This is a genomic window from Pseudovibrio sp. M1P-2-3 (assembly GCF_031501865.1).
Lineage (GTDB): Bacteria > Pseudomonadota > Alphaproteobacteria > Rhizobiales > Stappiaceae > Pseudovibrio > Pseudovibrio corallicola.
This window is the reverse complement of sequence record NZ_JARRCW010000001.1, coordinates 1,810,344-1,925,686: the sequence shown is the minus strand read 5'-3', so window position 1 is coordinate 1,925,686 and position 115,343 is coordinate 1,810,344. Positions and strand designations below refer to the sequence as shown.

93 protein-coding genes, 1 tRNA gene and 5 pseudogenes (1 of these 99 only partly in view) are annotated in these 115,343 nt (G+C 49.6%); 43 read left to right on the top strand and 56 right to left on the bottom strand.

Annotated features, from left to right (window positions below):
- Nucleotides 1–499: 499 nt before the first annotated feature.
- Together P6574_RS08720 and P6574_RS08715 are read right to left on the bottom strand one after the other, a co-directional pair.
- Nucleotides 500–3,550 (bottom strand): carbohydrate binding domain-containing protein, encoded by a 3,051-nt coding sequence (locus P6574_RS08720; RefSeq protein ID WP_310619953.1) that lies wholly within the window; start codon nt 3,548–3,550, stop codon nt 500–502.
- A gap of 323 nt (nt 3,551–3,873) precedes the next feature.
- A pseudogene (locus P6574_RS08715) lies at nt 3,874–4,158 on the bottom strand (transposase); the annotation flags it as partial.
- A 148-nt stretch (nt 4,159–4,306) separates the two neighbouring features.
- On the opposite strand from P6574_RS08715, the gene P6574_RS08710 reads away from it, so the two are divergent.
- A complete protein-coding gene (locus tag P6574_RS08710; protein ID WP_405048082.1) occupies nt 4,307–4,684 on the top strand; it encodes a helix-turn-helix domain-containing protein in 378 nt (125 codons plus the stop codon).
- Nucleotides 4,650–4,892: pseudogene (locus P6574_RS08705) on the top strand (IS630 family transposase); the annotation flags it as partial. The gene P6574_RS08710 and the pseudogene P6574_RS08705, both read left to right, overlap by 35 nt.
- Before the next feature lie 131 nt (nt 4,893–5,023).
- On the opposite strand, the gene istB reads toward P6574_RS08705, so the two are convergent.
- The 13 genes and pseudogenes from istB to ndk all read right to left on the bottom strand — a co-directional run bounded on the left by istB (nt 5,024) and on the right by ndk (nt 19,972).
- On the bottom strand, nt 5,024–5,755 hold the full coding sequence (gene istB / locus P6574_RS08700) for an IS21-like element helper ATPase IstB (protein WP_310619952.1): 732 nt from the start codon (nt 5,753–5,755) through the stop codon (nt 5,024–5,026).
- A complete protein-coding gene (locus P6574_RS08695; RefSeq protein WP_310619951.1) occupies nt 5,752–6,045 on the bottom strand; it encodes a hypothetical protein in 294 nt (97 codons plus the stop codon). The genes istB and P6574_RS08695 overlap by 4 nt, the downstream gene beginning before the upstream one ends.
- A gap of 323 nt (nt 6,046–6,368) precedes the next feature.
- Nucleotides 6,369–7,253, bottom strand: a pseudogene (gene istA / locus P6574_RS08690) (IS21 family transposase); the annotation flags it as partial.
- Nucleotides 7,254–7,389: 136 nt separating this feature from the next.
- Nucleotides 7,390–7,620, bottom strand: coding sequence for a transposase (locus P6574_RS08685; protein ID WP_310622129.1), 231 nt, complete (start codon nt 7,618–7,620; stop codon nt 7,390–7,392).
- 242 nt (nt 7,621–7,862) lie between these two features.
- The gene (locus P6574_RS08680; protein WP_310619949.1) at nt 7,863–9,176 is read right to left on the bottom strand and encodes a hypothetical protein; all 1,314 of its coding nucleotides are present in this window, start codon (nt 9,174–9,176) and stop codon (nt 7,863–7,865) included.
- Nucleotide 9,177: 1 nt separating this feature from the next.
- Nucleotides 9,178–9,735: a hypothetical protein gene (locus P6574_RS08675; RefSeq protein ID WP_310619948.1), complete on the bottom strand. Its 558-nt coding sequence runs from the start codon at nt 9,733–9,735 to the stop codon at nt 9,178–9,180.
- 10 nt (nt 9,736–9,745) lie between these two features.
- Nucleotides 9,746–11,137: an FAD-dependent oxidoreductase gene (locus P6574_RS08670; protein WP_310619947.1), complete on the bottom strand. Its 1,392-nt coding sequence runs from the start codon at nt 11,135–11,137 to the stop codon at nt 9,746–9,748.
- Nucleotides 11,121–11,939, bottom strand: a complete 819-nt coding sequence (locus tag P6574_RS08665) for an FTR1 family iron permease (protein ID WP_310619946.1) — start codon at nt 11,937–11,939, stop codon at nt 11,121–11,123. The genes P6574_RS08670 and P6574_RS08665 overlap by 17 nt, the downstream gene beginning before the upstream one ends.
- Complete coding sequence (locus P6574_RS08660) at nt 11,940–15,206, bottom strand: multiheme c-type cytochrome (protein WP_310619945.1); 3,267 nt, start codon at nt 15,204–15,206, stop codon at nt 11,940–11,942.
- Nucleotides 15,207–15,497: 291 nt separating this feature from the next.
- Nucleotides 15,498–17,531, bottom strand: coding sequence for a hypothetical protein (locus tag P6574_RS08655; RefSeq protein WP_310619944.1), 2,034 nt, complete (start codon nt 17,529–17,531; stop codon nt 15,498–15,500).
- A gap of 300 nt (nt 17,532–17,831) precedes the next feature.
- A pseudogene (locus P6574_RS08650) lies at nt 17,832–18,569 on the bottom strand (IS5 family transposase).
- 66 nt (nt 18,570–18,635) lie between these two features.
- Nucleotides 18,636–19,280, bottom strand: a complete 645-nt coding sequence (locus P6574_RS08645; RefSeq protein ID WP_310619943.1) for an NAD(P)H-dependent oxidoreductase — start codon at nt 19,278–19,280, stop codon at nt 18,636–18,638.
- 269 nt (nt 19,281–19,549) lie between these two features.
- Nucleotides 19,550–19,972, bottom strand: coding sequence for a nucleoside-diphosphate kinase (gene ndk, locus P6574_RS08640; RefSeq protein ID WP_310619942.1), 423 nt, complete (start codon nt 19,970–19,972; stop codon nt 19,550–19,552).
- 266 nt (nt 19,973–20,238) lie between these two features.
- Here ndk and P6574_RS08635 point away from each other — a divergent pair, with 266 nt between their 5' ends.
- Entirely contained in the window at nt 20,239–22,119 is a 1,881-nt protein-coding gene (locus P6574_RS08635) for an ABC-F family ATP-binding cassette domain-containing protein (protein WP_310619941.1), read from the top strand.
- A 73-nt stretch (nt 22,120–22,192) separates the two neighbouring features.
- Here P6574_RS08635 and P6574_RS08630 read toward each other — a convergent pair whose 3' ends face one another.
- Nucleotides 22,193–22,669 carry a DNA polymerase III subunit chi gene (locus P6574_RS08630; RefSeq protein WP_310619940.1) on the bottom strand — a complete coding sequence of 159 codons (477 nt, stop codon included), beginning with the start codon at nt 22,667–22,669 and terminating at the stop codon, nt 22,193–22,195.
- Nucleotides 22,670–23,225: 556 nt separating this feature from the next.
- Nucleotides 23,226–24,725 (bottom strand): leucyl aminopeptidase, encoded by a 1,500-nt coding sequence (locus tag P6574_RS08625; protein ID WP_310619939.1) that lies wholly within the window; start codon nt 24,723–24,725, stop codon nt 23,226–23,228.
- A 231-nt stretch (nt 24,726–24,956) separates the two neighbouring features.
- Between P6574_RS08625 and lptF the strand changes: the two genes are divergently transcribed.
- From lptF to P6574_RS08565, 12 genes are all read left to right on the top strand, one after another.
- The gene (lptF, locus tag P6574_RS08620; protein ID WP_310619938.1) at nt 24,957–26,138 is read left to right on the top strand and encodes an LPS export ABC transporter permease LptF; all 1,182 of its coding nucleotides are present in this window, start codon (nt 24,957–24,959) and stop codon (nt 26,136–26,138) included.
- A gap of 3 nt (nt 26,139–26,141) precedes the next feature.
- Nucleotides 26,142–27,230 carry an LPS export ABC transporter permease LptG gene (gene lptG, locus P6574_RS08615; RefSeq protein ID WP_310619937.1) on the top strand — a complete coding sequence of 363 codons (1,089 nt, stop codon included), beginning with the start codon at nt 26,142–26,144 and terminating at the stop codon, nt 27,228–27,230.
- A 143-nt stretch (nt 27,231–27,373) separates the two neighbouring features.
- On the top strand, nt 27,374–29,599 hold the full coding sequence (locus P6574_RS08610; RefSeq protein WP_310619936.1) for an LPS-assembly protein LptD: 2,226 nt from the start codon (nt 27,374–27,376) through the stop codon (nt 29,597–29,599).
- A 190-nt stretch (nt 29,600–29,789) separates the two neighbouring features.
- Nucleotides 29,790–30,719, top strand: coding sequence for a SurA N-terminal domain-containing protein (locus P6574_RS08605; protein ID WP_310619935.1), 930 nt, complete (start codon nt 29,790–29,792; stop codon nt 30,717–30,719).
- Between the two features lie 17 nt (nt 30,720–30,736).
- Nucleotides 30,737–31,753 carry a 4-hydroxythreonine-4-phosphate dehydrogenase PdxA gene (gene pdxA, locus P6574_RS08600; protein WP_310619934.1) on the top strand — a complete coding sequence of 339 codons (1,017 nt, stop codon included), beginning with the start codon at nt 30,737–30,739 and terminating at the stop codon, nt 31,751–31,753.
- Nucleotides 31,753–32,595 (top strand): 16S rRNA (adenine(1518)-N(6)/adenine(1519)-N(6))-dimethyltransferase RsmA, encoded by an 843-nt coding sequence (gene rsmA, locus P6574_RS08595; protein ID WP_310619933.1) that lies wholly within the window; start codon nt 31,753–31,755, stop codon nt 32,593–32,595. Before pdxA ends, rsmA begins: the two co-directional genes overlap by 1 nt.
- A 530-nt stretch (nt 32,596–33,125) precedes the next feature.
- Nucleotides 33,126–34,046 carry a sugar ABC transporter substrate-binding protein gene (locus P6574_RS08590; RefSeq protein WP_310619932.1) on the top strand — a complete coding sequence of 307 codons (921 nt, stop codon included), beginning with the start codon at nt 33,126–33,128 and terminating at the stop codon, nt 34,044–34,046.
- Nucleotides 34,047–34,130: 84 nt separating this feature from the next.
- A complete protein-coding gene (locus P6574_RS08585; RefSeq protein ID WP_310619931.1) occupies nt 34,131–35,699 on the top strand; it encodes a sugar ABC transporter ATP-binding protein in 1,569 nt (522 codons plus the stop codon).
- Complete coding sequence (locus P6574_RS08580; protein WP_310619930.1) at nt 35,696–36,694, top strand: ABC transporter permease; 999 nt, start codon at nt 35,696–35,698, stop codon at nt 36,692–36,694. The genes P6574_RS08585 and P6574_RS08580 overlap by 4 nt, the downstream gene beginning before the upstream one ends.
- Nucleotides 36,691–37,104 (top strand): D-ribose pyranase, encoded by a 414-nt coding sequence (gene rbsD, locus P6574_RS08575; RefSeq protein WP_310619929.1) that lies wholly within the window; start codon nt 36,691–36,693, stop codon nt 37,102–37,104. Before P6574_RS08580 ends, rbsD begins: the two co-directional genes overlap by 4 nt.
- Nucleotides 37,101–38,051, top strand: a complete 951-nt coding sequence (locus tag P6574_RS08570) for a ribokinase (protein ID WP_310619928.1) — start codon at nt 37,101–37,103, stop codon at nt 38,049–38,051. The genes rbsD and P6574_RS08570 overlap by 4 nt, the downstream gene beginning before the upstream one ends.
- A 52-nt stretch (nt 38,052–38,103) precedes the next feature.
- Complete coding sequence (locus tag P6574_RS08565; RefSeq protein ID WP_310619927.1) at nt 38,104–39,102, top strand: LacI family DNA-binding transcriptional regulator; 999 nt, start codon at nt 38,104–38,106, stop codon at nt 39,100–39,102.
- Between the two features lie 198 nt (nt 39,103–39,300).
- Here P6574_RS08565 and gmk read toward each other — a convergent pair whose 3' ends face one another.
- The 7 genes from gmk to fabD form a co-directional block, all read right to left on the bottom strand.
- Complete coding sequence (gene gmk, locus P6574_RS08560) at nt 39,301–39,999, bottom strand: guanylate kinase (RefSeq protein WP_310619926.1); 699 nt, start codon at nt 39,997–39,999, stop codon at nt 39,301–39,303.
- Nucleotides 40,000–40,043: 44 nt separating this feature from the next.
- Entirely contained in the window at nt 40,044–40,937 is an 894-nt protein-coding gene (locus P6574_RS08555; protein ID WP_310619925.1) for a YicC/YloC family endoribonuclease, read from the bottom strand.
- Nucleotides 40,938–41,024: 87 nt separating this feature from the next.
- A complete protein-coding gene (gene mltG / locus P6574_RS08550; RefSeq protein ID WP_310619924.1) occupies nt 41,025–42,227 on the bottom strand; it encodes an endolytic transglycosylase MltG in 1,203 nt (400 codons plus the stop codon).
- Nucleotides 42,228–42,307: 80 nt separating this feature from the next.
- Nucleotides 42,308–43,573: a beta-ketoacyl-ACP synthase II gene (gene fabF, locus P6574_RS08545; protein WP_310619923.1), complete on the bottom strand. Its 1,266-nt coding sequence runs from the start codon at nt 43,571–43,573 to the stop codon at nt 42,308–42,310.
- 104 nt (nt 43,574–43,677) lie between these two features.
- Nucleotides 43,678–43,914, bottom strand: coding sequence for an acyl carrier protein (locus P6574_RS08540; RefSeq protein ID WP_310619922.1), 237 nt, complete (start codon nt 43,912–43,914; stop codon nt 43,678–43,680).
- 271 nt (nt 43,915–44,185) lie between these two features.
- Nucleotides 44,186–44,923 carry a 3-oxoacyl-[acyl-carrier-protein] reductase gene (gene fabG / locus P6574_RS08535; protein ID WP_310619921.1) on the bottom strand — a complete coding sequence of 246 codons (738 nt, stop codon included), beginning with the start codon at nt 44,921–44,923 and terminating at the stop codon, nt 44,186–44,188.
- Nucleotides 44,924–44,963: 40 nt separating this feature from the next.
- Entirely contained in the window at nt 44,964–45,911 is a 948-nt protein-coding gene (gene fabD / locus P6574_RS08530) for an ACP S-malonyltransferase (protein ID WP_310619920.1), read from the bottom strand.
- 422 nt (nt 45,912–46,333) lie between these two features.
- On the opposite strand from fabD, the gene rpsF reads away from it, so the two are divergent.
- The 10 genes from rpsF to P6574_RS08480 all read left to right on the top strand — a co-directional run bounded on the left by rpsF (nt 46,334) and on the right by P6574_RS08480 (nt 55,926).
- A complete protein-coding gene (gene rpsF / locus P6574_RS08525; protein ID WP_310619919.1) occupies nt 46,334–46,777 on the top strand; it encodes a 30S ribosomal protein S6 in 444 nt (147 codons plus the stop codon).
- 6 nt (nt 46,778–46,783) lie between these two features.
- A complete protein-coding gene (gene rpsR, locus P6574_RS08520) occupies nt 46,784–47,026 on the top strand; it encodes a 30S ribosomal protein S18 (protein WP_310619918.1) in 243 nt (80 codons plus the stop codon).
- A 142-nt stretch (nt 47,027–47,168) separates the two neighbouring features.
- On the top strand, nt 47,169–47,744 hold the full coding sequence (gene rplI, locus P6574_RS08515) for a 50S ribosomal protein L9 (RefSeq protein WP_310619917.1): 576 nt from the start codon (nt 47,169–47,171) through the stop codon (nt 47,742–47,744).
- A 328-nt stretch (nt 47,745–48,072) separates the two neighbouring features.
- Nucleotides 48,073–49,557: a replicative DNA helicase gene (locus P6574_RS08510; protein ID WP_310619916.1), complete on the top strand. Its 1,485-nt coding sequence runs from the start codon at nt 48,073–48,075 to the stop codon at nt 49,555–49,557.
- A 111-nt stretch (nt 49,558–49,668) separates the two neighbouring features.
- Nucleotides 49,669–50,817, top strand: a complete 1,149-nt coding sequence (gene alr, locus P6574_RS08505) for an alanine racemase (RefSeq protein WP_310619915.1) — start codon at nt 49,669–49,671, stop codon at nt 50,815–50,817.
- 8 nt (nt 50,818–50,825) lie between these two features.
- Complete coding sequence (radA, locus tag P6574_RS08500; protein WP_310619914.1) at nt 50,826–52,220, top strand: DNA repair protein RadA; 1,395 nt, start codon at nt 50,826–50,828, stop codon at nt 52,218–52,220.
- A gap of 79 nt (nt 52,221–52,299) precedes the next feature.
- Nucleotides 52,300–52,914, top strand: a complete 615-nt coding sequence (locus P6574_RS08495) for a CvpA family protein (protein WP_310619913.1) — start codon at nt 52,300–52,302, stop codon at nt 52,912–52,914.
- A gap of 44 nt (nt 52,915–52,958) precedes the next feature.
- On the top strand, nt 52,959–54,437 hold the full coding sequence (gene purF / locus P6574_RS08490) for an amidophosphoribosyltransferase (protein ID WP_310622128.1): 1,479 nt from the start codon (nt 52,959–52,961) through the stop codon (nt 54,435–54,437).
- A gap of 2 nt (nt 54,438–54,439) precedes the next feature.
- A complete protein-coding gene (locus tag P6574_RS08485; RefSeq protein ID WP_310619912.1) occupies nt 54,440–55,186 on the top strand; it encodes an SDR family NAD(P)-dependent oxidoreductase in 747 nt (248 codons plus the stop codon).
- A gap of 461 nt (nt 55,187–55,647) precedes the next feature.
- A complete protein-coding gene (locus tag P6574_RS08480; protein WP_310619911.1) occupies nt 55,648–55,926 on the top strand; it encodes a hypothetical protein in 279 nt (92 codons plus the stop codon).
- A 220-nt stretch (nt 55,927–56,146) separates the two neighbouring features.
- On the opposite strand, the gene P6574_RS08475 is transcribed toward P6574_RS08480, so the two are convergent.
- The 6 genes from P6574_RS08475 to P6574_RS08450 all read right to left on the bottom strand — a co-directional run bounded on the left by P6574_RS08475 (nt 56,147) and on the right by P6574_RS08450 (nt 63,324).
- Complete coding sequence (locus P6574_RS08475; RefSeq protein WP_310619910.1) at nt 56,147–57,550, bottom strand: calcium-binding protein; 1,404 nt, start codon at nt 57,548–57,550, stop codon at nt 56,147–56,149.
- A 667-nt stretch (nt 57,551–58,217) separates the two neighbouring features.
- Nucleotides 58,218–59,000 carry an inositol monophosphatase family protein gene (locus P6574_RS08470; protein WP_310619909.1) on the bottom strand — a complete coding sequence of 261 codons (783 nt, stop codon included), beginning with the start codon at nt 58,998–59,000 and terminating at the stop codon, nt 58,218–58,220.
- 77 nt (nt 59,001–59,077) lie between these two features.
- On the bottom strand, nt 59,078–60,484 hold the full coding sequence (der, locus tag P6574_RS08465; protein ID WP_310619908.1) for a ribosome biogenesis GTPase Der: 1,407 nt from the start codon (nt 60,482–60,484) through the stop codon (nt 59,078–59,080).
- 30 nt (nt 60,485–60,514) lie between these two features.
- Nucleotides 60,515–61,855, bottom strand: coding sequence for an outer membrane protein assembly factor BamB family protein (locus P6574_RS08460; protein WP_310619907.1), 1,341 nt, complete (start codon nt 61,853–61,855; stop codon nt 60,515–60,517).
- The gene (locus tag P6574_RS08455; protein WP_310619906.1) at nt 61,855–62,529 is read right to left on the bottom strand and encodes a tetratricopeptide repeat protein; all 675 of its coding nucleotides are present in this window, start codon (nt 62,527–62,529) and stop codon (nt 61,855–61,857) included. The genes P6574_RS08460 and P6574_RS08455 overlap by 1 nt, the downstream gene beginning before the upstream one ends.
- Before the next feature lie 219 nt (nt 62,530–62,748).
- Nucleotides 62,749–63,324: an NnrU family protein gene (locus tag P6574_RS08450; protein ID WP_310619905.1), complete on the bottom strand. Its 576-nt coding sequence runs from the start codon at nt 63,322–63,324 to the stop codon at nt 62,749–62,751.
- Nucleotides 63,325–63,500: 176 nt separating this feature from the next.
- Here P6574_RS08450 and P6574_RS08445 point away from each other — a divergent pair, with 176 nt between their 5' ends.
- Both P6574_RS08445 and P6574_RS08440 read left to right on the top strand, forming a co-directional pair.
- On the top strand, nt 63,501–63,809 hold the full coding sequence (locus P6574_RS08445; protein WP_310619904.1) for a PilZ domain-containing protein: 309 nt from the start codon (nt 63,501–63,503) through the stop codon (nt 63,807–63,809).
- Between the two features lie 413 nt (nt 63,810–64,222).
- Nucleotides 64,223–64,762, top strand: coding sequence for a hypothetical protein (locus tag P6574_RS08440; protein WP_310619903.1), 540 nt, complete (start codon nt 64,223–64,225; stop codon nt 64,760–64,762).
- Between the two features lie 179 nt (nt 64,763–64,941).
- Here P6574_RS08440 and guaA read toward each other — a convergent pair whose 3' ends face one another.
- Complete coding sequence (guaA, locus tag P6574_RS08435) at nt 64,942–66,489, bottom strand: glutamine-hydrolyzing GMP synthase (RefSeq protein ID WP_310619902.1); 1,548 nt, start codon at nt 66,487–66,489, stop codon at nt 64,942–64,944.
- 117 nt (nt 66,490–66,606) lie between these two features.
- Nucleotides 66,607–67,113, bottom strand: coding sequence for a MarR family winged helix-turn-helix transcriptional regulator (locus P6574_RS08430; protein ID WP_310619901.1), 507 nt, complete (start codon nt 67,111–67,113; stop codon nt 66,607–66,609).
- Nucleotides 67,114–67,456: 343 nt separating this feature from the next.
- Here P6574_RS08430 and P6574_RS08425 point away from each other — a divergent pair, with 343 nt between their 5' ends.
- On the top strand, nt 67,457–68,665 hold the full coding sequence (locus P6574_RS08425) for a tetratricopeptide repeat protein (RefSeq protein ID WP_310619900.1): 1,209 nt from the start codon (nt 67,457–67,459) through the stop codon (nt 68,663–68,665).
- A gap of 199 nt (nt 68,666–68,864) precedes the next feature.
- On the opposite strand, the gene P6574_RS08420 is transcribed toward P6574_RS08425, so the two are convergent.
- The gene (locus tag P6574_RS08420) at nt 68,865–70,160 is read right to left on the bottom strand and encodes an RsmB/NOP family class I SAM-dependent RNA methyltransferase (protein ID WP_310619899.1); all 1,296 of its coding nucleotides are present in this window, start codon (nt 70,158–70,160) and stop codon (nt 68,865–68,867) included.
- 375 nt (nt 70,161–70,535) lie between these two features.
- Nucleotides 70,536–70,739, bottom strand: a complete 204-nt coding sequence (locus P6574_RS08415) for a hypothetical protein (RefSeq protein WP_310619898.1) — start codon at nt 70,737–70,739, stop codon at nt 70,536–70,538.
- Between P6574_RS08415 and P6574_RS08410 the strand changes: the two genes are divergently transcribed.
- Nucleotides 70,726–71,049: a hypothetical protein gene (locus P6574_RS08410; RefSeq protein ID WP_310619897.1), complete on the top strand. Its 324-nt coding sequence runs from the start codon at nt 70,726–70,728 to the stop codon at nt 71,047–71,049. The two genes, P6574_RS08415 and P6574_RS08410, sit on opposite strands and share 14 nt — an antisense overlap.
- A 270-nt stretch (nt 71,050–71,319) precedes the next feature.
- Entirely contained in the window at nt 71,320–71,811 is a 492-nt protein-coding gene (locus P6574_RS08405) for a nuclear transport factor 2 family protein (RefSeq protein ID WP_310619896.1), read from the top strand.
- A gap of 85 nt (nt 71,812–71,896) precedes the next feature.
- Here the strand turns inward: P6574_RS08405 and P6574_RS08400 are convergent.
- From P6574_RS08400 to guaB, 3 genes and pseudogenes are all read right to left on the bottom strand, one after another.
- A pseudogene (locus P6574_RS08400) lies at nt 71,897–72,055 on the bottom strand (transposase); the annotation flags it as partial.
- A gap of 121 nt (nt 72,056–72,176) precedes the next feature.
- Nucleotides 72,177–73,135 (bottom strand): IS630 family transposase gene (locus P6574_RS08395; RefSeq protein ID WP_310619020.1). Its coding sequence is split into 2 segments (ribosomal slippage): nt 72,177–72,791 and nt 72,794–73,135, totalling 957 coding nucleotides; the frame shifts between segments, so codons are not numbered across the junction.
- A 104-nt stretch (nt 73,136–73,239) separates the two neighbouring features.
- Nucleotides 73,240–74,742 carry an IMP dehydrogenase gene (guaB, locus tag P6574_RS08390; RefSeq protein WP_310622127.1) on the bottom strand — a complete coding sequence of 501 codons (1,503 nt, stop codon included), beginning with the start codon at nt 74,740–74,742 and terminating at the stop codon, nt 73,240–73,242.
- A 262-nt stretch (nt 74,743–75,004) separates the two neighbouring features.
- On the opposite strand from guaB, the gene P6574_RS08385 reads away from it, so the two are divergent.
- Nucleotides 75,005–76,474 carry an MFS transporter gene (locus P6574_RS08385; protein WP_310619895.1) on the top strand — a complete coding sequence of 490 codons (1,470 nt, stop codon included), beginning with the start codon at nt 75,005–75,007 and terminating at the stop codon, nt 76,472–76,474.
- A 185-nt stretch (nt 76,475–76,659) separates the two neighbouring features.
- Here the strand turns inward: P6574_RS08385 and P6574_RS08380 are convergent, their stop codons facing one another.
- The 4 genes from P6574_RS08380 to P6574_RS08365 form a co-directional block, all read right to left on the bottom strand.
- Nucleotides 76,660–77,355 carry an RlmE family RNA methyltransferase gene (locus P6574_RS08380; RefSeq protein ID WP_310619894.1) on the bottom strand — a complete coding sequence of 232 codons (696 nt, stop codon included), beginning with the start codon at nt 77,353–77,355 and terminating at the stop codon, nt 76,660–76,662.
- A 24-nt stretch (nt 77,356–77,379) separates the two neighbouring features.
- Complete coding sequence (locus P6574_RS08375) at nt 77,380–79,005, bottom strand: Ppx/GppA phosphatase family protein (RefSeq protein WP_310619893.1); 1,626 nt, start codon at nt 79,003–79,005, stop codon at nt 77,380–77,382.
- 243 nt (nt 79,006–79,248) lie between these two features.
- Entirely contained in the window at nt 79,249–80,295 is a 1,047-nt protein-coding gene (locus P6574_RS08370) for a DUF2793 domain-containing protein (RefSeq protein WP_310619892.1), read from the bottom strand.
- 102 nt (nt 80,296–80,397) lie between these two features.
- The gene (locus P6574_RS08365) at nt 80,398–82,950 is read right to left on the bottom strand and encodes a hypothetical protein (protein ID WP_310619891.1); all 2,553 of its coding nucleotides are present in this window, start codon (nt 82,948–82,950) and stop codon (nt 80,398–80,400) included.
- Between the two features lie 65 nt (nt 82,951–83,015).
- Here P6574_RS08365 and P6574_RS08360 point away from each other — a divergent pair, with 65 nt between their 5' ends.
- Nucleotides 83,016–84,041 carry an IS481 family transposase gene (locus P6574_RS08360; RefSeq protein WP_310619890.1) on the top strand — a complete coding sequence of 342 codons (1,026 nt, stop codon included), beginning with the start codon at nt 83,016–83,018 and terminating at the stop codon, nt 84,039–84,041.
- Here the strand turns inward: P6574_RS08360 and P6574_RS08355 are convergent.
- Complete coding sequence (locus P6574_RS08355; RefSeq protein WP_310619889.1) at nt 83,995–84,234, bottom strand: hypothetical protein; 240 nt, start codon at nt 84,232–84,234, stop codon at nt 83,995–83,997. The genes P6574_RS08360 and P6574_RS08355 overlap by 47 nt on opposite strands.
- Nucleotides 84,235–84,670: 436 nt before the next feature.
- Between P6574_RS08355 and P6574_RS08350 the strand changes: the two genes are divergently transcribed.
- Both P6574_RS08350 and P6574_RS08345 read left to right on the top strand, forming a co-directional pair.
- The gene (locus P6574_RS08350) at nt 84,671–87,511 is read left to right on the top strand and encodes a M10 family metallopeptidase (protein ID WP_310619888.1); all 2,841 of its coding nucleotides are present in this window, start codon (nt 84,671–84,673) and stop codon (nt 87,509–87,511) included.
- 603 nt (nt 87,512–88,114) lie between these two features.
- Nucleotides 88,115–88,188, top strand: a tRNA-Gln gene (locus tag P6574_RS08345).
- Between the two features lie 338 nt (nt 88,189–88,526).
- Here the strand turns inward: P6574_RS08345 and eno are convergent.
- The 5 genes from eno to cysQ all read right to left on the bottom strand — a co-directional run bounded on the left by eno (nt 88,527) and on the right by cysQ (nt 94,639).
- Nucleotides 88,527–89,801, bottom strand: a complete 1,275-nt coding sequence (eno, locus tag P6574_RS08340; RefSeq protein ID WP_310619887.1) for a phosphopyruvate hydratase — start codon at nt 89,799–89,801, stop codon at nt 88,527–88,529.
- 167 nt (nt 89,802–89,968) lie between these two features.
- Nucleotides 89,969–90,817 carry a 3-deoxy-8-phosphooctulonate synthase gene (gene kdsA, locus P6574_RS08335; RefSeq protein ID WP_310619886.1) on the bottom strand — a complete coding sequence of 283 codons (849 nt, stop codon included), beginning with the start codon at nt 90,815–90,817 and terminating at the stop codon, nt 89,969–89,971.
- A 123-nt stretch (nt 90,818–90,940) separates the two neighbouring features.
- Nucleotides 90,941–92,842 (bottom strand): sulfate adenylyltransferase subunit CysN, encoded by a 1,902-nt coding sequence (cysN, locus tag P6574_RS08330; RefSeq protein ID WP_310619885.1) that lies wholly within the window; start codon nt 92,840–92,842, stop codon nt 90,941–90,943.
- Nucleotides 92,842–93,750, bottom strand: coding sequence for a sulfate adenylyltransferase subunit CysD (cysD, locus tag P6574_RS08325; protein WP_310619884.1), 909 nt, complete (start codon nt 93,748–93,750; stop codon nt 92,842–92,844). Before cysD ends, cysN begins: the two co-directional genes overlap by 1 nt.
- A gap of 79 nt (nt 93,751–93,829) precedes the next feature.
- The gene (cysQ, locus tag P6574_RS08320) at nt 93,830–94,639 is read right to left on the bottom strand and encodes a 3'(2'),5'-bisphosphate nucleotidase CysQ (RefSeq protein WP_310619883.1); all 810 of its coding nucleotides are present in this window, start codon (nt 94,637–94,639) and stop codon (nt 93,830–93,832) included.
- A 204-nt stretch (nt 94,640–94,843) separates the two neighbouring features.
- Between cysQ and galU the strand changes: the two genes are divergently transcribed.
- The 3 genes from galU (at nt 94,844) to P6574_RS08305 (ending at nt 98,045) form a co-directional block, all read left to right on the top strand.
- Complete coding sequence (gene galU, locus P6574_RS08315; RefSeq protein WP_310619882.1) at nt 94,844–95,725, top strand: UTP--glucose-1-phosphate uridylyltransferase GalU; 882 nt, start codon at nt 94,844–94,846, stop codon at nt 95,723–95,725.
- Between the two features lie 547 nt (nt 95,726–96,272).
- The gene (gene lexA / locus P6574_RS08310) at nt 96,273–96,992 is read left to right on the top strand and encodes a transcriptional repressor LexA (protein WP_310619881.1); all 720 of its coding nucleotides are present in this window, start codon (nt 96,273–96,275) and stop codon (nt 96,990–96,992) included.
- A gap of 63 nt (nt 96,993–97,055) precedes the next feature.
- Entirely contained in the window at nt 97,056–98,045 is a 990-nt protein-coding gene (locus P6574_RS08305) for an IS481 family transposase (RefSeq protein ID WP_310619880.1), read from the top strand.
- A 9-nt stretch (nt 98,046–98,054) separates the two neighbouring features.
- On the opposite strand, the gene P6574_RS08300 is transcribed toward P6574_RS08305, so the two are convergent.
- Complete coding sequence (locus tag P6574_RS08300) at nt 98,055–100,208, bottom strand: ComEC/Rec2 family competence protein (protein WP_310619879.1); 2,154 nt, start codon at nt 100,206–100,208, stop codon at nt 98,055–98,057.
- Between the two features lie 264 nt (nt 100,209–100,472).
- Here P6574_RS08300 and gltX point away from each other — a divergent pair, with 264 nt between their 5' ends.
- The 6 genes from gltX (at nt 100,473) to P6574_RS08270 (ending at nt 106,991) form a co-directional block, all read left to right on the top strand.
- Nucleotides 100,473–101,897, top strand: coding sequence for a glutamate--tRNA ligase (gene gltX / locus P6574_RS08295; RefSeq protein ID WP_310619878.1), 1,425 nt, complete (start codon nt 100,473–100,475; stop codon nt 101,895–101,897).
- Nucleotides 101,898–102,128: 231 nt separating this feature from the next.
- Nucleotides 102,129–103,421, top strand: coding sequence for a citrate synthase (gltA, locus tag P6574_RS08290; protein WP_310619877.1), 1,293 nt, complete (start codon nt 102,129–102,131; stop codon nt 103,419–103,421).
- A gap of 186 nt (nt 103,422–103,607) precedes the next feature.
- A protein-coding gene (locus P6574_RS08285) for an IS630 family transposase (RefSeq protein ID WP_310619876.1) occupies nt 103,608–104,671 on the top strand; the annotation gives its coding sequence in 2 pieces (ribosomal slippage) (nt 103,608–104,091 and nt 104,091–104,671; 1,065 coding nt in all).
- A gap of 311 nt (nt 104,672–104,982) precedes the next feature.
- The gene (locus tag P6574_RS08280; protein WP_310619875.1) at nt 104,983–105,429 is read left to right on the top strand and encodes a hypothetical protein; all 447 of its coding nucleotides are present in this window, start codon (nt 104,983–104,985) and stop codon (nt 105,427–105,429) included.
- A gap of 174 nt (nt 105,430–105,603) precedes the next feature.
- Nucleotides 105,604–105,945 (top strand): glycine-rich domain-containing protein, encoded by a 342-nt coding sequence (locus tag P6574_RS08275; protein ID WP_310619874.1) that lies wholly within the window; start codon nt 105,604–105,606, stop codon nt 105,943–105,945.
- Between the two features lie 14 nt (nt 105,946–105,959).
- Nucleotides 105,960–106,991, top strand: a complete 1,032-nt coding sequence (locus P6574_RS08270) for an aminotransferase class I/II-fold pyridoxal phosphate-dependent enzyme (RefSeq protein ID WP_310619873.1) — start codon at nt 105,960–105,962, stop codon at nt 106,989–106,991.
- Here the strand turns inward: P6574_RS08270 and lpxB are convergent.
- From lpxB to P6574_RS08230, 8 genes are all read right to left on the bottom strand, one after another.
- Nucleotides 106,978–108,159, bottom strand: coding sequence for a lipid-A-disaccharide synthase (lpxB, locus tag P6574_RS08265; RefSeq protein ID WP_310619872.1), 1,182 nt, complete (start codon nt 108,157–108,159; stop codon nt 106,978–106,980). The two genes, P6574_RS08270 and lpxB, sit on opposite strands and share 14 nt — an antisense overlap.
- 4 nt (nt 108,160–108,163) lie before the next feature.
- Entirely contained in the window at nt 108,164–109,018 is an 855-nt protein-coding gene (locus P6574_RS08260) for an LpxI family protein (protein WP_310619871.1), read from the bottom strand.
- A 14-nt stretch (nt 109,019–109,032) separates the two neighbouring features.
- Nucleotides 109,033–109,833 (bottom strand): acyl-ACP--UDP-N-acetylglucosamine O-acyltransferase, encoded by an 801-nt coding sequence (lpxA, locus tag P6574_RS08255; RefSeq protein WP_310619870.1) that lies wholly within the window; start codon nt 109,831–109,833, stop codon nt 109,033–109,035.
- A 9-nt stretch (nt 109,834–109,842) separates the two neighbouring features.
- Nucleotides 109,843–110,307 carry a 3-hydroxyacyl-ACP dehydratase FabZ gene (gene fabZ, locus P6574_RS08250; protein ID WP_310619869.1) on the bottom strand — a complete coding sequence of 155 codons (465 nt, stop codon included), beginning with the start codon at nt 110,305–110,307 and terminating at the stop codon, nt 109,843–109,845.
- Between the two features lie 126 nt (nt 110,308–110,433).
- A complete protein-coding gene (gene lpxD / locus P6574_RS08245; RefSeq protein ID WP_310619868.1) occupies nt 110,434–111,480 on the bottom strand; it encodes a UDP-3-O-(3-hydroxymyristoyl)glucosamine N-acyltransferase in 1,047 nt (348 codons plus the stop codon).
- Between the two features lie 66 nt (nt 111,481–111,546).
- The gene (bamA, locus tag P6574_RS08240; RefSeq protein ID WP_310619867.1) at nt 111,547–113,910 is read right to left on the bottom strand and encodes an outer membrane protein assembly factor BamA; all 2,364 of its coding nucleotides are present in this window, start codon (nt 113,908–113,910) and stop codon (nt 111,547–111,549) included.
- Between the two features lie 169 nt (nt 113,911–114,079).
- Entirely contained in the window at nt 114,080–115,216 is a 1,137-nt protein-coding gene (gene rseP / locus P6574_RS08235; RefSeq protein WP_310619866.1) for an RIP metalloprotease RseP, read from the bottom strand.
- A gap of 36 nt (nt 115,217–115,252) precedes the next feature.
- Nucleotides 115,253–115,343 carry the 3' portion of a 1-deoxy-D-xylulose-5-phosphate reductoisomerase gene (locus P6574_RS08230; protein WP_310619865.1) on the bottom strand. The gene runs 1,085 nt beyond the window's last position, so the window shows 91 of its 1,176 coding nt (coding positions 1,086–1,176); its start codon lies beyond the right edge, outside the window — the gene reads right to left on this strand; it ends in the stop codon at nt 115,253–115,255.

Here is a 115,343-nt window from a genome sequence, read left to right as displayed (position 1 = left end):
AAGGCTCCAAGTGCACTATTTTGCGATGCCAACTCCGCAAAAGCTAAACGGTCAGCTCCCCCTGTTCCTTCCACGGTTAGCGTCACGGTCTCCCACTCACGCCCTTGAGGCACTACGGTTGAGATAACCTGTCCGTTCCAGCTCACATCAAAAGTACTGGTATCGTAAAAACGGGTGGACACATCGAAGGTGAGTTCATAAAGCTGCCCCGCTTCAGTCTCCACATCTTGATAGACCATATCAACACCGCGTTCCGCATCCAGCTCTATCCACTGGGTGCCATTGGATGCCTGATGCCCCCAATGGTCTTTTTGGACCTCAATTCGTTCTCCGGTCCAACCTGATACACCTTCCCCGCCCTCAAACGAGGCCCAGTGACTTCCCTCAAGACGGTCCTGCTCGAACGAGCCATTAAAAATGAGATTATCGCCATAACTTTCCACTTGGTAGGACGTCGAAAAGTCCCCCGGGAAGTGAAGGATTAAGGCATTGGCCTCGCTCACGGAGCCTTGCCATGTGAGTGATTCCACATCCAAAACGCCACCATTGGCGGAAGTTCCATCCGGTAAGCGGTCAAACTGTATACTGACAGTGTCAGGAGTGTCGCCATCCCCTTCCGAAAGGTCAAGATCTGTAATAGCGGCGGAGATTCCGAGATGTACGCTGGTGCCTTGGCCGGGCGTGTCTTCAACACCCATAGTCGCTTGGGCTGCCAGTTGAATGTCCGCTTCAGGAGCGATTTGTACAGCGAAAGCAAGGTTCTGTTCCCCCCCTCATCGGTAAAGGCGGTGAAGCTACCAAAAATTGGAGTGTTGCTCCCAGCGGTGGAATAATCTGCGGGGAAGAAGAGAACGAGATCCGAAAAACTATCAGTAGGACCACGATAAGACAGAGTATCTCCTAAGATATTAGCGGAACTAAATGTTTCTCCACCATCAGTCGAGAACTCAGTATTTTCTGGAAGGTTAGCAATTTCAAACGCAATAGCATTAAAGCTTTCAGAGGAATCCGCATCAGTTGCTTGTGCAGCAAAGTAGTCAGCAAGATTGATTTGCTGGCCTTCGTTACCGACGTCGGTTTCAGTGAGATAAATCGTCGCCACATCTCCCGTGGTATCTATAGCCTGCGTGTAGGAAACCTCAAGGTCTCCCTCTGCACCAATTATCAGCTCTATAGGGTAGGCCGAGGTTTCTCCCTCATTGGAAGCTGCAGAGACGGAGCCTGAAATACTTGCCTGAGGGTTCTCGGTGGAATAATCCTTTGGGAAAGTAAGGATCAGATCTTCAAACGCACTCGGCGAACCAGTGAAAAGAAAAGTACCATCCGCCTCAAGTGTCCCTGCATTGGAGAGTGTACCCGCTGGCAGCCCCTCCAACTGCACGGTAATGCTCTCCAGCGCTTCTGAACTGTCGATGTCGCTAACCTCTATACTCACAAAATCCGCCACCTTGATCATGAGCGGCGCATCACTTTCCATATAGTTGGCCTCACCAACCTCAATGTGAATATCCTGAGTGGGTTGTACTTCAACGGTAGAGGTGACACGTTCTGTGCCCTCGGGAGTAGTGATGGTTGTGCGCAAGACAATAGGAGCCTCTTCCATCACAACGGTCTCAACCAGTTGTACATTGTCAATGAAGGCTCCAAATGAACTGTTTTGGGATGCCAGTTCGGTGAAAGCCAAACGATCCATCCCACCTGTTCCTTCCACGGTGAAGGTCACAGTTTCCCATTGCCGCCCTTCCGGGATAACCGTTGAAATCACCTCACCGTTCCAGCTTACATCAAAGGTGCTGGTATCAAAAAATCTCGTAGATACATCGAAACTGAGTTGATACTGTGCCCCTGATTGGGTCTGAACATCCTGAAAAACCGTATCAACACCCATTTGAGCGTCCAGTTCCAACCATTGCTGCCCGTTGGAGGCAGAATGTCCCCAGTGGATATTTTGCAACTCCACCTTTTCGCCAGACCAACCCGGGACCCCTGAGCCTCCCATAAAAGAGCCCCAGTCTGTGGGATCCAGATAGGTTTGTTCAAATGAACCATTAACTATCAGGTTGCTGCTGACAGTTACTTGCTGAGCCGTCGTAGAGTAATCCTGCGGGAAAGTGAGGGTAAGTGCATTAACCTCGTTTATGGTACCCGTCCAGATGAGACCTGATACATCAAGGGTACCGCCGTTTGCAGTCGTGCCCTCCGGCAGCCTGTCGAACTGAATGGTGACAGTATCCGGGGTATTGCCAAGACCCTGGGATGGCTCAGTACCGTCCACGGATGCATTGATACCCAAATGCACGGTTGCCCCCGTATCAAGCTGTTCGTTGACAACAGTATTCTGGGCGGAAAGGTCCACGTCTTCCATTAAAGTCGACTGTATCAGAAAGCCCTGACTGGCCCTGCCATCTTCATTGGTGAATGCTGTAAAGATCCCTTCCACGGCACCGTTACTAGAGTAATCAGCAGGCAAGGAAAGATAGAGTTCGTCAAAACCTGCCGCTGGACCCCGATAAGTCAAAACTCCGTCGCTGATATTGGCGGCAGTAAATGTCTCTCCCCCGTCATACGAGAATAGAGCACCTTCCGCCAAATTCTCCAAACGCAGTGCAATTTCTGTGAGCGTTTCCGATCCATCAAGATCGGTAACAGCCGCCTCCAGATACTGGGAAAGCCGAATGAGGTGGGCAACTCCCTCTTCACCGCCTTCAGGAACAAGAATTGCTGCGCCCTCACTACTGCTATGCATGGCGTCTGTTACGCCAACAATCACGTCCCCTTCAGGCACGTCATAGTCTTCCAAAGGGATTAGGGCTTCAAATCCATGCTGGAAGGACTTCGAGATCTGGACCTCGGTTGCCGCAAAATCGACTGCACTTGGCAGTATCAAAGAAAACTCAGCTAGATCGGCACCAGTACCACTGAAAACAATACTACCATCTTGTAATTGGACGCCCCCTACAGCCTCTGCACCCTCAGGCAATCCATAGATGCGAATTGAAAGACCTTCCGCGTTTTGCAACTCCGAGACTTGGGCCTCATTGAGACTTAGGGCGTCTGCTAGACCCACTGAGACTGTATCTTGAGAGCTAGGAATAGCTTGTTCTATACTAAGGTTTATTTCGGATTTATTTCCAATGTCCACATGAAATTTACCATGTGTTATTTTATTATCTACAACAATGGGAAGAGAGCCGGTTACAATACCTTGGAAGTCATTTGGAAGCTGGAGCACCAGTTGCTCAGCCTCTGATAAAGTTCCCCGCCAGAGACCGTTTTCTCCCAAGTCACCTTGATTTACACCGGAATTGGGCGGCAAGTAGCTGAACTGGATAGTCAGCTCATTGCTTTCACTTGCGCCAGCTCCTATGAATTCAAGATAGCGGTCAAAATCGATCAAGTCGTTAACTGCAACACTCTTTACACCATTACTGCTTTCGCTCATTCCTATGAGAGAGGCTGTGTTTGTTCCTCCACTCTCTGCGTTACCATGGCTGTTAGAGCTATCAAACGAATAGTGCTGCCCATTGTTATTATTGTTCGTATCAGCCATCTCTCGCCTCTATGAATTACCAATGTATTGCGCGTGTATATTTCAACAAGAGCAAGTTATTTATCTTATCTTTAGATCAACATGATTAGCCTATATTAATACCATACGCGCAATATCATATAAATAGATAAATTCTGATGTATTATAAAAATGAAAATAATGTTTAATTCCAACTTTTATGAAATTTATTAGATTTATTATTTCATTAAGCATAACTCTACTAAGATTATATAACTTCTATACTTAACAAATCTCAATTAACTCATGAGCACCTCTGAAACACCATGCTCTTAGAGTTTTTGTAGGAATAATACCAACGGCACTTATGATTGACCTGTATGCGCCCAATTTCGTCTACCGATTGATGTGATTGTGTGGGGTTGTTGAATAAGCTTATTCCAAGCGGAACAGACGGCATCGACAATTTCCTGGTAGTCTTGAAAGGTTCGGTTAGAGAGCCAGTTTTGACGTAAGTACTGCCAAACATTTTCAACCGGGTTGAGCTCCGGAGAACGGGGTGGGAGCAATAAGATGGTTATATTATCAGGCAACTTCAGTTTTGCTGTTGTATGCCAACCCGCTTGACCTATCAGGACCACCGCCACTGCCCTCCCGACTCAATACGGTGGCCATTGGCCTATATTCGCAGAAGACACTAAAAAGCATAAGACAAGCGTGTCGATACAGATTGGGTTCAGGATTCCCTAAACCAGTAATTTGTGATTCCATGTCTTTGAGGTGAGACGGGAGCCAAGCATGGGAAAACCACATCCAATTGAATTGCGAGAACGTGTTGTGTGCATGGTCGCAGAGGGGAATAGTCATCGTTCTACGGCGGCACATTTTCGTGTTTCTGTTAAATTTGTGAATGACATGGTCCGTCTAAAACGGGAGACAGGCTCTCTTCTGCCCAAACGACAAGGTAATCCCGGTCGCGGAAAATTGAGTGGAGTTAAGGGGCGGGTCCGGCAACGCTTACAGGAAAGAGGAGAGCTGACCCTTGATGAATTGGTTTTGGAGCTATTCGAGCAACACGCCATCAAGGTGCACCGTTCTTCTGTTGGTCGACTCTTGCACCGCCTCGGGCTAACACACAAAAAAACACTTGCTGGCCGCAGAGCAAAAGCGCGCTGATATCCGCCATGAGCGCCATGTCTGGATTGCTCGTCGCCAACCTTTTATGAAGAGCCATTTGCATAGGCTTGTGTTTATTGATGAAACCAGCCTTAAAACCAATATGGTCAAGACAACCGGTTGGGCACCTAAAGGCGAGCGACTTCTTGATCACGCCCCTTTTGGTAACTGGAATACGCAAACCTTTATCGCCGCCCTCAGGCATGACTGTCAATAAGCATTCAAATTTGACCCACCTTCAGCACTTAAAATTGACCCACCTTTGGGCCCAGAGCAGCCTGGCTGCAGAGGCCGTTTGAATAGGTAAGTCTGTGCAGCCAGGCTGCTCTGGGCCTCACCTTATTTTTGGTTTCCAGTCTTGGACTGTGCAAATCGGTAGGAGGAGTTTCCTGTCTCCAGAATTATGCAGTGATGGGTGACGCGGTCTATCAGCGCCGCTGTCATTTTGGCGTTGCCAAATACACTGACCCACTCTTTGAAGACGAGGTTGGTGGTCAGGATAATTGAGGTTGTCTCATAGAGCTTACCAATCAAATGGAACAGCAGTGCGCCGCCAGACTTTGGAAACGGAATATAACCCAGCTCATCCAGGATCACGCAATCTGCAGCGAGCAGTTGTTTTTGCAGCCGTCCGGCCTTGCCCTCTTTTTCTTCCTTTATCAGCGCATTGACAAGGTCAACTGTATTAAAGAACCGCACTTTCTTCTCCGCCTCAATGAGGCTGGTTCCAAGGGCTGAAGCCACGTGGGTTTTGCCGGTTCCAGGTCCGCCAATCAGGATCAGATTCTGAGCTTTGGCGGTAAACTCCCCACTGGCCAACTCTTGTAGCTTTGCCTGCTCCACAGGACACAGTGCATAGTCAAAGCTGGCAAAGTCCTTGTGATGGGGAAAGCGGGCAGCTTTCATACGATTTTGAATAATACGCTTGTGTCGTTCACTGCGCTCACAGTGGATGAGTTGGCGCAGCGCCTCTGGCAGGCTCACCGCCCTCTGGCTTGCCAGCAACTCTTTGGCCGCCTGCGCCATCCCATGTAAACGTAGCTCACTCAGCTCCTCAATCAGGCCATTCATAGGTGCTCTCCCGGGGACTGGAGGAGCAGGTCATATTGCCCGCAATTGGCAACCGGAGGCATCTGGAGGGCTGGCGTATCTTGCCCCTCAAGCGGGATCTGTTTTGGCAATGCTGGCTCTGTGAGGTCATAAAGAAGAGCAAGGATTGCAGACAGCTGCGTGGTTTTATAGTCCAACGCCAACTCACAGGCCATTTCCACGGCCTCTTGTCCATGTTTTTGGGTCAGGCTCAGTAGTTCAACAAAGTCTCGGTCCCCACCACGCTGGTTGCGATAGTGCTTCCAGATCATGGCCAGAGCCTCAGGGGCTTCCCAGTGCCGGAACGGCGCTCCATTGCGTAAAGCCCCGGGGCGCTGCTTAAGCAGCGGCAGGTAATGCCAGATCTGAAAACACTTTTGATGGCGGCCAAAGCAGCGTTTGTGCGTAGCCAGAACCCGCTGGCCATCGGTAATGGTAATGTACTGCGCATAACTGCGCAACGAGACCGTTTTAAAGCTGTACGCGCAAGGAACGGAATAGCTGTTGTATCATACTGGACCAAACAGGTGCCGCTGACACGAGCTGTCCGCTCCCGATAGCCATCGAAAGCCCGGCCTTTGGAACGCAAACAAGCATGCTCCCTCTGGAAAACCTCAGCAATCGTCTGGCTCTTGTCTTCCGGGTGACCCTTTTGCGCCAACGCCTCACAGCGCAATCGCAGATGGGCATTGAGGTCCTCAAGCGTTGCAAACGACAGTTTGGGACAAAACACTTGTCCGCGCATCACTTTGACCTGATTTTCAACCTGCCCCTTTTCCCAGCCGCTGGCCGGGCTACAGGCAACAGGCTCTGTGGCGTAATGGCTCATCAGTGCTTGAAAACGGGGATGAAATACCCGTTCCTTGCCTTTGCCGATCTGAAGCACCATGGTTTTGGGATTGTCGATAATGACCCGCTCGGGGATCCCGTCATAAAAGGCAAAAGCCTCATTAAAGGCATCCAGAACCATCTCCTGGGACTCACGCAAATAAGCAATCAGAAATGGTTTGCGTGAATGACACAGGCGAAAATGAGCCACATATATCCGTTGATCCACCCCACCAAGGCACACCACCTCATGGCTCCAGTCAAACTGCACCGCATCGCCAGCGTCAAACTCGAGCGGAACATACCCCTTTAACGGACCGCCTTTGGTTTTGAGGCGTAAAATATACCGCCGTACCGTATCATAGGACCCTTCAAAGCCTTGTAAAACTAAGGCCTCATAAAGACCACGCATACTTCGGCGCTCTCTGGAAGGACGTAAAAGGTCAGCCTCAAAAAGAGACTTGAGGTAAACTTCATAGTCCAGCAAGCTGCGCAGCGGACGCGCTGAACTCAGTTTATACTTTGGCTCGACGATATCATTGCGCAAATACTTGCGGATGGTATTACGGGAAATGCCGGTGCGCCGGCTTGCCTCCCGAATTGACACTCCATCCACCAGAACCCAACGACGGATCTTAGCAACTGTTTCCATGCATAACACCTGACTGCTTCTCCGTGCCCGAAAAGACACGAAAATTTAAACACAGAAGGTGGGTCAGTTTTCAATGCAAATTAACCCACCAGGTGGGTCAAATTCTCATGCTTTTCTACAGCCTTGAGCATATGACTTACTTCCCGAACTTTGGTGGAGGATACGTGTAAAATACACTACGGTAGAAGTGAACCATACGGCGTTGCCAGCAGGCGTCAGGCAGCTTCTCATCAGTGCTTTCAATCAACCCAAGGCAGGCATCAGAAAGGATCAATTGCACGCCGAAAAGACCCCGATCTATCAAGTGGCGGAGAAACGACGACCAGCCGGCCTTGCCTTTCTTGGCCTCTTCAACAACCCCGAGGATCTCACGGTAGCCTTCTGCGTTAACTGCAGAAGGCTACCGTGAGATATTGCGCACTTCCCCAACCCAGAAGTGCTTCATCACAATGCCGTCCAGATACAGATAAGGGTGTTTCCCTCGATGGGACGATGACACCACTCCTTGATCTTGGCATAGATCTTATTATTGAGGTTGAAAAGTATGAGTCGGAAACTAACTTGCGTAGCTTGGGCATCCACCTCTTGCTCGCCTCTTTCTCAGGCAATTTAATAATCCTCATCAGGTTTAGGACATACTGAAAAAAGTAGTAGTTTTTTTTCACCTGGGACGCGGCCTTTGAAATCTAGGGCTGCTTTGCACCAGTTCTCACTGGGGGTGGAGGAAGAGACCTTCCACAACCGCTGTTGGTTTGAAAGCTGAACATGGATGCGCGTGGAGTGGGTGTAATAGGCATCTATGACTTGGTGCTGGCCCAGTTTGTCCCGCAGGGTGTAGAGACCGTGATTGGTAATCAGCAGCCCCTCGTTTTGCTTGCTGAGGTAGTTTCCTACCTGTTCTAGTGGAGAGAGATTTGGCTCATTCAAGAGAATCTGGGGCCATAAGATTAGTTGCAACAGAGCGGCAATCAGCAGTGTATAGTTGGTGTATTTCACCCGCACGCTTGCCATCCAGACGACAACGAGCACTGAGGGCAGCAGAACATGACGCAGGCTCTCCGGGTTCTGGGCAAAAGCCGTCCAGAGTACCGAAGACAGCATGGCAATAAAAAGCGGTGTGATCTTTGGCTTGGCAGCAAACGTTAAAGCTCCAAAGAGCATGAGCAACAGGAGAGCTGCAAAGGCTATGGGCTCTGTTGCAATAGCATCCAACCAGCTAGCACGGTTCGCACTCTCTTCAAAAGACGTATTTCCCCAAACGGAGAAGTGCCCCTTTGTGAACCGCAGAGCCTCGTTCATATAAGAGCTGCCTTCAAGGAGAAGCACCGCGCCGAAGAACAGGAAAAGCGTTCCAGCAGTAGCAATAAAGAGCTTTAATCTCGCTTCCTTCTTTCTGCACCACTGGGCAAAAAGCACAAGAGCAACAGGCACTAGGAATGAGGGCCGACAGGCCAGTGCAAGGCCTGCACAAACACCCGAGCTCCCATATTTTTCTTTTCCCATCAAAGAAATTGCGGCAAAAAAGAAAGCAATGCCTGTCGCATCGCTCATCATGCTCAGCCCCACTAGTGACAGAAATGGCTGAGTCAGAACCGTAAAAAAGACAAGGAGCCTCCCCGCTTCAGAGGCCCCGTTATCGCGTGCGGCCCATGTAGCCAGTGGCGGCAGAGCGAGAGCCGAGAATAGCGACAGGAAGAACACGGCTTGTTTGCTACTCAGGCCAAGCAAATGCAGGAGTTTACTGAAGAAGATAAACCCCGGGTAGCCGGGAAAGTGCGGACGGAACTCCAGCACACTGAAGCGCAGTGTTCCACCGACAAAAAAGAAGGCATCATCTGATGGAATGCTTGGGGAATGGCGAAGGAGCCAGAGGGCTAAAGCCGCGTAGCATATCAGCGCTGCTAACCACCCTGCCCGCAGCATCCTAATTTGCCAAGGCCTCCAAGACATCCTCAACAGCAGCATTATAAGCTACCGGATCCGCGTCTTTTTTGCCGACCCCAAAGACGCCGGGGTTGCCGATGGCTTCAAGCGCCTTGATAAGGCCTTCCTCTACTACCTGTCGCTGCGCGCCCGGAAGTTCACCGGCCATGGCATCGAAGAACCGTTTTGACTTCACCACCAGAACTTTGGCGGTTTGGTAGTCATCAAGGTTCTGGGCACCCGCGTGTAACCGGCGGGCAATTTCCGCCTGAAAGGCGCGGTTGATTGCCGCCGAGATTTCTAAAGCATCTTGTGAAGCAAGAGCATTATCTAAAGCCTTAGAAAGCCCGCTATCATAATCCTTTGTGAGATAGGAGATTTCTTCGGATACTTCTCCCGCCGCCAGAGTTGCCACTTCAAAATCTCCCGCATTCACCGCAAGTAAAATCGCTTCACGTGCATCTATCAGGGGCTCTTTACCGGCGGCTGCGTAGGAGTATGCATGGGCTGGACCGGCCACAAACAGGGAAAGGAGCACTGCATAAATTACATTTCTCATTCAGGTTCTCCTATGCAACGCTTTGGGTTTCAATAACGGTGCGTTCGCTTCGATGTTCAAAAATGGTTGCACGCCGGTCTTCAGCTTCAATCACGCTGTCGGCTGCCATCTGCCCCATTTCCATGGAAGTATCCGTGAAGATATAACGGAAGGTGCCCTGCCGGCCGCACTGGATCAGGTTGTCAAACTGATTAAGGTGCCTAATAGCCTTTGCCCGCTCCTTTTCATAGCCAACGCTCATGAGAGGATAGGCCTGACTTTGGTAGGTGGAAAAGCACTCGCCCGTCGCCGCAGAGCTATCAAGCCCAAGTTTTTTCAAAACATCACAAGCCTTGGCAAACATCTGCTCATCGTTCATCTGCCACAAGGCGCTATCCGGATCACAAGGGATCTCCAGCATGGCGGAGGTGTGTCCCTTTGGTGCCATGAACTTTGAACGCCGCTTGGGTTCCTGCAGGCGCGTTGCCATGATGTCGGGATCGGACAGGTACTGCCATGTGCAATCAGAAAGGTTGTTCAACTCAAGTGGCATATTGAAGAACCTCAGCCCGCGGAATGTCAGCGAGCTTTCACTGCCCGTAAGGTCCACCATAAGCGGAAGCGACAGGGTGGAAATTACCGTATCAGCCTTATATGAGTTCCCCCCCGCCTTCACAGCGGTAATATGAGGGCCAGCATAATCAAAGCCATTGACTGGGGCGCCATAGACAATCTTGCCACCCAGCACTTCCACCTTCTGCGCCATGCGCTCAAAGATGACGCCAAACCCATACTTAGGATAGCGGTAGCTTCTGGCATAGGTGCGCGGGGTGTCCTTGCCCATGGGCAGAAGGCGCTTTGCCACATCTTTCAGGTCCAAAAGGCTGATGCGCTGTCCGGCCCAGTCAGCGGAAAGCTTTTCAGGATCAACGCCCCAAAGCTTAGCGGTGTAGCCCTCAAAAAAGTTCTGATAGAGCGTTTTACCGAAGCGGCTGGTGATCCACGTTGCAAAATTGTCGTCGTTGGGTCTGGAGAGCGGCAGAACCGTCAGATCTTTCAAGGCACCAGCCAGCAGGGAAGCCGGAGCCGTTTTTAGGATGTTCCCCATAGCCAGCGGATAGTCATAGATGCGCCCCTGAAATCGGATTACGCTCTTGCGCTGGCTGGTCAGCAAGTCATCGCCCACCAGCTCTTCCACCAATTGCAACAGCTGCGCGTTGTGGGTGATGAAGCGATGCCCACCATAATCAAACCGGTAGGTGCCATGGCGACCTTCAAACTTGGTTGTCCCGCTCTGACCGCCCTCTTTCACCGCCTTTTCCAGCACTGTCACACGGTGCCCGGCCTCCAGCAGCCGAATGGCAGCAGTCAGCCCCGCAGGCCCTGCCCCCAGAACCAGAATATGATCAGATCTTTTTAGCATAGCCGCGGCTCCAGAAGCTCAGGAATAGTCCAAGGTAAAGCGCCCAGCTTGCAAACTGGATCAGCGTTGGAGAGGCGTTATAGCCAAAAAGCGCACGCATAAAAGTTCCAAAGGTGCCCTGATCATCCAGAATGAACGCGATATTGAAAATCTGCTCCACGACCACCGGCACAACATCAATGGCCTGCAGCATATTGATCGCAGAAGAAAACAGACCGGCAGCGATGATGATAATGAGCAGGCTGGTGTATTTGAAAAACGGCGCAATGGGCACCTGACGGGTGCCGCGCATCATCGCCCACACCAGCACGATGGAAGCCATCAAGCCAAGCGCTGCGCCGATCAGACCATTTTCCAGTGTGACGCCCTGCCCTGAATACATGAGCGCGGAAAAGAACAGGACTGTCTCAAACCCTTCGCGCAGCACTGCAATAAACGCCAGAAACACCATGCCCCAAAGGTTGCCCGCCGAGATATGTGCGTGCAGCTGTTTTCTGACATGGTCCACCTGCGCCTTGGCTTGCCTGTGCATCCACACTGCCATGTAGCTGAGCACCAGCGTGGCAAACAGCAGGATAAAAATCATCAACAGGGTCTGGTAGTGCTCGTTGGAAAACTGATCAATGACCACCTGAAACACGAAGGCCAAGGCCAGCGAGACGATGAGGCCCAGAGCAACGCCCAGATAGACATATTTATTGTAGCGGCGCACATCCAGTTTATGCATGTAGGAAAGAATGATGCCCACTAGCAGGAAGGCTTCCAGCCCTTCGCGGAAAGTAATCAGAAAACTGGCAAACATTTATGGCCGCTCCAGAGTTTCATTTAATTCAGCCATAACAACAGCTTCTGGGTTGGGGAGTTCCGGATAGGATTGGCGCACCGCATCCGTCACCCACTGAGGGTAGATGCGGAACATCATTTTCACATCCAGTTTGAGCGGATAGGCGATACCTTCAGGCAAAGCAAAGGCTTCATCGCGGTAGCCGTCCGCCGGAATTTTTGTATCTTTGAGCATCTTTTCGTAGCGCCAGAATTTCAGACCAACCGGATTGCCGTCCTTGTCCCCAAAGACCTTCTGGAACATGCGCGCATCTGCTGACACAGCTCCATTTGCGTCCATTTGGCCGTCTTTCAGAACAATGTTGCCATTTGCGTCCGTCACGCTCACATCCAGCCAGAGCTGGCGGAAATCCGCAACGCCCGTTGGCAGGGCATGGCCTGCCCCCACGTTGTTAACGCGAATAACCAACTGGCCGTTTTCATCAATCCGGCTTTCCAGCCTGGCAGCAGTGCGCAGCAGCTCAATGCTCATATCAGAGAGCTTCTTGTTGCGCAGGCCCACCAGATGGTGATTTGCTCCGGTGAACTGGTGCGTTACCACATTGTCTTTCACCTTACCGCCGTCGGTGGAGATTCCCGGTACATTCTCACCGATTTTCTGCACATCCCCCATCATATGGCAGCTAATGCAGGTGCGGTTCTTGGAAGGGTCATCAGGATTGTTGAAGGAGGATTTCTCCCATTCCCCATAGGTATTCACGATAATACTGCCTGTGCCCGGTGCCACCTCATTGTGGCAGGTGCTGCATAGGGCCGAATCTTTATAGAACGGCTGGGAGTAGGACTTTGCGTGCACCTCTGGTTTGGCGTTAATCTGCCGGTTACCAACCCAGTGCAGCAGCCCGTTGTCGTTATCTTCAAAGATATACTTTTCCCGGTCTTTCACGTTGACGGTAAAGCTAGCATTTGTGCCCGCTTTCTTGCCCAAAGCAGCTTCAATTCGGGTGATCCGGTGGCAGAACAGACAGCCCGTGCCCTCATCGGAATCCGGCTTGCCTTTTTCAAGGGCGTCAAAGAGGCTGGCGCCGCCCTTTTCAAACATATGGCCTTGTTGCGGTGTGGTTTTCGGCTCGGTGAACTGCTCCTGCGGCTCATGACACCCCAGACACCACTTGCCAAAATCCTTACCCTCTGTCTGTTCAGCAACGGATTTCACCACCATGAAATATGGATTGGATTCCCCCATCAAACGATGGTTGGAATCTGCCCACTGCTCAAACATATCCGAGTGGCAAGAGGCACAGGCGGCAGAGTTTACCCACTCCTTCTCATGCAGAACTTTGCGTTCATCATCAAGGCGCACCCAGCTGGCGTTTAGAGGCAGGTTTCCAAGGGAAGTCACAAAGGCTTGTAGAGCCTCCATATCCTTTCTCAGGATGTCTGATGGTTCATCCGCATTGGTGGGCAAAGCCCCGTCACGGTCATCATGGCCCATGCCGCCCTGCGTCTTTTGCATGATGCGCAAATAATCGCCGGTAAAATCGCCGGAAATCATATTCTTGAGGTTGCCATGCCCGATCACCGACCGCTTAAACTTATCAATAGGTGTAGAGCGATAAAGATAGCCGTTGGTGAAGTTAAAGCCATCCACATGGCAACTCTGGCAGCTCATCCAGAAATCGCCTGCGGTGGGTGTTTGTTTGGCGTCATCTGAGTTGGCGCTGTTAAAGAGGGTCTTCCCGCGGCGCAGTTCAGGGTCCATGGGATCCGTTTTGACCAGAGGTGTTCGTGCCTCCTCGCTTAAAGTGATCCGCGCAAACGGCCCCTCACCGCCCCGTTTCAGCTTTACAAGGTCAAGCGTCATGGCGTTTTGAACAAAGATGTCCTGACCAGAGACAACCAGTCCCCGTGGGTTATTTCCCGGAATATGACGGAAGATCTGCATCACCTTGGCGCCGCCCTGATTGATCTTACCTTTTCGCCGGGCTCTGCGTTCTTTCTTGGCTGTCAGCGCGGTGCGACGGGTCAGGTCAAAAACCATCAGGTCTTCACTGCCCGCCAGCGTCACATAGACCTTTTTGCCATCCTCGGAGAACTCCGCATCATGAGGATTGGAGACAATACGGGTACGGTTATTGGTGTCAACAATATTGATCTGTTTAAACAGATGCTTGCGCCGCTCCGCCACCTCTTTTTCCTGATCCCGTTCAAGGCTGAGCACCGACACACTGGGAAACACGGTGGACTGGAACTGGAAGGGGTGATCAAAATTCCAAAGTACGTGCGGTAGCCATGCTTCCTTTTCATCAGGGCTAACGGCTATATCATCCAGAATACGTGGCAGGCCTTGCGAAACGGTCTCATCACTCTCCTGCGTTTGTGCAAGCGCTATGGTCTTTAACAGCTTAAGCGCACCTCCTGCTGTTTCCAAGATAGAAACCTTGCCCACCATGGCATGGGTGACGATCAGCCGTCCGTCACTGAGTAGCGCCAGACCCCGAGGGGTTTCCTCGCTCGTTTCCTCCTGTACGATACCTTTTTGCGGATCAACAGCAATGATCTTATGGGCCTCAAACAAGGAGACCCAATACAGGTCATTGGCTTTGTCATAGACAATACCAAAGGGCCTGTACCCTGTTTTAAACTCTGAGAGAATTCGATTATTTTTCAGGTCAACAAAGACCACTCGGTCACCGGTGTAATCCGTCACACCTGCAATATTCCGCTGCTCATCAAGCGCGGCGCGGCGCACGTCCCCGCCCACGTAGGTCTCTTGCAGGATCTTGCCGCTCTCCCGATCAAGCACAGAAACACTGCCAGCATCAAAGTTTGCCGAAACAAGCTTTTTGCCGGTCTCCTTCTTAATCAGAGAACCGCTTTCAACTGCGGAATAGGCAGGTGCCATGAGCGCTGTAAGCGCCAGAAGAAAGGGAAGCACCCACGCGGCCACCTTCAACATTGAAAAGCGCTTGGCATGAAAGAATACAAGAAATGAAATCGGTATGGCGGGTACCAGATGTGCCCAATAAGCCACCTGCCCCAGCACATTGCCGCGGTTTCCAAAAAAAGCCAGATACGCGCCGCTAAGGGCCAGCAGTACCAGCGCTACCTCAATAATCCGCCCGCTCAAACGCAAAAACGGGCGACCATTCTTTTTCAAGATATCGCGGTGGGAAAGCCAGAATGGGAGAACGACAAGAGGAAAAAAGATAAGAGAGGCAATATAGTGGATTGCAAGCGTGGGCTGGACAAACGGCCAGGAAAGGCCAACAGTATCCCACAACATAAGTCCACTTATGACCAGGAAATAGAGTGTAAATTCAGCGTGTTTACTTTTGTAACTCTGGCGTTTCCAAAGTCGTTTCAGTGTACCGGTTCGCACTGAATTTGGCCCCTTTGCAGGTTCACACTTATTGCTTGCAGCGTCCATGGGTGCGGATCAATTCATCTTTATTGTTGTTATCTAAGCTGTCTCTATAGCTAAATGCAATTGCCTCGCATTTGACATAGGTTAACGGCACAAGCAGCCGGAGCGTTTTAATGCACCCCGACCACTTAAATTCTTTAAATGTTTCGTTTATTTCGCAGCGGAGACTTTAACTTTGCCTGCCATCACCATGGCATTGCCCGCATGAGTGATTTGCGGCACATTATCCGCATCGGTGTCTATATCCTCGTTACCGGAAATAACGTTTTCACCGGAGTCGCCTAGCCACTCAGCCAGCTGCATGCCTTCATCCACATTACGGCCATTGATAACAGTGCGGAACCAGCTCTCATAACGCTCCGTCAAGCTTGCAAGGTCCAGAAGCGGCTCGCTTTCCCCTTCGCTGTTACGCAAAATTAGCATGGAACTGCGAAGGCCAGCGCTGATTGCCGCCGCCGTATATGGAGTGTGCTCAGTTGGCTTACCTGGAACAGCAGCATAAGTGCCGATTTCCTTGTCATACATCTTAGCTTCAATGGTCACGTACAGCTTGCGTGCAGCTTCCTTGTAGCCCTCTTCCTTAGTGGCGATGAATGCTGAGCTCAATCCGTGCACAACGGCGAACTGCGTACCAAGGCTCTGCTCACTACCAGCACCTTTGCCAAGCTCAAAGCTGTCTACGGCAAGGCCGTTTTCAGCAATGAGGTTCTTCAGGATAAAGTCCGCCTGTGCCTTAACCAGCTCAAGCGCCCGCTTGCCGCGTTCTGTTTCAAGGCTTTCACCCGCATCAGCAGAAGCATAGCCCACCGCTAAGGCATCTTGAGAACGCTGATAGATGGTCAGAGCCTGAAGAGCGTAAGCTGCATCATATGTAGTAACAGAGGAGCCCTGCTTGCCATCATAACGGTCAACCAGTGTGCCTGCTTTTCTGTTGAAGTGCAGAACATCAAGGTTCTTGAAAGTAGCGTTGGTCAGCGTGCTTGCAACTGAGAACACATCATCAGAGGCAACGTTATTCGCCGGGTCATTATCGGTGTTTTGTGCTGGCGCTGCCGCAAACGGCGCTCCGTCAAACACTGCAAGGAAAGCCGGGCTCTGATTAATATTCACTGGGCGCTGGTCGGAGAACGCATAAACCTCAGAAAGCGGCCACAGCATCAGCCAAGTATCACGCAGTGTGGAGACCCCATCGTTTACCTGCAAACTGTCAATTGCCTTTACAGAGTTCTCACTCTTCTCCGTAACAGTAACTTTGTGTGGGAACCAAATTGGCCCTTGAGCTGGGTCATACTTGGCGCTCAGCTTAACACCAAGCTCTCTCCCATCATAGCCGAACTGGTCGCGCAAGGTCACTAAACGGTCATTGATCATTTCTGTCAGAATAACGCCGTTGAACCCGTCAGCGGTGGACACACCTAGGGCATGGACCCCATCCTGATCCATCTGCGCGCTGTTCGCCTCAACCTCTTCATCTCCCTCGATGGTGTGCATACCGCCAAGGAAATCCTGTGCCCACATCACATCCTTCAACATAATACCCGCAGCAGCGCCGGGATTGAAGGCCTTATCCATGCCCTCTTCTTTCCATGCCAATGAAGCATAGTCACGAAAATAAGCGGGTATATCAATTTTAACGGATTTGGACTCACCCTTTGCAGTCAGCAGTTCGATCTCATCGCTGGAAACTACAGTGGTATCAATGGCCTTTTCAAACTCAGGCACCGCAGACATGTACGGGAAGGTAATGGGATACATGTTGAGCGGAATTTCTTCTACCGGAAACGCCACGGAATCAGCCAACTCGATTACTCGCTTGCCCAAGCTCTCCAGTGAGCCGCCACGAGCCTTGTTCAGCGGACCATTTACAATATGCGGGCCCATCTTGGACTGGTAGTTGACCGCATACATAGCCTCCTCAGAGTACTCATAGCTCTCGATGCCAGCGGCATAATCAAAAGCTGTAGGTTGATTGACCAGATTTGGGTCAAGAACATCGAGGTCCAGCCCGAGCCCTTCTGCCAAGGGTTCACCGGAAAGCTCAAACTCCGTATAGGCCAGAAACCCGCCCGCAGGATCAAAGGTCTTGTCCAGAACCTCCACTTTAACCTCAGCGGACCCCGCCAAAGCTGCGGAACTGATTGTAAGTAGGGACGCAAACGATAGAAGTGCCGTTTTATTCAACATGCTTTTACTCAGAATCTATAAATGGGGATTTACCCGGAATGAGCAAACCTCCCTATCCCCCAACGCTTTGAGAAAACCAGAGCAAATGTGGCAGCCTCTCGCAATTGAGAATGATTTGCAGTCCGAACTATCTAGCTTTCGTCCCGTGAACGGTAAATGACAAAAGTCAATTACTACTAAAATTTAATCTAAGTCTTTGAAGGACGTTTGGCAAAGTATCCTCACAAGATCATTTACTCACTAACACCTGCCATATATCTGCTTTCTGTAACCGCTTTGACAGCGCCACCTAGGATCTGTTTACCTACTACGAAACCATAACCTAACAGCAGCTAAGTGTAAGCGGCCCAAGTAACTGCAAGCTGTTTTGACATAGCCGGTGGCAACCCTTCTAGCTGTTTTTAGCTTGTGGAAGCAGCGTTCTACTTGACTTCGCAAAACCTAGATAAGGCGGTCTATTTCTATGGGTTCTTTACGACTTCGACGTCCGGGGATCACGGCTGTGCCACCATTGGTTTGGCAATGCTCACGAATACGATCACCGTCATAGCCTCGATCCGCGATCAAAACCTTGGCAGCAGGTCCATCTCCGTTATAAAGGAGGTCATATCCTTTATAATCGGAGACTTCGCCGCCAGAAATTTCAAGACGTGTCGGTAGTCCCATAATATTGGCGATCAGATGGACTTTCGTCGTGAAGCCACCTTTTGCGCCCGCCGCCTGCTGGTGGGCACGAATGATAGTGCTATCAATCATATGAACACTGGAAGGGATTGCATTACTGTCATTCAACACGGACAGGATCAATTCCCAGAACCCTGCTTGGCTTCACCGGCGGAGTTGTTGGCATACACTGATCCATTTCCCAAATTCTTCGAGCAAATCGCGCCACTGTGCACCAGCTCTGGCAATCCAAAAGATCCCGCCAAGAACACGGCGATGGTCCTTCGGGTTACGACCACCTCGTCCCCGTATGGCAGCGACAAACTGCTCAAAAAACGCCCACTCATCATCACTCAACAAGTGCCGCGCCAAGATAACCTCTCAAAAAATTACCTTGAATCGATTATTATCAGGTTTGTAAATCTTATTTGCAGACAGGACCTAGAGAACTTGCAGAACATTTTCTTTCGGGAGTCTTGATTTTGGGAGCGTGGCATTGTGATGATAACCTAAAGCCAGAGCAATACTACAGACATAGCCATTCAACTCTTTTTCGAAGACTTTACTGATAAGCGCAGTATCAACACCGTCCATAGGGGTGCCATCTATATTGAGGCGGGCAAGTACATGCAGCGCATTGCCCAAGGCAATGTAAGTTTGAGCATTTGTCCACGCAGATGTGTTTCCATTTTCATCGGTGTTCATCTCGGCAAAAGCGAACTTTGCTAAGGCGCTGTCTCGTTCTTCAGGCGCTGTACGATTACTTGCTATATCCGTATCGACAACCTTGGCATAATCCTCTCGTGTGTACCGCGGATTATGGGCAAGTAAGATGACATGTGAAGCATCCAACACCTGACGCTTGTTAAACTGAAACATATTAACAAATGTCTCTCCCATCCGTGCTTTGGCTTCACCGCTTTCCAACACAATAAATTTCCAAGGCTGTGAATTGATAGAGGATGCAGTCAAACGCAGAGCCTCATAGAGGACTTCCATTAGCTCTTTTGGAACACGCTTGTTTGGATCATACCGTTTCGCAGTTTTGCGAATTGCGAGGTCAGATACGATAGGGTGTTGGCTCATTTTTTCCTCATTATCCATTACGGTTTGTGAGAGTTTATTTGGGTGTATCAATCAAAATCAGCCCCGTATATCAGAAAAATAATGGAGGCAAAGGATCACAGATTACCAGATCTGTTCAGCTGACGACTTCATGAATAACTTAGCAAACTCGCTCAACGGACAGCTCAACAACATGGAGCTGCATAAGCTTGGTCACACGCTTTATCTTGCCCACAAAAAAGGCCGGGGTTTCCCCCAGCCTTGCAAACTTGAATGGTAACATTCAAGAATTAGCCAACTACTTCTGTACCGGAGAACCAGTAGGAAATTTCTTCGGCAGCTGTTTCAGGAGCATCTGAACCGTGTACGGAGTTTTCGCCGATGGACAGAGCGAATTCCTTACGGATTGTGCCGTCTGCTGCGTCCGCTGGGTTTGTTGCGCCCATAACTTCACGGTTTTTCGCAATAGCGTTTTCGCCTTCCAGAACCTGAACGATTGTAGGAGCGGAGGACATGAATTCTGTCAGTTCGCCGAAGAAAGGACGCTCTTTGTGCACAGCGTAGAAGCCTTCTGCTTCACGCAGGGACATCCATACGCGCTTGGATGCAACAACACGCAGACCAGCTTCTTCAAGCTTGGCTGTGATCGCACCTGTCAGGTTGCGCTTTGTTGCGTCTGGCTTAATCATAGAGAAAGTGCGTTCAATCGCCATTGTATACCTGCCTAATAGTTGCCGAGCCAAAAAGAACTCGTAAAACGGACCTCAAGGGCCCCTACACATATTTTTAGTGTTCGCGCAGGATATACGTTTAGAACACATGAAATTGCAAGAGAGTATCCCCTCCTTCCATGCAGGTTTCCCATTGAAAGCGCGAAGGGGCGTATTTTTCTTTTACAAATCAAAAGCTGACAGAAATATATCACTCATTACGCACTCCCCTCTTGCAAAATGTAATCTTGACGTTTTAACAGGAGCACATGCTTCAAATAACAGACCTGACATACCGCATAGCGGGCCGCCTATTAATCGACAGCGCCAGCGTCACGATTCCCTCTAGCTCCAAAACCGGACTTATCGGTCGCAATGGCGCAGGCAAATCTACCATTTTCAAATTGCTCACGGGTGATCTCTCGCCCGAGAGCGGCAGCACGTTCATGCCGCGAAATGCTAAAATTGGACAAGTTGCACAGGAGGCTCCCGGTACACAGGAAAGTTTGCTGGAAGTCGTCCTCGCGGCCGATACGGAAAGAACAGCGCTTTTGAATGAGGCGGAAAGTGCAACGGACCCGCACCGCATTGCCGAAATACATACACGCCTCACCGACATTGACAGCCACAGCGCCGAAGCTCGCGCGTCGGCTATACTCAACGGTCTGGGCTTTGACAATGACCAGCAAAAGCAGCCGTGTGCCGATTTCTCGGGTGGCTGGCGCATGCGCGTCGCGCTTGCAGCCCTTCTGTTTTCCGAGCCTGACCTCTTATTGCTGGACGAGCCCACCAACTACCTCGACCTTGAAGGCACCTTGTGGCTTGAGAACTTTGTGGCCAGGTATCCCCACCAAGTTCTCTTGATCAGCCATGACAAGGACCTGCTGAATAAAGCCGTTGATTCTATCGTGCATCTGGCTCGCGGCAAACTGACATTCTACCGGGGCGGGTATGACAGTTTTGATCGCCAGCGGCGCGAGAAAATGATCCTGCAGCAGAAACAGTCGGAAAAGCAGGAAGCGCAACGAAAGCACATGCAGGCTTTCGTTGACCGCTTCAGGGCCAAGGCGACAAAGGCACGACAGGCACAGTCCCGTTTGAAAATGCTGGAGCGTTTGCAACCGGTCTCGGTCTTGAACGAAGAAAGTTCCCTGCCATTGAGCATTCCAAGCCCCAAGGTGCAACTTTCTCCCCCCATCATCAGAGTTGAAAGCGGCTCTGTTGGCTACGGGGAAAAAACTGTGCTATCGCACCTCAACCTCAACATCGACCACGATGACCGCATTGCCCTGCTGGGAGCTAACGGTAACGGTAAATCCACGTTCGCAAAGCTGCTCGCCGGGCGCTTAAACCTGCAAGCGGGCGATATTGTGCGCTCGTCCAAACTGGAAATTGCATTTTTTGCCCAGCACCAGCTTGATGACCTCATTCCGGAGGCAACACCGGTTGAACATGTGCGCCGCCTCATGCCGCAAGAGCAGGAGGCCAAGGTCAGGGCACGGGTGAACAGATTCGGCCTACCCACCAGTCGAATGGACACGCCTGCAAAGGACCTGTCCGGAGGTGAGAAAGCACGACTTCTTCTCGGCCTTGCCACCTTTAACTCTCCCAACCTCCTGATTTTGGATGAGCCTACCAACCACCTTGACATTGACAGCCGCGAGGCTCTCATCCTTGCCATAAACGAGTTTCAAGGCGCTGTTATCCTGATCAGCCATGACAGATATCTGGTGGAAGCCAGCGCGGACCGCCTCTGGCTCGTCAAGGAGGGGGGCGTTCAAAACTATGACGGAGACATGGAAGACTATCGCCGTCTGATCTTGCAGGGTGATAGTGCGGCGACAAAGGACAAGAGCAAAGCTGAAAACTCGGCAGGTCAGAACAAGCGCAGAGAGGCCGCCGAGCGGCGCGCCCTTCTAGCGCCTTTAAAGAAAAAACTCAGCAAAGCAGAAAGTGAGATTGCGCGCCTTCAGGAGAAAATTGAAAAATTGGATGTAGCCTTGTCTGACCCCGAGCTCTACACAAAAGATCCAGAAAAGGCGACCAAGTACGCCAAGATACGCGCCGAAGCAGAGCGTATTCTGGCCCGAGAGGAAGACATCTGGCTTTCCTTGAGCGACCAGATGGAAGAAGCTCAATCGGAAGATTGAGCGGTTCGGTACTTAATAAAATTTAAGTGGGTTTACTCCGGTCCCACTTAAATTATAACGTTAACTATATCTGTTAGGTCGCTGTTTTATTGTTGTTTTGTTCAGCCTTTTTCTCCCACCCACCAGCATCCGTCTGCGCCCAGTATGTGAGTGCGAATGGTGTTTTTTTTGCGTCCAACCAGCACTTGCGGGCCTCTGACAACGCCTCAGGGTCATTGCCATCGAACATATAGATAATGCGCTCATAACCTGTCGCCTCACGCATAGGGGCACGGTCCACACAAAAACGGACAGCAGGTAAATTCGGGCTATCCCCCTCACAGGTCAAATAAATTGGCTGCGCTTCTTCAAAGCCATCTTCCTTGGTGCCATGAGGCAAAAACGCTTCTTCGGAAAAAGACCATAAATGCGCATTCAATGCATCCCGGCGCTCCTTGCTTCCAAACTCCACAACAACCGCCCAATCCCGCTCTAAACACTTTTGCAGCAAAACCGGAAGTGCTTGTTCCAAAGGGTATTTTGAGAGCTGATAGAATAAAACTTCTTCCATATCTCTTTCTTTCTAATCTAACCTGCCAGCAACGACCTTAACCTGACGGTAAACAGTCCCATTTTGTTGATAGGCAACTTTTGCGGATCAAACGTCAAGCTTTTAGCTTGAACAACAAACCACAATAGTTGATAAAGGATATCTTCATAAAAAGGGTGATACTCGGGAAAATTAACCACACCTAAATATTGGGTGCGAGATAAAGTCATTAAATCTAAAGTTAGCATTTATGACAGTACACCCCATCTGGAGTGCAACAGAGAGGCATTATGCTGAGCCGTTTGGTTATATTTTGTGTTTTAGTCGGCGGTCTCGTCGGCGTGACAGCTGCAGTCGGCGCAATGCTTCCAGAAGAAGCCGTAATTTGCGACAACTACAAAACTTGCTAATTACAATGCAAGTTTCTCCTCAATCAGGAAAAACAGATTAAAAAAGCCGGTTGAATGACAACCGGCTTTTTTAATCCTTTATAGTCTTGAGATGTTTTTGGAAACACCCCAAGACCACACTCACCTACCCTATCTGAAAACCGGCGCCCACTTTTACCAGATGTGCATTAGCCTTCATAATGGGACTTGACCAGCTCATTGAGCAGGCGTACGCCGTAGCCGGATGCCCAGCCTTGACTGATTTCTGTTTTTGGAGAACCCATGGCTGTTCCCGCAATATCCAGATGGGCCCATGGGGTATCATTCACATAGCGTTGCAGGAACTGAGCGGCCGTTGTAGCCCCTGCCAACCTGCTTCCACCAGTGTTACGCATATCGGCGTTTGGTGTATCTACCATCTTGTCATATTCATCGCCAAGCGGAAGACGCCACAGTTTCTCGCCCGATGTCTCACCTACCTCAAAGAGTTTTTGAGCAAGCTCATCATTGTTTGAGAACAGGCCTGCGCGATGATTACCCAAAGCAATGAGACAGGCACCCGTCAAGGTCGCCAGATTGATCATGATAGATGGCTTGAACCGGTCCTGCGTGTACCAAAGCGCATCACCAAGAACCAACCGGCCTTCCGCATCCGTATTCAGCACTTCAACCGTCTGTCCAGACATGGAGGTCAAGATATCACCCGGACGGATCGCATCACCATCTGGCATATTTTCTACAAGGCCGATGACACCGATGACATTGGCTTTGGCCTTACGGGCTGCAAGAGCATGCATCAGACCGGTAACAGCAGCAGCACCGCCCATATCACCTTTCATCTCGTCCATGCCAGCGCCCGGCTTAATGGAAATACCACCCGAGTCAAAGACAACACCCTTACCAACAAAGGCAATTGGGGCCTCCCCCTCTTTACCGCCATTCCACTTCATGATGGCAAGACGAGCTGGACGGCGCGAACCACGGGCAACTCCAAGAAGGGCACCCATGCCAAGCGTTTCCATCTGTTCAGCTGTAAGAACTTCAGTTTCTACGCCAAGCGCTCCCAGATCGACAGCCTTTTGTGCAAATTCCACTGGACCCAGAACATTCGGGGGAAGGTTGACCAGCTCACGCGCCAGCAGAACACCTCCTGCAACCCCTTCATATTCCTTCCACGCAGCTGCCGAGGAGGCTTCATCCCCAACTTTAAGCGTCACATTTAATGCATAGCTCTCACTCTTCTCATCATCAGCTTTTTTTGTTTTGAAATCATCAAAAACATAGCTGCGCAGAAGCATGCCCTGAGCCAGATAAGCCGCATGCTTGTCAGCAATTGCAGGCGCTGCCATGCACACTTCAGCGGCTTCAATATTCAAAGACTTGAGCTTGCCAAAAAGTGCCCCACCGAGTTTAAGCCAGTCCTGCTCGTTAAGCTCGCTCGCCTTACCAAGGCCAGCCACGATCACACGGTCGACGTCAGCGCCCGCAGGCGCGATCACATCAAGAAAACTGGACTTTTTACCTTTAAAATCAGCAATGGAGGCCGCTTTTTCAATCGCCTCCCCAGAACCACCAACAGCAGCAATTGCTTCGCCATCAATTTTCAGTTCATCATCTGCAAAAATAACCAGTGTCGGCACTGAGGGCTTTGAAAAAGCTTTAATTTGAATAAGTGGTAGGGTGGCCATTAATGTTCATCTTTCGTTTTATGTGGTTCTTTAAAAACCCCGCAGGGCACGACCACGATTAACATATAGTATACAATGGAGCTCTCGCCCCCGAGTTTCAAGTTTTCTGAGAGAAACTAACGGGTTTATTCAATTATTCCATATGCAAGAGATCACTAGGCCTCAAAAGCATGCTAAGGAGGTACGGAATCGGAATTATTTTAAAATAAACAACGGACTTTGCGTAGCTGTATGAATACCATTGAACGCTACATCTTGAAGCCGGCACTGAGTACATTTTTGCTTGTTGCTGTTGTGCTTGTGGGTATCGTCTGGGCGACGCAAGCTTTACGCCAGCTGGATCTTGTCACCTCCAAGGGGCAAACACTTATTCAGTTTGGCTACATTACATCCCTCGCCCTGCCCGCCCTCGCCATCTATGTTTCTCCTTTTGCTCTGGCAATTGCCCTGATCATTGTCCTGAACAGGTTGGCCAGAGACAGCGAACTGATCGTCATATCTGCCTCTGGAGCAAGCCGCTCCATCATCATGCGTCCAGTGATAGTGTTCGCCTTGCTTATCGCCGGATTTATGGCCTTCCTGTCCATCTACCTCTCACCCATGTCCAATGCGACCTTGCGTGATGAAATGACAAGAGTGCGCGCTGACCTGATTGCCAACATCGTCAAGCCCGGCCGTTTTTTGAGTATTGGCAAGGATCTCATATTCCATATCCGCAACAGGACCGGCGATGGCATCCTTGAAGGCCTTTTGCTTAACGATGAAAGAGAGGCGGAAACCACGTTCACCTACACAGCAGAGAACGGGCAAATAGTAGAAATTTCAGGAAAAACCCTGCTTGTCATGCTTGATGGAACCATTCAAAGGCGCTCCAAGACTAATGACGACATTTCAATTGTTGCATTTGAATCCTACGGATTTGACCTGACAGCCATGATGCCGGAGGCGAAGCAGCCGGTTTACAAGGCAGATGAACGGCCAACTTTCGAACTACTGTCTCCGTCCCCTGATGATTCTTATGCGAAAAAACACCCGGAACGACTAGTTGTCGAGTTTCATGACCGCTTGAGTGCACCCCTTTACCCGCTCGCATTTGGACTTATCGTTTACGCCTTGATGGGCGTGCCGAAAACCACCCGGCAAAATCAAACTATGGCCATTGTTTTCGCAATAGCCTTATGTGCCCTGGTTCGCACCGCAGGCTTTGGCGCCTCCTTGGTTGTCAGCACCAATCCAAACATGTACTGGACCCTCTACGGAGTGCCTCTTCTGGCTATCTTTCTCGCCTCATGGGCGACAGTCCTCTCCCAGCCCCCGTCTTGGGCGACACAAACAAATGAATGGCTCAGCCATCAGGTAGAAAGACTTTCTAGTAGGAAAAAGTCTTCAAACTCACACGAGGGAGGAGCATAAGCGATGGGACGAACTCTATCTATCTATATATCAAGTCGCTTTTTGAAGAACATTCTTGCGCTCTTCATATTTGCGACACTCATGATTTTCCTGTTTGACTTTCTGGAGCTTGTTAGGAAAGGCGCAGACAGAGAGGGGTTTTCCGTACTCAGAGTGTTGGCCATGTCCATTTTGCGCGTGCCACTTCTGTTGGAGCAAGTTCTCCCCTTTGCCGTCCTGTTTGGTTCAATCTGGGCTTTTCTTTCGCTAAGCCGCAGCCTTGAGCTTGTTGTAGCGCGGGCCTCAGGTATGTCAGTCTGGCAATTTACAGCACCGGCAGTACTCACCGGGCTTTTTATTGGCATTTTTGCAGTGGCCGTTTACAACCCCATTGCCGCAAAGATGCAAGAATACTCAGACAAGGTTGCGGAAGGCCTGTTCGGCGTTGACCAAAGTTACATCATTGGCAACCGCGGAGAAGTATGGCTCAGGCAGGATGGCTCCGATGGGGAGTCCGTTTTGCATGCCCGGCACTTTATGGACAGTGGGGCACAACTCAACGGTGTAACTGTTTTTGCGTTTGACAACGCAGGAGAGTTTCTGGAACGAATCGAAGCAAACTCGGCAAAACTCTCCGATAACATCTGGCATTTGAACAATGTAACCGTCTATGCGTTGGACACTGATCCACAACATTATCAATCTTATACACTTAGTACTTTTCTTACTCCAACGGAGATCAAGGAGAGGATCGCATCACCAGAAGCCATTAGTTTTTGGGAGCTCCCCCGCTTTATAGAACTCTCACAAAGGGCAGGACTCCCAGCATATCGGTATTCTTTACAATATCAAACGCTGCTCGCTCGGCCTCTACTGTTTGTGGCTATGGTACTTATCGCCGCAACAGTATCTTTGAGAGTATCCCGGTTCGGAGGGGTTGGAACGTTAATTGTTAGTGGAATTTTTTGTGGCTTCGTGCTTTACGTTATCACCGAGGTCTCAAAGGATTTGGGGGGCGCGGGGATTGTCCCGACGACCGTTGCAGCATGGGCACCTGGAGTATTTGGGGTTCTTATGGGTTTATCAATCCTGTTGAAGCAGGAGGACGGCTAATGCGACAGCCGACCGGCCGCCAACAGAATAAAAGTGTACTTTGTGCCGCGGCACAAAAATTACTGGTGGGTGTTTCGTCCTTTGCTCTTTTATATGGAGTAACTGCGTACGGAAGCACTACCAGTGTGCTCGCACAAACAAGTATGTCAGATTCATTAGTCGGGAAAGTAGATTCCACGCAGCCTATGCTGCTGGAGGCAACCGACCTTAGATATGATTTTGACAAGGATATCATCAGCGCATCAGGCAGTGTGGAAATCTACTTTGATGACTATACCTTGCGGGCTGACCGTGTCGAATATGACCGAAAGGATGGCAGGCTCTTCGCCTACGGCCACATTCGGATGACCGAGCCTGATGGCAATCTAATTCAAGCTGAAAGCCTTGAACTGAGTGACGATTTTGCCAATGGCTTTATCAAGGCACTGGAAATCGACACGCCGCAGTTTACAAGGCTGACCGCTGAAAGTGGTACCAGAGAGAACAATAATCTAACCACTTTGGAAAATGGGGCATACTCAGTCTACACCCAGAAGCCGGCGCTTTGGCGTATTAAGGCTGCCAAGATTGTCCATAATGAACAAGAGCAGACCATTTATTTCAGACGGCCTAGTCTCGAATTTTTTGGCAGCTCTATTGCGACGGTTCCCTCGTTTACAATTGCGGATCCTTCAGTCAAAAGAAAGTCGGGCTTTTTGACCCCGTCATTCATATATCGCAGCCGTATCGGGTATGGCCTGTCCATTCCATACTACTGGGATTTGAACCCCCATTATGGCCTGACCACAACGCTCACTCCAGTTTCCGAACAGGGAGCTTTGCTTAGTGCCAACTGGCGTCAGAATCTGGAGGGAGGGAACTATACTCTTTCAATGGGCGGCATCCGACAGGCTCAACAGGAGAAGTTTTCAGGCTCTAGCGGTGAAGAGCTCGGGCGCTTTATCGTAAATACCACCGGCAGCTTCGACCTGACTGACAGGTGGCAAGCAGGCTGGAACCTTACACTTGCCACGGATAGAGCCTTCAGAGAAGATTACTCATTTGCGGATTTCGGATCCGCTCAGGAAACTTCCGAGATCTACCTTAGTGGCCAAAGTGAGCGTAATCGCTTCCAAGGTAATATTTACGCCTTTCAAATCTCGCAGGAAGACAACGAGAACTCTACGGAACCAACCAACCCGACAGCTCCGTTCTCTCCCGTGGATGACGACCTCCAAAAGAAACAACCGGTTGTTCATCCCGTTATTGATCACACCTACTTTTTCGCCCCGCCGATTTGGGGAGGCGAGCTGGCTTACACTGGCAACTTTACCAGTTTGACACGTAGTGAAACGGACGCATTTTCATATAATGATGTAAACCGCTTCAGGGGCGTTGAGGGCACCTTTACAAGGTTAAGCACGGATCTAAGCTGGCGCAGAACCTTTATCGACCCCATCGGGCAGGTTTTCACACCATTTGCCTATGCCAATTCCAGCCTGTATTTCCTTGGCTCGGCCGATGACGACGTGGAAGCCCTAACGGATGATGCAGTCGTATTCCGGGGAATGCCGGCAATTGGCCTTGAATATAAGTACCCAATTCTGGCCGGCTTTGATGGCGGGCACCAAATCATTGAGCCAATTGCGCAAATTATCGCACGGCCCAATGAAGCCCATATTGGTGAGCTGCCAAATGAAGACGCCCAAAGCATGGTTTACGATGCTTCTACTTTGTTTGAGTGGGACAAGTTTTCAGGGTTCGACCGTGACGAAGGCGGCGTAAGGGCAAACTTCGGAATTCAGTATCGCTTACAGTTTGACCAAGGTGCTTTCGCAAGTGCAACCTTCGGAAGTTCCTATCAAATCGCAGGCAGAAACTCATATGCAACTCCTGATATTCTTGACGCCACCGGAGATTCTGGGCTAGAAACCGACCTTTCGGACTATGTCGCAAGCTTCTATTTCGATACGAATGCCGGGGCTCGAATTGGAACCACCGCACGCTTTGATGAGAGTGACTTCTCAGTTCAAAGGGCCGAGGTGAATGCCAGTGCGCGTTATGGCCCCCTCTCAGGGGTCCTCAGCTATGCATATCTGGCGGCGCGCCCGGATGCGGGGATTGATGAAGACAGACAGGAAGTCGTAGGTTCTGCCAACTTGAACATTGTCGATGACTGGCGCCTGTTTGGCTCACTGCGTTACGATATTGAAAACGAGGATGTGGTTCAAAATCTTCTCGGACTGGGCTACGATGACGAAGGGCTTTCTCTTGCTGTGTCTTATGCAGAGGATCGCAGCCGTGACGATGGGGAGCCGGTGGAGCAGATCTTCTACCTTCGCGTCGGCTTGAGAACCATTGGTGACACGGACATAAGTACCAGTGATTAAGGCATAGTTGCAGAAAAGGTATATGGGGACAAAGTGTTTCCATATGCCGGTGGGCTCAGTAAACTTAAAGTACTGACACTTAGGAAGAACTTTAGACAGGCTTCTGTCACACGCCAGTATATCGTTTTTGGCGACTGGCATTGGAGTGATCAACTTTTGGATGTTGGGGACATCAGAAAGCAATAGCATGATGAAAAAACACTTTCTTGGGCTTTTCCTATTGGCGGCTTGTCTCAGTGGACCTGTCTTAACTCCAGAACCGACACAAGCGGCGACGCGCATTGCTGTCGTTGTGAATGACAAGGCAATTACAAGTTACGACTTGTCTCAAAGATCCAAGCTTATAACGCTGACAACCCGCGCTCCAAAATCGGTAGCCAATCGAAGGGCGCGTGAAGAGCTGATCGAAGAAGCGCTGAAACTTCAGGAAGCTGATCGTATTGGCATTAAAGTCACCGACAAGCAGGTGGATGAAGCATTTGCTTCAATTGCGCGGCGTGTGAAGTTATCACCCAGCCAGTTCAGGCAGGCCCTTGGTCAGAGCGGTGTAAATTCCAAGACCCTTAAGGACAGACTGCGCGCCGAAATCTCTTGGCAGGATATTGTCATGCGCCGTTTTCGTGCCACGGTCCGTATCAACGAATCTGATGTGATTGCTGCACTTCAAGGCTCACAAAAGGGCGCCAGCAATACGGCTATCGAATATGATCTCCAGCAGATTATTTTTGTGGTTCCCGGTAATGCCAGCGCTTCTTACAAGCGGAGCCGACAAAAAGAAATTCAAAAACTGCGGAGCCGTTTCACCTCCTGTAGAGAGGGACTGCGCATTGCCAACGGCCTGAAGGAAGTTGTTGTAAAGCCGGTGGGTCGTAAACTGGAAAATGAATTGCAGCCCTCCACATTAAAAGAGCTTGAAAAGATTTCCGTTGGCCGTCTGACACCTGCGAAGAAAAGCCCAAGCGGATTTGCAATGCTCGCCCTTTGTGACAAGAGCCGGATTCAGACCGATGCTGTGGCCCGCGCAGAGATGGAAGGCGAGCTTCGCAACCGCGAAGGGCAGCAACTGTCGCGCCGTTACCTGCGGGATCTACGCTCCAATGCAATTATCGAAGAACGCTAGTCAGGCTATATAAATATATGAGACGTGCCAAAAAAGCTCTTGCCGTGACAATGGGAGACCCTTCGGGTATCGGGCCCGATATTACACTCCTTGCATGGCAGGAGCGATATAAACGGGATATTCCTTGCTTCTACCTGATAGCTGATCCCGCCTTTATCCAAGAGCGCATAAAACTGCTGGGCTTGCCCATGAAGATAAAGGAAACCACGCCGGAAAACGCACGTTTTGCCTTTGACACACACCTGCCTGTGGTTCCTCTCAGTGGTTCTGTGAGCGCCTCTTGCGGGGTTCCGTCTTCAACAAATGCGGCGCTGGTTCTGGAATCCATTGCCACTGCTGTGCAGCATGTGCAGACAAACCGTGCGGATGCGGTCGTAACCAACCCGATCTGTAAATCCTCTTTGTATTCAGCCGGGTTCAAACACCCCGGGCATACCGAGTATCTTGCCTCACTTGCAACAGACATGGATGGCGTGGAACCCACCCCCGTGATGTTGCTTGCCGGTCCGCAGCTGATGACTGTTCCTTTAACAGTTCACATCCCCCTTCAAGAGGTTCCGGCGACTTTAACGGAAGATCTCATCATTGAGAAAGCCAGAATTGTCCACCGGGACATGAAAGCACGCTTTGGGCTTGCCAGTCCCAGACTTGCAATCTGCGGCCTTAACCCTCATGCCGGTGAAAATGGGACAATGGGCCTAGAAGACCGGGACGTAATCCTTCCTGCCATTAAAAAACTTCAAGAAGAAGGTATAGAGGCGAGCGGCCCGCATCCGGCAGATACCATCTTCCACCCGGGTGCACGAAACAGCTATGATGTGGTTCTAGCCGCCTATCACGATCAGGCGCTAATCCCCGTCAAGACGATCGCCTTTGACGAAACTGTAAATGTAACCCTTGGACTTCCGTTTGTACGCACCTCCCCTGACCATGGAACAGCCTTTTCGCTGGCAGGCACGGGAAAAGCTTCAGCGGGTAGTCTATCTGCTGCCATGCGTCTTGCTGTGGCCCTTGCCGAACCAGAGCTCGTTTAATGTCTCAAATTGATAGTCTTCCACCGCTTCGAGAGGTAATCGAGGAGCATGGCCTTAATGCGCGTAAATCGCTTGGCCAAAATTTCCTACTGGACCTGAACCTGACAAGCCGCATCGCGCGCTCTTCCGGTCCTTTGGAAGATACGACAGTTATCGAGGTGGGCCCTGGCCCCGGCGGACTGACCAGAGCACTTCTGGCAGAAGGAGCCAAACAGGTTATCGCAATTGAAAAAGATACTCGTTGTCTTCCTGCTCTCCAGCAGATAAGCGATCATTATGATGGCCGCTTGAAAGTAATTGAGGGAGATGCGCTTAAGTATAACCCTGCCGAGCTGGCGGACGGGCCTATCAAAATTGTCGCGAACCTTCCCTACAATGTGGGAACCCAGTTGCTATTGAGCTGGTTGACTATGGATCAGTGGCCTCCGTTTTGGTCCTCACTCACACTCATGTTCCAAAAAGAAGTGGGTGAACGTATCGTGGCAAGTCCCGGCTCCAAGGCCTATGGGCGGCTGGGAGTTCTTGCCAACTGGAGATGCCACACGGACATCCTGTTTGACCTGAACCCCAAAGCTTTCACCCCTCCCCCTAAAGTAACATCGGCAGTTGTCCAGCTGCTTCCACGGGAAGAGCCTCTCAGCTGCCCTATAAGGTCCCTGGAGAAAATAACAGGGGCCGCCTTTGGGCAGCGAAGGAAAATGTTGCGGGCAAGCTTGAAGGCGTTAAACCCCGATGCGGAGGCCATTATCACTTCAGCAGGAATAAAGCCGACAGCCCGAGCCGAGGAGATTGATGTGGAAGGCTTTGTCCGGCTCGCTCACGCATTCGAACAAGCTTCCTAGCCTTTACCTCTACAAACCAGCTTATATAAGTGCTTCAAGTCCCCGCTTCATATTTAAATAGCGGGGGCACTTACCAGTCAGTTCTGTTGTAGCGCCTTGGTTACTGCCTCCCTTGTGCACATCACACATGTGTTTCCTCAGAGCACCAACGAATACCTATCCGCATTATTGCAAACCTATGGGTATGCTTGAATCCCGACTCATTTGATGGGATGACGGCGGAATGTGCGGCGAGATCAGCCCGCCTTAGGTCACACCGGACAGATGAAGCGCCGATCCGGTATCCAGACCACAAACTATCGATTGTGCGTTATCACTGCTGGTACAAGCAGCTGGGTCTTTCGACAAGTTTACCGCGCGCGCCCTTTATGCTTCGCAGTCAGAATCTGGAAATCAACATAAAATATGAAAGCATTCAAATAAATGAAACGTTTCATATTGACCTCAAAAAACTTGAGTGCTCATATAACGACGATTCGTTTGCGCAAATTCGGGAGATTGCATTCGAATCTATAATAGGGAGATTTACTATGGGTTTGCTCAAGTTTGCAGCTACTGCGGTAACTGGTCTTACACTGCTCGGTGGCACAGCCTTAGCCGATGAAAAGCCACGTGTTGGCCTGATCATGAAGTCTTTGGCCAATGAATTTTTCCAAAATATGATGGTAGGCGCGAAAGAGCATCAGGCAAAGCGCGGCGACTATGAGCTGCTTGCGGTGGGCATGCAGAACGAGACTGATTTTGAATCCCAGATTAATGCCGTGGAGAATTTCATTACCCAAGGTGTTGACGCAATCGTTGTGGCCCCTGCTGACTCTCGTGCCATGGTGCGCCCGCTTAAAAAAGCCATGAAAGCCGGTATCGTGGTTGTTAACTTTGACGTTGCACTGGATGCTGAGGCAAAGAAACAACAGGGTGTCGAGCTGGCATTTGTGGGCCCCGATAACAGAGGCGGGGCAAAACTTGCCGGTGATGCTCTTGGTAAAACGCTCGGCAAGGGTGGTAAGGTTGTCATTATCGAAGGCAACCCTGGTGCTGACAATGCTAACCAGCGCCGTCTGGGCTTTGAAGATTCTGTGGCCACCTATGAGCTGAACCTGCTCGATAGCCGCACCGCCCACTGGGAAACCGAGGAAGCCAATTCCGTCTTTTCAAATATGCTCACGGCTCACCCAGACATTCAAGGCGTAATGGCTGCAAACGATTCCATGGCGCTTGGCGTGGTAAAAGCCATTGAAAGTGCCGGAAGAGAAGACATTCTCGTGGTTGGCTTTGACAATATCCCTGCAGTCACTCCGATGATCAATGACGGACAAATGCTGGCAACTGTTGACCAGTTCGGAACAGATATGGCCGCAAATGCCATTGATCTGGCACTGGAAGTTGTCCAAGGGGGCGAGCCGCTCAAAGGCTGGGTTAAAACACCGATTTCTCTGGTTGTTGCGCAATAAAAACTGCTTCAAGAGCCTCCGCATGTGCTTTGCCAAGTGCGGAGGCAGCCCACCACGGTTCCTATATAGACAAACGGAAGCATAATGACAGGCGCCCCACAAACCGCTCCCCTTGGCAATGAGACTGCAGCCTCTCTTCTAAGTGTTAAAGGCGTAAAAAAACACTTTGGAGGCGTGAAAGCCCTCGACGGGGTCGATTTTTCATTGCGGCAGGGGGAAGTTCACGCCCTTGTTGGTGAAAACGGAGCAGGAAAGTCGACCTTGATTAAAGTCCTCTCAGGGGTCTTTCCTCATGATTTGGGAGCAATTTCACTGGATGGCAGGGACTACCGGCCCGAAGGCCCGAGCACAGCAAAAAGCTCAGGAGTTCAGGTTGTCCATCAAGAGTTCAACTTGCTTGACCATTTGAGCATTGCTGAAAACATATCCATAGAACAGCTGCCAAAAACAAAACTTGGTTTGCTTAATCGCAGCGAGCTCAAGAAAAGGGCCCGCACGGCACTTGATGCAATTGGCTTGAGTAATATTGATGTCACGCAGCCTGTTAGCAGCCTCGGCATTGCCCATCGCCAGCTTGTAGAAATCGCCAGAGCGCTCCAGTCTGAGAGCAAAATTCTCATATTGGATGAACCAACGGCCACCCTCACTGAACGGGAAACGGGTCGTTTGTTCGAAATCGTCTCAGCAATTAAAGCCAAAGGCGTGACAGTCGTTTTCGTATCGCACCACTTGAATGAAGTTTTTACCATCTGTGATCGCATCACTGTTTTTCGCAACGGGAAAACCGTTTGCACAGTTGACGTCGCAGACACAACACCCGTTGCAATAATCGAGAAAATGGTTGGGCGACAGGTGCAGCAGACCACCACTCACCGAAACTTCACACAATACGCTGAGGTGAATGCTCTTGAGGTTGAGAACCTTTGCACGCAGGCAAACAAAAGCGGCACGGGTCTCTCCTTTCAATTGAAAAAGGGAGAAATTCTGGGAATTGCGGGTCTGGTGGGCTCTGGCAGAACCGAGATTTTGCGAGGGCTGTTTGGTTTAGATCGGCTTCAGAGCGGGAAAATATATCGGGACGGAGTTCCCCTGCATATTAAAGGTCCACGCGATGCCATTGCCGCCGCAATTGGTTTTGTCACCGAGGACAGGAAAGACGAAGGCCTCATTCTGGATATGCCGATCGCGGCAAACGTCTCGCTGGTTAATTTGGGCAAGGTTTCCCAAACTGGCATTCTTAACTTCTCAAAAGAAAACCGGCAGGCAACGCGCTCATCTGAACGGCTGAAACTGAAGTATGGCAAACTGGGCGATCCCGCTTCCAGCCTGTCCGGCGGTAACCAGCAAAAAGTTGTATTGGCAAAATGGCTTGCAGGTAAGCCGCAGGTCCTGCTGCTTGACGAACCCACGCGCGGGGTGGATGTGGGCGCAAAGGCCGAAATCTATACGCTCTTAAAAGGCTTGGCTGAAGAAGGCATGTCCCTTCTTGTTGTCTCCTCGGAAATTCCCGAACTCATGACACTGGCCGATCGCATTCTGGTTTTGTCTGAACACCAGATACAGGGCGAGCTCCTTCCAGATGATTACAGCGAACAGAACATTTTAAAACTAGCATATGGACACAGCACTTCAGCTGAGGAACAGCGCACATGACAACAAAAACTCTTTCCGAAAGTTCCTTTCCCTCCCTCGGTCTCTCAGTCCAAACTGTCCTGCACAAAGCAGGTATTGGGCTGGCCCTGCTGGCAATGATTGTGTTCTTTTCCCTGATTAGCGAACACTTCTTAAGTGCCAACAACATAACGAATATTCTGACACAGATTACCATCAACCTCATTCTTGCGGTTGGAATGACCTTTGTAATCTTAATTGGCGGGATCGACCTGTCCGTTGGCTCGGTCATGGCATTTGCAGCCGTGATTGCCGGAAAGGCGATCACTTTGCCCGGCATTGGAGCGCCTGAGGCCATTGCCCTAGCAGTGGTTGCAGCAACAATGGCGGGCGTGCTTTGCGGTTTTGTGAACGGCGCCATAAGTGCCTACTGGTCAGTGCCCTCCTTTATCATCACCTTGGGCATGCTGAATATTGCCCGTGGCGGCGCGCTGCAGGTATCGGGCGCACAAACCATCTATTCCTTCCCGTTTGCCTTTGAAGAGTTCGGCTCCGCCCTCATCTACGGCATTCCGGTGGTATTTCTGGTTGCGCTGCTGCTGGTGTTTATTGCTTGGTTCGTTTTGAACTTCACCGTATTTGGCCGCCTGATCTATGGTATTGGCAACAACGAAGAGGCGGTGCGGCTGGCTGGCCACTCAGTTAATCGCTACAAGATTGCCGCCTTCACCATTTGCGGATTAACCGCTGGCATTGCGGCTGTCGTTTATATGGCAAGGCTGAGTATCTCCAGCCCCATTGCTGGGATCGGATTTGAACTCAATGCCATCGCTGCGGTGATCATCGGCGGCACAAGCCTGAGCGGCGGACGCGGCTCCATTATCGGCACACTGCTTGGTGCCTTTATTATCGGCGTCTTGGCAAATGGCCTTATCCTCATTGGCTTGAGCGATTTCATGCGGCAAATGATTACAGGTGTTGTCATCATCTTCGCTGTGGTTCTGGATTACTACCGTGCAAAGTTCGCAGCAAAATGAAGCGTACCCCCCTCATAAACAAAGAAGTCAGCTCCCTTGTTGCCTCGCTGGGGCACTTGGATGAAATTGTCATTGCCGATGCAGGCCTGCCGGCACCGGCAAACGTTCCGGTTATTGATCTAGCCCTCACATACGGTGTGCCCCGCTTTGCGGAAATTATCAGAACTTTGCGTTCAGAGTTAATAATTGAACAGGCCATTTGGGCAGATGAAGCAAGCCCCGAGCTATCGGGTTTGATCGATTTAGAACTTTCCATATGGCGTGAGCAACAACAAGACAAAGGCATTACGGAAAAGCGTATATCCCATGAGCACTTCAAAACACGCACTTCAAAAGCAAGGGCGATCATACGCTCTGGGGAAGCAACTCCCTATGCAAATATAATTCTAGTGAGTGGAGTAGCGTTTTGAACACCATAGCTGTTGTCGGAAGCATTAATGTAGACCTGTTCAGTTATCTGGACCGCTGGCCTAATGTGGGTGAAACAATTGCCGTTCGCCAGACCTCTATTACTTTGGGTGGGAAAGGTGCCAATCAGGCGGCTGCCGCTGCCCGGCTTGGAGCCAGAACAGAGTTTATCGGCGGTATCGGCACTGATAGCTTTGGCGCAAACGCAAAGCAGGATCTGGAAAAGCTTGGCGTATCAGTGCGCCTGACAGAACTCGAGGAATACTCGACCGGCCTTGCGTTTATCGATGTGGGACCTGAGGGCGACAATCTTATCCGTATTGCCAGCGGCGCAAATGGAGCTTTGAAAGCGGCTCATCTGGCCCCCTTTGAGAAAATACTGACACAGTGCGATGTTTTGCTGTTGCAAAACGAAGTCAGCATCTCGGTTTCCATGAAAGCGGCCAGCATGGCACGCAAGGGGGGAGCGCTGGTAATCATGGATCCGGCCCCTGCCCCCAATCCGGCATGGACACCCCAGCAGCTGGCGAGCTTTGATATATTAACGCCAAATGCCCATGAAGCGGGAAGTTTACTGGGCACGGTTCCAAAGACACTGGATGAGGCCAGACGTGCCGCTGATGAGCTGGTGAGAACCTATAACCTTCAAGGTGCCATTGTTACTATGGGAGAGCTGGGGGGAGCGTGGCAAATGAACGGGCGCAGCGAAACATTCACCGCGCCCTTTGTTCAGTGCCTAGACACAGTTGCTGCGGGCGATTGTTTTAACGGTGCTTTGGCTGCTTCTTTGGCGGCAGGCGCAGATATTTCGGAGGCCGTATCATTGGCGGCGCACGCGGCGGCATTGGCAACCACAAAACAAGGCGCCTCCTCGTCCCTGCCATCATTAGAAGAGCTGAACAGGTTCTACCCACCTGCCTCGGGACTATTTCAATGGATAGTTGATTGAATTACCGGAGTTGTTTTAAAGCTCAAGCATGACACTCAGGAGATATTAGAAAATGCCAACGATAAAAGATGTGGCACAAGCGGCGGGCGTTTCGGTTGGTACTGTCTCACGTGTCCTTGCCAAGAACGAGAGTGTGAAGCTGCCTCTTAAGACTAGAGTTCTGGAGGCAATGGAAGCTTTGAGCTATAAGCCAAACCTTGCTGCCAGAGCTTTGAGAACGAATAGCATTGCCGTGATCGGCCTCATTCTTCCTGATATCACCAATCCGTTTTTCGCCCAACTGGCCAAGTGCGTGGAAATGGAAGTAGCCGATCATGGCTATTCGGTCATGCTTGCCAACTCACATGAGTGTGTGGAAACGGAACGGACCCAATTAACCGCCCTTCTGGACCGGGCCGTCAGCGGTGTTATTATTGTGGCTTCATCCGATGGTGATAATTCGTACACCGCGCCCGTACCTATCATCTCCCTCGACCGCCGGTTTGGGGAATGCCCCTTGATCGCCACGGATCATTTTGAAGGATCAAGGCAAATAGCTGCGCACCTGTACGCTTTAGGGCACCGGCATATCGCCTACATTGCCGGTCCCCAATCCATGGAGACTGCCCGACAGCGCCGGGAGGGGTTTGTTTCGCAAATAGAGGAACTGACAAGCCTTGAAGACCCGATAAAGCTGGAGATTTATGAGGGGCAGTTTGATTACGATTCTGGCGAAGACATGGCGAGAACTATCTTCAACAATGGAGACAAAAGCTTGCGCCCTACGGCCATTGCTGCGGCAAGTGACCAGCAAGCAATCGGGGTTCTACGCTGCGCACGGGATTTGAACCTGTCCATTCCGAAAGAGCTGTCTGTCACCGGTTTCGATGACATCTCATTGGCTTCACTCGTCGTGCCGCGCCTGACCACGCTAAGGCAGCCAATTGAGCGATTGGCAAAGTACGCAGTGAAGCGGGTTCTGGATGGCTCAGCTGAAAAACTGGATGAAAAACTTCTGGGCGATCTCGTTGAACGGGAATCTACGGCCAGAGTAACCAGCCCTATTACATAGCTCTAATGGGAAGCAAGGCCTGCGAAAACAGGCCTTTTCCAAGATACACTCGTTACTGTGGCAAGTATACTTCAACCCAAAGCCGGTATCCACTTTTCGGTGATGCGCTGTAAAACACGCCACATTCATTTGCATGCATAGCGTGTGCTCTATCTTCAAATTCTTGTCGTGAGATCAACACTACAAACAAAGATGGCCCTAAGCGCCATTGCCTTTCACCGCTTGCTTCAAATCGGCAACCATTCCATTGATGTGGGGGGCCATTGAAGGGATGCGTTCGCGGCGGAGCCGTTCTGCTTTCAAGATGGAGCGAACACTGTCATAAGCGCGGTCCAGATCATCGTTAATGACGATGTAGTCATACTTTGACCATTCACTCATTTCGCCAACAGCGGTCTGCATCCTTTTCAAGATAACGCTTTCCGCATCTTCAGCCCTTTTTGTCAGGCGCGCCCTCATCTCTGCAATAGAGGGAGGAAGAATGAATATGGAAACCACATCTTTGCGCATTTTATCATAGAGTTGGAAGGTCCCTTTGATATCAATATCGAAGAGTACATCATTCCCGCTCTCCAAGCACTCTTCTACAAGAGTTCTGGGAGTTCCGTAGCTGTTTCCATGCACGCTCGCCCACTCGAGAAGTTCACCATTTGAGGCCATATCCTCAAATTTTTCGGGCGAGATGAAATGATAATGGACACCATCTTCTTCTGTACTGCGCCGCTCACGCGTTGTAACGGACACAGACATTTTCAAATTATTTTCTTGCTTTAACAAAAGCTGAGCAATGGTAGATTTTCCAGCTCCAGAGGGAGAGGATAACACCAGCATAAGGCCTCGGCGAGACTCCTCAGCTTCTTGTGAACTCACAACGGTACCGCTTTTTATCTCGGACATCAGATTTCCTACCTTCTCAGGTAACGCCTTCTACTTTAACAAATTTACTGGAGATTCTGGATCTGCTCACGCATTTGATCAATCAAGACCTTCAGCTCCAACCCAATACTTGTCAGCTCGGTGCTATTGGACTTGGAACAAAGGGTATTGGCCTCGCGGTTGAACTCTTGTGCAAGAAAATCAAACCGCCGACCAACCGGCCCCCCTTTTCCAATCAAGGCCTGTGCAGCTTCGATATGCGCATAGAGCCGGTCGAGCTCCTCGCGCACATCGGCTTTAGTTGCAAGCAATGCCACTTCCTGATGCAGGCGCTGCTCATCCAGACGGCCAGCAGACGCCTCCAGAAGATCGTTCACCTGTTGCTTCAACCGAGCACGTATGGTTTCAATCTTCCGGCACGGCAGCTCATCAGCGTCTTTAACAAGGGCTGCCAGCTTTTCAACCTGTCCAGCAATGACTTTCTCAATGGCGGAGCCCTCTTTGCGTCTCATCTCCAAAAGAGCGTCAACGCCACTAGACAAGGATGCAAGCAACGCCGCGTTGAGGGCTTCCCTTTGCTCGGGGCTATCTTCGCTCTCCTGAAACTCGAGAACCCCTTTGTGAGCGATTATTCCCTCAAGTGTCGGCTCTGGAGAATTTGGAAGGCGGGACTTCAGGGCACTGATTGTACCAAGAACCTGCTCAAGTGCATTCTCGTTGATTTGCAGGCTGTTACTACCCTGCTCACGCTGTAATTGAAGACTGACGCTCACATTGCCACGGCTGAATGCCTTGCCAAGCAGACTGCGGACATTCGCTTCAAGACCATCGAGACCTTGTGGCAGGCGGAGCCTTAAGTCTAGTCCCTTCCCGTTGACCGAACGAAGCTCCCAGACCCAGCGGGCCGTTTCAAAGCTTCCTTCAGACCGGGCAAATCCTGTCATGCTCTCAAGTGCCATTATCTTCAACCTTTTATGCTGCCGATGTTCGTTACTCGACAGCACTCACTGCCTTTTTATGGATACAATATGCAAGGACCCCAAGGTCTATTGCCCATTGTTACTCTTTGCTGCTTTCTCAGCGGCCTGTTTAGCACGCATTTCTTTCTCGACTTTACGCCAATTCGCAACATTTTTCTGGTGTTGCTTGTAAGTCTGCGCAAAAGCGTGCCCACCGGTTCCATCAGCAACAAAATAAAGATCTTTTGTTCTGGAAGGGTTTGCAACAGCTTCCAAAGCCGCCTTGCCCGGATTGCCTATAGGCCCTGGAGGCAAAGCAGCGATTTGGTAAGTATTATAAGGGTTTACAGCATTTAGTTCAGATCGTTTAATAGCGGAGCGATCAACTTTCCAACTGTCTCCACCGTAAAGGCCATATAAAATGGTCGGATCGGATTGCAGTTTCATGCCGCGGTTCAAGCGGTTGATAAAGACACCGGCCACCCGTGGGCGTTCATCAGCCTTGCCGGTTTCTTTTTCTACAATCGAGGCCAGAATGACGAGTTCTTCAGGCGAATCTATCGGCAGGCCTTGAGAGCGCTGCTCCCAAACCATTGACAGATGCTTCTTCATTGCCTTTTGCATTTCATCAATAATTTTCTGGCGACTCCATCCACGTGTGAAAGAGTATGTGTTGGGAAGAAGGCTTCCTTCCGCAGGGATTTCTGCAATGTCCCCCAGCAAAACTTCATTGGCATTCAAGCGCGCTACGATTTGAGCACTGCTCCAACCTTCAGGGAAGGTAACCGTGTGAAAAACAGCCTTGCCAGATACCAGATCATTCATCACCTGATGCATGCTCACACCAGAGGCGAAGGCGTACTCTCCTGCCTTCATCAGGTTCTGCTGTTTGTAAAAACGAACACCGAGCTCAAAAACCAGCGCATTGCTGATAACGCCATTATCCTCCAGTTTTTCCGCGATCGTTGGCAAACTGGATCCAGATTCGATGACAACCAGACGCTCTTTGCTCAAGGGGCCGCTTTCGGCAAACTTGCCCTTACCCCAGTAAAGCCCGCTGCCCAAGCCGATGATGCCAAGGACAACAGCTGTCAGGAAGAAATTGATTGCAATGACCAAAGGGTTGCGAGCGTAGCGGGAACGTTTGGGAGGCAATGGTGCCTGATCCGGCTGGATCGCCTGACTTGGGCTCTTGGGGTTAATTCGAGGGCTACCCACGATAGCCTGCTCCGACGTCTCCCCTAAGGTTTCCTGATCATTTTCATGACCTTTCTCTGGCGTTTTGGCCATAATACTTCCCCAATAATAAGGAAGCCAGAAACCGTCGCATGCGGTATCTGGCTTCAAATAGTCAATAGGTTGATTTGGACTTATGATTCAACTTTTTTGAATACCAAAGAAGCGTTTGTACCCCCAAAGCCAAATGAGTTTGACAGAGCAACATTAATCTCCATCGACTTTGCAAAGTTTGGAACCAAGTCAATTTCGGTTTCAACAGACTGGTTCTCCAAGTTAATCGTTGGAGGAGCAATGCCATCGCGAATTGCCAGAACTGAGAAAATCGCCTCAACGGAACCGGCTGCGCCCAGCAGGTGGCCCGTACTGGATTTTGTCGAGGACATAGTAAGTCCCTTCGCATGATCTCCAGCAAGACGTGTCACAGCGCCCAGTTCAATTTCATCTCCAACAGGAGTGGATGTACCATGAGCGTTAATGTAGTCCACATCGGTAATGTCAAGGCCCGCACGCTCAAGTGCAGCTTTCATGCAGCGGTAACCACCATCTCCATCGGGAGACGGAGACGTGATGTGGTAGGCGTCGCCAGAAAGGCCGTAACCGGCAACTTCGGCATAAATCTTTGCACCGCGAGCTACTGCGTGCTCATATTCTTCCAGAACAACAATACCAGCGCCTTCACCCATAACGAACCCGTCGCGGTCCTTGTCATAGGGACGTGAAGCTTTCTCAGGCTCATCATTAAAGCCGGTGGAAAGGGCACGGCATGCATTAAAGCCTGCAATGGACAAACGGCATACAGGAGATTCTGCACCGCCGGCGACCATGACTTCCGCGTCGCCGTAAGCGATCAAGCGTGCAGCATCGCCAATGGCGTGCGCACCAGTTGAACAGGCGGTAACCACAGCGTGGTTTGGACCCTTCAAACCGTGACGAATGGAAACATTGCCACCGGCCAGATTGATCAAGCTACCGGGAATAAAGAAGGGGCTGATACGACGAGGTCCACGCTCCTTGAGCAAAACACCACTATCAGCAATTCTTTGGAGGCCGCCAATACCAGATCCGATCAGGACACCCGTACGGTTCCTGTCTTCTTCTGTTTCCGGCTTCCAATTGGCATCCGCAAGAGCTTCATCAGAAGCTGCAATTGCATAGACAATGAAATCATCAACCTTGCGTTGTTCCTTCGGCTCCATCCAATCATTAGGATTGAATGTTCCATTAGATCCATCACCAAGAGGGATCTGGCAGGCGATCTTTGTTTGAAGGTCTTCCGATTCAAAGTTTTCGATGCGCGTTGCACCACTTTGACCTTCAATAATCCGCTTCCAGGAAATCTCGGCACCGCAGCCTAACGGGCTGACCATACCAATGCCGGTAACAACAACACGACGCATATTATTTTACTTCTTCCAGGGAACGCCCGAGATGCGCTCAAAACTTTGTAATCATAAACGTGGTGGGTTGCCCTCAACCCACCACGGAACCCTTAAAACCAGAATTAGCTGGCTTTGGATTCGATGAACTTTACAGCATCACCAACGGTCTGAATTGTTTCAGCTGCATCATCTGGAATTTCCACGCCGAAAGCTTCTTCGAAGGCCATAACCAGCTCAACAGTGTCCAGGCTGTCTGCGCCCAGGTCGTCGATGAAGCTTGCGGCTTCAGTCACTTTTTCGGCATCAACGCCAAGATGCTCAACAACAATCTTTTTTACCTGTTCAGCAACATTGCTCATATTCGTTCCTCAGTCTGTTAAAGATGGATTTAAAGCCCAATTCACTTGGCCAAATTCCAAAACCGGACTTCCTGTGGCACACCTCGGCCCTTTTGAAAAGAGTTAACGCCCATCCTAGGGCAACCTTCCAAAAGAAACACTAAGAATTTGCCTTGGGTAATCCATAAAGTCAAAACTTGTTGGCGCTCCTAACATACTTTAAAAAGTTTGACCAGAGAGCCAACAGGCTTGAGCATCACACCCCCTAACCCAAATTACTTGGATTAAGGCATTAGATCATTGCCATACCGCCATTTACGTGCAGGGTTTGCCCTGTCACATAAGCAGCTTCATTACTGGCAAGATATACGGTTGCAGATGCAATTTCATCTGCAGAACCCAGACGCCCTGCCGGAACAGAGGTCAAGATAGATTCGCGCTGTTTGTCGTTCAGCTCGTCCGTCATCGCGGTCTCAATGAAACCCGGTGCAACGGTGTTAACCGTAATATTGCGACTGGCCACTTCACGCGCCAACGACTTGGACATGCCAATCATACCTGCTTTAGCAGCAGAATAATTAACCTGCCCTGGATTACCTGTCACACCAACAACGGATGTAATTCCTATAATGCGGCCACTGCGACGTTTCATCATGCCTTTAATTGCAGAACGGCAGATGCGGAAAGTCGCGGTAAGGTTCACCTCAAGAACGGAATCCCATTCGTCATCTTTCATGCGCATGAAGATGTTGTCGCGGGTAATACCTGCATTATTCACAAGAATATCCAAACCCCCCATGGCAGCTTCAGCTGCCGGAACAAGTGCATCAACACTGTCACGGTCGGAAAGATTGGCCGCCTGAATATGGGCCCGCTCTCCAAGGTCGCCAGCAAGTGCCTCCAGCTTTTCCACGCGCGTACCAGACAAAGTGACAGTTGCACCTTGTGCATGCAACGCTCTGGCAATCGCCTCACCAATGCCGCCCGTCGCACCTGTCACCAGCGCGCGCTTATCTTTTAAATCAAACATGCCGTTACTCCTCGGCTTAAAATAGGATGTAAATGCGCAATTACGCGGAGTGCAGACGAGCGATCAGCGCGTCGATATCTTCCGCAGTATTGACAGCAACACCTTCAACTGATTTGGCAATTCTCTTCACCATACCAGTGAGCACCTTACCCGAGCCGATTTCGGCAAGCGCAGTTACATTATTTTCTGACATCCAAATCACGGATTCGCGCCAGCGAACCGTGCCTGTCACCTGTTCTACCAAGCGACTACGGATTTCATCTGGATCAGATATAGGACCGGCAACCACATTCGCAACCAGCGGGACTTTAGGAGCAATTATCTCAACAGAAGAAAGGGCCTGTGCCATAGCTTCTGCAGCTGGTGCCATGAGTGAACAGTGGAAGGGAGCGGACACTGGCAATAGAACTGCCCGGCGAGCGCCTTTTGCTTTTGCAATTTCACAGGCGCGCTCAACAGCCGCCTTGTGCCCTGAAACAACCACCTGACCGGGTGCGTTGTCGTTTGCAGCCTGGCACACATCACCTTGAGCCGCTTCTTCTGCCACAGCCTGTGCCTGCGCAAAATCAAGTCCCAAAAGTGCTGCCATAGCCCCTTCCCCTACGGGAACAGCCTTCTGCATTGCATCACCGCGCACGCGCAAAAGCTTCGCAGCGTCCGAAATGCTCAAGCTTCCAGCAGCGGCCAGAGCAGAGTATTCACCCAATGAATGCCCGGCAACATAAGCCGCGCTATTTTCAAGAATGAGGCCCTTAGCTTCCAGCACACGTAAACTTGCAAGACTAACAGTCATCAAAGCAGGCTGGGCGTTCGCGGTAAGTGTCAGCTCATCACTTGAGCCTTCCCACATAATCTTAGAAAGGGATTGTCCGAGTGCCGCGTCAACTTCTTCAAAAACGGCCTTTGCCTCAGGAAATGTATCAGCAAGCTCTTTCCCCATGCCGACAGATTGCGAACCCTGTCCGGGGAAGGTAAATGCAAATGTCATTGCTTTCTCCAGTCTTTTAATTTCAACTGTTTTACGTCTGGCAGCCAGACCACAGAACACCGCAGAGAAGTGCTCTACACCCTTAAACCCTAGGATGACGCTATGTCCGCCATTCCTTTCGGGCTACCAACTCATGCGGACAAGAGCCGCCAAACACCTCTCATGTCAAGGAATAAAGAGCAGAAAACGGCTTTTTTGAACAGATGGTCTTGTATTCACAGCCTTTTAAGGTATAAACGCTGCGTTTTCCGAATTCTGGCCGGAGGCTGAAAGGAAGGCAGAGTAATCTGCAGGTATATTTATAAAGACCGTCTTCCCGTGTTTCCGCTCTCGAAGAATTCTTCCATAGCCTTTCACTTTCTGAAGGCTCGAAGGGGCTTTGCGCCGAGTTCGGAACGTTTGAAACCAGAAAGGCATATCACATGGCGCTCTATGAGCACGTGATCCTGGCTCGCCAGGACATTTCTACTCAGCAGGTGGAGACACTCGTTGAGCAGTTCAAAACTGTTCTCGAAGAAAATGGTGGTAAAGTTGGTAAAGTAGAGCCTTGGGGTCTTCGTACTCTTGCCTACAAAATCAACAAAAACCGTAAAGCACATTACGTTCTGCTGAACCTTGACGCTCCTCACGCAGCTGTTGCTGAAATGGAACGTCAGATGCGCTTGAACGAAGATATCCTTCGCTTCATGACCATCCGCGTTGAAGAACTTGACGAAGAGCCATCTGTAATGACTCAAAAACGTGATCGTGACGACCGTCGTCGTGGCGATCGTCCAGGTGGTCCACGTGGTGATCGTGGTGATCGTGGTGATCGTGGTGATCGCAATGATCGTGGCCCTCGTCGTAGCGAAGCACCAGCGGAGTAATTGAAAATGGCTGAATCTTCTGGCGCACGTCGCCCTTTCTTTCGTCGTCGTAAAACTTGTCCGTTCTCTGGCGTAAACGCTCCAAAGATCGACTACAAGGACACACGTCTTCTGCAGCGCTACATTTCTGAGCGCGGCAAGATCGTACCTTCCCGCATTACCGCGGTTTCTGCGAAAAAGCAGCGTGAACTGGCTCGTGCTATCAAGCGCGCCCGCTTCCTCGGCCTGCTTCCTTTCGTAATTAAGTAAGCAAGTTTTAATAGGGCCAGAGCGTCAAGCTTCTGGCCCTATTTTCTGGATACTCCAGAAGCCCGGCTGATGTTGGCGGGTTTGTCCAACATCTAACTGTAGTTCCTTGAACTGCAGGACAGCTATCCAAAGGAATTTTCCCATGGACGTAATTCTTCTTGAGCGCGTAGCAAAGCTCGGCCAGATGGGTGAAACAGTTCGCGTACGCGACGGTTATGCTCGTAACTTCCTTTTGCCACAAGGCAAGGCTCTTCGCGCAAACAAAGCCAATCTCGAGCGCTTTGAAAACGAGCGCGCGCAACTTGAAGCACGCAACCTTGAGCGCAAGTCTGAAGCTGAAAGCGTGGGTGAAAAGCTCAACGGCCAGTCCTTCATCGTCATCCGCTCCGCTGGTGAAACAGGTCAGCTCTACGGTTCTGTTGCAACACGTGACATCGCAGTAATTCTTGAAGAGAACGGCTTCACAGTTGGCCGTTCTCAAGTTTCCCTGCGTCAGCCAATCAAAACTATTGGCCTGCATGAAGTGACTATTTCCCTTCACCCTGAAGTAGAAGTCACCGTATCCGTAAACGTCGCTCGTTCTGAAGACGAAGCTGTACGTCAGGAAGCTGGTGAAGATCTTACAGGACGTGAACAGGACGACTTCGAATTTGAAGAAGACCTGGAAGACGAAGCTGAAGAACTCGAAGGCGAAGAAGAAGAGGCAACAGAAGAATAATCTTCTGTGTCAATGCATTAACAAAAATCAGGCGGAGCACCTTTGCTTCGCCTTTTTTACTGGACTTAAAGCAGCGTTGTTCAATTCAAGTATCATCCAGAGCAACTAAACGATGTTTTACGTGAACTTCTGAACTAATTCTCTCCATATTAACTATAATATATAGTGGTTAATACGCATTATCGGCGTAAGAATCTTGTCAATTGGCAAGAGGTAATTTTCCCCGCTGATCTATAATAATAAAAGATCTGTATTTATGTCCCATGAGGCATCTTCCTTCCACCGCTCCAACAGGGTAACCAATGCCTCGAGCGGCAAGAGGGTTAGAATGCAGGGCACAGTCCAAAAACTTGAGAAAGCAGCCGAGTCGGCACGTGTGGTTCCACACAACGCAGAAGCAGAAAGACAGCTTCTGGGCGCTATTCTCGTAAACAACGAAACATACTATCGTGTTTCAGAATTTCTGGAGGCAGGTCACTTTTTCCTAGCTCCCCACAAAGAGATCTTTGAAAAGTGCGGCGCTTTGATCAAGGCGGGAAAAGTTGCGTCTCCAATTACGTTGAAGACGTTCTTTCCTTCTGATGTAAAAATTGCAGATCTTTCAGCAGTTCAATATCTTCTGCGTTTGGCAGCGGATGCGGCATCAATCATCAATGCCGAAGATTACGGGCAGACAATCTACGATCTGGCCCTGCGCAGGAACCTGATTCATATCGGGGAAGACATTGTAAATATTGCATTTGATGCCCCCATTGACTTGCCGCCGAACAAGCAGATTGACCAAGCCGAGCGCAAGCTGTTCGAGCTTGCGGAAACCGGACGTAGTGATGGCGGGTTTCAGGACTTTGGCACTGCCTTGACAGAAACCATCGAGATGGCAGCCGCCGCTTTTCAGCGTGAAGGCTCTCTTTCTGGTATCTCCACAGGTCTGCGTGATCTGGATAAGCTCATGGGCGGGCTCCAGCAATCAGACCTTATTGTTCTGGCTGGCCGGCCTGCCATGGGTAAAACGTCGCTCGTGACCAATATCGCCTATAATGTTGCGCAGGCTTTTCAAGCGGAAGAACAGCCAGATGGGTCTTTAAAAACCGTCAATGGCGGCGTCGTCGGGTTTTTCTCTTTGGAAATGTCGGCCGAACAGCTTGCAACACGTATTATCTCCGAGCAAACGGAAATCTCCTCCTCCAAAATCCGCCGTGGTGACATCAACGAAGCGGACTTTGAGAAACTGGTGGCGGCTACTCAGCACATGCAACATGTGCCGCTGCATGTGGACCAGACCGGTGGTATTTCGATTGCTTCGCTTGTCTCCAAAGCCCGGCGTCTGAAGCGTCAAAAGGGGCTGGATATGATTATTGTCGACTATATCCAGCTGTTGACGGGGTCCTCCAAGAATCAGGGCAACAGGGTTCAGGAAATTACCGAAATTACAACCGGCCTCAAAGCGCTGGCGAAAGAGTTGAATACGCCTATCATCGCCCTGTCCCAGCTGTCTCGTCAGGTTGAAAACCGCGATGACAAACGGCCACAGATGTCTGACCTTCGTGAATCAGGCTCCATCGAGCAGGATGCGGATGTGATTTTGTTTGTGTATCGCGAAGAATACTACATGGGCAAAAAGGAACCACCTGAGGGAAGCCCGGAGTACGAGGGCTGGAAAACCGAAATGGATCGTGTTCAAGGCAAAGCTGAAGTTATCATCGGCAAACAGCGTCACGGCCCCACCGGTATTGTCGAGCTTCAGTTCCAAGGTGAATTTACGCGCTTCTCTGATCTGGTGGACGAAGACCATCTACCTGAGCAGGTGATATAAACAACCAAGAATCCTTCACGACCAAAGACATGAAGCAATGTATTTGCTGGGCAAATTTATAAGGTTTCAGTTTTATACTGAGACAACCGTATAAACGACTCGGGGCGACTTTTGACAGAGCAACTGCGCGCGTCCGGTACTCATTGTACTGGTCAGCTGACTATAGATTTGGATGCCATTTGCTCGAACTGGAAGTCTTTGAACTCTCAGGTAGGGTCTGAGACCACATGCGCTGCGGTGGTGAAGGCTGACGCCTATGGCACTGGATTGAGCAAAGTCTCCAAGGCACTTTATGAGACGGGCGTTCGTACGTTTTTTACGGCCCTTCCAGAGGAAGGGGATCTGGTGCGAGAGGCGGCGCCCGAGGCTGTTATTTACGTCCTTGGTGGTTTGTTTCATGGCCGCGCCCCGCTTTATGCACGCTCAGACCTAAGACCGGTCCTAAATTCCTTAGAGGAATGCTTGGAGTGGGCTCAGTTTTGTGAAAGCTTGGGTAAATCTCTGCCTGTTGCGCTCCACCTTGATACGGGCATGAACAGACTTGGTTTTCACGGGGATGATCTGAAAGCCCTTCTTAGTGACAAAGTCCTGTTCAAGGCCCTGAACATTTCCCTAGTATTAAGTCACCTTGCCTGCGCGGATGAGCCAGATCACCCTCTCAATGCGCAGCAACTGGCCACATTCAAGTGCTTGAGCTCAGCCTTCCCTGACACACCCAAGTCCCTCGCCAACTCTTCCGGAGTATTTTTGGGGGAGGACTATCATTTTGATTTGGTGCGGCCGGGCGTTGCCCTTTATGGAGGCAACCCCACTCCATATGCTAAAAATCCCATGAAACATTCAGCCTATGTGACCGCAGAAGTCCTGCAGGTTCGCACAGTTCCCAAAGGAGCGACAGTTGGATACGGAGCCCGCCAGATGGCAACGCGCGACACGCGCATTGCTGTCATCAATATTGGATACGCAGATGGCATGCACCGCTTAACCGGATCCAGCGATGAACGCTCTGGCTCTTATGCCTATATTAACCAGAGACGAATCCCATACTTTGGCAGGGTTTCCATGGATCTGATTGCACTGGATGTGACCGATGTTCCTTCTGGCCTTATTGAGCGCGGAAGTACAATTGAAGTTCTCGGACAGAACGTATCGGTGGATGAAGTTGCCTTTCACGCCAATACTGTGGCTTATGAGCTGCTCACCAGCCTGGGGAAACGCTATAAGCGTTTTTATCTCAGCTCCACTCAATATGCGACTTAATCGAGTAAATGGCCAAAAGATCAATTAGTTTCGTTTGCCAGTCCTGCGGCGCTATAACTCCAAAATGGGCAGGACGCTGCGAGTCATGCGGTGAATGGAACTCAATCCAAGAAGAACGTGTTCAAGGCGGGATTGGTGCTGGACCCAACACACCCGCCAGAAATAAAGGAAGGGTCGTGCCGCTTGTCGGGCTGACAGGCGAGCAGAAAGAGGCTCCCCGTATCATCACCGGTGTGGCGGAACTGGACCGGGTGACCGGTGGCGGTTTTGTTAAAGGCTCCGCCCTTTTGGTGGGGGGAGACCCCGGTATTGGCAAATCAACCCTCCTCATTCAGGCCAGCGCCCACTTGGCAAATCAGGGACACAAGATCGTTTATATCTCTGGCGAGGAAGCGGTCGGGCAGGTGCGCTTGCGCGCGGAGCGTCTTGGTTTGGCTAAGGCCCCTGTTGCATTGGCTGCAGAAACCAGCGTTGAGGACATCATCGCCACCATGGAGGCGGAAAAGCACCCTGCCCTCGTGATTATCGATTCTATCCAGACACTATGGACGGAACAGGCTGATTCGCCGCCCGGTACTGTGACGCAAGTCAGAGCATCAGCGCAGGCACTTGTGCGCTACGCCAAAAAGACTGGAACAACTGTCGTAATAGTTGGGCACGTAACCAAGGACGGCCAGATCGCCGGCCCCCGTGTTGTGGAACATATGGTGGATGCGGTGCTTTATTTCGAAGGCGACGGCGCGCACCAGTACCGTATTCTCAGAGGCGTAAAGAATCGCTTTGGCGCGACGGATGAAATCGGCGTCTTTGAGATGACCGACAAAGGCTTGAAAGAAGTTGCCAACCCTTCCAGCCTGTTTCTGGGCGAGCGTAACGGCGCAACGCCCGGTGCCTCTGTCTTTGCGGGGCTGGAGGGAACGCGCCCGCTGCTTGTGGAAATTCAGGCTCTTGTGGCGCCTTCAACCCTTGGAACACCGCGCAGAGCGGTAATTGGTTGGGATACGGCCCGCCTTTCCATGATTCTTGCTGTTCTGGAGGCCCGGTGCGGGGTACGCTTCTCCCAGCATGATGTATACTTGAATGTTGCCGGTGGGCTGCGAATATCCGAGCCTGCCGCTGACTTGGCTGTTGCCGCTGCACTTATCTCTTCGTTGAGTGGGGTTGCCCTCCCTCTCGAATGCGTTTATTTCGGCGAAGTAAGTTTGTCAGGTGGTATCAGGCCGGTTGCACAAGCCAGCGCGCGCTTGAAAGAAGCGCTGAAGCTTGGCTTTGCTCAGGCCGTGATACCAAGCGCGAATGGCAAGGATGCAGGCAGTAGCCTGGGCCAAGTTCGGGCAATGGACGAATTGAGACATCTAGTGGCGGCAATCGCTTCCAGTGAGCACAAAAGTGTTGAGCCCTAAGGCCGGTACTTTTGATTTTTTATTTGGAGAAACCACAGGGCGCTGTTGGTTTCGTTAAACATAAGGGGCTGTGCGATCCATGCCGATCACACTACTCGACGGTATTTTACTCGTCATCATGTTTATTTCGGCTATTTTGGCCATGATTCGCGGTTTTGTCCGAGAAGTTCTCTCAATAGCATCCTGGTTGGCTGCAGCTGTTGCTGCCTATTATTTCTACGGCGATCTTGTTCCGCTGCTTTCCCAGTATATATCAAGTGAAACCATCGCCACAGCAGTTTCTGTAGCCCTGATCTTTCTTGTAACTCTGCTGGTGGTCAGCTACATCACAATGCGCATCTCGGACTTTGTTCTGGATAGCCGCATTGGAGCGCTCGATCGCAGCATGGGATTTGTTTTTGGAGCGGCACGCGGATTTTTACTTGTTGTCGTAGCTCTGCTATTCTTTGACTGGTTTGTTCCAGAAAAGCAGCAGCCCCAATGGGTCCTGAACGCTAAATCCCGCCATTTTCTTGTCTCAACAGGCAGCAGCCTGATTTCTGTGCTACCAGATGACCCTGGAAAGGGCTTTTTGGAAAAGATACGAGACAAAGAGCAGGCACATAGCGGCGCTCAAGCCGAAAGTGCAGAGGAGCCCACTTACTCTGCATCCGAACGACAAGGCCTTGATCAGCTCACGGCAACAGGCAACTGAATACTATGAGCATCTACCCAGCCAAACACAATAAGGAGAACGCAATGCGCGGCGGTGAGAAAACTGCATCCACTATTGATCTTGAGATGGAAGGGGATACTCTAAGAGAGGAATGTGGAGTATTCGGGATACTCGGGCATGATGATGCCTCGGCAATTACCGCACTCGGCCTTCATGCGCTTCAACACCGCGGACAAGAGGCCTCCGGTATTGTCACATATGACGGAGATCAATTCCGTTCGGAACGCCATCTCGGTCTTGTTGGAGAAAAGTTTACCAACAAAGAGACGATCGACCAGCTCCGCGGACCTTTTGCCATAGGCCATGTGCGTTACTCGACGACTGGTGAACCGGCACTTCGCAATGTCCAGCCTTTGTTTGCAGAATTGGACGGCGGCGGGATTGCTGTTTGCCACAACGGCAACTTCACCAACGGCCTGACCCTCAGACGCCAGCTGATTAAAGATGGTGCCATTTGTCAATCTACCTCTGATTCAGAAGTCGTTTTGCAACTGATCGCCAGAAGCCGCCATGCCAAGATCGTTGATCGCTTTATCGATGCTATCAGTCAAATGGAAGGTGGTTATTCACTTGTTGCTCTGACACCCAAAAAGCTGATCGGTGCACGCGATCCATTTGGAATTCGTCCACTGGTTCTTGGTGACCTGAACGGAGCTCCTATTCTCGCTTCCGAGACCTGCGCTCTTGATATCATCGGTGCCAAGTTCATCCGCGAAGTGGAAAACGGCGAAGTTGTTGTGTGTACGCCCGCGGGGATCGAAAGTTACTTCCCGTTTGGAAAGCGTCCTGCCCGCCCTTGTATTTTCGAGTATATCTACTTCTCACGTCCAGATTCTGTTCTGGGTGGTCGCAGTGTATACGATGTACGTAAGTCATTTGGCCAAATTCTAGCTCAAGAATCACCGGTTGACGCGGACGTGGTTGTTCCTGTACCCGATTCAGGCGTTCCTTCGGCTCTGGGCTTTGCCCGCGAGTCCGGTATGCCTTTCGAGCTGGGCATTATCCGCAATCACTATGTCGGGCGGACTTTTATTGAGCCCACCCAGCAGATACGGACATTGGGAGTAAAACTCAAACACTCCGCCAACCGTGCGCAGATCGAGGGTAAACGCGTTGTCCTTGTTGATGACAGCTTGGTACGCGGCACAACTTCCCTCAAAATCGTAGAAATGATCCGTGAAGCGGGCGCTCGGGAAGTTCATTTCCGTCTCGCCAGTCCGCCAATCAAATATTCCGATTATTACGGCATTGATACGCCTGTTCGCGAAAAGCTGCTGGCGGCAAAATACGACCTTTCTGGAATGTGCAACTATATAGGCGCGGACTCCCTTGCCTTCTTGAGTGTGGACGGTGTTTACCGGGCAATGGGCTATGAGGGACGGGATAACGAGAACCCGCAATTCACGGACCATTGCTTTACGGGGGACTACCCGACCCCGCTTACAGACCTAAATAACGAAGATGACAACAGACAGGCCCCCCGGCTGGTAGAAGTTGGCTAGAAATGACAGAAAAGAAACTTGAAGGTCGCGTGGCCGTTGTAACGGGTACATCACGCGGCATTGGCTATTACACGGCAAAAACCTTGGCCGCAAAAGGCGCGCACATCATTGCAGTTGCGCGCACAGTTGGCGGACTTGAAGAGCTGGACGATGAAATCAAGAACCTTGGTGGCTCTGCAACACTTGTTCCTTTTGACCTGAAGGATTTCGACGCGATTGATCGTCTTGGCGCTGCTATTTTTGAGCGCTGGAAAAAGCTGGATATTCTTGTCGGCAATGCGGGCATACTGGGCCCCATTTCACCTCTTGGCCATGTGGCACCCAAGAAGTTTGATGAGGTCATGGCGATCAACGTGACTGCAAACTGGCGGCTGCTGCGTTCCTTCGATCCATTGCTGCGCCAGTCGGACGCTGGCCGCGCTATTTTCCTGAGCTCCAGCGCACCACGTAAATGCAAGGCCTACTGGGGCCCTTACTCCATGTCCAAAGCTGCGCTTGAAGCAATGGTGCGTACTTATGTAAACGAAACACAAAAAACACCAATCCGCTCCATGCTGATCAACCCCGGCCCCATGCGTACTGGCATGCGTGCGCAGGCGATGCCCGGAGAGGACCCGCAGACACTTCCGCACCCCGATGAGATCAGCGAGGCCATTGCCGCATTCACATTACCGGAAAGCAGCAATAACGGGCAGATCTACGATCACCCAACTGGCACTGTTCGGGATTTCCCGAAAGTCGAAGCTTAAGTTAAAAAGGCCCTGTTTCGCAGGGCCTTTTTTCATATGAGAATTGTACAATATCCACGTTACCAACATAGTCAGAGACGCCTTGTCTCCACGTCGACTTTTGTAATGTGTTTTAGCTCATCAAATACAAAAGACGGTTACCAATAATAAGCGTTTTACAATCTCTGACGGTTGCAGACACATATGTGTATCCCAAATTTATTAGATACTGGTCGATATGAAATTAGGGCAGAAGCAACCTATTAAGGATCAGCGCGATGAGTTGCACATGCTCTCATTTACCGATGAGAGGCAGCTTTCAGTTGAAAATTGGGTTACCTCCCTCATTAGAACCATCACTTCCAAGAAGAGCACCTGAATTACCCTCTTTACAGAGAAGGGATAAGTGAGATCACCCTTACACCCCTTAAATACTGTCATATTTAAAGGGAGTGATGCCACTTACGCATATCGAAATTTCAATGAAAAACATACATATAATCAAATCTATAGGAAGACCCGAAGCCATTTTATTCTGGGGCACATTTGCCGCTTCGATCTTACTACACATGGCTCTTGGCGGTGTCGTTGTGGGTCAGAAGTATGAGCATGGTAAGTATCTTATATCCCTTAGAGAAACCCCTTCCACTTGGATGGAAATAACCGCCTTTGTTTACTACGCAAAGTTAGCGCAGCCATGGATTTTATTATCTGTTGCAGCTTTTATAATTTTATTACTAATCATGAAAGCTAAAAGTTGAAGTAATTAAAATGGCTTGGACACAACTAAAAGCTAAATAGCAGCTACTGATCAACTATTCGGGACCTGCTTTAAACTTGTTTAAGTGGGGCTATGACAGTGGTGACCAAACATACCCTTTAGCCTCCAAATGCGAAAAAGCCCTACGCAGACAAGACAGTCTGCGTAGGGCTGAATGAGACTACTAACGGTCCGTTTTACAAAGCTACCGCTAAAAGCTCTTATGCGAACATGAAGTCGCTTGAGCTGAAGTCATGGGCTTCAAGCTTGTTGCCATCAACATGCAGAATATCGTTTCCGTAAGCGATAACGACTGGGTCCTTTGAACCATCCTGTGTAATTGTGAGTTCACCAAATGAGGAGATACCTGCATCACTCAAATCAATCAGGTCTTCACCCAGTTCAAAGTCTTCAATAAGATCCAATGTACCGTCATCTACAAAATGGAAGACATCATCACCATTGCCGCCACGCAGTTCGTCAGACCCTGCGCCATCGTAAAGGTGATCCTTACCCTTGCCACCTCTTAGGGTGTCATCACCCTCTCCGCCAAGCAGCTGGTCCGCGCCCTTGCCACCCTTCAGGAAGTCATCACCGGCAAAGCCTTCAAGTGAATCATCACCGTCATTGCCCCTTAAAAGATCATCGTGCTGGGACCCGAGAATATAGGCGTCATCCCCATAGTGTCCGGTGTTATCGAAAGCGAGGTCGATGTCTTCTACCCAAGTATCTTTTCGCTCGCTCTTGGAAAGGTCTGAAATTATGATGAGGCTATCACGCTCCATTTCACCATAAAATTCAGAGGCACTGATTGCTTCAAATGCCTTCTCATAGACGGTCCGTGAATGAACGTCCCAGGTCAGAAGGTTCAAAAGATCCGGACCATTCCAGTAAATCGGGGTGTCGTAGTAATCATTAAACATAACGATATTACTGGTGTCATACTCATAATTGGTATCGTTACCTGTAATATCAATGAAACCTTCAGCCATTACGGAAGGAACAGGGTCGTTTTCAAAATCAAAGCTGAAAATTTCGGCGCCATTGGAAAGGACTGAGGAGCCGTCTTCTGGCGTATAATGCGCCGCTACACCAACATAGTTGGCATTCACAAAGAAGCCATCTTCAATCTTGTCACTCTTTTCAGCCATGTTGGTCACAGCACCGCCACCCAAAGAGTGTCCGGCAACAATCAGGTCATTTGCAACCAGACCGTTTGCTTCCATCAAGTCCTTAATGGAGCTGAGCAGGTTACCAAAAGCGTCCTCGGCATAGTCCGGGTTATCTTCAAAGAATTCAAGATAGTCGAGAATATCGCCAGCATTGTTGGTACCAGCAAACACCAGCCCGACCTTAGTGATATTGCCATCATCATCATACTGAGCAAGCACAGCCGCCTGAGCATCTTCAAAGGCAGATTTCTCACCGTTAAACCACCCGTTTTTAGCTGTGTCTGCATTCTCATAGCCCAGCTCATCGGCTGTCAGGAGTGACCAACCGGTTGGTCCGTCCTCGGTCTCAATCGTACGGCCGTCATCAGCAATATTATATTCATACATCACTAGGGACATAGCGTCAGTCATAAGACCTAGTGCGTCTTCACCCTTATACTCAAACAGTGCCATTTTTCCTCCCAGAAACTGAATTGAAGTTTAGTTAGGAGAAGTTTTTGCCCTATTCAGCAATAGAACGAAAGTCGGATAAAACTACTACTTTTTCACTTGATTTCAACTTTACATATACATTTCTCAATTAAAATATTTCTCTAATTTTATTTGAAGTCACTTAAATAATCGTAGTTTCACCTATATAAATATACTTGCTTTATCACTCAACAATGCCAGAAATTCTTAGTACTCCAAAATAGCAGGCTAGATACTCAACAAACTAGGATAATTTTGATGACTATTTTGAAAAATAATAATTGAGATGACAAAAATTGCACTTTTTGAAAACTATTTCAAAATAAGGCAGGCGGGTAGTTGCTTAATGGATACAAATGCAACTCTACGCACGTGAGGCCTATGAAGAATTCTGGAAATTACAATCATATGTTGAGGAGGAAATTTATAATATTTTGATCTACCTTTTATTTTTCCCATCTTTTCCACTGAAGTTATGCAGAAAAAAGTGTCTTGCGTAGTTTTCTGGAAGCTCAAACGGGAAAAATCTGGAACGCTAGCCTTCATAACTACGTTCAGTTATTCCAGCAGATAGCAGTCCCTTCACTCAGGAACTGCTTTCATACACTGAGAAAGTTGATGCATTCACTCATGCAGCTTTAAACTCAATCTATTTATAAACTTGTTGGCTAATCGCCAGCAGATCCTCATAGATTCCAGGCGCTGCTGCTGTGATACGTCCCCCATGGGCAATCATGGTGTTCTTATCAAGAGGGGCAACACGTCCGCCAGCTTCTTCAATCAATAACAGTCCTGCCAGACAATCGTAGGAATTCATGTGCTCTTCCATATAGCCGATGAGGCGTCCTGCAGCCACATAGGAGAGCATCAGCCCACCGGATGCATTCCTAAAAAATATTGCCCCTTTTGCCAGCAGAGCTTCGACGGCTTTAGCTGTTTGCTCGCTGTCACTGCGGCCATTAAAACCAAACCCCAACGATCCGGAACTTAACGACTGGCTTTTGCTAACCGAAATCGGCTTGTCGTTAAGTGTTGCACCCGCGCCTTTACGCGCGGCATACATCTCTTGATGACAGGGGTCATATATGGCAGCAATTTCTTTCTCGCCATCCTTCACACACGCGATGATCACACACCACTGCGGTATGCCCGTGACGAAGTTTGCAGTTCCATCGATTGGATCAATGACCCAAGTATAGCCTGTCTTGCCTTCAACTGGCTCATACTCCTCCCCAAAGATGCCGTCGTTTGGAAAGGCTTTTGCCAATGCATCTCTCACAAACAGTTCGGTGTCCCTGTCTGCCTCTGACACCATATCTTGGTGTCCCTTGCTCTCAAGGTTCAAGCTCGTAAAGTCTTTAAAATACTCATGAGCAAACTTCCCGGCTTTCTCGGCAAGCTGAACAGCAAACTCAAAGCGCTCCGTCGTCATTGACATAATCCTCATAAAAAAGGCTTCCCGTTCTAAAACGAGAAGCCATATATCAAAGCTTAAAGAGGTTCTCCCACTTAACGCTTTTTCTTATTCGCGTATGGGTTCTCACCCTTCTTATAGGAAAGCCGGATCGGTGTTCCTTTAATATCGAAGCGCTCGCGCAGTCCGTTCACCAAATAACGGGTATAGCTTTCCGGCAGCGTTTCGGGACGCGAACAGAAGACTACAAAATGAGGTGGTCGGGTTTTCGGCTGCGTCATAAAGCGCAGACGTACGCGGCGTCCTGCAACTGCTGGCGGCGGATGGTGTGTTGTAACACTTTCCAACCAGCGGTTCAGGCCAGATGTACCAATTCTCTTGTTCCACATGGCATAGGTGCGGAAAACAGCTTCCATCAACTTATCCATACCCTGCCCCGTTTGACCGGACATGGTGATGATTTCGACACCGCGAAGCTGATTCAGATAGCGCTCTTGAGAATCTTTAATATGACCCCAAGCATCTTCCCGATCTTCAATCAGATCCCATTTATTGACCGCAATGACAATTGCACGTCCTTCTCGGGCACATAAATCAATGATCTGTAAGTCCTGCTTCTCGAAGGAGATCGTTGCGTCAAGCACAACAACAACCACTTCGGCAAATTTAACAGCACGCAGAGCATCGGCAACGGAAAGCTTCTCGAGTTTTTCCTGAACCCGAGCTTTCTTTCTAATTCCAGCAGTATCGAAGACCTTGAAATGGCGATCCCGCCACTCCCACTCAACAGAAATGGAATCGCGCGTAATACCGGCTTCAGGGCCCGTCAAAAGGCGGTCTTCCTTCAGCATGCGGTTAATCAGCGTCGACTTTCCAGCATTCGGACGCCCAACAATCGCCATACGCAGCGGGCGCTCTTTGGTGCCGATTTCCTCTTCTTCTTCAACATCATCGACATCGACGTTTGTGCGTGCTTCATCGGAAGATTGCTCTGCCAACTCATCAATCGCATCGATATGCGGAACCAGCTCGGAATAAAGCTCGGACAAGCCCTCTCCGTGTTCTGCTGATAAAGGAACAGGATCACCGAACCCCAATGCATAGGATTCGAACAAGCCGGGATCACCGGCTTTGCCCTCTGCCTTGTTTGCGCACAGGATGACAGGCGTATCATGGCGACGAAGTAAATTGGCAAAATGCTCGTCCATTGGAGTGACGCCGGCACGGGCATCAATCAAAAACAAGCACACATCCGCATCACGAATGGCCTCTTCCGTCTGCGCATTCATGCGCCCTTCCAAAGTGGAAGCTTCAGCTTCTTCTAGTCCGGCGGTATCAACGATCGTAAAACGCAGATCCCCCAGCCGCGCATCACCGGACCGACGGTCCCGTGTCACACCTGGGGTATCATCGACAAGCGCCAGGCGCTTGCCTACTAAGCGATTAAAGAACGTTGACTTACCGACATTTGGTCTGCCAATAATGGCGACAGTCGCAGTCACGCGAATTCTCCTAGGTTGATCAAGCAGCCTTTAGTTAAAGGCTGCCACAGATCCATTACCCGTTAGAACGATCATGCGGCCACCGGCCACAATAGGGGTAACGAATACATCTTCTTTTATTCTTTTTTGAGCAAGAACTGACCCAGATCTGGCATCAACCTGCGCAAACCCACCTTCGTTTGAAACAACGATAAGCTTGCCATTCGCCAGAATTGGTCCTGCCCAGTTTTCTTTCTTCTTTGAAAGGTCTGGAAGCTGAGCTGTCCAGATCGGTGCTCCGGTTTTTGAATCCAGAGCATGGAGATTGTCATCCAGCCCAATCATGAAGACCGTGCCACCGGAAACAACCGGTGTATGGGTGCTTCCGATATCAGCTTCCCAGATACGCTCGCCATTGGCAAGGCGGGAAGCAATTGTTCGGCCGGAAAGGGATGTTGTATAAACGCGGTCCCCGTCGATGACAGGGCTCGCGGCAACATCAGTCAAGCCTGACAGGGCGCGGGTGCGGAATGAACGTGCAAGAGCATCAATCCACTTGGGCTCGCCGTTTTTCACATTCAAGGCCATAACTTCGCCTGAAGAGAAAGGAACAACAACAGAGTTACCTTTGACCGCAGGACTTGCGGTTGCAAGCAATCCGGCAGTTTCAGAAATTCCGGCAAACGACCAGGCTTTTGAACCATCATTCTGGTTGAGCGCGATGACCTCGTTTTCTTGTGTCACAACAATTACAAGGCCAGCGGCAGCTGTTGGGGCGCCGCGAACGCCTACTTCCAGATCATAAGTCCAAAGAGGTTTGCCCGCGCTGTCAAGCGCAAACACTTGTCGGTATGCCGTTGCAACAAACGTCTTGCCACCGGAAAGGGCAACACCTCCGCCGATAGCAACGGCACTTTCCTCTTCTGGTCTCAAGGAGCGAGAATAAAGCTGTTTACCGCTTGTATTCAATACAACCAGATCACCGTCCTGTTTGTAGACAAACACACGGCTCCCGTCAGAAACAGGACGTGCAGCATTGCGTGGTGGTGTTGATCCAAGACTTAACAGCCCGCCGCCACGAACGGCACCAATATTTTTCGCCCAAGCAAGGTTACCATTAACGTTGACCGCGATATTACCGGGGTCGTTGCTGATGTTTCCTGCAGGCTGTGGCCAGGAAGATCCACCTGAAGCTGCACCTATGTGAGCTGTTGCCCCAACCGCTGCGGATTGGCCAGCTTGTGTCTCATAAAGGGGTTTACGATCGCCCTCCAGATATTCGTCATCACTTCCAAAGGGATTGAGGTCGGAAAGACCCGAGCAGCCTGACAACATCGTTGCAAGTACAAGTGCTCCCCCAAGTGCCTTCAGGGAGTTTCCTGTATAGCCCATTAGTTTTCGCCTTCTTTCGTCGTGGTGCCCATTGTGCCCGCTATAAGGTCAAGCCCCATGCGCGCACGTGCTACCACATCTCCGGGAGCACCAGCTTCATTAACTATTTCTTCAAAGCGGGCTTTGGCAGAAGCCAGATCGCCAGCGCTATAATCAATTACACCTAGAATCTCCAAGGCAGAGTAACGCCACGGATTACCGGCAATTGCAAGTCCTTCAACTTCCAATACGGCATTGTCCATTTGATTGAGGTCCATCAGCAAATAGGAGGCCCGAATGTGGGCGAGGCCCTGATAAATAGCGGGAACCGAACTATCTGCCGAAATCTCTTGCAGTAAGGAAATTGCCTCTGCTGTCTTGTCCTGTGCACTCAGCTCAGTTGCGATGCGCAATCTGGCCAGCATAGGGTACCCACCGAGCCCCTCTTCCAGCCCTTCAAAAGCAGTTATAGCTTCGCCATGTTTTCCGTCCTCAGACAATCTGATTGCGTCAAGAAACACCTGACCTGCTTCTTTTGATTGCTGATCCTCCCAATAATCATAGGCACGGTATCCAGCAGTGCCCACGACTATCAGCCCGGCAACAGTATAAACGAAGGGGCTAAAACGTTTCCAAAGCCGTGAATACTGTTCTTTTTTTAAATCTTCATCGACTTCACTAAAAATGTCAGACATTAGCTAAGCAATTCCCGCAGCTTCTTAATTAATTTCGAAATCCCTAACGGCAGCGCTACAATAGTTTTTCGCAGTACCAAACGCAAACATGTTTATTCCTTCATGGGATATTTTGTGTACCCAATTAAGGCAAACAGGCTCCAGTGGCGTCTCTCTTGACAGGTTTACCCCCTATTCAACAGAGATTTTCCTCATATACACTGGGATTTCTAGTCGGTTTTATGAGAGTGGCATGCCAATAAGGACAGCATGAAGTTTCCACACAAACAAGCCATAGAGCAGTAGTCCGAACAAAATCGCCAGAATATCATTCCTACGGACTTGTGAGGCCAAAGCAGGGACGCGACTCACAACCGGCTTATTCTTCGCAGTTATACGAAGCACAATTGCCCAGGCGAGAAAACCACCAAATAAAACTATGGATTGTGGCTCACCATTTGCCAGCAGATGAGAAAATGCCCAGATTTTGACAGAGAGAATCATAGGGTGCTTGACCGCCTGTTTGATCCTTCCTTGAAAAAATGAGGCCATAAAAATCGGAAAGACCGGCACCATCAACAACATAGCAAGATGGCGAGTCCATACTGGAGGGTACCAAAGTGGCTCATAAGCTGCCAGCCGCGCCTCATCATAACCATAGACAATAAGAACAAGGCCCGCAAAAGCTACCAGAGAAAACAGGATTCTATATCCACCTTCCCCAAGCCGCCCCTGCAATATGTGATGTACTGGGCTTATTGAAGGAATGAAGTGCACCCCTAAAAATAAAATCATACCAGCGATAAGCAGATCCATTAAATCCCCCAGCTCTTAAGCATTTCATCGAGTAAACAGGGCGCAACGTTTTTGTGTATCTGGCCCTTACCTTTAAAACAACTGTAAAGGCCTCTCGCATTTGCATCAAACGTAGACTGAAATAATATACAACTTATATTTGAGTAAGTGATTGTAAAAGTAGCGGATGATTCTTAATGCCCAAAACAGTGGAAACTTCTAGGGAAACCGAACGAAGAGAGAAACTAAGACGTAAAACACTTAAAGAAGGCCGTATCGTCTTTGGTGATCATGATCGCGTCATAGACTGTGTCATACGAGACCTGAGTGATACTGGCGCACGGTTACAAACGGCAAATACACAAGGTATTCCCGACGAGTTCTATCTCTACATTGTTCAACTACGCCAAAGGGTAACCGTAAAGGTTCGTTGGAGAACAATGGATTCACTGGGGGTTGAGTATACAGGCAGCCTAACCGACCTACCGGGCCTTTTGAGACTTTAAACTGCGTGTCCGGGCTGAAAGCTTACTACCACTGGCTGCGGTGTACTGAATTATCTTCGTTTCGGTGCCCCGCCCCGCCCAAGTTACTTAAGCAGTTTCTTCTACCTATTTGATATACCATATCTTCTTAGCAATTGCCCCCCACCCCTCCATAGTAAATCCTTCACACAGGAAGTAGCAGTGCTGCCTTCCGGTATGGGATGTATTTAGTACAGACTGGGTGCCACATGTTAAGTCTCTTGGATGACTTCGTTCGAAAAATATCCTCTAGGCGGAGCCCTCTTGATCAAGCCATACCCGCGCAAATCTACGGAGATGATCTCCATAGGCACCTGAAAAGTTATGCCAAGGATCCTCGTATCCGTATTATGCTGGATATCGGAGCATCATGCGGATCAGGAAGCACTCTAGCTATGGTTAGGTCCATTCGCCAGCGGCCAGACAAGGAAAAACTCCAGCTTTTCTGTCTGGAGCTGAGCAAGGTGCGCTATGACATTCTTTCCGAGACCTTTTCAAGGGATGAGTTTGTTCGCCCCTATAACATGTCTTCTGTCCCCAGCACTCAATATCCAAGTGAAATGGATATCATCCAGTTTTTCCTCAATACACCATCCAACCTGAACTCGGCCGGATTGGAAGTGGTTTTGGATTGGTATTCCGCAGATTTAAAATATTGCCAATCAAATAGAGATGTGAGTGGCATCTCCTATATTAAAGACCACAACAACATAAACAGATTTGATCTGGTCCTTATCGACGGCTCGGAGTTTACAGGCCCGTGTGATGCGGCCATGGTTTACGGCTCAAAGGTCATTGTCTTAACAGGCACCGAAAGTTATCGGGGTATGTATGCCCACAGGTTGCTGAAGGAAGACACCACCTATCATTGGGTTGCTTACGATCCCTCTATCCATGACGGATATTCCATATTCGAGCGAAAAGATTTCAATTAGAGTGCACCGCCGAAAAGTTCAATACCGGTTTTCGGGGAAAGATACGCGGCAAAACACTAGGTTAAGGCAGTGAACTGTTTCAATAAATCATCTCTCTGCTTCAAGCCGCTTACCATGCAGCTCCCAACAAAAAAGCCGCTTCACATAGAAGCGGCTTCTTAGCAACTAATCGTGGGGTATTATTCCCACTCGATTGTTCCAGGAGGCTTGGAGGTCACATCATAAACGACGCGGTTGATACCGCGAACTTCGTTGATGATGCGTGTTGCAGCCTTACTGAGAAACTCCATATCATAGTGATAGAAGTCCGCGGTCATACCATCAACGGATGTGACCGCTCTCAGAGCACATACATACTCATAGGTCCGGCCATCACCCATCACGCCAACAGTCTGCACTGGAAGCAGGACCGCAAAAGCTTGCCAGATAGTATCATACAAGCCAGCCTTGCGGATTTCATCCAGATAAACCGCATCGGCATTACGCAAAATATCGAGTTTTTCACGTGTGATTCCACCTGGACAACGAATGGCAAGACCAGGTCCTGGGAACGGGTGGCGGCCAATAAAGCTGTCCGGCAACCCTAATTCGCGGCCCAAGTCACGCACTTCGTCCTTGAAGAGCTCACGCAGCGGCTCAACAAGTTGCATGTTCATGCGCTCTGGCAGCCCGCCCACATTGTGGTGAGACTTGATAGTGACAGAAGGACCGCCCGTGAAGGAAACGCTCTCAATAACGTCAGGGTACAAAGTCCCTTGCGCAAGAAAGTCGGCTCCACCAAGCTTTTTGGCTTCTTCCTCGAAAACTTCAATGAAGAGACGGCCAATTGTTTTGCGTTTAACTTCCGGATCGGCTTCGCCTTCAAGCTGGCCAATAAACAGGTCAGCTGCATCCACATGAACAAGAGGAATGTTGTAGTGATCACGGAACATAGAGACAACTTGTTCCGTTTCCCCTTTGCGCATCAAGCCATGATCAACATAAATACAAGTCAGCTGATCGCCAATTGCTTCATGGATCAAGACTGCAGCAACCGAGCTATCAACGCCACCGGACAGGCCGCATATAACACGCCCTGAGCCAACCTGCTTACGGATCGCATCAATAGCCTGCTGGCGGTATTCCGCCATGGTCCAATCGCCTGAACATTTTGCAATTTTATGCGTAAAGTTCTCGATCAGCTTTGCACCATCTGGAGTGTGAACCACTTCCGGATGGAACTGCACCGCATAGAACTGGCGCTTCTCGTCGGCAATTGCCGCATACGGAGCGCCTTCAGATGTGGCAACAACTTCAAAGCCTTCCGGCAATTTGTTCACACGGTCGCCATGGCTCATCCAGACTTGGTGATTGGAACCGGTTTCCCAAACACCGTCGAACAAGGCGACAGGTTTTTTAACGGTCACAAAGGCCCTACCGAATTCACGGTGGTCGGAGCTTTCAACTTCTCCGCCAAGCTGGGCACAAATGGTTTGCTGACCATAACAAATGCCAAGCACTGGAATGCCGGCATCAAAAATGACTTGGGGTGCACGAGGGCTCCCCATATCGGTGGTGGAGGCTGGTCCGCCTGACAGAATCACCGCTTTCGGTTTCATTTCATGAAAAGCGGCTTCTGCAGACTGGAACGGAACGATCTCGGAGTACACGCCCGATTCGCGCACACGTCGCGCGATAAGCTGCGTTACTTGAGATCCAAAATCTATGATGAGGACGCGGTCTGTCATGGAGAGCTTCTACCTTCTTCGCCTTCAAATTTGAACCAGTTTTCCGCCTAATAAGCACAATTTGACGAATGATACACCGGATTTGATTGCACTAGCTTGCGAGGCTACGCAATTAAACTAACTCCGCTTAGCGGAGAACATCTTTGAGCGGGCCAGAAGTTGGTCCAACTTTACCCATTCAAGCTGGCTCCAAGAGCTGCTTAGTTTCGATTCGAACTGCCCCAGACTATGTTCCACCTGATGGTTCAAGGTCCGTCCTTGCGACGTTGTCACAAGAACAACAAGGCGCCGGTCTTTGGGGTTGGTTGCCTTGTCTATCATCCCCATTTGACTCAGGCGCTTTGCAGCACGCGAAACGGCAACCGTGTCCAGTTCAAGGTTGGCGCAAAGATCGCGCACAGAAACACCTTCAGAACGGGTTAATGTGTTCAGGACAAGCCAGTCCGGTATGGTCAGGTCATGTTTTTCCTGCAAATGCGCGCTCATTTGACTTTCTATGAGACGGCCCATTTGCGCTATTTTTAACGGAATAAAATTCTCTAAATCAAATGCCGGATCATCTTCAAACAGGCTAAACTGCGAAAACATATCAAGCTCGGGTTGCGGCGCCATCGTTTCTACCATTTCGTTGGCTAATGTGTTTGTTCTAGACAACATTTTATACTCAAAATTTCAATGGGCGCACCCAATTGAATCCGGCTCCTCCCCAAGCTTGCCACGAAAGCAACCCTAATTATTCCTCTTTTGAAAATGTACGGATCTCACACCCCTGACTGTAAAATCGCCTCATTTCTCCCCTTGGTAGCAAGCGCAAAACCTATCCACGTCTACTTTCTTTCTACAACTTTTCTTCTTTGACGCCGATTTTTCAAAGCCCTACCTTTAAAAAAGTGGTAGGCGGTTGATTCTAAAGGTTGTATCCAGGATCACCCGACTTTCTGGTAAATGCGTTGAGCGAGGTCTATAGATGACAGGAACCACAAGTGAAATGCGCTCTGTACAAGTCTATGCCGCACTACAGGAAGTCGCCGCCCATGAAGAAACTGGCAACTATGATGTGGTCATTCCCGTTTACCGCTCTCTAGTATCCCGTTTCCCTGAGGACATGGATTTGCTGTTTCGCATGGCAACGATCCTTATGCGGGACGGGCAACTTCAAGAGGCAATCGAACATTTCAGAAAAGTCCTATTCATAGCCCCCGAGCACCTGCCCGCCAGAGCGAATATGGGAAACGGCCTGTTATTGCTCGGCTATAAGGAACAGGCTCTGGAAGCTTTTGGCAGTGTGTTGGCAGCTGATCCGGACAACCGCAACGCATTGTACGGCTACGCCTCCATTTTGGTGCAGCTGAACAGGCACAAGGAAGCCATTGCTCCAGCGGAAAAGCTTCTTTCGCAAATACCAGAAAGCGCCGCAGCACTTTCCTTACTGGGAGACGCCTATTCAGCCGATGTTCGGCAAGATCAGGCGGTCATGCATTACACTCATGCACTGCGTAATCATCCGGAAAATGTTCCAGCTCTTCTGGGCTTGGCTAAAGTCTTGATAATGCGCCGTAATCCCAAAAAAGCCCGGCAGTACCTCTCTCTTGCCCACCAAATCGAGCCACAAAACATTGATATCCTTCTGACACTGGGTCATGCCTACACCGCAGAAGATAAGCTCCAACAAGCAATAGATAACTTTGAGATTGCCTATGCCTGCGACCCCAGTAATATTTCTGTTCTTCTTCATCTGAGCATAGCAAAACGACGGGCCAACCAACCACATGCAGCAGTAGTCTGCGCTATGAAAGCACTGCGCAAAGCGCCCACAAATAAGGAAGCAAGAAACACACTTGGGGCCGCCCTTGCCTCCCTTGGAGCCACCCAAGCCGCTCGAAGCATTTTGACCATGCAAGCGACAGTTGATGATATTCCGAAAAAGGCCCTGACAACGATCGAGCGTATTGAATGGGAAGCCCAAAATCTTTCCGAAGAGGAGTTGGCGGCCATTGTTGCTGTAAATGAGCCAATCCGCGCCAGTAGCCATTCTGCACAAAACGAGGAAGATCTGGATGATGAAATGCGGATGGAAGAAGCTTTGAGTGAAACAGAAGAGCTTGAGCAAGCGGCTCAGGAACTGGAGAGCTCTCCTTCTGAAAGTGAAGAAGAGAACACATCGAAAGATCAATAGTAGTCTTCTGCCCTCAAGCCGACTTCTCAAAACTTTCGTTTTACGTATCTTTATCCAAAAATCGGCACCCACTTTTTAAAAGATACGATTAGGGCACGAGGCGTGCTATTGCATTTACGCCTCATGCCCTAATCTTTTATTTCATTTTAAAAAACTCTCGTGGCTTGATTGGCCCAACCAAACAAAACGCACTTTAAGCTCAGCCGCGTTCCATCATTGCGATGAAGAATCCGTCAGTGTCGCAGTGATACGGCGTCAAGGTCACAGTTCCCCCTTCCCCAAATACGGGACGGCGCGTCTCATCCGAGAAGGTATCTTGCCAAGTACCCTCTAAATTCACCAATTTGAAATCTGGGCGCTTGGCGAGGAAAGCGGCAACTTGATCATCGTTTTCCGCGGACAGAAGAGAACAAGTGGCATAGATCAACTTTCCACCGCTGCTCACATAATCCGCGGCGTTTTCCAGAACCTGTGCCTGTTCACTCAAGCGTCCTTCAAGGGCAGTCTCGCCAACCCGCCATTTGGTATCCGGCCGGCGGCGCCACACTCCAGTCCCCGTGCACGGCGCATCCACCATCACGCGGTCCATGCGCCCTTTTAGATCGGTAAGATCACCCAACTGGGGATCAATGACTTGAATATTACGAACACCGGCACGTGCCATGCGCTCATACAATGGGGCCAGACGCAGCTTGTTGCTATCGTAAGCGTAGATTTGTCCTCGGTTTCCCATTTGGCCTGCAAGGGCAAGGCTTTTGCCTCCGCCACCAGCACACATATCCAGAACCTGCTCACCCGGCTGCGCTCCAGAAAGAATAGCCGCAATTTGGGAAGCCTCATCCTGTAGTTCAAACCAGCCTTTACGGAACCCTTCTTCGGCCTGAACATGTGGGGACTTCTTTGCTCCAGAGACAGGTTCCAGACGAACACCAACAGAGGACAGGCCGCTTTCCTTTGCACCAAGGTGGGAAAGCCGCTTCACAACCTTCTGAGCACTGCTTTTTATCAGGTTGGCACGCATATCAATCGGTGCGCGCTTAGAGAGTGACTGGCCAACACCAACCGCCTCATCACCAAATGCTTTTGAGAAATAATGCCAGAGCCATAACGGCACATCCGCCTGAATGTGGCTCTCGGCAGTTTCCAGCGAAGACGTGCCCTTGGACAGCGCCTCTTCCTCTTCATCGCTCAACTGGGCAGGAGCATGAGGGTCTTCCGCCAGAACCTTTTTCAAGACTGAAACGCTGTGCCCCCAACCAAAACAGTAGGTAGCCAGAACGAGCGCCCGAGGAGAGCCTTCTCCCATGACATGGCCATAGGAAAGCTTGTGGCGAAGTGCATCGAAAACCAAGTTACCAATGGCAACCCTGTCCCCGGACCCGGCAAACCGGTGGGACTTTCCCCAGTCTTTCAGAGCCTCTTGAACCGGCTGTCTGCGCGTTTCAATATCGGTTAAAACCTCAACAGCTGCTGCAAGCCGTCCACCATCACGCATAGGTATTCCCTTATTCTCGTTCCGCCCACAATCTCTCCAGCAAAACTCAACGGAGTTTCCGTGAGATCCCGATTAAAGCCAAGCAGGGCAAATTCATCTGGCCTTTTAGGCACCCTCTTCACAATAGTCTATAGAAAACAGAGAGTATTTTTCCGCCATTCATGGTTTTCAAAGCCATGAGTACCAGCGTTTCACGTATAAAGGCGTCATACACTTCATTCTACCGATATTTGAGAGGCACAACTTCCCTGCAATATTGGCTGGGACCTGAGTGCAACAGCACCGTACTAAAGAAGCACACTTCTTAAAAGATCACGTCCTTACCTTTCCCTTCGTCCATCAGAATTTCAGTCATACACAGCGCTCCAAAATCCACTAAAAGTCTTGAATATAACCAGTATTCATGGGTCCAGCTTCAAGAGGGCCTTCAGATGCGCCTCTCAACATTGGTGGTTCTTCCCACCCTATTGGATCTCCCCCATTATTTCCCAAGTAAAACTGGGCGCTGGACAGAGGGCAGAACACACGCGAAAAACCGTCATTCCGTTTTTCAAACAGGTGTCCCATGCGTGCACTCATATTTGTCGCCATCATGTTTTCGTCAATCAGACTAGCCGCAGCTGACAGCACCCATCAGCAGAAAATAGATCAAGTTGGCCTTATCATATCATCCATAGACCTTTGTGAAATCAGCTATGACATGGAGGCCTATTCCAATTGGTTCGAGACATTGGATATTTCCCAGTATGATGAAGGGGCATTCCAGCAGCGCTTAGAGACAGCCTTCGAGCAAGTCGCCAAAAAGGCGGCGCAAATGGATAACAACGAAAAACAAAAGTTCTGTAGTGAAGTCAGACAGGCTGCCTATCAAGCAGGTATACTGGACTAAAAAGCCCGCACCTCATCTCATCTCATCTCATTATAAGGAACGCCTATATCTGACGTGTACTGACTTGCTATGAGAAAGAACTGCTGCTGTTACAATGAAAAAATTGACTTGTTCAAGTGCCAGACTTGAGCTTCCTCATTATTTACATTTCAGTTATAGAAGTCGCTATTTCTTTACGGTCTTATCAATGCTTGCCTTGCCAAAAGAAAGTCCATGTCGTGTAGTGGGCCTATAAAGAACGTAGCTGCAAGACGTGTGACAGACAGAACAATGGATAGACTTGAAGAGCTTGAGAACAGACTGGCGATTATCGACCTTTTATCCAGGTACACATGGGCCGTTGATAGCCATAACTCAGAAGACTGGGCGGCAACTTTTACGGAAAGTGGACGCTATATCCTTGGAGATATGGTTATTAAAGGGCGTAGGAAGCTCACTGAGTACGCCGAAATTCACAGTAAAGTTGGAACAAAACACCTCACGTCATCACCTCTCTACTCCATTGCACCAGATAGCATGTCAGCCACTGGCAAAGCGTATACAACGGTGTTGGGAGCAACGCGTAAAGGTTTTCGTATCTTGATGGTCGGTGACTATCATGATGAACTGGCCAAGGTCGATGGTAGCTGGCTGATTGAGTGCCGACGCGCTGAAGTATTGGGGCTGCCTGATGAACCTGACTTTCCTGTAATGACATCGAATCCCGAGACCTCTGAGATAATAGAAACTCTATTGGATGGCATGAATCAACTGAGCAGCTAGGGAGATAAATAAGGGCACCACTAGAGATACCCATGGCATTCTTGCACTGCTTTGGTAGTATTCACATCATCAAGACATTACTCTCAGGAGCATCAACCCAACGACATCCAAATTTAAAAACATGAATAATATCACTGATTACGCGGCGGTCATCCACCCGAGTTTTGCCTCTCGTGGTAGTAGGAAGAAGTGGCTTTATCTGATTAAACTGGTCTTGCGAAAGCCAAAAATGGGAACACGGCATTATTCTCTCCTGTTGGAGAGCTTGAATCATAACTCAGTTTAAATGACAAGCATATTATGGGTCCGGAGCATAAGGCACAAGGCTAAGATGTTGAAATTCAACGCCTTATAGTCTTGAGCCTTTATACTGAAACATATCCAGCTGCCTTGAAGTAATTCCAACACTCTTGGGGTGTGAACAGATCGCATATGTCACCCAGAGCCTTTATCAAGGTCTCAAAGGTTCTGGCTTTCATTCTGCGTAGGTGTGCTTTGAGCTTGGAAAACGCCATTTCGATAGGATTGAGATCAGGAGAATAGGGCGGCAGAAAAAGGAACCAACACCCGCTTTGTCTGAGGGCCCTTGCGGCTTCTGGAACTTTGTGTGTGGACAGGTTATCCAGAATGACCACCGTTTTAGGGTGCAAGCATGGAGCCAGTTGTGTCGTGATATAAGTGGTGAATGCCTTGCCATTCATGGCCCCGTCCAGAACCCAGGGCGCAATGAGTCCCTCGTGGGTCAAACCGGCGATAAAGGTCTGGTTCTGCCAGCGTCCAAACGGCGCTGTGTCAAGGGCTCGTTCCCCTTTAAAGGCTCGGCCTCGCAGCCGGGTTAAATTCGTTTTAACACTGGTTTCATCGAGAAACACCAGTCTCTCAGGCAGATCACGCATTATAGGCTGACGGGTGTGGCGCCATTCATCTCTGGCATTTTGTACATGGAGTTTGCCACGCTCGGTTGCCACCAACGATTTTTTTTATAGGTGTAGCCAAGACGGCGCAAAGCCTTGGAGACGGAAGTATGGTGAACCCTCACTCCCTCAGCCATGAAAAGTGCATCACATAACTCCATCAACGTGATATCTCCGTCTTGATTGACCAGCTCGCGCAAGAAGGAGAGGTAGGGCTCCAATTTTCCGCCTCCCTTTGGGCGCCCTGTCCTGACCGGGATTAAACTCTGCCCCTCCCGAACTTTACGGGCCAAGCGAGATCCTGATGCTGGAGAGATCAGCAGGCGGCGTGCTGCTTCACGCCCGCTCATCCCGGATAAAATGAGCCTTTTAAAGCGAAGGCGTAAATCAAGTGAAAGTGGCCGGCCCATGTGATCTCCTCCCTAAAAGGAGTGAATCACAAATCAACCTGATTGGGAATCCCCAATCGATTCAGCGTTGCGCCTCATTGCTTTAGCCTTTTATACAATCACCTTCAAACAGCGCCAGGGTAATTTGGCGACTCACGGGTAATGGTTACGTCATGTGCATGGCTCTCCCTTAGGGAGGCTGAGGAGATGCGGACGAAGCGGGCACGTTCCTGGTACTCGGTGATAGTTGGAGCGCCCACATATCCCATGGAGGCTCGCAGGCCGCCAGCCAGCTGATGCAGCACGCTGGAAATCGGCCCTTTGTAAGGAACCTGTCCTTCGATACCTTCCGGAACAAGTTTCAGCTTGTCACTTACTTCCGCTTGGAAGTACCTGTCGGCAGATCCACGTGCCATCGCGCCAACGGATCCCATTCCACGATAAGCCTTATAGGAACGCCCCTGATGCAAATAAACTTCACCGGGGCTTTCTTCCGTACCTGCCAACAGTGAGCCAATCATTGCAACAGATGCGCCACCAGCAAATGCTTTGGCCATATCACCTGAGAATTTAATGCCGCCATCGGCAATAATCGGCGTGTCGTTCTTAGCAGCCTCATCAGCACATTCCATGATGGCAGTCAGCTGAGGAACACCAACACCGGCAACAATTCGGGTTGTACAAATGGAGCCAGGACCAATACCAACCTTAATTGCATCAGCTCCTGCATCAATAAGCGCTTTTACCGCCTCGCGTGTGGCAACATTGCCTGCAACAACCTGCAGATCACCGTGGTCTTTTTTAATACGGGCTACTGTATCAATCACACCCTGCGAGTGTCCGTGAGCCGTATCAACCACCAAAACATCCACACCAGCATCAATAAGGGCTTCAGCGCGCTTAACTCCCTCATCGCCAACACTGGTTGCCGCACCGGCCAACAGGCTTCCGTGATCATCTTTCGACGCATTCGGATTCAACTGGGATTTTTCCATATCCTTAACTGTAATCAGGCCAATACAGTTTCCAGACGCGTCGACAACTAGCAGTTTTTCGATACGGTGTTGATGCAGCAAGCGTTTCGCTTCTACCTGAGAAACGTTCTCCCGCACTGTGATCAGGTTCTCACGTGTCATCAGTTCGCAAACCAACTGGTTTGGATTGGAAGCAAAGCGTACATCGCGGTTTGTCAAAATGCCTACCAGACGTCCCACTTTAGTGCCGCCCCTGCCGCCATTTTCTACCACAGGAACACCTGAGATCCGGTTGGCTTCCATGAGGTTTAAAGCGTCTTCCAAGGTAGCATCAGGGCCGATCACAAGCGGGTTCACAACCATACCGCTTTCAAATTTCTTGACCTGACGAACTTCTTCGGCCTGCCGTTCGTGGTCAAGGTTCTTATGAATAATTCCCAAACCACCTGCCTGCGCCATGGCAATCGCCAGACGGGCTTCTGTCACTGTATCCATTGCAGCGGAAAGGATAGGTAAGTTAAGGGTGATGCTACGTGTAACACGGGATCGCAAGTCTACCTGAGCGGGCATGACTTCCGAATGTCCGGGCAACAACAGAACATCATCAAAGGTCAGTGCTTCTTTACCGAAGCTAGGCTCGAAGAAAGACGGCATTGTCAATTCCCTTCCAATTAAAATGCGGCATCTACATCATTTTCAAAGGAAAATGAGCATCTGATATGTTCCAGTTATGCCTAGAGAAGTTGACACCGGCCAATACCACGGGACAACTGATAAGAAAAGAGAGGATCAGCCAAAAAAGTGATCCATGCGCAGAAAAGCGACTAAGGGCGGTGGAAAGGGTAAGTCTTCTTGTTACCTCTACCCGCCCTGCTCCTATAAATTAGTTTTCATGCAGTGGCCCTATTAATACCATATGAAGCTGCTTTGCCTAAAATCACTCACCGTTGTCTACGTCTTGCACACATTCAGAGTTTTCAAGCAGAAAGTTGGGTCCTTGCCACTCCGCCTCCGTTTTACAGCTCTGGTTGTGAGCTGTGTTTTGATGCTGAATATGATTGACACAATTATATTAGGCATAGCGCTTCCTGTCATATCAAAGGACTTTGGAAGTTCTCCTGTAACTTTAAGCCTTACCCTGTCAATTTATTTAATTGCGCAAGCCATTTTCACGCCCATAAGCGGCTGGGCCGCAGATAAATTTGGAAGTAAAACCGTGTTTCTTCTGGCGACTGGTGGATTTCTAATTGCCTCACTTTTATGCGGCCTTTCAAACTCGGCCACTCAACTTATCCTCGCAAGATTGTTTCAAGGAGTAACTGCTGCCCTCACCCTACCAGTGGCCCGAATTGTCCTTTTAAAGTCCTCACCCAAAGAAATGCTTGTTCAGGCAATGGTGTGGCTGACCGGTCCAGCCCTTGTCGGGCCTTTGGTTGCTCCACCTCTGGGCGGTTTTCTTGTCACTTACGCCAGTTGGCGCTGGATTTTCTGGATCAATATCCCGATATCCTTGATTGGATTCGTTCTCGCCATTTTCTTTTTTCAAAACTTTAAAAGAGACGACACCCCCAGCTTCGACTGGAGCGGGTTCTGGCTGATAGGTTTGGGGTCACTTGGTTTCACAACCGGACTTATCGCCGTCACCGATACAAGCAAGCATAACTACCTTTTCGCGGGTGTTATAGTCCTGTCCCTCATTTTGTTTTTCACCTACTTCAACCACGCCAAGCGCACGGACAACCCCATTATAGATCTAACTCTTTTTCGCAACGCTTCATTTCGTGCAAGTGTTACGGGAGGAGCAATCTTTCGAATTGGAATAGGCGCAGGTCCGTTTCTCCTGCCAATGATGCTACAAGACGTGCTTGGCAAGTCTGCATTTGCTGCAAGTATGCTTCTTCTTCTCCTTGCTGTCGGGGCCTTGGCTATTGGAAAATTTATCCCCATGATCCTACGGTATCTGGGATTTCGCGGCGCCTTAATACCCAACACCCTGCTCGTGTCACTCTCTTTTTGCTCGTATGGCTTTTTTTACCCAAGTACACCACTTTGGATTATTTGCGCCATTTTATTACTAGGGGGAGTGGTTCGCTCCATACAGTTCAACGTTTTAAATACCATAGGTTTCACCGAACTGACGGAAAGCCAGATGAGCCCTGCCAATAGCCTTGCCTCCATGTCCCAATTCCTAGCTCGCACCCTTGGGGTGAGTATTGGTGCCTTCATGATTCAGATCTCCCTCAACTTCAATGGGCGAGCCCACCTGACTCAGCTAGACTTCACGATAGCTTTTGTAGTGATCGGCGCTATCATGCTGTTAGCTCTGGTTGAGTTTTATAGGCTGCCGCCGCATGCTGGTTCCGAAGCGTCCGGACACAACCGATAACCCGCTCCTCTTACATATGTCTGGCTGATTGGTGCATCAAATAGAAAAGCCCTACGTTTCCATAGGGCTTTTCAAAACTACAGCGTATCTTCGAAAAGTGGATACCGGTTTTCGAATAAAGATACGCGCAAACTGCTTTAGGTATAGCTACAGGTAAATTTGCAAGTGCCTAACGGCTTCACCTTTTACCCGCGAAACCCTTTCGCAAGAATAAACATTTCCGGGCTCTGCTTACGACTTGCTGGCGGCTTGATGTGAGAGACAGATTTGAACTCTTTCTTGAGGCCTTGCAGCAACGAGTTCTCTGCTCCACCCGCGAATACTTTCGACAGGAAGGCACCGTCTTGTTTCAAATTTTGACGGGCAAAATCAATGGCTACTTCAAACAGATAGGTGGTTCTCAAGTGATCCGTCTGCCGGTGCCCTGTTGTTGGGGCCGCCATATCTGACATGACCAGATCAGGCTTGTGCCCGCCCAGCGCTTCCATTAATGCCTCTGGCGCATCATCATCAAGAAAGTCCTTTTTCAAGAGCACAACCCCGGGGATTGGCTCCACATCCAGATAATCGATCCCGACAATACGCGGGTCTTCAACGGAAGATTCCACCATTGGTACGGTTACCTGACACCAACCACCTGGCGCAGCACCAAGGTCAACAACTCGCATACCCGGTTTGATTATTTTGTGCTTATCGTTGATTTCAATCAGCTTATAGGCCGCCCGAGAGCGGTACCCATCCAGCTTTGCTTGGCGCACGTATGGATCATTCAGCTGCCGCTGCAACCAAAGCGTTGAACTATAAGATCTCTTGCGGGCAGTCTTAACTTTCTCAAACATGCCGCGATCGCCACGGCCCCGGCCACTTGAATTTTCGGCCATGATATAAATTCCTTTTCAGCTAACCTACCTGCGACCGGCAGGCTTCCGCCACACTTTATCGGCGGCCATCATTTCCATCAGGATACCTTCACGAAGTCCCCTGTCCGCGACACGCAAGCGCTCGCAGGGCCAACGCCTGCGAATTGCCTCCAATATGGCACAACCGGCAAGAACAAGGTCAGCACGGTCCTGACCAATGCAAGGGTTTTCAACCCTCTCTTCATAGGACATATTTAAAAGTTGCTGTATCATCTGGGATACATCGTCATCGTGCATCCAAACCCCGTCAACACGGCGTCTGTCATAGCGTTTAAGTCCCAGATGAACGCCTGCAAGCGTTGTAACAGTACCTGATGTTCCAAGCATGTGAACGTTACCCCCACGGATTGCATCCGATAACTCATCTGCAAGGGGGAACGTTTCCAGCATTTTGGAGACATCCTCTACCATGTCTTCAAATAAAGAGGAAGAAACAATTTTTCCTCCATGCCGCTCGGCCAAGTTAACCACACCCACCGGTAATGATGTCCATGTACGAATAAAGCGCGTCAGTGCAAAGCCACGTGCTCCATAACGGTTACGCAGGTCCAGCCAGACGATTTCCGAGGACCCTCCACCAATATCGAATAGCAGAACACCATCGGCCTCAGGATCAACCAGAGAAACACATCCGGCAACAGCCAGACGGGCTTCTGTTTCCTGTGTTACAATTTCAAGGTCGATTCCAGCCTCTTCGCGGGCTCTCCTAATAAATTCTTCACCGTTTACGGCAGCGCGGCACGCTTCTGTTGCAATAAGGCGGGCGCGTTCAACGCCGCTGTCCTCAAGCTTTTCCTGACAGACTTTCAAGGCTTCAATGGCCCGCCCCATCGCCCTATCGGAAATGCGGCCGCTTTGCCCGACACCTTCTCCAAGACGAACAATACGGGAATAGGCATCAACAACCCTGAAGCCCCTGTGATCCGGCTTTGCAATTAACAGACGGCAGTTATTAGTTCCAAGATCCAGCGCGGCATAAAGCTTGTCCTGTCTGGCATCATGATGCCTTCCCCAAGGTGGCCTCGCCCCACCTCTCCATTCATCGGAGCTCCGATTGCCCCAAGGCTTGCGCAAGTGACTGCGGGGCTCTCCCCACGTAGAAGCTCTGGGCTCTTCACTGCTTCCGCTACCATGATGATTATAGGAGGAGCGATTATGTGAAGCGTTTTTTAAACGCAAATGATTGGGACCAGCTTTCCGCTCGTTTCCCGTAAATGTTTCCTGTTGGGGTTTGGATACAGCTTTATCGTCTCCAGAGCTCGGTTTAGAAACCTCCGGAAGAGAAACACTTATCGCGGTTCCGCCTTCTTTGACTTCAACAACCGGCGTAGATGCCACCTGTCGAGCCAGCGCTCGCCTTTCGGCCCTATTGGGCTTATTTCGGCGGCTTTTTCTCTGCCGCTTTGCGCCTTCTGGACGCGCACTCCCTGTTTCCTGAGCCAGATCCTGACTCAGTTTAGCAGAATGGTTACGATCCCCTACTCGTGCTGATGACGATTGGGGTTGCCCTTTTCTATGCTTCCGCTTTCGCCGCTTTGACGAGAAGCTAGGTCCTGCCGTTCCGGGTGCGCCTGATCCGCCTGCAGAGGATCCATCACCCGTTTTTTTCAAGTTTATGCCTTTGATATGGCCGCGCCTCAAAGCCGCAGCCTATTTCTTTCCGTTAGTTCCTATAGTAACAGCTTACATAGAAACGGCAATGCTGGCTCATACGCCATACAGGCAAAAATTCCCCCCTATTACCTTGGGTCTATAGCCCATTGCGAAGATCGTATTTTCCAAAGAGAGAACAAATGAGGGTAAAATCGGCTTTTAAGAAGGGCGCCCCTCCCCCACACAGCGCCTTGACCGGCTCTAACTCTGGGCGGCGCTTGGCAGTAAATAATGCAGCGCAATTCGAAGCTGACCTCCACTAAAATTCCCGCCCTCTGCAGTAATAACTATTGGCGTATCCGCATAAACGGCAAAGGGACCAACAACACCCACATTATGAGCGCCTTCTGCCACAGACAAAAACCCACCAAACTTGGAAAGCTCTCCCGAAAGCCCGCAATGAAACGAACTAACCCCTGTGATGCTCTGAGTTACCCGCAGTGAGACACAAAACACAATTGCCCTTGCTGGAAACGCAAGAGTGCTTTGAACATGTGCGCCAGTTAAATCTATCAGCTCCTCTTTTACAGCCAAGCCTGTTTGCGCCCCATGCTCTGTGGAGCAAAGAGTTACCTGCTCGCAAAGAAGGTTAAACTCACCAGTTACCCCATCAACCGACCAAACCGGTAAATAAGCACTGCCATCAGCACTCACCTTTAACGTAAAATTATCCTGACCAAAGTGCCCCAGCAGTGCTCTTGGTTGCCAGTTACTCAAAAAAGCAAGGCTGGCCTCATTCTCCTGAACAGCACGGTTCAGCCTCAAAGCGACGTCACCAGAAGCCCCATGGGTTATAACTGCATCTGGTGTTTTTACCGCCAGCCGCATCTGGTCGTCGGCCGCCAATCCAACACCAAGTTTGGAAAGCACCCCATTTGCAGCAGTATCAAGTGTGAGCGCATCAATAACACTAGCAAATTCCCTCCATTCCCCCTCAGTGTAAAAGAGCAATAGGCTTTCATCTTCCACCCAGCACCGCATACCGGCCACGGGTTCAACAAAAACCCATGCCCCGCCGATTTGCGCTGCAACGGAAGCCTCATGCCCTAAAAAACTTCCCGAAGCATCCTGAGGAACCAGATAACGCGTACCTTCGTCTTCATCCTCAGGAGGACTGACAGTGGTTCTGGATTTTACCGAGAGCTGGATAAAAGCATCCAACTGAGACAAAGCCTCGTTGTGAGTGATGTGTTTTTGTGATTGGGAGGCCGCAATAAACGGCAAACCGTAGATATTCGACTTTTCCATGATCTTGTCCCCTGATGCTGAGCTTTTCCCTCTGTGGGCACAGTTTACAAGAGGCTCTTATGCAAGGGGATAAGTCCTCTCAAAGAGGAGGCTAGCACTCTTCTAGTGGCAATAGTTTTCGTCGCTCAACAGATGTCCCATACCCACTGGCAAGGCATAGAGCATGTAGGTATTTCTAGATGGCTCTATATGCATGAGGGCGAAGTCTTTTGTGATATCCTTCGCCTCGGCATGGTTATCGATTAAATACTGAGAGGTAAAACCAAAATTGCCTGCCCAGCTTTGCGCGGTTGGCATGCTAGGCATAGGATTTTTATAGGGATTTGCCCCATCAAGATCCTCTCGCCAGCTCTTCGAATCCCTATGAAGCGCCGCTGCCATTTTCAGATTCCACCGAAGGTTTTGCAGCGAGTTGTTTGGAAGGGAGTTGCCGTTACAGGTCTTCCTATAAGCCTCCCCATAGAAAATTGGGGCCATACTTTGCGAAGTAAAAACACCTTGTTTAAAAGCCACATCCAAATGCGGCAGCGGGTACACCATCGCCATTTTTTCCAGAACATACTCCAAGTCCATCTCTGGATATCTATCAGCTTTTAGATAGCGATAAATATCCAGAAAATCGGAGAGTTTACGATCTAACTTATAGGTCGCCGTGATGTAGCAATTGGAGGGAGCCTGATTCCAGTAGTCATCATCCAACCCCAACTGGTCGCCGCTGTTAAAGAACAGAGGCAGGATATCACCAAGCCAGATGCCGAGTTTTTCATCCTCAGTGACTTTATAGGTGGCCAACATGGCAGACATGGACGGGAACGGGGTTACTCCGAAAAGGTCCTGTTTCACTTTCTGGAGTTTTTCAGTTTTATTCATCTGCACATCATAAGCACATTGCTTATTCTCACTGGGCCTTGCCCCACAAAAGGCCCTTACAAGCGCACCGTTATAACGCGTTATAACATCATAGCTAGCAAGGTCATCGAACAGGAAATACTCTAAAGATATAGCCGTTAAATCTTCCCCATCATTGACTTGCTGGATGATCGGCACACCTGCCTTTGCCCAGTAAATGGGATACCAGTCATCTGCTCCACTAACATATTGACCTGTTATTTTTCCTGCGCAATATTCGCCGGCAAATGTGGCTCCAGCGTCATTCTCACAGCTCCAGTCATCTCCACCATCATGGACATAATGAAAATCACGGACAAATCGGTTCACCTTGCGCGCGAAGTCCATGTATGAGCGCTCTCCAGAACGCACCCAACTATATATGCTGTTGCGAACGATATTGTACGGGGAAATGCTTTGGCGGTACCACTGAGGATATAGGGTATGTGAGCCGTCAGAATTTGGTTCCGGATCTTTCATATAACGGTTGTAGGGGGCCCTACCGTAGTTATACCACCCTTCCAAGGGAACCCATCTTGCTTGGGCCATGTAATCCTTGAACCATTGGGAATGAAGCGCCTCCAGATCTGAAAAACTCAAGGCTTCCGAAGTCTCGCCACTGTTTTCATCAAGCGCGGCGGTTCCCCCTTCACCCATGTAGGCCATTTTAGGAAATACCGCGTCATCCAGATGGGTGATATATTTCTCATCAGCTCTTGCCAGATAGGGCTGAATTAACGTTCCAGAAAGCTGTTCCTTGTTGCCCACCTGACTACCCAAGGCCATTGCCAGCCTGATTTTATGGGTACGGCCGACACCCCAAGGGTTACTTACCTTCTCCAGTCTATCAACTTCCTTCGCAACTGTCTCTTTTGCGCTGGCATGGGTCTCTATCATCCATTGCAGAGCATCCTTATAAGCATCGCTCATAACGCCGAAAACGGTTTCCGGTTTGTAGTCTATGTGGGCGTAGAGTGCAGTAGGTTCCCAGAGCTTGAGCGTATAGATGCTACCATCTTCATTGAACGAGCCCGCCTTACCCACCTCTTCTTCGCTGACAGCCCAAACATCAACATCGTCAACGGGTTTGATCTCAAGACCAAGCCCTGTATATTTCACCGCTTGGCGTGTACTCACCACTTGATGCTCAATGTCAAAGTACGAGGTATCTTTGAGGATAGTGTAGCGCACAACGGCCTTGGCAACTTCCTTGAGACCGTCTTGCTCCTCAGCGATATAGCTCGCCTCCCCTTTGATCACATAGCGCAGAGAGCTTTCACGCTCTATTGTCCATATGACAGACCCTGTAGGGTGCGCAGTGCAGCTCACTCCCTCCGTTCCATCGCAAAAAAAGTCATCAATAAGATAAAAATCGGAGCCTTCATTTGTCGCGGTTACGGCAGCTCCGTCTAAATCGATCAATCCGATCCTACTTGGAAACAGGGAGTGGTTTGAAAACGTGATCTGATACCTGCCGTTATTAATAGTAAACGCCCCCGCTTCGCTACCACCAGCTATTTTCAAAACGCCACTGATAGGCTGAGCGCTGACTACAGATCCGTATTCGGGTAGCGAAAGGGTGCAGTTTGGTTTGGCGCTATCCCAAAGAAAGTCCACCCATGCCCAACGAACATCTGAATTTTCGGGATCGTCATCGCCATCTGATTGCGTGGATATATTCACCCAAACAGCTTTTTTCAAAACAGCCATATCAACCAGTTGGCTTTCAAGTTGATCGGCGCTTGAACCCGTACACGTCAACATCATACCTGTTTAGTCCCGCGAGAAGATGGAATCAGTTTATCGTTGACACCATCTTGTAAGGAGGGGCTATGGGACAGGTATTACACGGCAGCGCCACGACTACTCACGCGGTTCGATCGGCCATCCAAAAATCGGATGCAACAATCAAAGAGCTGAGTACCCGATATAACATCAATCCCAAAACGGTTATGAAGTGGAAAAAACGTAGCAGCGTAGAAGATCAACCTATGGGCCGGAAAAATCCTCGCTCTACCGTTCTTACTGTGGCTGAAGAGGCTGCGTGTATTGCTTTTCGCAAGCACTCTTTACTCGCGCTGGATGACTGCCTTTATGCTCTGCAGGAAACGATCCCGAAGTTGACCCGCTCATCCCTCCACCGTCTATTCCAGCGCCACGGGATTTCGCGTCTGCCAGCCCCAGATAAGAACAAGACCAAAAAACCTTTCAAAGCCTATCCGATCGGTTACTTTCACATCGATATCGCGGAGGTGCGAACTGCGGAAGGCAAGCTTTATTTGTTCGTTGCCATTGATAGAACGTCGAAGTTTGCCTTTGTGGAACTGCATGAGAAAGCCACCAGAAGGATTGCTGGCAACTTTCTTCGCAACCTCATCATGACTGTACCTTATAAAGTCCACACCGTGCTGACTGACAACGGGACCCATTTCACCGATCCCAAAGGCGACAGTTGGAATGCTCAGGACGTGAAGCGTATGCTCGCGACCGGTCAGCGGTTTCGATGCCATGCTTTTGTTCTGGCCTGCGCTCAAAATGATATTGACCACCGGCTAACGAAACCGGCCCATCCCTGGACCAACGGTCAGGTCGAACGTATGAACCGCACCATCAAAGAGGCCACGGTTCGACGCTATTATTACCAGACACACAACCTGCTGCGCACTCATCTGGAAACGTTCATACAGGCTTATAACTTCGCCAAACGCCTCAAGGCTCTCAAAGGACAAACACCCTTTGAATACATTACCAAACAATGGACAAACGAGCCGGACAGGTTCATAAAACAGCCTAACCATCTCCTCGCGGGACTTAACACATACCATCCAAAGACTTTTCTTGGATCATGCCTTTGGTGAACGGGACACCAAACCCTAAAACATGCAAACCATCGCTTAGAGCAGTTGTATCATCTGGTAATGTGACCTTGATAGGAATTTCGGTTTCTGCTGTGAAGTGTACTTCATGGGCATGAACACCCACTACTCCACCAAGTGAGATGGCCTGTAAGCAGAATTTAAATATCAGTTTCCTAAGATCAAGCATCGCCATATCCGCCTTTCATTAATGACAAATACGTGGATACGAAACTTGGGTCATGACCCAGCATTTGAGATAGAGAATAACCATCTCTAAAATGCAGTTGGTCGAAAAGAACGACTGAGCACAGCGGGTATACCGCATTGCCCCGTGCATTTTTCTCCCTAGGTCCTATGAAAATTTCAGCCTCACCACGACAAAAACCTTGAGGTAAATGTCACTTCTTAAGGAACTGAGCATAGCAACCTGAGCCCTTTTTCCAAGTTTAGCCGTGAACAACTGATACACAAACATAATACCAAAGCACTATTCAATAAGTATATTTTAGTTGATAAAGGTCATCTATGATATATACACTGCAATTAATTTAATTAAAATTGTATTTTAATGCAAGTATTTATCATAAAAATAAAATAAGTGTATTATAATAACGATAAGGTTACTTGTAATGAACTCTACAAATGAGAATACATCTAATATTAATACGAATGATAACTCATTACAAAATACAAATAGTATTACCGCTTCCGAATATACTGAAGCGGGGAACGTGGACGCGCCAGATTCCATAGAGACTCCCTACGAAATCTCTGCGGGGGACACTTTTACAGGCTTCGTGGGATTGGAAGACGAAGCAGATTACATCGCCATTACGCTGGAAGCTGGCAACATTTATACCTTCGATATGGAAGGTAACAAAGGGCAACCTCTAGGGGATACTCTTCTGCGCCTCTATGACGTTGAGGGCAATGAAGTGGCAATGGATGATGATAGCGGGGAAGGGTATTTTGCCAGCCTGCAGTATGTCCCTACCATCTCCGGCACCTACTACATTGCTGCAGCACCTTACAGTAGTAGTTATTTCGGTGATTACACCTTAAAAACAAGTGTGGTGCACACTGGGCATGAGGATGTAGAACCTAAAACCGTAGTGGAGGCGGACGATGCGGCGGCAACTTCCGATACGACCTACGAGATAAATGTGGGCGACACCTTTGAAGGTAAGCTTAGCCAAGGAAGTGATGTGGACCGCGTTGCCATTACGCTGGAAGCTGGACTGACCTATGACATTGACTTGTCTGGCACTGCTGACCTCTTCGATGGACTGCAAGATTCCTATTTAAAAGTATATGATGAAGATGGAAATCTCATCGCGGAGGATAAGGATGGCGGTGATGCGCTGTATTCAAGCCTCCGCTTCACTGCGCCTGCGTCTGGCACTTTTTATATTGAGGCATCTTCTGCCAATGACAAAAAAGGTGACTACGCCATCAATGTGAATCTGGCAGAGGCTTTGCCGGTTGACCCTTCCGATACCTATATCATTGAAGGCTCTGACGCAGCGGAAAATAAGACAACCGACTATGAAATAGAGCTGGGTGATACTTTCCAAGGAAGTATCGGTGCTTATAAAGATGTTGACTACATTGCTGTAACTCTGGAGGCTGGCAAAGCCTATGAAGTTTCCATGGATGCGTATGCAGGTAATGGAAACGCTCTTTCCGATCCGAAGTTCTATATTATGGGAATAAACGGAGAATCTCTCCCGCTTGCTGATGATGATGGGGGGCAAGGTACCAATGCTCACCTGCGTTTTATAGCACAGGAATCTGGCACATATTATATTAAAGCAGTGGCCAGCTGGCATACGTACACCGGTGACTACATTGTGACTGCCGTTCTTTCTGACGAGCAGCCAGAGCCTCCGGTCGATCCTATCGATCCATTCGTGATCGAGGAAGAGGACGCGCCAGCATCTTTCGATTCGCCCTATGAAATGGACCCAGATGTTCAGCCTGTATTCTACGGTTCATTAGACGAAAAAGGCGATGCGGACTACGTTGCAGTTACATTAGAGGCCGGTGAAACCTACGCATTTGATCTGGTGGCTTCTGAAAATAGCGACTTCACCAACGGCACTTTGAAGCTTTTGGGCCCTGATGGGCAGCCTATTGAGATTGAACGGGCTCCGACTTCCTTCAAATTCACTGTTGAAGAAGCTGGAACTTATCATCTTGAAGTTGGATCCGATTTCAGCTGGTTTACTGGCGACTATACCCTGAGCGTAGAAAAGAGCGAGCCGGATGTCATTGATCCGTATAACCCAACCCATACGGAGTGGTGGTCACATGATGAGATCGCAAACTGGCTAACCCACGGCTACTATCAGGATAACTATCGGGCATTCGATGTTGAGCCGGGTGGAGAAATTACCGTCAACTTCGGTGAGATGGAAGAGGATAGTATCTACATGGCGCGCCTGGCTCTTGAATCTTGGGCTAGCGTTACAGGTATCAATTTCAAAGAAATTGACGAAGAAGCACAGATCAATTTTACTGACCACAATATCGGTGGGTCGATTACTGTTAATCACTCAGGTCACGTAATTAAATCTGCTAACATTAATATTCAAGCGACTTGGGTTTGGTCCGGTGGTATGGATCTGGATGGTTTGACGATGAAGACCTATATTCATGAAATCGGCCACGCATTGGGCTTGTCTCATGCAGGCCTGTACAATGGCGGCGCTTCCTACGACGTTCATGCCAATTACGCTAATGACTCCTACCAGATGAGCGTCATGTCGTACTTCTCACAGAAAGAGAATACGCAGATTGATGCAACATGGGCCCAGCCTGTAACTCCGATGATTGCGGATATTATAGCAATTCAGAATCTCTACGGTGCCCCAACTGACCTCCGCCTTGAAGATACTGTCTATGGCGACAATTCGACCGCTGGTGGGTTCTATGACGACATCGTGAACTCTGATCGTGCTTATGGCCCAGCATTCACAATCATCGATAACGGCGGTATTGACACCGTTAACTTCGAAAGCCGTGAAGAAGATCAGGTGATCAACCTAGCTTCCGAGAGCATCTCAAGTGTCATGGGTGAAATCGGTAACATGATCATCATGCGTGATACAGTTATCGAAAATGCGATTTCCGGTTCAGGTGATGATATTCTGCTGGGCAACGGCGTTGATAACGTTCTGATCGCAAATGCCGGCTCTGACATCCTTGTTGGCGGCGAAGGAAACGACACCTTAACCGGCGGTGAAGGCGAAGACCTGTTCGTCTTCGGTAGCGGCGACGGCGAAGACGTTATCACCGACTTCACAGTTGAACTTGACTACATTGAGTTTGTTTCCGGCGCTTCTTCTTTCGATGACCTGACGATTACAAGCGAAAGCACAGATACCCTTATTGCCTATGATGGCGGTTCGGTCCTGCTACAAGGTGTAGACGCCAGCCTTATAAGTGCAGGCGACTTCCTCTTCGCTTAAAAGCGCACCTCTGAAAAGTGAACACTGTTTTTCGGTTAAAGATACGCGCTTAAACAAACAATCCAGTTGGGATAGCGGATGCTATCCCAACTCTCCAGTTTGAAGTTCGCCCCTAACTTCAGACAATTCAATTAGAGCGCCTCACGCTCATTCCCATTCACACCTAGCACTCTAACTTTTATATTTTTGTCGAATTCATGTCGTTGGGTTGAATCCAATCACGTTTCAAGAGGGCAGAACCAACCAATAATGCCCTGCATGCCTTGACTGCCTCCCACACTCGATCCGCTACTTCACATAGGCTTACGCTCTCCTGTTACATTGTAAGGGCGATGTTCAGCCTGATCCGGGATCGGAATAAAAAAATAGCTTAAGAGCGGCAATGTCCCATCCCTTCTCTTTGGCTAGCCAAAGAGAAGGGATGGGACAACACTCACCTCAACAGCTCTGTGGGAAAACTTTAAAAAAAGAACAACCAATGGCATTTTTTTCAGGGCTAGTATTGACCCGGAGAATCGGGACATATATAGAACCACCCAACGGCGCATTTGCAAAACACTTTACAAATATTTGTAATGAACGCTGCTAACCTATTGGTTCTGCTGGGGATTAGTTTAATGGTAGAACAGCGGACTCTGACTCCGTCGGTCCTGGTTCGAGTCCAGGATCCCCAGCCAATAGCTTTCCCAATCTATAATTAATATTCTTTACGTAAGTAACCTTTAGAACTGGTTGCAGGCGTTTTTTTGATTGCTTTCGCCAAAAATCACTTCTCGTAGAGCCTCCTCATTGATTCAATTTGGCAAGACGGACACTTCCATCGTCACCACTGCCTTTACTTTTTAACCTAAAAGAAAAAGGGTCCTCCCAAGCAGCAGAACCCTTATACCAACTCTCTCCAAATATGGAGAGATTAGAGCACGTTACGTTCATTTCACTCACGCCTCGTGCTCCAACTGATTTATATTGAGCGAATTCTTGTCGTTTGATTGCTTTCAATCAAACGGAACACGCTCTAGCCACGCAGAATTGAACGACCTGCAAAGTGACCTTGCGGTCCAAGCTCTTCTTCAATGCGAATGAGTTGATTGTATTTCGCAATACGATCGGAACGGGACAGCGAACCTGTTTTAATCTGACCGCAATTAAAAGCCACAGCAAGGTCAGCAATTGTATTATCCTCTGTTTCACCAGAACGGTGCGACATAACGGAGGTGTAGGCAGCTTTGTGAGCCATTTCAACGGCTTCCATCGTTTCAGTCAAAGAGCCGATCTGGTTCACTTTAACAAGAATGGAGTTCGCGATACCGCCTTGAATGCCGCGGGAAAGACGCTGTGTATTTGTCACAAACAAATCATCCCCAACAAGCTGGCACTTGTCACCAATTGCATCAGTCAGAGCTTTCCAGCCTTCCCAATCTTCTTCCGCCATACCATCTTCAATAGAGAAGATCGGGTATTTGGAGACCAAGTCTTCGTAGTAGCGGGCCATTTCCTGCGGACCCAGAACTTTACTTTCGCCTTTCAGGTTATACTTTCCATCAGCAAAAAACTCAGTCGATGCGGGATCCAACGCCAGCATAACGTCATCACCAGGCGTATACCCAGCTTTTTCAATGGCATTTAATATAAAACCGATAGCTTCATCAGTGGAGCCAATACCTGGCGCAAACCCGCCCTCATCACCAACATTTGTGTTGTGACCAGCAGCTGACAGGCCTTTTTTCAAATTATGAAAAACCTCAGACCCCATACGAACAGCTTCACGCAGGGACGAAGCACCAACCGGCGTAATCATGAACTCTTGAAAGTCAATCGGGTTATCGGCATGCTCACCGCCATTGATGATATTCATCATTGGAACAGGTAGGGTACGCGCGCCAACGCCACCAACATAACGGTAAAGCGGGAGAGCAGACGCCTCAGCCGCAGCTTTTGCAACAGCAAGGGACACACCAAGAATAGCATTTGCGCCCAAGCGCCCTTTGTTCTCGGTACCGTCCAGATCAATCATTGCCCGATCAACTTTAACTTGATCTTCGGCATCCATACCGCCAATGGCATCAAATATTTCACTATTTACAGCTTCTACGGCGCCCTCAACACCTTTACCCAGATAGCGCTCGCCGCCATCACGGCGTTCAACAGCTTCAAACGCACCTGTGGACGCACCAGACGGAACAGCAGCACGACCAAAGGAACCATCTTCCAATAGGACGTCGACTTCAACTGTAGGGTTACCACGGCTGTCGAGGATCTCGCGGCCGACAATATCGATGATTGCTGTCATCTTATTCTCCAGATTACCAATAGCGTCAAGGGTTTGGTTCAACGCTGCTTCTACCTTAGGTTCAATAAATAGGGAAGAGGTCAATACTCCTTAGGGATAAGTTTCTTTAAGCTGTCCCTATTCACCTCCCCCACTTGGCAAGTGAGAGAGGCATTTCCGTAAAACTATCAAATCTCGAATGTTTTAGACTTAGCAACGGCATCAAATTCCTTGAGCCATGCAAGAAGCTCCTTCAGGCGGTCCAGCGGGATCATGTTGGGACCATCAGAGGAGGCTGTATTGTCTGGATCATCGTGAGTTTCGATAAACAAACCAGCAATACCGACAGACACGGCAGCGCGCGCCAACGTTGCAACAAACTCCCTCTGACCTCCAGATGAGCCGCCCTGCCCCCCTGGCTGCTGAACCGAATGCGTCGCATCAAAGACAACAGGCGCACCCATAGCAGCCATTGTTGGTAAGCCGCGCATATCAGTGATCAACGTGTTGTAACCAAAAGTTGTTCCTCTTTCACACAGGAGCACGTTGGGGTTACCACTTTGAACAATTTTGTTCATTACGTTTTTCATGTCCCAAGGCGCAAGGAATTGCCCTTTTTTAACATTAATCACACGCCCGGTTTTTGCTGCGGCAACCAACAGGTCTGTCTGGCGACATAAGTACGCAGGGATTTGCAACACGTCACAGGTCTCAGCAACTGGCGCACAGTGCCCGGGTTCATGGACGTCAGTGATTACAGGTAGGCCAAGTGTTTCCTTGATTTCGGAAAAAATTGGCATTGCTTCGCTAAAGCCAATACCCCGGCTACCACTCAAACTTGTCCGGTTGGCTTTATCATAGGAAGCTTTAAAAACGTAACCTATACCAAGCTCGTCAGTGATTTCTTTCACTGCCTGAGCCATTTCCAAGGCATGGGCGCGAGATTCCATCTGACAAGGGCCAGCGATAAGTGAAAATGGTTTACTATTAGAAAATAGAGCTTTTCCAACAGAGACTTCTGCGTTGGGATGAGACATGGCCTGCCCTTTATTTGAAAACACAAATAGGCAATAGGACGATACCTCTTAAAAGACAAGGGCAGCAAATGCCGCCCTTTCTCTTTTTACTCGAAATGTTCACAAAGCCTAAAGCAGAAACACCTAAATGATTCCATCTGCACGGAGCCGTTCAAGAACTTCATCGGCAATCTGCTCGGGAGTCCGCTCAGCAGTACTTAGCTTCATTTCAGGGAGCTCAGGAGCTTCATAGGGACTATCCCACCCTGTAAAGTTCTTGATCTCACCAGCCTTTGCCCGAGCATATAGACCTTTAGGATCGCGATTAGCACAATCTTCGAATGGTGTGTCTACGTAGATCTCATAGAATTCACCTTCTTCCAGAAGTCCACGTGCCATTCTACGTTCGGAGCGGAACGGAGAAATGAACGAGACCAAAGTGATCAGCCCAGCATCCACAAACAGCTTGGCAGTTTCGGCCACGCGGCGAATGTTCTCAACTCGGTCAACCTCTGTAAACCCAAGATCCCTGTTCAAGCCGTGACGAACATTGTCACCATCAAGAGCGTAGGTATTTTTACCTAGATCATACAGTTTCTGCTCAAGTGCATTTGCAATAGTGGACTTGCCTGATCCAGAGAGCCCAGTAAACCAAAGAACAGCCGGCTTCTGGTGCATAAGTTGTGCACGCGCCTGTTTGTCAACACTCAATGCTTGACGGTGAACATTCGTAGCGCGTCTTAGCCCAAACCAGACAAGTCCCGCTGCAGCCGTCTCGTTCGTTAACCGGTCAATGAGAATAAAGCTACCAGTGTCCCTATTAACCTCATAGGGGTCAAAGGCAACCGGCTTGGATAAGGAGATGTTAACAAACGCGATTTCATTGAGATCAAGCTGCTTTCCGGCAAGATGCTCAAAGGTGTTTACATCAATCTTATGCTTGATTTCTGTCACAGTTGCGCTGACCGTCTGCCCACCAATCTTCAAAAGGTAAGGGCGACCGGGATAGAGCGGTGCCTCCGACATCCAGATAACATGGCTTGCAAACTGATCAGAAACCTCAGGCCGATGATTGGCAACAGCAATCACATCACCACGAGAAATATCAATTTCATCTTCAAGTGTAAGCGTGACTGCCTGTCCTGACGTGGCCTCCTGAATGTCCCCATCATGGGTCACCAGCCGTTCAACCTTTGAGGTTTTCCCGGATGCTGCGACAACAATCTCATCCCCAACATGGACAGTGCCACCGGTTACAGTTCCCGAATATCCGCGGAATGTATGATCCGGCCGGTTTACCCACTGCACAGGAAGACGGAACGGTCCATCACTAAACGAGGTTTCCGTTTCAACAGTTTCCAGATGCTCTAAGAGTGTCGGCCCTTGGTACCACCCCAATTTGTCGCTGGCACCAGAGACATTGTCTCCAAAACGCGCGGATATGGGAATAGCAACAGATGTCTCAAACTCGAACGATGACACAAAGGTTTCAAACTCGGCCTTGATTTCCTCAAAACGAGATTGATCATAATCCACAAGGTCAATCTTGTTCACAGCAAGGACAACATGGCGCACACCCAGCAGCGAGGCAATAAAGGCGTGTCGCCGTGTCTGGGTCAATATACCTTGGCGCGCATCAACCAGAAGAACAGCAAGATCGGCGGTGGAAGCACCGGTTGCCATATTACGGGTATACTGTTCGTGGCCCGGAGTATCTGCAACAATGAATTTTCGTTTCTCAGTTGCAAAGAAACGATAGGCAACATCAATCGTAATACCCTGCTCGCGTTCGGCTTCCAGCCCATCGACGAGCAAAGCAAGGTCAATATCTTCACCAACAGTGCCGTGCTTTTTACTGTCCTTTTCCAGCGCGGACAGCTGATCCTCAAAAATCAGCTTTGTATCATAAAGTAAACGACCGATAAGCGTCGACTTACCATCATCAACACTGCCGCAAGTCAAAAACCTGAGAAGGCTTTTGTTTTCCTGACCACTGATATAGTCAGTAAACGCTTCGGAGGAGATAAATTCTTCATGCTTGTTCATTAGAAATACCCCTCTCGTTTCTTCTTCTCCATACTCGCCGAATCGTCATGATCGATAAGGCGGCCCTGCCGCTCTGAGGTTCGAGCAATCAACATCTCCCTCACCACATCAGGGAGCGTATCCGCATCAGATTCAATTGCACCTGTCAGTGGGTAGCAACCCAGTGTACGGAAACGAACCAATTTTTCTTCAATCACCTCACCATCACGAAGTGGCAGACGTTCATCATCCACCATAATCAACGTGCCGTCGCGTTCCACGACCGGGCGCTTAGCAGCAAGGTAAAGGGGAACGATATCAATGTTCTCGGCAAGAATATATTGCCAAATATCAAGTTCCGTCCAGTTTGACAGCGGGAACGCCCGAATAGATTCACCCGGGGCAACCCGTGCGTTATAAAGATTCCAAAGCTCCGGACGTTGCTTCTTCGGGTCCCAGCTATGTGCGGCACTCCTGAAAGAGAACACCCGTTCCTTGGCCCGGGATTTTTCCTCATCTCGGCGCGCCCCACCAAAAGCTGCGTCAAAACCATACTTGGTCAGCGCCTGCTTCAGGGCCTCAGTTTTCATGATGTGTGTATAGTTGGAAGAGCCATGATCAAACGGGTTGATGTTTTGCTCCACACCTTCTTGATTGGTGTGAATCAGCAACTCCAAACCATACTTTTTAGCGGTCATGTCCCTAAAAGTGATCATTTCCTTGAATTTCCATGTGGTATCCACATGCAAAAGAGGAAACGGCAACTTGGAAGGATAGAAGGCCTTCAAAGCAAGATGCAGCATAACTGCGGAGTCCTTGCCGATCGAGTATAGCATTACAGGATTTTTAAATTCTGCAGCAACTTCCCGAATTATATGAATACTCTCGTTTTCCAGCCGCTTCAAATGCGACATCTGATCGGTCCCCATACAGGTCTCCCAATAGCATCAGATTGAATAATATATACTTTATGAACGGTATAGTCGGTTCAAGGTCTTATGCCGACGATTACCAGCCTGAACTCAGGTCATATTTGGAAATAATTTTCTCATCACCCACAGCAATAAAGAAGGGGTTTGCAAAATCGCTATCATGGGCTTGTTCACGCTTGCCATAAGCAAGCTCCTCTCCGCCCTGATCAATTACTTTACCGCCCGCGGCAAGCAAAATCGCATGCCCTGCTGCTGTATCCCATTCCATGGTTCGTCCCAACCGAGGATAAAGGTCGGCATCACCTTTAGCTACCCGACAAAACTTAAGGGAAGAGCCGGCGGCAATCATTTCATCCACACCGCACCGTTCAACAAGAGCCTGAGTTTCTTTGGTCATATGGGACCTGCTGCCTAAACCAATAATCGCATCAACGCCGCGGCGAGACTTCATTGGAAGTGGATCAACAATATTTCCTGCCTCAACCCTAGCAAAGAAGGCACCGTGTTCTTCACTCCCCCAATAAAGCTCGCTCAAGGCTGGCGCAAAAATTACACCAGCTACAGGCCTGCCATTTTGAATGAGTGCTATATTGACGGTAAACTCCCCGTTGCGGTTAATGAATTCCTTAGTTCCATCGAGGGGGTCAACTAAAATGAATTCATCGGCATAGTCGGGAATAGAGCCAGACGCGACGGCCTCTTCAGCTACGACAGGAGTTTGGGGCAGCTGACTTGCCAAAATCGACAAAATCACATCCTCAGCCGCTTGATCTGCTTTTGTCACAGGAGAGCCATCAGTTTTTTCAGAAAACTCCACATTATCCTGATAGAATTTCATGATAACTTCGCCAGCCTTAAGGGAGGCACTCTTAAAGATTTCAATCATTATTTGCCTTGGTGTTCAATACTCGTTCAATGTAGTACCTTAATGAGATCGGAAGTGCATTACAAAACTTGAAAAAAAGTGGATCTTGGGATTAATAGTCAAATTGAATTGAAAAATAATTTTCTTCCAATATTAACAATGCATTACTCAGACAGTTAACACAATTTAGTCCACTCTGATCTATGTAAGTATAAACGAGGAACCATGGCACACAAACCCATACGAAAGGCCGTTTTGCCTGTAGCTGGATTGGGAACCAGATTTTTACCTGCGACAAAAGCCGTACCCAAAGAAATGCTCACAGTAGTGGACAAGCCAGTCATTCAATATGTTGTAGATGAAGCCCGCGCTGCTGGTATTGAGCATATTGTATTTGTAACTGGCCGTAACAAACATGTCATCGAAGATCACTTTGATATGGCCTACGAGCTTGAAGAGACGCTGCAAAACCGTGAGAAGCTAAAAGCTCTAAAGTTACTGGAAGAGCAGCGACCGATTGCAGGATCCACCAGCTTTACCCGCCAGCAGGAGCCTTTAGGTTTGGGGCATGCGGTGTGGTGCGCGCGCGAACTTATTGGAAATGAGCCCTTTGCGGTTCTCCTCCCAGACATGATTATGAAAAGTGAGGTAGGCTGCCTTACCCAAATGGTAAACGCCTACAATTCTCATGGTGGTAATGTAATTTCGGTTGAAGAAGTTCCGTGGGAGCAGACCCACCAATATGGCGTTGTCGAGCGCGGCTCACCTGAGAGTGAGACAAGTTTCCCCATCACCGGCATGGTAGAAAAACCAGCACCTGGAACGGCCCCTTCCAATTTATATATCAACGGCCGCTACATTTTGCAGCCGGAAATTTTTGATTTGCTGGAAACACAGGCAACAGGCGCTGGAGGCGAAATTCAGCTCACAGATGCCATGTTGACTTTAATGGGACAGCAAGCTTTTCATGGTATCGAGTTTAAAGGCACTACATATGATTGTGGCTCAAAAACCGGCTTTCTTTCTGCAAATATCGCATTTGGGCTAGAAAGAGACGAAATAGCACCGGTGTTAAAGCCGTTCCTTCAAGACCTTCTCAATAAATAAGAGAACGTCATCAATATCACCGCCTGCCAGACAAACCTACTCACATTGAACCGGGTAAGACTGGCGGGCAGAACACTACATTTTTCTTTCTTCGTAGTCTCCTCAGATAAACAAGCCATTCGCCTTCCCCCCGATCCGACCACCGCCACGGCCCACCCGACTCAGTAGGGTGGGCCGTGCTCCATAATTACTGAAGGCACTAAAAAAGCATAAGACAAGCGCGTTCCGTTTGATTGGGTTCAGTCAAACGACAAGAATTCAATCAAAATAAATAAGTTAGAGTGCACAGCGTGAATGCGAATGAACACGATGTACTCTAATCATCAACCGGATTTAATAATTCCACTGAGAGGCGCAAGGGGCGCTTCCTAACAGGAACCCCGCACAATTCACAAAATTTCATAGCTACCACTCTTGTAGCCTCGTGTTTGCGTAGTTTTAGGTTGCAGAACACAATAGGAACAGGTAATCTATGTTCGCCTTTTGTACTTTCCCCAATTGGGGAAACAAACATGAACATAACCTAAGTGAGTGGGGAGCTCCTGATATGCTAACGCAAAAACAACGTGAGCTGTTGTTATTTATCAACGAGCGCCTTACCAGCACCGGAATTCCTCCTTCCTTTGATGAAATGAAGGTTGCTTTAAACCTGCGCAGTAAGTCGGGCATTCATCGACTTATAACAGCACTGGAGGAGAGAGGCTTCATACGACGTCTCCCAAACAGGGCCCGTGCATTGGAGGTCTTAAAGCTACCTGACAATGCAGAGGCACCCCGAAACACGAAAGCAAATCACAGCGGCTTTTCTCCGGACGTTATCGAAGGGACCCGCACCAAGCCAAATCCTCACACCTCAAGTTACAATGTAAGTGAGGATAGGGTTCCGACCATAGAAGTTCCGGTCATGGGCCGCATTGCTGCGGGCGTCCCCATTGAGGCTATTCAACACCAAAGCCACGCTATCGCGATGCCTGCGGACATGCTTGGCCTCGGAGAGCACTATGCTTTGGAAGTGCGTGGTGATTCCATGATCGATGCTGGAATTTTGGATGGCGATACAGTTTTAATACAGCAGGGCGATAGTGCCGATACTGGCGATATTATTGTTGCACTGGTCGACAATGAAGAGGCTACTCTTAAAAAACTTCGAAAAAAAGGGGCTTCCATTGCCCTTGAAGCTGCCAACCCTGCTTATGAGACCCGTATTTTTGGACCTGACCGGGTTCATATCCAAGGAAAGCTGGTGGCCTTATTTCGACGTTATTAGATGTTTAGTCCCGCGAGCAGATGGAATCGGTTTAACATTGACTTCATCATTTCGGGAGGACTTATGGGACAGGTATTACACGGCAGCGCCACGACTACTCACGCGGTTCGATCAGCCATACAAAAATCGGATGCAACCATCAAAGAGTTGAGCCGGCGTTATAACATCAATCCCAAAACGGTGATGAAGTGGAAACATCGCAATAGCGTGGAAGATCAACCTATGGGGCGGAAGAATCCCCGCTCCACAGTCCTGAGCGTGGCGGAAGAAGCGGCGTGTGTCGCTTTTCGCAAGCACTCTTTATTGCCACTCGATGACTGCCTTTACGCCCTGCAGGAAACGATCCCGCGTCTGACCCGCTCGTCCCTGCATCGCTTATTCCAGCGCCATGGGATTTCGCGCCTGCCACCACCGGATATGAAAGCGAACAAGAAACGCTTCAAAGCCTATCCAATTGGTTACTTTCATCTTGATATTGCTGAGGTTCGTACGCAAGAAGGCAAGCTCTATTTGTTCGTTGCCATTGACCGAACCTCAAAGTTCGCCTTTGTCAAACTCTTTGAAAAAGCCACCAGAAGGATTGCCAGTACCTTTCTGCGGGCCCTTATTGAAGCGGTTCCCTACAAGATCCATACCGTGCTGACCGATAACGGCACCCAGTTCACTGACCCCAAAGGGTACAGCTGGAACGCCAGTGAGGTTCAACATTTGCTCACAACAGGCCAGTTGTTTCGTGCTCATGCATTTGTTCTGGCTTGTGCCCAAAATGACATTGACCACCGGCTTACCAAACCAGCCCATCCGTGGACAAATGGCCAGGTCGAGCGCATGAACAGAACCCTTAAAGAAGCAACCGTTCGGCGCTACTATTACCGCACACACAACGAACTAAGAGCCCATCTGGACACATTTATTCAGGCCTATAACTTCGCCAAGCGCCTCAAGGCTCTTCGGGGCCTAACACCCTTCGACTATATTACCAGACAATGGACACAAGAGCCGGACAGATTTATAAAACAACCACACCATCTCCTCCCGGGACTTAACATCTAAGTCAAAGACTTATTCGGAAACAACCGGATACCAAGGCCTGCGAGTTTCTCCGTAGGCCTTTTTTATTTTTGCTATATTTACCTGCCCTTCCTCATTTGTAAGCCACAACGCAACAGCCCCACTTCTTTTTAAGGCTGGGGCGTCTGCAACGTACAAAGCCCCGCAGTTTTTGGGAGCCTGAAACGTGGTCACTAAAATATGGGCCAGACGACAATCCTGCTCTAACGCACTTGCCGCTTTAGAGTGGGCCAATATCATTTTTCGAGAGTCTGTCACCTCCCATGACCTCTCAGCTTTTTCCCCCTCAAGACTCTTTAGATAATAAAGACAGCCCTGCTCATCACAGTTTACGTCTTTGGCATCAAGTTTATGATGAGGAAACTCCTCCTGCGAAATACCATAGAACCTCAACAAAGTCTGAGAGGTAAAACTCTTACGCTTGGAGGAGATTTTCAACCCTCCACCATCCCCAAAAAAGGCGAAGTCCTTGCCATTACCGGCAATAATGAGTGAGGGCGGTGTAAATTGAAGTTGAGCATAAAGCGCGAGACAGGCCGGAATAACGCACACCAGTTTGAACTTGCCCGGCACGCAGCAGACCAGAACAATTCCCAGTAATATCAACAGCAGCGCAGTTTGGCTTTGATGCCCCAGTAAACCACTGGCACCGGAAATTGAGGAAACCCAATAGGCAAAAAAAAGGATAAGCTCCAGCCCTTTCCCCATCACATAGAGGGCAAACGGGTCCAGCCCTACTGTGCTGAATAAAAAAACGGCGACACCGGCAGGCATAACAACCAGTGTAAAGACAGGCATGGCCAGCAGGTTTCCCAAAAGTCCAAGGGGGGACATTTCACCAAAGTACATAAGGGATACCGGCGCGGTGGCGATACCAGCAATAACTGATGTTGCCGCGATTCCTGAAAGCCAGAATAACGGTACCAACAACAATCCACGTGCTGGCGTCCGGCTACCAGCAGGCAATCCCCCCCCTTTTCTTCTTAGTTTCATTTGATAGGCAGAAAGCAAAGCCAAAACTGCAATGTATGACATTTGAAACCCTGGGGAGAGCACGGATTCGGGTTCCAGCAAGAGCACGATAAAACCTGATAGGGCAAGAGAACGTAGTGTCAGGCCTTTTCTCCCAACTATTTGGGCAATAAGGACAACCAGAACCATGATGAACGCCCGCTGCGTTGCGATGGCCCCTCCGGAAATTGCCAGATAAAAACATGCGGCCATAAGGGCAAAAGCTGATGCAATAGCGGAGACATGACCACTTAGGGCCAGCGCCCTATTTACCGAAAGGAGTATGCGCACAACCAAAAACGCCACGCCAGAAAATAGCGTCAGATGCAACCCGGAGATCGCAAGAATATGCGCAAGGCCCGCGCGGCGCAGAGCTTCTTTATCCGCCTCTTTTAAGTAAGTTCTGTCTCCAATCAGTAAAGCGACAGCCAAACCGCCTCCAGATGAGGCTGGAAGACTGCTCAGAAAACGGTCTTTGAGCGCGCTTCGCGTGCGTTCCAAACTAAGAAAAAAGTGCCAACCGTTAGTGGGCTGCAAGACCTCCGGCTTGCCAAGTGTATAGCCAATACCCCCGATTTGTTGGAAGTATGCAGTCCGCGCAAAATCATAACCGCCCGGCACAATAGCCCCTTGTGGCGCCATCAAACGGGCCCGCACGCGAATTTTGTCGCCCAAGCGTATCTGGGAGAGATCAGAGTTTGAAGACAATCGCACCCTTTTTGGCAGGACCTCCTGTTTCCAACCAGAAATATGGGATGGCTGAATAAGCAAGCGCGTGCGCCCTTTTATGGATACGGAAATAGATTGTATCACACCTTCCACGACCCTAGTAACTGGCCTACTTACAACCGGCGCTTTGACTAAAAAGACCCTCACCTGCCCCGCTGCAAACCCAAAGCTGACAAAAAGAAAAACAAACAGGACCCAACGCCGTGTCCGCTGACGAGCCAGACAGTACGAAATCAGCCCCCCAAGAAAAAGGCATGGTCCAATGATTAGATATGGCTCGGCGGGCAAAGCAAAATAGCAAATTAGCCCGCTTAGGAAGAAAAGAAACGCCCATAATGGCTTTTTGCCAAGATCCGCTTCCTGCTCTATTGCCCTAGAAAGCGCAGCTGAAAATTTTGAGAACAAGGAGCTTTGAGAGCTAAAGTCCTCTCTCACAACACTGTGCGGAGCCTCCCTCTCCCTCTTATCCCGAAAAAACGACAGGGGCCACCTACGCGAAGATTTGGCTACTCCCTCAAGTTTTTCCGTGTTGTTTGAGGATGATATAACTGTCAACGCACTTACCTTGTTTTCTCCCCCTTGGGTGGTGGGAAACACTATGGTACACAGCGCACAAGACTTCGGCGACCGCCGTAAATGATGGACTAACCTAAGAGATTTAAGAGCACCATGACTGAGAGTGTTGTTACGCGCTTTGCCCCCTCACCCACTGGCTACCTGCACATTGGCGGGGCTCGCACAGCTCTGTTCAACTGGCTATATGCCAAAGGACGGGGCGGTAAAATGCTTCTTCGTATTGAGGACACTGATCGCGCCCGTTCAACAGATGACGCTGTTCTTGCCCTGAAAGACGGTCTTTCATGGCTTGGCATTCAATGGGATGGAGAGCCTGTTTCCCAATACGGCAATGCCGAGCGTCACAGAGCTGTGGCAGAACAGATGGTGAAAGACGGCACGGCCTACTATTGCTATTGCACGCCGGAAGAAGTGAACGCCATGCGCGAGAAAGCGCGTGCTGAAAACCGCCCACCGCGCTACGACGGCACATGGCGTGACCGGGCCCCCTCTGAAGCCCCCGAAGGTATTTCTCCCGCTATTCGCCTGAAGGCGCCCCTTGAAGGCGATACCATTATTGAAGACAAAGTTCAGGGCACTGTAAAGTTCCCGAACAAAGATCTGGACGATCTGGTTCTGGTCCGCTCAGACGGCAACCCAACCTATATGCTTGCTGTAGTTGTTGATGATCATGACATGGGTGTAACCCACATTGTGCGCGGTGATGACCACCTGACAAACGCCGCTCGTCAAGCCCTCATCTACAAAGCCCTTGGCTGGGATCTTCCGGTTGTCTCCCATATTCCTTTGATTTATGGACCAGATGGCGCAAAGCTCTCCAAACGTCACGGGGCCATTGGCGCAGAAGCTTACCGGGCAATGGGCTACTTGCCAGCAGCCATGCGCAACTACCTTGCACGCTTGGGATGGTCCCACGGAGATGATGAAATTTTCTCCACTGACCAGATGATCGAGTGGTTCGATTTTGACGCAATTGGCAAATCACCTTCTCGTTTTGATTTCAAGAAACTGGAAAACCTGAACGCCCATTACATGCGCTCCACCCCAGATTCTGAGCTGCTTGAAGCCTTCAAGGTTTACCTGCCAGATGTTGAGGGCGGTGTTCAGGTACTGGAATGGCTCTCAAATGCACAAAACGAAGCAAAATTCCTTGCAGCCCTTCCCGGTCTCAAAGAACGTGCAAAGACACTCGTAGAGCTGCAAGAATCTGCAAGGTATCTGTGGGTAGAGCGTCCTTTGGACTTTGACGAAAAGGCCGAGAAGCTTCTGTCAGAAGATGCCCGCGCTGTTCTGGCACGTCTTCTTCCCCATTTTGAAGCGGTAACCGACTGGAGCGGGGAAAACACCGAAGCCGCCGTACGCGCGTTTGCCGAGCAAGAAGAACTAAAGCTTGGAAAAGTTGCCCAACCTTTGCGTGCTGCTCTCACAGGGCGCGGCACATCCCCGGGTATCTTTGATGTTCTGGAAGTTCTTGGTAAGCAAGAATCTCTCGCCCGCATTGGCGATTGCGCAAAATAAACACAAAAAGTTAACCAAATACCGCGGTTGAGGTCTTCCCGACGCTGCGGTATTCTCCCAATAGCCAAAATTGATAGGTTCCTTACGCTTGCGGTACTGCGACAAATAAGGTACGCACTCTCACGACACCACTCCCCACATAGGGTGGCCTATCAACTTTCTGTGTATCCACTGGTATACGATTTAGTTCTTTCACCTGGTCTGGGGACCTACAACTAGGGGGTTGCCTTTATGAGCGAAAAAAAATCAAAACTGACGATTGGAAGTGATACAATCGACCTGAACGTCCGCTCAGGATCCGTCGGTCCAGACGTTATTGACATTGCCGCGCTTTACAAGGAAACGGGTTGCTTTACTTATGACCCGGGTTTCACATCCACCGCATCCTGTGAATCTAAAATTACTTATATTGACGGGGACCAAGGTACGCTTTTGTATCGCGGGTACCCAATTGAACAGCTTGCTGAACAGGGTGATTTCCTTGAAAGCTGCTACCTGCTTCTTTATGGAGAGCTTCCAACACGTGCCCAAAAGGACGATTTTGTCCATCGTGTGACATACCACACTATGATCCACGAACAGATGGCCAGCTTCTTCAAAGGCTTCCGTCGTGACGCCCACCCAATGGCGGTTATGACTGGAACAGTAGGTGCTCTTTCTGCATTCTATCACGATTCCACGGATATTTCCGATCCACACCAGCGTATGGTTGCATCCTTGCGCATGATCGCAAAAATGCCGACAATCGCTGCGATGGCCTACAAGTACCACGTTGGTCAGCCATTCGTTTACCCGCGCAACGACTTGGATTACGCTTCCAACTTCCTGCACATGTGTTTTGCAGTGCCTTGTGAAGAGTACAAAGTGAATCCGGTTCTGGCCCGCGCAATGGATCGTATTTTCATTCTGCATGCCGACCACGAGCAGAATGCATCTACATCCACAGTGCGTTTGGCTGGTTCTTCAGGTGCAAATCCATTTGCATGTATTGCTGCTGGTATTGCATGTCTTTGGGGCCCTGCCCACGGCGGTGCCAATGAAGCTGCACTGAACATGCTGGCAGAGATCGGCACTGTTGATCGCATTCCAGAGTTCATTGCCCGCGCAAAAGACAAGAACGACCCTTTCCGCCTCATGGGCTTTGGTCACCGCGTCTACAAGAACTACGATCCACGCGCTCGTATCATGCAAAAAACAACGCATGAAGTTCTTGCAGAACTTGGTCATCCAGATGATCCACTTCTTCACGTTGCAATGGAGCTGGAGCGCATCGCTCTTTCCGATCCATATTTCGTGGAGAAAAAGCTCTATCCAAACATTGACTTCTATTCCGGTATCACACTGCGTGCGCTCGGCTTCCCGACGACAATGTTTACCGTTCTGTTCGCTCTGGCACGTACTGTCGGCTGGATTGCACAGTGGAAAGAAATGGTTGAGGATCCATCCCAGCGCATCGGTCGCCCACGTCAGCTCTATACTGGCGCTCCTTCCCGCGACTATATGCCAATCGACCAGCGCCGCTAATTTAAGCGTTGCACCCAAATATGGAAAAGGGGAGCCTCGGCTCCCTTTTTTACTTTCTCGCATCATTAAAGCGCGTTCCGTTTGATCGGCTACAGCTACTAATACCAACGGCACCTGTTTTTGACTCGGGATGAGGATTCCCAAATCACTTGAATTGTGATTCAACATTGGGAAAGGAGATTCCCAATGTCAGCGATCCCATTGCGCCGAGACTATGATGCTTCTTCGTTACGAACTCTTGCTTGTCAAAGTAAGGATGTCAGGCAGAGCCGCCGCCTTCTTGCTCTTGCTGCTGTTTATGATGGGTTGTCGCGCTTGGAGGCGGCACGCATGGGCGGCATGGACCGCCAAACACTGCGAGACTGGGTGCATCGGTTTAACGCAGAAGGGCCGCACGGCCTGTACAATCGTAAGAGCCCGGGCCGTGTCCGGTGGTTAAATAAAGAGCAAATGGCTGAATTTGCAGATCTGGTTGAGGCTGGGCCTGATTTACAACAACACGGCGTAATTCGCTGGCGTCGGCGGGATCTGCAAGGTGTGATCGAGCAGAAGTTTGGGGTCAGCTATAGCGAAAGGGCTATTTCAAGCCTCCTCAGAGTTCTGGGATTTTCTCGGGTCAGCGTTCGGCCACAGCACCCGGCACAGGACGAGCAAGTTATGGAGACATATAAAAAAACTTCCATGCCCGGCTTAAAGAAATAAAAGTGCACTTGCCCTCACAAACATCCATGGAAATCTGGTGGCAGGACGAAGCCCGCATTGGTCAAAAAAATGGGCTCACCAGAAGGTGGGCAAAAAAAGGAACGAGACCACGGGCTCCCAGCGACGGGCGCTATCAATCAACTTATGTATTCGGGGCCATCTGCCCCGCCCTCGGCAAAGGGGCAGCACTTGTTTTGCCCAAAGCCAATACCAATTCCATGCAGCTTCACCTTAAAGAAATCAGCCGAACCGTCGCCAAAGGGGCGCACGCAGTGGTCCTGATGGATCAAGCGGGTTGGCATACAACAGCAAAACTGAAGTTGCCTGATAATATAACCATCTTGCTGCTCCCACCCCGTTCTCCGGAGTTCAACCCGGTTGAAAATGTTTGGCAGTACTTACGGCAAAACTGGCTCTCTAACCGAACCTTTCAAGACTACCAGGAAATTGTCGATGCCGCCTGTTCCGCTTGGAATAAGCTTATTCAACAACCCCACACAATCACATCAATCGGTAGACGAAATTGGGCGCATACAGGTCAATTATAAGTGCCGTTGGTATAACACCTCACTGTCCAAATTATTGGGTATTTAACTGACAATTAAACACTCCCAAACCACGATTAAATAAATTATACTTCACTTGAAGTAATTATTTAATACTACTCAGTTTATGACTACTAACAACACCAAAATAAACTAGTTACAATAACTAGAATACTTTAGAAACTATCGAATATAACCAGCAATCATACTCTTTAATCCATGAAAAATAGGGGGAGATGTGTCCTATCAGGAGAGTTAGTAGTTCCATAGTCGCTCATTCTCTTCGTTTCACTGTATCAACAGGCTGGTATAATATGATTGGCAAGATCTTCACCACAATTGCACTTTCCTCTGCCCTAATCGTGCCAAGCGGGCTCGTTGCGTTTGCGGACACCGCAACTGACGCGGCTTCCAAAGAACGCACGTTCTCCTTCTCAGACCTGACAACTGTGAAACCAGGGGGAGATGCAAGCATTTGCCAAAAAAGGTATGGAGGGGGCTACACAACAACGCCGCACCCCAACAATAAGCCCAATCACAGGACAACTGACAAGGGCCATAACTTTGTAATAGCCGAATCCGAAACAGAAGAAGACGGTGGGGTCTTCGCAGTTCACAATACCTATGAAATCGTCTTTGCAAATGAGGGCGAAGCACAAGTTGTCGCACAGATGTGGGCAATTGGGCTAACCGGCATGGACGATAGTGTTGGTGTGTTTTCTGATGGAACGTGCCGCGGCAAAGTGAACTTCAAAAACTAAACAAAAAGGAAACAAAAGGATGTCCAATCTTCTCCAAAAGCATCTGAAGAGTCACAGCCTGAAAGCTTGTAAGAGTGCTTCAACCAAGAAGTTTTGTCTGATAGGACCTGCCCCCCGTCTTCCAAAAGGCTCATAGAAAACGCTAAAGGTCATAAAAGCGGATCAGGCGAGTTAATGTTTGAAAATCAAAGTAATGGTGAGAGTTGCGATGACCCAATTGCAACTCTGGACTTAAGTCCCATTCTTAAAAAGGTCACCGCTTCCTTCGAAGATGGCGGCTATGATTGGCCGGTTGATGAAACTCAAGAGTTGATCGAAGTCTATCGATCGTACCTCTTTGACGCCCGCGCATACCTAAGGAAGTGCGGATCACAGGATCGCCCCTCTCTCGCCCCTCCTTCAAGAGAGGTAGATATCCTCTGGCATACCCATATTCTCTTCACCCGAAAATACATGGGGGATTGTGATCGCATTTTCGGTCATTATTTGCACCACGAGCCTATTTCCCCTGAATAAGGGTATCCGTTTATATGATTTCAGCTTCCAAGTCGCCTTTCAGAGTAGATGCTTTCCTACGCGATTCTCAGCACTTGTTTGCTTGGCCAGCCTCCCTGCAACAGAATCTGCAAAGCCTGCAAACAACCATTCTTAACAATATGCTGACCTGTGATCTGAGGCTGCACGCCTGTGAGGCGAAGGAACAGGCCAGAGAAGCGGCAAGAACCGTCCACGGCTTACCGCCCCATTGCGATTTAGTCTTTGGACACAGTGTTACACAACTGGCCGAACAGTTCTTTTTATCATTCGGCTCCAATCTGTCCATCCACACATTGCACAACGAGTTCTTTCTCTATGGACTTATTTCCCAAAAGCTAGATGCCAACTTCCAGCAGTATACGGCGCTGACAGGCATGAGTACGGCCCTGCGAAAACCTAAGAAAGCCTGTACCTGTGCTATATTAAGTGCGCCGAACAACCCCACTTCAAAAGATCTTGAAGACGCCGAGCTCACAGAACTTCTTGAGGCAAGTGATACTCCGGTAATAATGGACGAATCCTATGCGCTCTTCGCTAAAAACCCTGATAAGCGCATTGAACTAATCAGTAGGTATCCCAACCTAATCTTATTACGCGGCACATCCAAGCAGGGGTTGCCGGGTCTGGGTTTTGCCTACGCAATCTTGCATAAAGACCAAAAGGAGGATTATCTGGATAGTCGCATTTCGGAATCCATAAGTACGCTGCAAGCATGCGCTGCCCTATCACTTTTTGAAAACTATGCGAAACTGGAGAAACTAACAAAAACCCTTACTGCAATGAGGGAGGCGACAGCTCAGATGATAGGTACCCAGTCCCCTCTCCTGCCACACCCCAGCTCCTGCGATTTTCTGGTTGTTGAAACAGCGAAAATGGAACCGGACCCAATTGTGAACCGCCTCACAAGCTTTTCCATTCCCGCACTAAGCTACGGAAAGCTCGCTGGATATACCAACTGCTTCAAACTATTTCCAGCCGCCTATGACCAGCCTGAAACCCTTATAGAGGTCATCAACTTTCAATAAGTCCCATCACAACTTCAGCGGCTTTACCCGCCTGACTCTGACCATCAGCAAGTCGCATGGCCTCATCAAGCTTCGAAAAGCCCTGAAGCTGATCTTGCCGGGAACCGCTATCTGCCAAAAGCTCGACAACCAAAGGCGCTAGGGTGTTGGCGTTCACATCATCATCCAAAAACTCCGGCATGACCTTGCTCGCCAGAATAATGTTTGGCAGCACCATGGAATCTATTGAGGCAATCGGAATAAAGCGGTGAATGTCTTTCAGCCTTCTAAAGAACCAGTCCAGTTTATAGGCAACAATTGTCGGTACTCCTGCGATAGCCAGCTCCAGCGTCACCGTTCCACTTGCGGCCAATGCTGCATGGGCCTCTCGAAAAGCCTTAAACTTGGCCTGTTCGCCTTCAACAATAACCGGCTTGATTTTCCATTTGCTGACCCCTTCCAAAATTCGTTCCCGTTGATGGGGAACAGCCGGTATAATAAGCTCAACATCCGGATATGCCCTTACAACATTTGCGGCGATTTCACCAAACGGCTGCAATAGGCGCGAGACTTCACTCCCCCGGCTTCCAGGCAATATCAGGAGTTTACGTGCCCCCTCTTCTAAAGGTGCCCTTTCCCCTTCCTTCGGACGCAAATTGTGCAATCGTTCTATAAGCGGGTGCCCAACATAAGTGGTTGCCGGTCCGCCAAGCTTCCTGTGAACATTCGGCTCAAAGGGCAATAAGGCTAGCAATTGATCCACATAGGCTGCCATTTTCTTAGCCCGCCCCGGTCTCCATGCCCACACACTGGGGGAGACATAATCGACAACCTTAATATGGGGAGCTTTTTTTCTAACACGCTTGGCCACGCTATGCGTGAAATCGGGGCTATCAATAATCACCAGAAGATCAGGATCCTTGGCAATCACGTCATCAACGCACTGATAGACCCGCCGCACAATTTTGGGTAAACGCGCCAGCACAGCAGAAATTCCCATTACAGAAATGTCTTCAAGAGGAAACAGGCTGGAAACACCTTGGGCCGCCATCCGCTCCCCGCCAACTCCATATACCGTGAGAGAGGCACCGAGTTGCTCTTTCAAAGCCTTTATTAGCTCGGCACCTAGCTGGTCACCAGACTCCTCACCAACGACAAAGTAGATTGAAGGCGACTTTTTGCGTGTCAAACGACTAACTCCCGCTACCCTTGGGTAATCCGTAGAAGAAAATTCCATGCTCAATGCACAAAGCTTCAGTGAGCCCACGCTCCGCGATAAGCACGTTCCCCTCCTCCACAGCAATTCCATTTAGCCTTGCACTGACCGCATTGCGAATAGTCTGCGGCCCCACAGTTGGCAGGTCCACCCTTAAATCCTGTCCGGGCTTGGCACACTTCACCAGAACACCAGCATTCCCTTTGGTCCGCACGCGCCCGTTCTGGCGAAGTTCCACGCAGCGAAGCAGCATGGCATCCGTACCTTCCGCCCCCTCAACTGCAATAATACGGCCATTCACCGCAACACAGCCCTGCCCAATATCCAAAGCGCCCAGCTTTTCAATAGCTTCCGCGCATTGCCTGATATCGGCCAGATCTTGTTCTTTTAGTTTTGGGCCGGCCATAAGACCCGGCTTTGCCAGTAAAGCTGGAGCAACTTCATGAGCTCCTACGATCTTCAAGCCCTCCTGCTCGAAAATACCCATCACCTTCACCAAAAGGCTGTCATCCCCGCCAACCAGTGCCGCAAGAATGCGAGGTAAGCGGCGCATGGTTCCCCAGTCACCTAAAACGGATGTAAAGTCAGGACGCCGCTGAACCGAGCCGATTAAAACAATCTCCTGCGCTCCGGCTTTGTGAACCGTATCAAAGAGCTTGCCAATTTGACCCCATCCCAACTCTACGGGATCATAAGAGGAAAGGGAGGCATCCGCCTCCCCTTTGATTGCAATTGTGATAACATGCCGACCAGTATTCAAGATGGCTTCAATCACTTGCGCCGGAAGCGATCCGCCACCAGCAATCACCGCAATTGGTCTATCCTTATGCATGGGAGAGTCCCTGATTATCCCGCTTTCTTGCGAGGTGTACAGAACCGCCGGTCCTCAGACACCAAGAGAAACTCTGTCATAGTCTGCACACTGGCAAACTCGCTGTATTTTTGCTTTGCAGCTTCCGCGCGCTCTCTCAAGGTTCCCTCTTCAGAACTGAAGATCTCCTTATAGGCACCACGCAGTGCATGTATTTCGTCGCGAGAGAAATTTCGCCGCCTCAATCCAACCAGATTGAGACCATGTAAGCGGGCCCTGTCTCCAAGAACAGAACCAAAGGGAATCACATCAAACTCCACACCGGTCATACCGCCAACAATGGAATGCGCACCCACGCGGGCCCACTGCCGAACAGCCGAAAGGCCACCGAAAATTACATAGTCCTGTACTTCCACATGCCCCGCAAGGGTCGCATTATTGGCAAGGATTACGTGGCTACCCACGGTACAGTCATGCCCAACGTGAGAACTTGCCATGAACAGACAGTTATTCCCGATACGAGTCACACCACCGCCCCCGACGGTGCCCGGGCTCATAGTCACATGTTCACGGATGGTATTGTCAGATCCAATTTCCAGAAGCGTATCTTCACCAGCATATTTTAGATCCTGCGGCTGATGCCCAATACTTGCAAAGGGGAAAACCTGGGTACGATCGCCAATTATCGTCCGCCCTGCAACAGAAACATGGGAAATTAGCTCCACATCGTCACCAAGAGTTACTTTTGCGCCGACTACACAATATGGGCCAACCTTAACATTGTTACCAAGGGTTGCCCCACCCTCGATGATGGCAGTGGGATGAACTTGATGCATCTATAAACCTCAGGAATCTACGAGCATTGCGCTGATTTCAGCTTCTGCAACTTTATTTCCGTCAACCATTGCAACGCCCTCAAACTTCCAGATGGTCGCGCGGTTCTTAACTTTTTTAAGGTGGAAGTGAACCTGATCACCTGGAACAACTGGTTTGCGGAACTTACACTTGTCAATTGTCATAAAATAGACGAGTGATGGATTTTTATCGCTATCTCGTGCGTGCACGCACAGCGCCCCTGCAGTCTGGGCCATTGCCTCAATCAGCAACACACCTGGCATAACCGGCTGCTGGGGGAAGTGACCTTGAAAGTGGGGTTCGTTTATCGTCACATTTTTAATACCAATACCGGAGTTATCTCCATCCATGTCGATAATCCGGTCGATCATCAAGAAAGGATAGCGATGGGGCAGCAGCTCCATAACCTTCATGATATCGGCTGCATCTAGTGTCGTCTTTTCAGCGGTACTCATATCAAATGCCTCAAAGTTCTGTCCTACAAAGATTGAATTGGGCTAGCACTACCAGCAGAACCCGTAGAACGATCCATTATTTCTATTGGAATGCTCAATACTTCAAAAGATCACCTAGGTGACCCCCTAGGATTTTTTATCCTCGTTCTTTTCTACCAAACGCTTAATGGCAGCAAGCTCTCTAAACCACTGTCGCACTGGCTTGGCAGGTGTCCCACCATAGCGCCCACCGGCTGGCAAATCATCATTAACGGAACTGACAGCCGCAACCTGTGCTCCCATACCAATGGTTACATGGCCGCCAACACCAGTCTGTCCGCCAATGGCAACATAATCTTGAAGAGTCGTGCTGCCTGAAATACCGACCTGCGAAACAATAATGCAATGTTTGCCGATATTTACGTTGTGGCCTATTTGAACCTGATTATCAATCTTCGTTCCCTGGCCAATGATGGTATCTCGGTTGGCACCCCGGTCAATCGTGGTACCCGCACCAATCTCCACATCATCACTGATAACAACACTGCCAATCTGGGGTACCTTCAAATGGCCTCCGGCTCCCATGGCAAAGCCAAAGCCGTCCTGACCAATGGAGGCGTTAGGGTGAATAATGACCCGCTCCCCAATAATCGAGTGCTGAATAACCGAATTGGCTCCAATTCGGCTACCTTCACCTATCATAGAGTTGGCCCCAATCACCGCATTGGCTGCAATGTGACATCCAGAAGCAATCACAGCGCCGTCTCCGATGACAGCTCCCGCTTCCACTAGAACATCGCCTGCGATCTTGGCAGTGCTGGCAACTGTTGCTTTCGGGTGAATTCCCTCACCAGCCACACTCACCATTGGCTGCATAGCCTGCGGGTATAAATGGGCCATCACTTTTGCTAGGGCACGGTAAGGTTCCTTGGACAGTAACGGAATAACATTATCAGGAACCTTGTCCAGATATTTCTGGGCGACAAGGCAGGCTGTTGCCTCAACACTTTTCAGCTGAGGCAGGTACTTGGGGTTATCAATAAAAACAAGTTTCCCCTCACCGCCCTCATCGAGTGGAGCCACTCCAGAAATACACAGTTCGCTATCACCACGAATGACCTGCGCATCAGCCCACTGTGCGATCTGGGAAATCGTCACCGATTGCACATCATCGTAAAAATTATGTTCGCTCATAGGTCCCTACATAAAAAAAGGTCGCCGAGGTAATCGGCGACCTATTATAACCGTATTTCTTCAAGATCAGAAGTTCGTACCGCCACTCAGCTTAAACACTTGGGTACGATCTGCGTCGTCTTTTAACAGTGGCCACGCAAAGTCGGCACGTAGTGGACCAAATGGCGACTGCCACAGGACACCCACACCTACAGAAGCACGTAGTTCGAAGTCTTCCGACTCGATGATACCACCGTTATTTTCAATTACATCGCGAAGTTCACTATCAAGACCCCAGAGGGAGCCTACATCAGCAAAAGCAGCCGCAGTCAAACCCAGTTCCTGTGGAACCAGCGGGAATGGAGCCTGCAATTCAGCAGTCGCCGCAACGAAGGAAGTACCACCCAGAGCGTCCCCATCTGCATCACGTGGACCGTAACCATTGGTCTCAAAGCCGCGAATCAGGCTTTGGCTACCTTGGAACTGGTCAGAAACACGCAGGCGGTTACCAATGGAGGTGATGTTACCACCTTTAATCTTCGCCAGACCCAGCAAGCCGATTGATGGTACCAGTTCTTTAAAGGCACGCCCTTCGGCAACGGTCTTAATGTACTGAGAATCACCTGCAATACCGGCAATCTGCTGATCCCACTTGGCATAGAAACCGTCACGCGGGTTAAGCGTATTGTCCAGCTGATTGTAAACCAACGAGTAACCAGCAAGCGATGTCAAATAGTTACCAAGCGAGTCACACACAGCGAAGGACACATCTGGATCACAATCATTCACGCTAGAGCTATCTTCGCGTGTCAGATCCGTATCGTAGATCTTGTAGAAGAGGTTTAGGGTCAGCTCGTCCTCGCGCAGAGGAAGACCAAAGTTAACACCACCACCCGTTGTCACTTCTTCATAGGCCCGTGTATCATTCTCATCATACACTTTGCGGTAGGCATCCACACCTGCGGAGATACGGCGTCCCATAAAGAACGGCTCAACAAACTTGAACTCGTAACTCTGGGTGCTGCTACCGCCGCCGATGGCTGCTCTCACAAACTGGCCACGACCGAGGAAGTTCTTCTCGGTAATAGACAAATCACCTATCACACCGTCGGATGTGGAATAACCCAGACCAAAGCCGATCTCACCTGTGGACTGTTCAACCACATCCACGTTGATGATCACTTTATCAGGCGCACTGCCCTGCTGACGGGAGATGCGAACGGATTCAAAATAACGTGTATTTTTGAGACGGCGCTCAGCCTTATCCAGAAGGACGCGGTTATATGCATCGCCTTCCGCAATATCAAACTCACGGCGAATAACAAAACCACGGGTCCGGTCGTTACCGCGAACATTGATCCGCTCCACGTAAACACGTGGGCCTTCTTCAATGAAGTAGGTCAGCGAAATGGTTTTGTTTTCGTAATCACGTTCACCGCGTGGACGAATCTGCGCGAACGCATATCCGGCTTTGGAGACCTCAATCGTCAGGTCTTCAAGAGTCTTCTCGACTTCCAGAGAGTTGTAGGTATCTCCAGAATCGGTGCGTACAAACTTGCGCATCGCCTCTGGGTCAACAGCAGACAACGACGTGTCGACATTGATATCGCCGTAAGTGTACTTCTCACCTTCATCAACCGTAATGGTTACGTAGAAAATGTTCTGCTCACGATCCAGGTCAGCGACAGCGGAAACAATGCGGAAATCCGCATAGCCATGCTGGTAGTAATACTGGCGAAGCAGCTCCTGATCTACATCAAGACGATCCGGATCGTAAACATCCGTCGAACGCAGCCAGCTCAGCAATCCGCTTTCACGGGTTTTAATCTGGTCACGCAAACGCCCGTCACTAAAGGCCTTGTTACCAATGAAGCTGATACGGGCAACGCCGGTTTTCTCGTCTTCATCGATCTCAAACACCAGATCGACGCGATTATTAGAACGTTCGATAATTTTCGGCTCCACAGACGCGCGATAGCGGCCGGAGCGACGGTAGGCTTCAAGCAGGTTCTGAACATCGCTTTGAACACGTGCTCTGGTCAGCATGGAACGTTCTGTGGAACGAACAACGCTTTTCAAAGCTTCATCATTCAGCTTTTTGTTACCCTCAAAAGAAACCTGCCCAATTACCGGATTTTCGACCACATCCACAATCAGCGTGCTTCCACGCTGGTCGATGGTTACATCGGCAAAAAGACCTGTCGCATAGAGCGTCGTTAGACTTTCATCGATATCAACGGCAGAAAAAGAACGCCCCGGACGAATCGTAAGGTAGCTCCGTACGGTCTCTTCCTCGATGCGGGTTGTACCTCTGACTTCAATGCGGCTCACCACCGCTGCTTGAGCGGAAGAGGCACCCAGACCGGGTGTACCAGTGGGAACAACAGCGCCAGCCCCCGAAATAGCAAGCGCCATAAGTGATACACGTGACAAGCTTTTAATACGTTGCATAGATATGCTATGCCTTTATTTCTAGCCCCGATGGTAGCAGCGCAACCATAAAGGGTTATGGATAGAATCTGAAATACCTTGAAACTTTTTACAAGATTCTCACTTCAAAGCAACCGCTTGGCATGAGATTCCCATGCAAATTTATTCATTTAGATTACAATTATACACGTTATGAGTTGAATAAGTGTCGCAGATCATTCCATGTGGCAAACACCATAAGCAGTAAAACAAGTGTCACACCAACCCTAAATCCATACTCCTGTATCCGCTCGCTCAATGGCTTTCCTCGCACCATCTCTGCGAAGTAATAAAGTAAGTGTCCACCATCCAGCATAGGGATTGGAAGTAGGTTGAGCAACCCGATACTAACGGAAAGCACAGCTGCCAGATTAAGGAGTGGAACAATACCATATTCAGCCACTTGCCCCGAAATCTGCGCGACCCGAATGGGTCCGCCCAGCTGGTCTACATCCTCTCGGCCCATAAACAAATCACCAATATAACTACCAGTGCGCGATACGACGAACCATGTCTCCTGCACACCAGCTTGCAAAGCCTCAACCGGCCCATAAGTTTTGATGATGCGTTCATCTGCATTCATGTTTCTGGAAATACCCAGCAGTCCGATTTTCTGCTTATTGCCAAACCGGTCTTCCACTTCTTTTTTCTGGGGAGTAACGACAATATCAACAGTTTGCGCGCCCCGTTCCAGCTCAAGATTGAGTGAAATATCGGCACTGGCAGACACAATACGCTGCAAATCAGAGAAGCTATCGATCTGTTTACCGTCAATGGAAAGCACGATATCACCGGGCTGAATACCCGCAACCTGCGCCGGACTATCGGGCGCGACAGCGTCCACCTGTGGTAAGGTTTCAACCTTGCCAAAAATACCCAGAAGCATTGCAAAAATAGCAATAGCGAGGATGAAATTGGCAAAGGGGCCTGCTGCAACAACCGCTGCGCGCTGCCAAACATTCTTAAGGTGAAAAGCACCAGATGTTTCTTCTGGAGAAAGGTTCTGGAGGGCGTTTCTGTCAGGAAGGCTTGCCGCATTTTCATCACCGGAGAACTTCACATAGCCCCCCAATGGAATTGCGCAGAGCTTCCACCGTGTACCTTTCTTGTCATTTCGACCTAAAAGTTCCGGTCCAAATCCAACTGAAAAGGCCAGTACCTTGACGCCGCACCACCTTGCAACCAGAAAATGTCCCATTTCATGCACAAAGACAACCAAGGTCAGTACGAAAAGAAAAGGCAATAAATACCCTAATGAACCTCCTAGAAACGAACTCAAAAAGTCCATTGAATATACCTTTCTACTTCAAATTTTGGTATTCTATTAAGCCGCTTTGGTCATAACCTGTTCATGCGCGAGACGTCTTGCAAGACTGTCAATTTCAAGCACCTCTTCAACTGAAGAAGGTTGTTTG

What these genes read in the sequence shown, in the direction of transcription:
- P6574_RS08720 (WP_310619953.1), bottom strand. Translation starts at nt 3,550, where the DNA reads ATGGCTGATACGAACAATAATAACAATGGGCAGCACTATTCGTTTGAT.
- P6574_RS08710 (WP_405048082.1), top strand. Translation starts at nt 4,307, where the DNA reads ATGGGAAAACCACATCCAATTGAATTGCGAGAACGTGTTGTGTGCATG.
- istB (WP_310619952.1), bottom strand. Translation starts at nt 5,755, where the DNA reads ATGAATGGCCTGATTGAGGAGCTGAGTGAGCTACGTTTACATGGGATG.
- P6574_RS08695 (WP_310619951.1), bottom strand. Translation starts at nt 6,045, where the DNA reads ATGATCTGGAAGCACTATCGCAACCAGCGTGGTGGGGACCGAGACTTT.
- P6574_RS08680 (WP_310619949.1), bottom strand. Translation starts at nt 9,176, where the DNA reads ATGCTGCGGGCAGGGTGGTTAGCAGCGCTGATATGCTACGCGGCTTTA.
- P6574_RS08675 (WP_310619948.1), bottom strand. Translation starts at nt 9,735, where the DNA reads ATGAGAAATGTAATTTATGCAGTGCTCCTTTCCCTGTTTGTGGCCGGT.
- P6574_RS08670 (WP_310619947.1), bottom strand. Translation starts at nt 11,137, where the DNA reads ATGCTAAAAAGATCTGATCATATTCTGGTTCTGGGGGCAGGGCCTGCG.
- P6574_RS08665 (WP_310619946.1), bottom strand. Translation starts at nt 11,939, where the DNA reads ATGTTTGCCAGTTTTCTGATTACTTTCCGCGAAGGGCTGGAAGCCTTC.
- P6574_RS08660 (WP_310619945.1), bottom strand. Translation starts at nt 15,206, where the DNA reads ATGTTGTGGGATACTGTTGGCCTTTCCTGGCCGTTTGTCCAGCCCACG.
- P6574_RS08655 (WP_310619944.1), bottom strand. Translation starts at nt 17,531, where the DNA reads ATGTTGAATAAAACGGCACTTCTATCGTTTGCGTCCCTACTTACAATC.
- P6574_RS08645 (WP_310619943.1), bottom strand. Translation starts at nt 19,280, where the DNA reads ATGAGCCAACACCCTATCGTATCTGACCTCGCAATTCGCAAAACTGCG.
- ndk (WP_310619942.1), bottom strand. Translation starts at nt 19,972, where the DNA reads ATGGCGATTGAACGCACTTTCTCTATGATTAAGCCAGACGCAACAAAG.
- P6574_RS08635 (WP_310619941.1), top strand. Translation starts at nt 20,239, where the DNA reads ATGCTTCAAATAACAGACCTGACATACCGCATAGCGGGCCGCCTATTA.
- P6574_RS08630 (WP_310619940.1), bottom strand. Translation starts at nt 22,669, where the DNA reads ATGGAAGAAGTTTTATTCTATCAGCTCTCAAAATACCCTTTGGAACAA.
- P6574_RS08625 (WP_310619939.1), bottom strand. Translation starts at nt 24,725, where the DNA reads ATGGCCACCCTACCACTTATTCAAATTAAAGCTTTTTCAAAGCCCTCA.
- lptF (WP_310619938.1), top strand. Translation starts at nt 24,957, where the DNA reads ATGAATACCATTGAACGCTACATCTTGAAGCCGGCACTGAGTACATTT.
- lptG (WP_310619937.1), top strand. Translation starts at nt 26,142, where the DNA reads ATGGGACGAACTCTATCTATCTATATATCAAGTCGCTTTTTGAAGAAC.
- P6574_RS08610 (WP_310619936.1), top strand. Translation starts at nt 27,374, where the DNA reads ATGTCAGATTCATTAGTCGGGAAAGTAGATTCCACGCAGCCTATGCTG.
- P6574_RS08605 (WP_310619935.1), top strand. Translation starts at nt 29,790, where the DNA reads ATGAAAAAACACTTTCTTGGGCTTTTCCTATTGGCGGCTTGTCTCAGT.
- pdxA (WP_310619934.1), top strand. Translation starts at nt 30,737, where the DNA reads ATGAGACGTGCCAAAAAAGCTCTTGCCGTGACAATGGGAGACCCTTCG.
- rsmA (WP_310619933.1), top strand. Translation starts at nt 31,753, where the DNA reads ATGTCTCAAATTGATAGTCTTCCACCGCTTCGAGAGGTAATCGAGGAG.
- P6574_RS08590 (WP_310619932.1), top strand. Translation starts at nt 33,126, where the DNA reads ATGGGTTTGCTCAAGTTTGCAGCTACTGCGGTAACTGGTCTTACACTG.
- P6574_RS08585 (WP_310619931.1), top strand. Translation starts at nt 34,131, where the DNA reads ATGACAGGCGCCCCACAAACCGCTCCCCTTGGCAATGAGACTGCAGCC.
- P6574_RS08580 (WP_310619930.1), top strand. Translation starts at nt 35,696, where the DNA reads ATGACAACAAAAACTCTTTCCGAAAGTTCCTTTCCCTCCCTCGGTCTC.
- rbsD (WP_310619929.1), top strand. Translation starts at nt 36,691, where the DNA reads ATGAAGCGTACCCCCCTCATAAACAAAGAAGTCAGCTCCCTTGTTGCC.
- P6574_RS08565 (WP_310619927.1), top strand. Translation starts at nt 38,104, where the DNA reads ATGCCAACGATAAAAGATGTGGCACAAGCGGCGGGCGTTTCGGTTGGT.
- gmk (WP_310619926.1), bottom strand. Translation starts at nt 39,999, where the DNA reads ATGTCCGAGATAAAAAGCGGTACCGTTGTGAGTTCACAAGAAGCTGAG.
- P6574_RS08555 (WP_310619925.1), bottom strand. Translation starts at nt 40,937, where the DNA reads ATGGCACTTGAGAGCATGACAGGATTTGCCCGGTCTGAAGGAAGCTTT.
- mltG (WP_310619924.1), bottom strand. Translation starts at nt 42,227, where the DNA reads ATGGCCAAAACGCCAGAGAAAGGTCATGAAAATGATCAGGAAACCTTA.
- fabF (WP_310619923.1), bottom strand. Translation starts at nt 43,573, where the DNA reads ATGCGTCGTGTTGTTGTTACCGGCATTGGTATGGTCAGCCCGTTAGGC.
- P6574_RS08540 (WP_310619922.1), bottom strand. Translation starts at nt 43,914, where the DNA reads ATGAGCAATGTTGCTGAACAGGTAAAAAAGATTGTTGTTGAGCATCTT.
- fabG (WP_310619921.1), bottom strand. Translation starts at nt 44,923, where the DNA reads ATGTTTGATTTAAAAGATAAGCGCGCGCTGGTGACAGGTGCGACGGGC.
- fabD (WP_310619920.1), bottom strand. Translation starts at nt 45,911, where the DNA reads ATGACATTTGCATTTACCTTCCCCGGACAGGGTTCGCAATCTGTCGGC.
- rpsF (WP_310619919.1), top strand. Translation starts at nt 46,334, where the DNA reads ATGGCGCTCTATGAGCACGTGATCCTGGCTCGCCAGGACATTTCTACT.
- rpsR (WP_310619918.1), top strand. Translation starts at nt 46,784, where the DNA reads ATGGCTGAATCTTCTGGCGCACGTCGCCCTTTCTTTCGTCGTCGTAAA.
- rplI (WP_310619917.1), top strand. Translation starts at nt 47,169, where the DNA reads ATGGACGTAATTCTTCTTGAGCGCGTAGCAAAGCTCGGCCAGATGGGT.
- P6574_RS08510 (WP_310619916.1), top strand. Translation starts at nt 48,073, where the DNA reads ATGCAGGGCACAGTCCAAAAACTTGAGAAAGCAGCCGAGTCGGCACGT.
- radA (WP_310619914.1), top strand. Translation starts at nt 50,826, where the DNA reads ATGGCCAAAAGATCAATTAGTTTCGTTTGCCAGTCCTGCGGCGCTATA.
- P6574_RS08495 (WP_310619913.1), top strand. Translation starts at nt 52,300, where the DNA reads ATGCCGATCACACTACTCGACGGTATTTTACTCGTCATCATGTTTATT.
- purF (WP_310622128.1), top strand. Translation starts at nt 52,959, where the DNA reads ATGCGCGGCGGTGAGAAAACTGCATCCACTATTGATCTTGAGATGGAA.
- P6574_RS08485 (WP_310619912.1), top strand. Translation starts at nt 54,440, where the DNA reads ATGACAGAAAAGAAACTTGAAGGTCGCGTGGCCGTTGTAACGGGTACA.
- P6574_RS08480 (WP_310619911.1), top strand. Translation starts at nt 55,648, where the DNA reads ATGAAAAACATACATATAATCAAATCTATAGGAAGACCCGAAGCCATT.
- P6574_RS08475 (WP_310619910.1), bottom strand. Translation starts at nt 57,550, where the DNA reads ATGGCACTGTTTGAGTATAAGGGTGAAGACGCACTAGGTCTTATGACT.
- P6574_RS08470 (WP_310619909.1), bottom strand. Translation starts at nt 59,000, where the DNA reads ATGACGACGGAGCGCTTTGAGTTTGCTGTTCAGCTTGCCGAGAAAGCC.
- P6574_RS08460 (WP_310619907.1), bottom strand. Translation starts at nt 61,855, where the DNA reads ATGGGCTATACAGGAAACTCCCTGAAGGCACTTGGGGGAGCACTTGTA.
- P6574_RS08455 (WP_310619906.1), bottom strand. Translation starts at nt 62,529, where the DNA reads ATGTCTGACATTTTTAGTGAAGTCGATGAAGATTTAAAAAAAGAACAG.
- P6574_RS08450 (WP_310619905.1), bottom strand. Translation starts at nt 63,324, where the DNA reads ATGGATCTGCTTATCGCTGGTATGATTTTATTTTTAGGGGTGCACTTC.
- P6574_RS08445 (WP_310619904.1), top strand. Translation starts at nt 63,501, where the DNA reads ATGCCCAAAACAGTGGAAACTTCTAGGGAAACCGAACGAAGAGAGAAA.
- P6574_RS08440 (WP_310619903.1), top strand. Translation starts at nt 64,223, where the DNA reads ATGGTTAGGTCCATTCGCCAGCGGCCAGACAAGGAAAAACTCCAGCTT.
- guaA (WP_310619902.1), bottom strand. Translation starts at nt 66,489, where the DNA reads ATGACAGACCGCGTCCTCATCATAGATTTTGGATCTCAAGTAACGCAG.
- P6574_RS08430 (WP_310619901.1), bottom strand. Translation starts at nt 67,113, where the DNA reads ATGGTAGAAACGATGGCGCCGCAACCCGAGCTTGATATGTTTTCGCAG.
- P6574_RS08425 (WP_310619900.1), top strand. Translation starts at nt 67,457, where the DNA reads ATGACAGGAACCACAAGTGAAATGCGCTCTGTACAAGTCTATGCCGCA.
- P6574_RS08420 (WP_310619899.1), bottom strand. Translation starts at nt 70,160, where the DNA reads ATGCGTGATGGTGGACGGCTTGCAGCAGCTGTTGAGGTTTTAACCGAT.
- P6574_RS08410 (WP_310619897.1), top strand. Translation starts at nt 70,726, where the DNA reads ATGCGTGCACTCATATTTGTCGCCATCATGTTTTCGTCAATCAGACTA.
- P6574_RS08415 (WP_310619898.1), bottom strand. Translation starts at nt 70,739, where the DNA reads ATGAGTGCACGCATGGGACACCTGTTTGAAAAACGGAATGACGGTTTT.
- P6574_RS08405 (WP_310619896.1), top strand. Translation starts at nt 71,320, where the DNA reads ATGGATAGACTTGAAGAGCTTGAGAACAGACTGGCGATTATCGACCTT.
- guaB (WP_310622127.1), bottom strand. Translation starts at nt 74,742, where the DNA reads ATGCCGTCTTTCTTCGAGCCTAGCTTCGGTAAAGAAGCACTGACCTTT.
- P6574_RS08385 (WP_310619895.1), top strand. Translation starts at nt 75,005, where the DNA reads ATGAAGCTGCTTTGCCTAAAATCACTCACCGTTGTCTACGTCTTGCAC.
- P6574_RS08380 (WP_310619894.1), bottom strand. Translation starts at nt 77,355, where the DNA reads ATGGCCGAAAATTCAAGTGGCCGGGGCCGTGGCGATCGCGGCATGTTT.
- P6574_RS08370 (WP_310619892.1), bottom strand. Translation starts at nt 80,295, where the DNA reads ATGGAAAAGTCGAATATCTACGGTTTGCCGTTTATTGCGGCCTCCCAA.
- P6574_RS08365 (WP_310619891.1), bottom strand. Translation starts at nt 82,950, where the DNA reads ATGATGTTGACGTGTACGGGTTCAAGCGCCGATCAACTTGAAAGCCAA.
- P6574_RS08360 (WP_310619890.1), top strand. Translation starts at nt 83,016, where the DNA reads ATGGGACAGGTATTACACGGCAGCGCCACGACTACTCACGCGGTTCGA.
- P6574_RS08355 (WP_310619889.1), bottom strand. Translation starts at nt 84,234, where the DNA reads ATGGCGATGCTTGATCTTAGGAAACTGATATTTAAATTCTGCTTACAG.
- P6574_RS08350 (WP_310619888.1), top strand. Translation starts at nt 84,671, where the DNA reads ATGAACTCTACAAATGAGAATACATCTAATATTAATACGAATGATAAC.
- eno (WP_310619887.1), bottom strand. Translation starts at nt 89,801, where the DNA reads ATGACAGCAATCATCGATATTGTCGGCCGCGAGATCCTCGACAGCCGT.
- kdsA (WP_310619886.1), bottom strand. Translation starts at nt 90,817, where the DNA reads ATGTCTCATCCCAACGCAGAAGTCTCTGTTGGAAAAGCTCTATTTTCT.
- cysN (WP_310619885.1), bottom strand. Translation starts at nt 92,842, where the DNA reads ATGAACAAGCATGAAGAATTTATCTCCTCCGAAGCGTTTACTGACTAT.
- cysD (WP_310619884.1), bottom strand. Translation starts at nt 93,750, where the DNA reads ATGGGGACCGATCAGATGTCGCATTTGAAGCGGCTGGAAAACGAGAGT.
- cysQ (WP_310619883.1), bottom strand. Translation starts at nt 94,639, where the DNA reads ATGATTGAAATCTTTAAGAGTGCCTCCCTTAAGGCTGGCGAAGTTATC.
- galU (WP_310619882.1), top strand. Translation starts at nt 94,844, where the DNA reads ATGGCACACAAACCCATACGAAAGGCCGTTTTGCCTGTAGCTGGATTG.
- lexA (WP_310619881.1), top strand. Translation starts at nt 96,273, where the DNA reads ATGCTAACGCAAAAACAACGTGAGCTGTTGTTATTTATCAACGAGCGC.
- P6574_RS08305 (WP_310619880.1), top strand. Translation starts at nt 97,056, where the DNA reads ATGGGACAGGTATTACACGGCAGCGCCACGACTACTCACGCGGTTCGA.
- gltX (WP_310619878.1), top strand. Translation starts at nt 100,473, where the DNA reads ATGACTGAGAGTGTTGTTACGCGCTTTGCCCCCTCACCCACTGGCTAC.
- gltA (WP_310619877.1), top strand. Translation starts at nt 102,129, where the DNA reads ATGAGCGAAAAAAAATCAAAACTGACGATTGGAAGTGATACAATCGAC.
- P6574_RS08280 (WP_310619875.1), top strand. Translation starts at nt 104,983, where the DNA reads ATGATTGGCAAGATCTTCACCACAATTGCACTTTCCTCTGCCCTAATC.
- P6574_RS08275 (WP_310619874.1), top strand. Translation starts at nt 105,604, where the DNA reads ATGTTTGAAAATCAAAGTAATGGTGAGAGTTGCGATGACCCAATTGCA.
- P6574_RS08270 (WP_310619873.1), top strand. Translation starts at nt 105,960, where the DNA reads ATGATTTCAGCTTCCAAGTCGCCTTTCAGAGTAGATGCTTTCCTACGC.
- P6574_RS08260 (WP_310619871.1), bottom strand. Translation starts at nt 109,018, where the DNA reads ATGCATAAGGATAGACCAATTGCGGTGATTGCTGGTGGCGGATCGCTT.
- lpxA (WP_310619870.1), bottom strand. Translation starts at nt 109,833, where the DNA reads ATGCATCAAGTTCATCCCACTGCCATCATCGAGGGTGGGGCAACCCTT.
- fabZ (WP_310619869.1), bottom strand. Translation starts at nt 110,307, where the DNA reads ATGAGTACCGCTGAAAAGACGACACTAGATGCAGCCGATATCATGAAG.
- lpxD (WP_310619868.1), bottom strand. Translation starts at nt 111,480, where the DNA reads ATGAGCGAACATAATTTTTACGATGATGTGCAATCGGTGACGATTTCC.
- bamA (WP_310619867.1), bottom strand. Translation starts at nt 113,910, where the DNA reads ATGCAACGTATTAAAAGCTTGTCACGTGTATCACTTATGGCGCTTGCT.
- rseP (WP_310619866.1), bottom strand. Translation starts at nt 115,216, where the DNA reads ATGGACTTTTTGAGTTCGTTTCTAGGAGGTTCATTAGGGTATTTATTG.